At 65.4% G+C, this 91,655-nt stretch carries 75 protein-coding genes, 12 tRNA genes and 1 other RNA gene (1 of these 88 running past the window's edge); 33 read left to right on the plus strand and 55 right to left on the minus strand.

What is annotated here, in order from left to right; genetic code table 11:
* Both AC10QF_RS12760 and AC10QF_RS12765 read left to right on the plus strand, forming a co-directional pair.
* A protein-coding gene (locus AC10QF_RS12760; RefSeq protein WP_494542327.1) for a site-specific integrase crosses the window boundary here: on the plus strand, positions 1-991 show its 3' portion. 410 nt of this gene lie to the left of the window's left edge; 991 of the gene's 1,401 nt are visible here — the last part of the coding sequence; its start codon lies off the left edge, out of view; its stop codon occupies positions 989-991.
* A gap of 123 nt (positions 992-1,114) precedes the next feature.
* A complete protein-coding gene (locus tag AC10QF_RS12765) occupies positions 1,115-1,483 on the plus strand; it encodes an H-NS histone family protein (RefSeq protein WP_494542328.1) in 369 nt (122 codons plus the stop codon).
* 221 nt (positions 1,484-1,704) lie between these two features.
* Here the strand turns inward: AC10QF_RS12765 and AC10QF_RS12770 are convergent, their stop codons facing one another.
* Positions 1,705-2,088: a hypothetical protein gene (locus AC10QF_RS12770; RefSeq protein ID WP_428702688.1), complete on the minus strand. Its 384-nt coding sequence runs from the start codon at positions 2,086-2,088 to the stop codon at positions 1,705-1,707.
* Positions 2,089-2,137: 49 nt separating this feature from the next.
* On the opposite strand from AC10QF_RS12770, the gene AC10QF_RS12775 reads away from it, so the two are divergent.
* Positions 2,138-2,362 (plus strand): hypothetical protein, encoded by a 225-nt coding sequence (locus tag AC10QF_RS12775; protein ID WP_414608915.1) that lies wholly within the window; start codon positions 2,138-2,140, stop codon positions 2,360-2,362.
* 21 nt (positions 2,363-2,383) lie between these two features.
* Here the strand turns inward: AC10QF_RS12775 and AC10QF_RS12780 are convergent, their stop codons facing one another.
* Positions 2,384-3,247 (minus strand): ImmA/IrrE family metallo-endopeptidase, encoded by an 864-nt coding sequence (locus tag AC10QF_RS12780; protein ID WP_428702689.1) that lies wholly within the window; start codon positions 3,245-3,247, stop codon positions 2,384-2,386.
* Positions 3,234-3,569 carry a helix-turn-helix domain-containing protein gene (locus tag AC10QF_RS12785; protein ID WP_414608913.1) on the minus strand — a complete coding sequence of 112 codons (336 nt, stop codon included), beginning with the start codon at positions 3,567-3,569 and terminating at the stop codon, positions 3,234-3,236. The genes AC10QF_RS12780 and AC10QF_RS12785 overlap by 14 nt, the downstream gene beginning before the upstream one ends.
* A gap of 131 nt (positions 3,570-3,700) precedes the next feature.
* On the opposite strand from AC10QF_RS12785, the gene AC10QF_RS12790 reads away from it, so the two are divergent.
* Positions 3,701-3,871: a hypothetical protein gene (locus AC10QF_RS12790; protein ID WP_312309206.1), complete on the plus strand. Its 171-nt coding sequence runs from the start codon at positions 3,701-3,703 to the stop codon at positions 3,869-3,871.
* Positions 3,872-4,219: 348 nt separating this feature from the next.
* Here the strand turns inward: AC10QF_RS12790 and AC10QF_RS12795 are convergent, their stop codons facing one another.
* A complete protein-coding gene (locus tag AC10QF_RS12795) occupies positions 4,220-4,900 on the minus strand; it encodes a hypothetical protein (RefSeq protein WP_494542329.1) in 681 nt (226 codons plus the stop codon).
* A gap of 366 nt (positions 4,901-5,266) precedes the next feature.
* Here AC10QF_RS12795 and AC10QF_RS12800 point away from each other — a divergent pair, with 366 nt between their 5' ends.
* Positions 5,267-5,827 carry a YjaZ family protein gene (locus AC10QF_RS12800; RefSeq protein ID WP_494542330.1) on the plus strand — a complete coding sequence of 187 codons (561 nt, stop codon included), beginning with the start codon at positions 5,267-5,269 and terminating at the stop codon, positions 5,825-5,827.
* Positions 5,828-6,022: 195 nt separating this feature from the next.
* Here AC10QF_RS12800 and AC10QF_RS12805 read toward each other — a convergent pair whose 3' ends face one another.
* Entirely contained in the window at positions 6,023-6,331 is a 309-nt protein-coding gene (locus AC10QF_RS12805; RefSeq protein WP_494542347.1) for a helix-turn-helix domain-containing protein, read from the minus strand.
* Between the two features lie 130 nt (positions 6,332-6,461).
* Between AC10QF_RS12805 and AC10QF_RS12810 the strand changes: the two genes are divergently transcribed.
* From AC10QF_RS12810 to AC10QF_RS12825, 4 genes are all read left to right on the plus strand, one after another.
* Complete coding sequence (locus tag AC10QF_RS12810; RefSeq protein WP_494542331.1) at positions 6,462-7,214, plus strand: hypothetical protein; 753 nt, start codon at positions 6,462-6,464, stop codon at positions 7,212-7,214.
* Between the two features lie 29 nt (positions 7,215-7,243).
* On the plus strand, positions 7,244-7,564 hold the full coding sequence (locus AC10QF_RS12815) for a hypothetical protein (RefSeq protein ID WP_236509010.1): 321 nt from the start codon (positions 7,244-7,246) through the stop codon (positions 7,562-7,564).
* A gap of 7 nt (positions 7,565-7,571) precedes the next feature.
* Positions 7,572-8,033, plus strand: a complete 462-nt coding sequence (locus AC10QF_RS12820; RefSeq protein ID WP_236509011.1) for a hypothetical protein — start codon at positions 7,572-7,574, stop codon at positions 8,031-8,033.
* A 229-nt stretch (positions 8,034-8,262) separates the two neighbouring features.
* Positions 8,263-8,919: a hypothetical protein gene (locus AC10QF_RS12825; protein WP_494542332.1), complete on the plus strand. Its 657-nt coding sequence runs from the start codon at positions 8,263-8,265 to the stop codon at positions 8,917-8,919.
* Positions 8,920-9,089: 170 nt separating this feature from the next.
* Here the strand turns inward: AC10QF_RS12825 and AC10QF_RS12830 are convergent, their stop codons facing one another.
* Positions 9,090-9,935, minus strand: coding sequence for a DUF3800 domain-containing protein (locus AC10QF_RS12830; protein WP_236509013.1), 846 nt, complete (start codon positions 9,933-9,935; stop codon positions 9,090-9,092).
* A gap of 779 nt (positions 9,936-10,714) precedes the next feature.
* Positions 10,715-11,125 carry a DUF3592 domain-containing protein gene (locus AC10QF_RS12835; protein WP_494542333.1) on the minus strand — a complete coding sequence of 137 codons (411 nt, stop codon included), beginning with the start codon at positions 11,123-11,125 and terminating at the stop codon, positions 10,715-10,717.
* 313 nt (positions 11,126-11,438) lie between these two features.
* Between AC10QF_RS12835 and AC10QF_RS12840 the strand changes: the two genes are divergently transcribed.
* Entirely contained in the window at positions 11,439-11,882 is a 444-nt protein-coding gene (locus AC10QF_RS12840) for a GNAT family N-acetyltransferase (protein WP_005415487.1), read from the plus strand.
* Between the two features lie 57 nt (positions 11,883-11,939).
* Here AC10QF_RS12840 and AC10QF_RS12845 read toward each other — a convergent pair whose 3' ends face one another.
* Both AC10QF_RS12845 and AC10QF_RS12850 read right to left on the minus strand, forming a co-directional pair.
* Positions 11,940-22,829 carry an autotransporter-associated beta strand repeat-containing protein gene (locus AC10QF_RS12845; RefSeq protein WP_494542334.1) on the minus strand — a complete coding sequence of 3,630 codons (10,890 nt, stop codon included), beginning with the start codon at positions 22,827-22,829 and terminating at the stop codon, positions 11,940-11,942.
* A 358-nt stretch (positions 22,830-23,187) separates the two neighbouring features.
* A complete protein-coding gene (locus AC10QF_RS12850; RefSeq protein WP_494542335.1) occupies positions 23,188-23,505 on the minus strand; it encodes a DMT family transporter in 318 nt (105 codons plus the stop codon).
* A 300-nt stretch (positions 23,506-23,805) separates the two neighbouring features.
* Between AC10QF_RS12850 and ffs the strand changes: the two genes are divergently transcribed.
* An RNA gene (gene ffs, locus AC10QF_RS12855) (signal recognition particle sRNA small type) lies at positions 23,806-23,902 on the plus strand.
* 148 nt (positions 23,903-24,050) lie between these two features.
* Here ffs and AC10QF_RS12860 read toward each other — a convergent pair.
* Positions 24,051-24,818, minus strand: coding sequence for an MBL fold metallo-hydrolase (locus tag AC10QF_RS12860; protein ID WP_111175697.1), 768 nt, complete (start codon positions 24,816-24,818; stop codon positions 24,051-24,053).
* Positions 24,818-25,567, minus strand: coding sequence for a 3-deoxy-D-manno-octulosonic acid kinase (locus AC10QF_RS12865; RefSeq protein ID WP_005415484.1), 750 nt, complete (start codon positions 25,565-25,567; stop codon positions 24,818-24,820). The genes AC10QF_RS12860 and AC10QF_RS12865 overlap by 1 nt, the downstream gene beginning before the upstream one ends.
* Positions 25,568-25,587: 20 nt before the next feature.
* Between AC10QF_RS12865 and AC10QF_RS12870 the strand changes: the two genes are divergently transcribed.
* A complete protein-coding gene (locus AC10QF_RS12870; protein WP_069138948.1) occupies positions 25,588-26,634 on the plus strand; it encodes a glycosyltransferase family 9 protein in 1,047 nt (348 codons plus the stop codon).
* A gap of 18 nt (positions 26,635-26,652) precedes the next feature.
* On the opposite strand, the gene AC10QF_RS12875 is transcribed toward AC10QF_RS12870, so the two are convergent.
* Positions 26,653-27,057, minus strand: a complete 405-nt coding sequence (locus tag AC10QF_RS12875) for a DUF6165 family protein (protein WP_005415482.1) — start codon at positions 27,055-27,057, stop codon at positions 26,653-26,655.
* Positions 27,058-27,999: 942 nt separating this feature from the next.
* A tRNA-Ser gene (locus tag AC10QF_RS12880) sits at positions 28,000-28,090 on the minus strand.
* 165 nt (positions 28,091-28,255) lie between these two features.
* On the opposite strand from AC10QF_RS12880, the gene AC10QF_RS12885 reads away from it, so the two are divergent.
* Positions 28,256-28,960 carry a PP2C family protein-serine/threonine phosphatase gene (locus tag AC10QF_RS12885; RefSeq protein ID WP_005415481.1) on the plus strand — a complete coding sequence of 235 codons (705 nt, stop codon included), beginning with the start codon at positions 28,256-28,258 and terminating at the stop codon, positions 28,958-28,960.
* Between the two features lie 69 nt (positions 28,961-29,029).
* Here AC10QF_RS12885 and dnaQ read toward each other — a convergent pair whose 3' ends face one another.
* From dnaQ to AC10QF_RS12900, 3 genes are read right to left on the minus strand one after another with little or no spacing between them, the layout of a single operon-like run.
* The gene (dnaQ, locus tag AC10QF_RS12890; RefSeq protein ID WP_005415480.1) at positions 29,030-29,761 is read right to left on the minus strand and encodes a DNA polymerase III subunit epsilon; all 732 of its coding nucleotides are present in this window, start codon (positions 29,759-29,761) and stop codon (positions 29,030-29,032) included.
* Between the two features lie 4 nt (positions 29,762-29,765).
* The gene (gene rnhA, locus AC10QF_RS12895) at positions 29,766-30,218 is read right to left on the minus strand and encodes a ribonuclease HI (protein ID WP_005408275.1); all 453 of its coding nucleotides are present in this window, start codon (positions 30,216-30,218) and stop codon (positions 29,766-29,768) included.
* Between the two features lie 12 nt (positions 30,219-30,230).
* Complete coding sequence (locus AC10QF_RS12900) at positions 30,231-30,875, minus strand: methyltransferase domain-containing protein (RefSeq protein WP_494542336.1); 645 nt, start codon at positions 30,873-30,875, stop codon at positions 30,231-30,233.
* Between the two features lie 11 nt (positions 30,876-30,886).
* Between AC10QF_RS12900 and gloB the strand changes: the two genes are divergently transcribed.
* Both gloB and AC10QF_RS12910 read left to right on the plus strand, forming a co-directional pair.
* Positions 30,887-31,651 (plus strand): hydroxyacylglutathione hydrolase, encoded by a 765-nt coding sequence (gene gloB, locus AC10QF_RS12905; protein ID WP_065177986.1) that lies wholly within the window; start codon positions 30,887-30,889, stop codon positions 31,649-31,651.
* Positions 31,648-32,850, plus strand: a complete 1,203-nt coding sequence (locus AC10QF_RS12910) for a lytic transglycosylase domain-containing protein (RefSeq protein WP_032953978.1) — start codon at positions 31,648-31,650, stop codon at positions 32,848-32,850. The genes gloB and AC10QF_RS12910 overlap by 4 nt, the downstream gene beginning before the upstream one ends.
* Positions 32,851-33,030: 180 nt before the next feature.
* Here the strand turns inward: AC10QF_RS12910 and AC10QF_RS12915 are convergent, their stop codons facing one another.
* The 18 genes from AC10QF_RS12915 to AC10QF_RS13000 form a co-directional block, all read right to left on the minus strand.
* A complete protein-coding gene (locus AC10QF_RS12915; RefSeq protein WP_069138946.1) occupies positions 33,031-34,986 on the minus strand; it encodes a peptidyl-prolyl cis-trans isomerase in 1,956 nt (651 codons plus the stop codon).
* Positions 34,987-35,167: 181 nt separating this feature from the next.
* A tRNA-Asp gene (locus AC10QF_RS12920) sits at positions 35,168-35,244 on the minus strand.
* Positions 35,245-35,350: 106 nt separating this feature from the next.
* A tRNA-Asp gene (locus AC10QF_RS12925) sits at positions 35,351-35,427 on the minus strand.
* A gap of 86 nt (positions 35,428-35,513) precedes the next feature.
* A tRNA-Asp gene (locus AC10QF_RS12930) sits at positions 35,514-35,590 on the minus strand.
* 82 nt (positions 35,591-35,672) lie between these two features.
* A tRNA-Asp gene (locus AC10QF_RS12935) sits at positions 35,673-35,749 on the minus strand.
* Between the two features lie 26 nt (positions 35,750-35,775).
* A tRNA-Val gene (locus tag AC10QF_RS12940) sits at positions 35,776-35,850 on the minus strand.
* Positions 35,851-35,861: 11 nt separating this feature from the next.
* Positions 35,862-36,134: an HU family DNA-binding protein gene (locus tag AC10QF_RS12945; RefSeq protein ID WP_005408270.1), complete on the minus strand. Its 273-nt coding sequence runs from the start codon at positions 36,132-36,134 to the stop codon at positions 35,862-35,864.
* 220 nt (positions 36,135-36,354) lie between these two features.
* Positions 36,355-38,805, minus strand: coding sequence for an endopeptidase La (gene lon, locus AC10QF_RS12950; protein ID WP_494542337.1), 2,451 nt, complete (start codon positions 38,803-38,805; stop codon positions 36,355-36,357).
* 143 nt (positions 38,806-38,948) lie between these two features.
* Positions 38,949-40,238, minus strand: a complete 1,290-nt coding sequence (gene clpX / locus AC10QF_RS12955) for an ATP-dependent Clp protease ATP-binding subunit ClpX (RefSeq protein WP_004154600.1) — start codon at positions 40,236-40,238, stop codon at positions 38,949-38,951.
* A gap of 126 nt (positions 40,239-40,364) precedes the next feature.
* Positions 40,365-40,991, minus strand: a complete 627-nt coding sequence (gene clpP, locus AC10QF_RS12960) for an ATP-dependent Clp endopeptidase proteolytic subunit ClpP (RefSeq protein ID WP_004146318.1) — start codon at positions 40,989-40,991, stop codon at positions 40,365-40,367.
* Between the two features lie 76 nt (positions 40,992-41,067).
* Positions 41,068-42,363, minus strand: coding sequence for a trigger factor (gene tig, locus AC10QF_RS12965; protein WP_069138945.1), 1,296 nt, complete (start codon positions 42,361-42,363; stop codon positions 41,068-41,070).
* Between the two features lie 189 nt (positions 42,364-42,552).
* Positions 42,553-42,637, minus strand: a tRNA-Leu gene (locus tag AC10QF_RS12970).
* 136 nt (positions 42,638-42,773) lie between these two features.
* Positions 42,774-43,142 carry a hypothetical protein gene (locus AC10QF_RS12975; protein ID WP_072168265.1) on the minus strand — a complete coding sequence of 123 codons (369 nt, stop codon included), beginning with the start codon at positions 43,140-43,142 and terminating at the stop codon, positions 42,774-42,776.
* A gap of 417 nt (positions 43,143-43,559) precedes the next feature.
* A tRNA-Lys gene (locus AC10QF_RS12980) sits at positions 43,560-43,635 on the minus strand.
* Between the two features lie 198 nt (positions 43,636-43,833).
* Positions 43,834-43,909 (minus strand) — tRNA-Lys (locus tag AC10QF_RS12985).
* Between the two features lie 79 nt (positions 43,910-43,988).
* Positions 43,989-44,065: transfer RNA gene (locus tag AC10QF_RS12990), tRNA-His, on the minus strand.
* 172 nt (positions 44,066-44,237) lie between these two features.
* A tRNA-Arg gene (locus tag AC10QF_RS12995) sits at positions 44,238-44,314 on the minus strand.
* Positions 44,315-44,353: 39 nt separating this feature from the next.
* A tRNA-Pro gene (locus AC10QF_RS13000) sits at positions 44,354-44,430 on the minus strand.
* 180 nt (positions 44,431-44,610) lie between these two features.
* Between AC10QF_RS13000 and AC10QF_RS13005 the strand changes: the two genes are divergently transcribed.
* Positions 44,611-45,369, plus strand: a complete 759-nt coding sequence (locus tag AC10QF_RS13005) for a Bax inhibitor-1/YccA family protein (protein WP_069138943.1) — start codon at positions 44,611-44,613, stop codon at positions 45,367-45,369.
* 78 nt (positions 45,370-45,447) lie between these two features.
* Here AC10QF_RS13005 and AC10QF_RS13010 read toward each other — a convergent pair whose 3' ends face one another.
* The 5 genes from AC10QF_RS13010 to grxC form a co-directional block, all read right to left on the minus strand.
* A complete protein-coding gene (locus AC10QF_RS13010) occupies positions 45,448-46,356 on the minus strand; it encodes a LysR family transcriptional regulator (RefSeq protein ID WP_005415465.1) in 909 nt (302 codons plus the stop codon).
* Positions 46,357-46,409: 53 nt separating this feature from the next.
* Complete coding sequence (locus tag AC10QF_RS13015) at positions 46,410-47,153, minus strand: cysteine hydrolase family protein (RefSeq protein WP_065179771.1); 744 nt, start codon at positions 47,151-47,153, stop codon at positions 46,410-46,412.
* A 248-nt stretch (positions 47,154-47,401) separates the two neighbouring features.
* Entirely contained in the window at positions 47,402-48,406 is a 1,005-nt protein-coding gene (locus AC10QF_RS13020) for an isocitrate dehydrogenase (RefSeq protein ID WP_033835461.1), read from the minus strand.
* 330 nt (positions 48,407-48,736) lie between these two features.
* Positions 48,737-49,129 carry a carboxymuconolactone decarboxylase family protein gene (locus tag AC10QF_RS13025; RefSeq protein WP_069138941.1) on the minus strand — a complete coding sequence of 131 codons (393 nt, stop codon included), beginning with the start codon at positions 49,127-49,129 and terminating at the stop codon, positions 48,737-48,739.
* Complete coding sequence (grxC, locus tag AC10QF_RS13030) at positions 49,126-49,416, minus strand: glutaredoxin 3 (RefSeq protein ID WP_004154541.1); 291 nt, start codon at positions 49,414-49,416, stop codon at positions 49,126-49,128. Before grxC ends, AC10QF_RS13025 begins: the two co-directional genes overlap by 4 nt.
* A 142-nt stretch (positions 49,417-49,558) precedes the next feature.
* Here grxC and AC10QF_RS13035 point away from each other — a divergent pair, with 142 nt between their 5' ends.
* The 9 genes from AC10QF_RS13035 (at position 49,559) to lpxH (ending at position 63,155) form a co-directional block, all read left to right on the plus strand.
* Complete coding sequence (locus AC10QF_RS13035) at positions 49,559-51,205, plus strand: M48 family metalloprotease (protein ID WP_494542338.1); 1,647 nt, start codon at positions 49,559-49,561, stop codon at positions 51,203-51,205.
* Positions 51,206-51,321: 116 nt separating this feature from the next.
* Entirely contained in the window at positions 51,322-52,011 is a 690-nt protein-coding gene (gene phoB, locus AC10QF_RS13040; protein ID WP_005408258.1) for a phosphate regulon transcriptional regulator PhoB, read from the plus strand.
* Positions 52,012-52,117: 106 nt separating this feature from the next.
* Positions 52,118-53,449, plus strand: coding sequence for a phosphate regulon sensor histidine kinase PhoR (gene phoR, locus AC10QF_RS13045; protein ID WP_061479944.1), 1,332 nt, complete (start codon positions 52,118-52,120; stop codon positions 53,447-53,449).
* Between the two features lie 4 nt (positions 53,450-53,453).
* The gene (ppk1, locus tag AC10QF_RS13050) at positions 53,454-55,541 is read left to right on the plus strand and encodes a polyphosphate kinase 1 (protein ID WP_069138939.1); all 2,088 of its coding nucleotides are present in this window, start codon (positions 53,454-53,456) and stop codon (positions 55,539-55,541) included.
* 169 nt (positions 55,542-55,710) lie between these two features.
* Positions 55,711-57,237, plus strand: coding sequence for an exopolyphosphatase (gene ppx / locus AC10QF_RS13055; protein ID WP_005415458.1), 1,527 nt, complete (start codon positions 55,711-55,713; stop codon positions 57,235-57,237).
* Positions 57,238-57,554: 317 nt separating this feature from the next.
* Positions 57,555-60,479 carry a TonB-dependent receptor domain-containing protein gene (locus AC10QF_RS13060; RefSeq protein ID WP_005415457.1) on the plus strand — a complete coding sequence of 975 codons (2,925 nt, stop codon included), beginning with the start codon at positions 57,555-57,557 and terminating at the stop codon, positions 60,477-60,479.
* A gap of 170 nt (positions 60,480-60,649) precedes the next feature.
* Complete coding sequence (locus tag AC10QF_RS13065) at positions 60,650-61,795, plus strand: glycosyltransferase family 4 protein (RefSeq protein ID WP_494542339.1); 1,146 nt, start codon at positions 60,650-60,652, stop codon at positions 61,793-61,795.
* Positions 61,776-62,315 carry a phosphatase PAP2 family protein gene (locus AC10QF_RS13070; protein WP_005415455.1) on the plus strand — a complete coding sequence of 180 codons (540 nt, stop codon included), beginning with the start codon at positions 61,776-61,778 and terminating at the stop codon, positions 62,313-62,315. Before AC10QF_RS13065 ends, AC10QF_RS13070 begins: the two co-directional genes overlap by 20 nt.
* 93 nt (positions 62,316-62,408) lie before the next feature.
* On the plus strand, positions 62,409-63,155 hold the full coding sequence (gene lpxH / locus AC10QF_RS13075; RefSeq protein ID WP_095377045.1) for a UDP-2,3-diacylglucosamine diphosphatase: 747 nt from the start codon (positions 62,409-62,411) through the stop codon (positions 63,153-63,155).
* A gap of 88 nt (positions 63,156-63,243) precedes the next feature.
* On the opposite strand, the gene AC10QF_RS13080 is transcribed toward lpxH, so the two are convergent.
* Positions 63,244-64,497 (minus strand): M12 family metallo-peptidase, encoded by a 1,254-nt coding sequence (locus tag AC10QF_RS13080; protein ID WP_069138938.1) that lies wholly within the window; start codon positions 64,495-64,497, stop codon positions 63,244-63,246.
* 225 nt (positions 64,498-64,722) lie between these two features.
* Here AC10QF_RS13080 and AC10QF_RS13085 point away from each other — a divergent pair, with 225 nt between their 5' ends.
* Positions 64,723-66,180 carry a T6SS phospholipase effector Tle1-like catalytic domain-containing protein gene (locus tag AC10QF_RS13085; RefSeq protein WP_494542340.1) on the plus strand — a complete coding sequence of 486 codons (1,458 nt, stop codon included), beginning with the start codon at positions 64,723-64,725 and terminating at the stop codon, positions 66,178-66,180.
* A 66-nt stretch (positions 66,181-66,246) separates the two neighbouring features.
* Here the strand turns inward: AC10QF_RS13085 and AC10QF_RS13090 are convergent, their stop codons facing one another.
* The 7 genes from AC10QF_RS13090 to AC10QF_RS13120 all read right to left on the minus strand — a co-directional run bounded on the left by AC10QF_RS13090 (position 66,247) and on the right by AC10QF_RS13120 (position 74,848).
* Positions 66,247-67,071, minus strand: coding sequence for a ferritin-like domain-containing protein (locus tag AC10QF_RS13090; protein WP_053500133.1), 825 nt, complete (start codon positions 67,069-67,071; stop codon positions 66,247-66,249).
* Between the two features lie 9 nt (positions 67,072-67,080).
* Positions 67,081-68,547, minus strand: coding sequence for an amidophosphoribosyltransferase (gene purF / locus AC10QF_RS13095; RefSeq protein WP_065185785.1), 1,467 nt, complete (start codon positions 68,545-68,547; stop codon positions 67,081-67,083).
* A gap of 30 nt (positions 68,548-68,577) precedes the next feature.
* Positions 68,578-69,357, minus strand: a complete 780-nt coding sequence (locus tag AC10QF_RS13100) for a CvpA family protein (protein WP_005415448.1) — start codon at positions 69,355-69,357, stop codon at positions 68,578-68,580.
* 46 nt (positions 69,358-69,403) lie between these two features.
* Positions 69,404-70,447, minus strand: a complete 1,044-nt coding sequence (locus tag AC10QF_RS13105) for an SPOR domain-containing protein (RefSeq protein ID WP_494542341.1) — start codon at positions 70,445-70,447, stop codon at positions 69,404-69,406.
* Between the two features lie 80 nt (positions 70,448-70,527).
* Positions 70,528-71,799 carry a bifunctional tetrahydrofolate synthase/dihydrofolate synthase gene (gene folC / locus AC10QF_RS13110; protein WP_494542342.1) on the minus strand — a complete coding sequence of 424 codons (1,272 nt, stop codon included), beginning with the start codon at positions 71,797-71,799 and terminating at the stop codon, positions 70,528-70,530.
* A gap of 41 nt (positions 71,800-71,840) precedes the next feature.
* Positions 71,841-72,485 (minus strand): histidine phosphatase family protein, encoded by a 645-nt coding sequence (locus tag AC10QF_RS13115; protein WP_005415444.1) that lies wholly within the window; start codon positions 72,483-72,485, stop codon positions 71,841-71,843.
* A gap of 200 nt (positions 72,486-72,685) precedes the next feature.
* Positions 72,686-74,848, minus strand: a complete 2,163-nt coding sequence (locus tag AC10QF_RS13120; RefSeq protein WP_069138934.1) for a S46 family peptidase — start codon at positions 74,846-74,848, stop codon at positions 72,686-72,688.
* Positions 74,849-75,220: 372 nt separating this feature from the next.
* Between AC10QF_RS13120 and tdh the strand changes: the two genes are divergently transcribed.
* Positions 75,221-76,243, plus strand: coding sequence for an L-threonine 3-dehydrogenase (gene tdh / locus AC10QF_RS13125; protein ID WP_005415442.1), 1,023 nt, complete (start codon positions 75,221-75,223; stop codon positions 76,241-76,243).
* Positions 76,244-76,437: 194 nt separating this feature from the next.
* On the opposite strand, the gene AC10QF_RS13130 is transcribed toward tdh, so the two are convergent.
* Entirely contained in the window at positions 76,438-77,133 is a 696-nt protein-coding gene (locus AC10QF_RS13130) for a TorF family putative porin (protein WP_494542343.1), read from the minus strand.
* Between the two features lie 205 nt (positions 77,134-77,338).
* On the opposite strand from AC10QF_RS13130, the gene kbl reads away from it, so the two are divergent.
* The gene (kbl, locus tag AC10QF_RS13135) at positions 77,339-78,547 is read left to right on the plus strand and encodes a glycine C-acetyltransferase (protein ID WP_005415440.1); all 1,209 of its coding nucleotides are present in this window, start codon (positions 77,339-77,341) and stop codon (positions 78,545-78,547) included.
* A gap of 89 nt (positions 78,548-78,636) precedes the next feature.
* On the opposite strand, the gene AC10QF_RS13140 is transcribed toward kbl, so the two are convergent.
* From AC10QF_RS13140 to AC10QF_RS13155, 4 genes are all read right to left on the minus strand, one after another.
* Positions 78,637-78,972: a hypothetical protein gene (locus AC10QF_RS13140; protein ID WP_005415439.1), complete on the minus strand. Its 336-nt coding sequence runs from the start codon at positions 78,970-78,972 to the stop codon at positions 78,637-78,639.
* A gap of 84 nt (positions 78,973-79,056) precedes the next feature.
* Positions 79,057-79,863 carry a pseudouridine synthase gene (locus AC10QF_RS13145; protein WP_494542344.1) on the minus strand — a complete coding sequence of 269 codons (807 nt, stop codon included), beginning with the start codon at positions 79,861-79,863 and terminating at the stop codon, positions 79,057-79,059.
* Positions 79,864-79,883: 20 nt separating this feature from the next.
* On the minus strand, positions 79,884-80,390 hold the full coding sequence (locus AC10QF_RS13150) for a hypothetical protein (RefSeq protein WP_005408235.1): 507 nt from the start codon (positions 80,388-80,390) through the stop codon (positions 79,884-79,886).
* Positions 80,391-80,608: 218 nt separating this feature from the next.
* Positions 80,609-81,700 (minus strand): OmpA family protein, encoded by a 1,092-nt coding sequence (locus tag AC10QF_RS13155; protein ID WP_049416163.1) that lies wholly within the window; start codon positions 81,698-81,700, stop codon positions 80,609-80,611.
* 357 nt (positions 81,701-82,057) lie between these two features.
* Here AC10QF_RS13155 and AC10QF_RS13160 point away from each other — a divergent pair, with 357 nt between their 5' ends.
* The 5 genes from AC10QF_RS13160 to AC10QF_RS13180 all read left to right on the plus strand — a co-directional run bounded on the left by AC10QF_RS13160 (position 82,058) and on the right by AC10QF_RS13180 (position 87,621).
* The gene (locus tag AC10QF_RS13160) at positions 82,058-83,077 is read left to right on the plus strand and encodes a zinc-binding alcohol dehydrogenase family protein (RefSeq protein ID WP_494542345.1); all 1,020 of its coding nucleotides are present in this window, start codon (positions 82,058-82,060) and stop codon (positions 83,075-83,077) included.
* 157 nt (positions 83,078-83,234) lie between these two features.
* On the plus strand, positions 83,235-83,867 hold the full coding sequence (gene yczE / locus AC10QF_RS13165; RefSeq protein WP_005415435.1) for a membrane protein YczE: 633 nt from the start codon (positions 83,235-83,237) through the stop codon (positions 83,865-83,867).
* A gap of 271 nt (positions 83,868-84,138) precedes the next feature.
* Entirely contained in the window at positions 84,139-86,169 is a 2,031-nt protein-coding gene (locus AC10QF_RS13170; RefSeq protein ID WP_005415434.1) for an NADPH-dependent 2,4-dienoyl-CoA reductase, read from the plus strand.
* A gap of 297 nt (positions 86,170-86,466) precedes the next feature.
* Positions 86,467-86,925 carry a cell wall hydrolase gene (locus AC10QF_RS13175; protein ID WP_004154513.1) on the plus strand — a complete coding sequence of 153 codons (459 nt, stop codon included), beginning with the start codon at positions 86,467-86,469 and terminating at the stop codon, positions 86,923-86,925.
* Positions 86,926-87,009: 84 nt separating this feature from the next.
* Positions 87,010-87,621 (plus strand): glutathione S-transferase N-terminal domain-containing protein, encoded by a 612-nt coding sequence (locus AC10QF_RS13180; protein ID WP_069138930.1) that lies wholly within the window; start codon positions 87,010-87,012, stop codon positions 87,619-87,621.
* Positions 87,622-87,714: 93 nt separating this feature from the next.
* Here AC10QF_RS13180 and AC10QF_RS13185 read toward each other — a convergent pair whose 3' ends face one another.
* The 3 genes from AC10QF_RS13185 to prpE all read right to left on the minus strand — a co-directional run bounded on the left by AC10QF_RS13185 (position 87,715) and on the right by prpE (position 91,415).
* Positions 87,715-88,770, minus strand: coding sequence for a suppressor of fused domain protein (locus tag AC10QF_RS13185; protein ID WP_494542346.1), 1,056 nt, complete (start codon positions 88,768-88,770; stop codon positions 87,715-87,717).
* A 46-nt stretch (positions 88,771-88,816) separates the two neighbouring features.
* Entirely contained in the window at positions 88,817-89,320 is a 504-nt protein-coding gene (locus tag AC10QF_RS13190) for a hypothetical protein (RefSeq protein ID WP_005415431.1), read from the minus strand.
* Between the two features lie 214 nt (positions 89,321-89,534).
* The gene (prpE, locus tag AC10QF_RS13195) at positions 89,535-91,415 is read right to left on the minus strand and encodes a propionate--CoA ligase (protein WP_005415430.1); all 1,881 of its coding nucleotides are present in this window, start codon (positions 91,413-91,415) and stop codon (positions 89,535-89,537) included.
* Positions 91,416-91,655: the final 240 nt, after the last annotated feature.

Below are 91,655 nucleotides of genomic sequence, written 5' to 3' on the forward strand. Positions count from 1 at the left end.
GCGCTGGGCTCCGAAAAACCTGTTGTCGGATCCCTTGCTGAAACGCCTCAGCTTCAATGACGCGATCACTTTGGGGAAGGAGCAGGACGTGTCGCCCTTGGCTCCGGCCACCGAAGAGCGCCACCGCCGCTTCTTGGTCGCCTTCTTCAACCACCTGGTCAACGGGCAAGCCATCGCGTCCTCGCCCATGAAGGCTTTCCGCAAACCAAAAGAAGATCACGCCATCGATCCCGACAAGGCCATCCGCCTGTTCGAGGACGGAGACCTGCAGGCCATCTTCGACCTGGCCACCTTCATCCCTTGGGCGAGAAAGCCGCAGCACTGGTGGGCACCGATGATTGGCCTCTATACGGGCGCTCGCGTCAACGAAGTGTGCCAGCTGAAGCTGACCGACATCCTCCAGGAGCGCGGCATCTGGTGCATCGCCTTCCAAAAGACCATCGATGAAGACCTCGCCGCGGATCCGAAGCGCCAACGGCGTAGCCGGCAAAGCATGAAGGGAGCCGGGTGCATGCGCATCGTCCCCATCGCCAAGCCCCTATTGGACGCCGGCTTCCTCGAGTTCGTCGAAGACATGAAGGCCACTGGCCACCCGCGGCTGTTCCCCCTCCTCTCTGCCGGCGTGAACCGGAAGACCGGAGAGACCAACGCCCGCTACAGCCAGCAATTCGTGGTGGATTTCGGCCGCTACTTGAAGAGCCTTGGGTTCGCCAAAGGGATCGGGTTCCATGCCTTCCGCCACACCCTGGCGACCGAGCTTGATGTGAACGATGTTCCGGAGAGGGAGATTGCGCTGGTCACCGGCCACAGCACCGATCCCCGCGATCGGGTCCAGGTGCTGCGCAAGCACTACCTCCACAAGAAACCACAGGTGACCCGGAGTAAGCAGATCAGCGCCTTGGAGCTGTATCGGCCCAACGTGGAATTGCCACGTTACCAGCGTGAGCAGTTCGCGGAACAATTGGGTGATCCGAGCAAGTTCTATCCATGAGGCCAGAAGGTGTTGCCCAGGCCCCAACCAAGTTGTGAAGGTCGGCCTGGGCTCGTCAGGGAGCGTTCGCATCGAATTCCATTTGGAATTACGCTAAAGACCTCAACGCTCGGATCAAAAAAGATGACCATCGATGTCAGCGGCTTGTCGGCCAAAGAACTCAAGACCCTGATCGCTCAGGCAGAAAAGCAGCAAACCAAGGTGCTAACCCGACCCAAGGCTGCGGCTATGCGAGCCAAGATCAACCAATACGTCAAAGACCACGGTTACACGATTGAGGAGCTCTATGGAGCGGTTTCAACGGCCTCTTCCGATACCTCCAAGAAGCGGACCGGCCGCAAGCCCGCGAAGACGGCCGGCAGTAAGGTGGCTCCTAAATACCGCAATCCGGCCAACCCTAGCGAAACCTGGTCCGGCCGTGGCCGCCAACCGAGGTGGCTTGCTGCGCTTGTCCAGAAGGGGATGGAGCCCAGCGAGTTCTTGATCAAGTAGTCCAAAGCGCTGGTCAAAGATCGAAGACGAATTAGCACCCAGACTCTTCGTCGGCACGCACACGGGCGCATGGGGACATCTGAGATCGCTTGCCATGGACGGCCAATGCGCTCTAGCCAGGCCCACTGATCGGTCCCACCCATCATCTCAGGACAGGACATGCGCCCACAGGGCCGCTCGCAGCTGCGCGCTCGTCGTTAGGAAGCCCAGCCGGGTGAGAGCTAAAAGACCCTCTTGTTTAACTCCACAAGCGCGTCACGGAAGGTCTTGCCTTTCTCCTTGGCCGCCTTGAGGACGGCACGCTCTTCCTGACTGATTGGGCAGTACCAGATCTTCCCTTTCGTGTCCGAATAGAATGCATATAGACCGGAAATGTTTGGCTGACCGAAAACCTCGTAGACCTGCTCAGACTGCACAGCAATATGAAGAATTTTAGGAGTCTTGTCAGGGTGCCAACCAACCACAGTCTCCTTGGCCCAGGCGGTAGTTCCATCATCCTGATAGTGCTTTACGAAAGACTTCCTCTCAGACTTGTTGCATTGAAGAACCATGACCCTCGATGCACTAGAGTCGATAAGCGTGAGTTTCTTTCTATAGTCAGCCATTGACTTCCTCTTCCTTGGTGCTAAAAGCTCGGAAACTTCGGAGCTGGAAATGCCATACTGGATACACGTTAGCACCATCAACGGCTCAGATGCGCTCGTCGGTGACATCACTGACGAACAACTCGACATGCTGGGTCCCTTGTTCAATGAGTTGGGCGCAGCCTTCGAGTTTGGTCTGATGGGCTCCAAAGAGGTGCTCGGAGGATGCCTCGCATCATTAGCTGATGAAAGCTTCGAACAAGGCCTTATCCTGCCTATGGCTCAGAAGCACTGACGAAAAAGAGTAACGGAACTATCAGCGAAAACGGAGCCCATGGCGCTCCTGCGTTTCCTCCTCGTCCTCTTGGTAGCAGCCATCCTCGATGGTTAGCAGCGTGAGCGTCCGCCCAAATCGCCCCAAACCAATGACCTCCTCATTGAGGTAGATGCCTGACCTGGCTCCCGAAAACCATTCCGAAGCCTCCAGGCTTTCACTATCCTCTTGAGCGCCACGAACTGAGAGTGGGTCCGCCGACAAGCGTGCCGTAGCACTGTGCATTGGTGGCTTAGAATTCCTTGGCAAGGGACGAGCCCAGCCGACGTGCGCCTGTAAAGGATGAATCGCGCAGAACTCCACCCTTCCGTTCAGGCACTGCACGACACCCGACGCAACATGTCCAATTTCCGTGTATCGAATTGCAGCCGCGACCAATGACGTATTGCAAGCGCTAGCTAACGAGAGCACCGCCGCCATTCCATCCTTTGCCTTGGCTACGAGAGATGAGCAGAGATGCCGAGGCATGAGCAGGCAAGCAGCGAAATAGTCGGCCTCTCGTTCGACAGGATCGGACGAAGAGAAAGCGCCCCTCGAAATGTGTTCATTCCCCAACCGAAACACGTGCTCAGGATGCCCATCCAGGCAATAGTGCCCGAGCTCATGAGCAACGCTAAAGTTTTGGAATCCAAGGTTGTCGACGTGCGTCGCATACACAATCGCAAAGTTGTTCCCTTGGCGGATCAACCACCCCGACGAACCCGATGCGTCCGCAGCCTTGGCGTGAACCTGGATGTCCAGCGCCTTCGCGACAGCAATGGGATCCACAGGAAGCTCGTTTATGCCCAGCTCCGTTAAGAGCGCCTTAGCCTTTGCTTCAATCTGCTGCCGTCTATAGCTGTCCATCCTTCTTCCTTGTGTCGGCCAGGGATTTGGCGACAGCCTCGAGCATCTTGATGTCGTCTTCGGTCGCATGTCCCAAATGCCGAGCGATGCGCGTTGCCGCCGCCACATCTTCCGTCGAATCAACGAGGCCCATCAAGTAGTCAGTGCTGACCCCTAAGACCTTCGTTAGGCGACGAAGGTTGTCGAAAGAGGGCTTACGAGATCCGCTCTCAAAGTGGGAAATCGTCGTTGACGGCAATCCGGCTTCCTTGCCCAGCTCTGATTGTGTGAGCCCCCTGCGATCACGGGATTCGCGGAGGCGGCTGGGGAAGAGATCAGTCATGGGGGTGGATCCAAAGCTATTCAAGACCGTCAAATTGTAGTTGACGAAGTCGACAACTCCAAGCTATTGTCGATTCCGCCAAGTCCTTGTAGTCGGAAATTTTCTGACGGGACTTGGGGGAGATGAACTCAATGAGCACTCGTAAGCCGATTGGCACGACCGCAAAGACTGGTGAAAGCTGCCCGGAAAGCGGTGTGTGGCAGCCTTCGGGCTACAGCACCACTGCACCGATTGCCAAGGGCAACCGCATGCCGCCGTACGACGGCAAGGCGGTGACCTGGGTCTTGAAGCAGCATGCCTGATCAGCGACCAGGGGCGGGAAACGAACAGGGCTCGGCATTGCCGAGCCCTGTTCGCTAGGCCCGCAGGCGCCTGCGCCATGTGAACCTGCTTTTCCGTTTAAAGCCTTGATATCGCCCAGCCCAAATCGGCGACTGCCGCCTCTTCGGCATCCAAGCGAACCATGGTGAACTCGAAAGCGCCTGACTCCAAGGGTCCTGCCTTTCATCCGCTTTCGCAAAAACAACCTCGACCTCGCGCCAACTTGGCTTCACCCTTCGGCAGAGTCTGCACGTCTATTCCGATCAGTATCTAGAACGCCCTGCCAACGGCATTGATGGCAGGGCGCGGCAAGTCGGATGCTAGAGTCGTCAGTTGGGAATCACTGTGAATGAGTGGTTAGAAACGTCTGACACCTCACACACCGAAGCGATGGCTGCGGAGTTGAAAAGACCAATGGATGGCATGGTGCAGCCAATTGGGAGGAACAGGTTTCTGCTAGCACCGGCGGGTCCAATCAGCTCGCCGTGAATGGTGGTCGCGCACATCCCACCCACAGAGACCGCAAGGGAACCGGTCGTGCTCCCAGGGCGGTTGTCTTTCTCAAGTAGCGCTTCGCCTTCGAAAATGTCTTGAACGCCCTGAATGACTGCACTAGGGCCAGACATCGTCGCATTCGCGTAGCAGGACTGATCGAAAGATGGAGTCACTTTCTTGGGTGTGGGCGATTCGCACGGAAAAACGAAATCCGTGTTTGGCGAGAGCGTGACGGCAACGTCCATCGCCGCCGTACGCCCATACTTCCGGCAGACCTCTTGATGCACCCTCACCGCCTCCAGCGGCTGAGCCCATGGCTGGTAAAGGTAGTTTCCTTTCCCATCACCGAGCAGGGACAAACGAACCCCCTGGTTGGCCTCTGTGATCTGGCTTGGGTTGACCGTCCTTGTCGCCGATTGCGTGAACTGGCCCACTGAGCTTACCGAAGAAGCGCACGCACTGCCTGCAATCATCGACGAAACAACAAAACAAACTGCGAAAGCACCCGATTTCATAGTCGTCGTCCCTGTGTCGCGAATAAATCATCCGCAACAAGATCTTTGCACAAATGCGAACGATTTTCATCCCCACCCGATCCGGTTACCCCGGATATGTGAACTCTGTCGAACTTGATCCGAGGCCGCAGCTTGGTTAATCAATGGTCCGCATCCCCCCCCCTCCTCGCTACGCTGGCATCGGCACGGAAAGCATGGTGAGTGAGCCGCTCTCGGTGTATCGGCCCTCTCCCCTTGCATACCGTGGCTCCACACAATGAGGCCGCAGAGTGCTGTGATCAGTTCAACGTGGCATCCCCAGCCCGCTAGCAACGTCTTCCGAACATCGCCTTGGAGTAGAGTAGGCGTTCGAATTAGGGGGGGACGATGGCAACTCGCAGCGACGGACCGGTGTGGCTTGATCATTCCCAGCATGGAAAGACTTACCCGATTAACCACCTTCATCCGACGGTAGAGAACCACTCCTTTCCGGCCCGTCCTGCTCCAGCAGGCCGCCAGGGAGCGCCTGCCGTCTCGTTTCAAGTCTATGTCCACTACTCGCACCACTGCTTCAGCATCTCCTTAAGCGCGGCTGGCCATTGCGCGGACATGGAGATTTACGAGGACTTGGGCCGTAAGGAAGAGAGGATATTCGATGTCGCTCGGTGGAATTTATCGAAGAGCCTTCCGGCCATCATCAAGAAAATTTTGGCTAAACAAATCTTCTGTTATCAGACGCGGCACAGGAATTTCGTCGTCGTCGATGTGGGGATAGCATCGCCTGATGTCTACAGAATTTACTTCAGCACAGAGAAGTGGCCTGGCGGAGCGGCTATTTTCGTTGAGTCCGCTTATCCGTCGGACAAGAATCCGCTCAAGCCGCTCAAGCAGGGAAGTGGGCACCAACACAAGAGCATCAACGCGGTGCTTGCCGAGGCCATGAAATGAAAAAGGGCCCCGTGAGGGACCCTTTTTTAAAGCTAACCGGAATCTCTTGACCCCACTCATGGTGGGTCCTTCTTTCGAAGGAGGCAGACGCTCTCACACCGGCTCGAGGCGCTTTTAGGAGTGACCACTAAGGGCGGCTCCGATGCAAATACTAAAGGCGGACCGCAGCGATTGCAAGTCCCCTTGCAAAAACGTTCAGGTTGGGCCGCCAGGAACCGCACGCAGTGATCTTAGGGCTTCTTCTCGTTGTTCGGACGTCATCTGCGACAGCGTCAAGATGGCCTCAGCCGTTTGAGCATCCTGAGCCACCAAGTAGGCCATTGGGACGCCCAACACATCAGCCAAACGACCCAGCCCATCCAGGTCAATTCCACTGACCTCGGTCTCATATCGATTGACCCGGCTGCTCGCCAGCTTCTTATCGAGCCCCATCAGAACCCCCAAAGCACGCTGACTGGCGATGCCACGGAGCTCCCGCGCCTGCTTGAGCCGCGCGGCAAACAATGATCGTGGGGACGGATGAGGCACGTGAACCGCAGTTGAAATTTCGGGTGAACAGCATGACGTGGTCCCTCGATGCATGGCAGACTCTTCATGAAATGTAGCACTCTCCAACTCAACCGCAGGGGATTTCATGAAGAAGAACTCCATGGGAGTGGCGGCCGGCCTTGCCGCGACGCTGCTTGTAACCGCCACCGCCTTGGCCCAAGCACCCGCCGAACCAAAGCCCGGCTTCTTCCGCCAGTTGGGAAAGAGCCTGAAAGACGCAGGCCAGCAAGCACTGGGGGCCAAGCCGACAACCGTCTCCGCGCCAGCCACTGGCCTGCTGTACGCCCCGATCAGCGGTGCGGGCCGCATCAACGGGCTGTTCAAGAACGAGAACCACCAGGCCGCCCAGCAGGGCCGGCTGGACTGGCCGCGGGTCGCCCTGACCTTCCGCGAATGGGGCGCAAGCCTGCCCTGCTGGACGGTTGAAGCACGGATCTGGACTAGCGCTACGGCATCCACCACCGAGACCTTCCGAGCGTGCGCCGACGCCCCGTTGACCATCCGGGACGACCTGGGGGAAGAAGCGGAGCTCAACAGCAACGCTCGAGCCAAGGCAACCACCGACCTGATGGTGGGCCTGAGGGTTCGCGCCGGGAAGCCGAACACCGGCGACGACCGGACCACTGGCCCTACCCCGCCCCGCGAGCCCTTCAACGTGCGCACGACCCGCGACGGTGTGGCGTGGCAAGCCCGAAAAGTGGCCTTGAGCGCCGCTTGGGTGTCCGGCTTCTTGCGAGCTGATGACCTGTATCCCGGCCCCTCGGGAATGCTCACGCCCTTCCGCGATACCCGCATGTGGATTGCCGGCTTTGATCCGACCGGCAACCGCGACAAGTAAGACACCACCTCAACCAGGAAGAGAACTCGATGAACTCGATCAAGACCATCGCTTTCAGCTTGACCGCCGTTTTGGCGCTGGCGGCTTGCGGCAGCAAACCCTCCGACGAGCAGGCGCAAAAGGCTATCACCGCCGAGTTTGAGCGCGTGCTCGGCAGCCAGGTCTGGGTGAAGGAATACCGAGACTTCAGCCTGAGCGGCTGCAAGAAATCGGAAACGGCCGACGGGGTGATCTGCGACGTGGGCGGCTCTGTCGTCCTCGACATGGGCAGCGTCGTCCAAGCCCGGCCGTTCGTTCAGCCGGTTCGCTTTTCGAAAGCCTCCGGCGAGTGGACCGCCCACAAGCTCTGAGGCCACCATGACCACGCGTTCTTACGCTCATGTCGGTTGCGCGACGGTCCTGCTGGGAGGCGCCGGCCTGTTGTTCGTGGCCGGCGGCCTTGAGGCCCTGCAGCAGCGAGCCCCGCTGGGCTGGCTCGCTATCGCGGGCGGCTTGGTCACCTGGGCCGTGTTGGGGTTTCTCTACTGGATCAACGCCCGGGCCTACCGGCGCCAGGAAGAAACCGAGCGGCAATCGTACGCCCCCTCCGCGCACCAGCGCGGCGGGTTCTGGAAAGGGTTCTTCGTCACCTGGGCAATCGTGGTGGCCGCCCACCTGGCCGCTTTCCTCGGGATGGGCTTTGCTGACCTGCTGCCCCGTCCTGAGCAAAGCCGAGCAATCTTCAGCCTGCTCGTCCTGGCGCTTGTGCCGGCGCACGTGGTGGCTCCGGTGTTGGGCGGGGTTGTTTACAGCCTGGTCCGCTCAACGGAGTTGAGGTAGGCGCCTCTTGACCATCCTTTCAAGAGGCCCCGCTTCGGCGGGGCCTTTGCGTTGCGTCCGCTCATTAAATCTGGCACAACGATTCTAGGGCGTATATCAGCGAGGCAAGGGAATGGCGGACAGTGGAGCGGACGGGGAGCAGACGAAGAAGGAAGCCGGCTACGCCGGCGCCAAATCGCCCTCGCACATCGCTTCTGCGCTAACAACGATGGCGGGCAGCATCTTGGCCATGGCTACCCTGATCGGGTTCTTCCTCCATTTGTCCGGTGATGTCGCGCATTCGACCTACTTGACAGAGATGGGGGTTCCTGCGGCCCTCTTCCCCCAAGCCACCGATGCAAAAATCATCCACGGCTACTACGTGGTCATCATCCAAGGCATTCGGCTGATCAGCGATATTCCTTGGGGCATTGTGTTCACCATGATCGGAATGTCCACGCTATCCATTGTCATCGCGCGTGCGCCTGTCAAAGAGAACACAGCGATGCGAGGGTGGCTCGAACGGCGATCCTATTGGATCAGACAACCCATCGTCGCCCTTCTGGGATCAGCGGTGTTCCTCTCTGCCGCAGCGAGCGTCGGTTGCTTTGTCCTGTTACTGGCCATTGTGCCGGGCCTTGTAGGGGAGAAGTTTGGCAAGAGCAAAGCCGACGAAACAAAGGAGCTGTTTCTTACGGAAGCCTCGGCAAAGACCTCAGAACTCTGGAAGGATTCAGAGCGCCTCACTGAAGGCCGCATTGTCGAGACCAGTGACAACTGGATCGCGATCTACGACAGCGAGCTAAAGATGGTGCGAATTCTTAAGAATGATGGCGTTGAAATAAGAACTCACCTATCGACCGCAGAGGCGTCTGATAAGGCAGGTTCGTCCACACAGTCGCAGTAAATCCAACTAATCGAGTGAATGTTGTTCCAACATGCAGCTTCCCCAATACCACGCTGACGAGGATACGCGATCACTCGTAGAGGTATTTGGTCATTTCCGAGCATCAGCCCAATTAATTGCCAACTTTCCCCGAAATGAAGAAGGAACGACTTGGGCAGGCTAAGTAATAGCTATGGGGAATTCGTCGGCGCAAAGAGCAAAGCTGGTGAGCGGTGTGCAATAGCATCTACTATCGTGATGCCTCCCCGCGACCGCCCGTCCTCCTGATACCGGTAAGAAAGCGCTCGCATTTTTGAAAGGTAACGATCATAGATCAACTTATCCTCCACGCGGACATGCACGCTTGTAACATGGCCCGTGCAGTAAATATGCGTAGCCATAGGCGTCAACAGGCTTGAGGTGAGAAAATCTGTAATTTGGATGGGGACGTGATTTTCACTGTGCCCAAAAGTTGGCATTTCCAAGATCTTATCGTAAGCATCCCCATTCATCTTGAACTTTTGAGTGAAAATAGAGTGCGAAACGGTCGAATTCAAAGCAGCAGTACGACTGTCTGCGATGACCATACCTTGCCCTCCCTTATGGGAGAGGTAACTCTGAAAGCACGCGCAAATTTGCTGAATTGAAGACGTGTAAACAGCCTGCCCCTTGAAGTTCAGGCCTGGCTTCTTGATGTATATCCGCGACACGCACTTGGCTTCGCACTCATCAAGAAGCGCCAATGTCTTATCTAAAAACCTGAACACCGCGCGACGACGATTTCTGCCGCCGTTGCGGATGGATGAGCGCAAATCCGCGCCCTTGATTTCTTTGAGAGAGATGTCGAGCCAGTGACTTTGCGCAGGCGCAAGGCCAGGGTTGAACTGCCTCTTAAGTACGAGAAACTCCCTTGTAAGCTTCGCTAGCTTGTCATGAGGCACAAAAAGGCCTGCTATGACGAGAACGGGCTGGACTTGGGAATTGGGGCCAGGAAGCATGCCTGGGCACCCCGCCTCATCTACATAGCAGAAATGCATGAACTTTCCTTGTCACTCCCATGCACAACTAAGGCCGCTTGCGCGGCCTTAGGATTTGTCGCCAAGACCTAACCTACCAGTCTTGTTCGACACATAGATGCAAGCATCTGGGTTGAATTATACATAGATTACTGCCCTCGTCAAGCGTGGCGATAACAAAACTTGCCACGTTAGTCGATTCGCAGAGCTGGGACAGGAATCTCGTAAAATCACCTTTAAAATCAACTACTTAAAAAATCCTCTCACGCCTCGGACGAGGCAGCCACAGATCTCGGTTGCCAGAGATTAATTTTAATGATGAGTAGAACTTGCGTATTGCAGGCTGGCAATGACGGACGCAGGCCGTTACGATCATAGGCCACAACATAGGACACATGTCCGGTTTGCGATCTGTTGCAGGGTCAAGGGGTTAGGTTCGAGTCGATCCGATCCCCCTCTCTCCGCCAGACAAACGCAAAGGGCCGCCCACAGGGTGGCCCTTTTGCGTTTGTCTGGCGGATGGGATGGGTGGTGAGAAGCCCCGCCGGGGTTCGACGGTTCTGCAGGAGCAGAACCGGACAGCCGCAGGCTGGTCCCGGGGCGCAACGCGCATCGGGATCGGGTGCAGGGATGCACCCGACAATCCCCCTCTCTCCGCCAGATAAATGAAGAAGCCGCCCAGTGGGCGGCTTTTTTGTTTGGCTGGCGGGAATCGTCGCAGGTACTACCGGACTGAACAGGGCCTGCCGTCGTGGCCGGTCCAACGGGCCGCCCGCCGACGGCGCGCGATCCGCCGCAGGTCATCTGCGCCGGAGCAGTCCCCGCACGCAGGCGCCGACGAACGCCAGCCCCAGCAGCACCCACACGACCGTCATTCCCCACAGCGCACCGAACGTGTCCAGGACCGGCTCCAACCGCGGTTGCGCCGGGTCGTACAGCACGCGTACCGGCTGCCCAGGCTCATAGCCGAAGATCATGCCGCCCTGCGGATACGAGACGCGTTGGCCGGTCGCGGTGGTGAACGCGACCTGCGGATGCGATCCGCCGGCGTTCAGGCGCTCGACCTGGCCATCAAAGGCCTGCGCGACCGCCAGGAACTCAAGACGATGTGTCACCTCGAAGGCGGCCACAGCAAGGATCAACAGACCCACCACGCCAAACAGCAGGCCGCGCATGAGCTGGGCAGTCCGGAAAAAAGAAGGGTCGGGCATCGCTGGGCAGCTCCGTTGCAGGCGGGAAGACGAATGGGGCCGGCGGATCCTGCCGCGCGGTCAGTCCCACGTGTGGAAAGCATAGCCCAGAAGCCACTGCGCCCCACTGCACGCCATCGCCACCGGATGCGCCTCGCCATTGCCCGCCACCGACGCACCCGCCTGGTTCAGGCGCCTGCATTCCGCACGATCATTCGAGTGGGGAGACGTTACCTGTAAAGGAATTGGCATCGCTCCATGTACCCTTGAACGTTTCGCCCCCTCCCAACGTCTGGACGGCTGAAATGCAGCCGGGCAACTCCACGCATTTCCCATGAATCTCCGCCTCTACCGCCCCGCCGATGCCAGCGCCTGCCTGTCGATTTTCGACAGCAACGTACCCACCTACTTCGCGCCCGAAGAGCGCAGCGACTTTGAATGCTTCCTGCGCGAACAGGCCACGGACTGTGCATTCCAGGTGATCGAGCGCGATGGAAACGTCGTCGCCTGTGGTGGCCTCTCGCGCCGTAGCGACGGCAGCGCCGGCTTCTGCTGGGGCATGGTGCAGCGCGCGCTGCACCGCCAGGGACTGGGCCGCGAACTGGCACTCGCGCGCCTGCACCAGGCTGAAAGCGATCCGTCGATCGACCGCATCGCGCTCAGCACCAGCCAGCACACCCAGGGCTTCTATGCCGGCCTGGGTTTCCAGGTGACGCGCATCGTGCCCGATGGGCATGGCGCCGGGATCGACGCCGTTGAAATGGAGCGGGAGCTCTAGCGCTCCCGCCCCGGTGCCATCCACGAAGGGCGTGGATCTACCGCAGGCATCCCCTGCTCAGAACCCGACGCGCAGGTTGATCTGCCCACCCACATCGCGGCGGCCATCGCCATGCTGGCCCTGTACGAACATCGACAGCTGGCTGTTGCGGCCGAGGCCGACCGCCACGCCCACCTGGCTGACCAGGGCATTGCGTGCCATCACCGCGCTGTAGACATCGAAGGCATCACCACCGACCGCAAAGCGGTTGCGGCTGGCCACATCGGTATCCCCTGACGCATGCTGCCAACCCAGGCCGACCGTCAGCTGCGACGGGAAGCGCTCGCCGCTGCCCACGTCCCAGCGCCCACGCACGCCCACGGTGCTGACATTGAGCGTGTCCTTGCCGCCTTCCAGCACCAGTGCCGCGCTGCCGCCCTGCTCCACCGCACGATCGCTGTCGACCCAGTGCTTGGTGAACTGCACATAGGGCTGCAGCTGGGTCCTGCCGTGGGTCCATGTCCAGCTGCCTTCCACCTGGGCGATGGTCACATCGGAATCCTGGCGGCTGTACAGGGTCTGGCCCAACAACGGCACTTCACGCGTGGCGCGCGTGCGGTAGTCACCGCGCGACACGCTGCCACCAACCGCAAAGCCGTTGTTCCACTGTCCCTGTGCATACAGGCCGAACGTGTTGCCACGCAGGCGGGCCCGCGAGCTGCGATCATACAGCCGCGTATCCAGCCGTTCGTTGCCGGCCGCTGCACCCAGCACCACATGCTCGCCCAGCTGCCAGTCGACACCGGCCATCAGCGCATTGCGGTTGGAGCGGATGTCGGCACCGTTGCCGTCACCGTCCTGGCGGAACACCTTGCCGCTGCCGGCCAGCCAGGCCGAAGCGCGCTCGCCCCGCACGGTCGGCAGTTCGCTGCCCAAGCGCTGGCGGATGCCCTCCTCCAGGTAGTTGTCATACAGCAGCACCGCGCGGCTGGCCGCATGCACTTCGCCTGACAGCTGGTCGAAGGCGCTGCGCGCAGTGGCCGCGTCATAGAGCAGCACCGTGTTGTACAGGCCCAGGGCCGCGCCACTCTGCGGCAGGCTGTCCAGCGCCGCGGCGGTGTTGTACTGGTTGCGCGTGTTGGCCACGGTGGTGAACGCTGCGGTCTGCGCCACGTCGATCTGCAGGTTCGCCGTGTTCGCGGTATACACCGGAGTGATGGTCAGGAAGGCCGACGGCGAAGTCGCCGACGCGAACTGCCCACTCACGCCACCGCCCGCATTGACCACCGTGTACTGCTGGCCCTGCTGGTAGCTGGTGCTCGGCGAAATGGTATTCACCCGCACGGTGCTGCCGCCCACATTCGCGCTGCCGCCCACCTGCACCGTGTCGCTGCCGGTGGCGCCCAGGTCGATGCCCAGCGTGCTGCCCGGTGACAGGTTCAGATTGCCGCCCACCGTGATCGTGCCGGTGCCATTGCCTGCACCACTGCCATTGCCCGCGCCATTGCCCGGCGACAGCACGCCGCCGCTGGACACCGTCACGCCACCGCCGGTACCACCGATGGTGCCGGTGCCGGACAGGGTCGTACCACTGCCGATGGTCCACTGGCCGCCGATCGTGCCGGTGACATTCAAACCGCCGCCGGTGACCTGGCCAGTGCCGCTGAAGCCACCACTGTTGCCGCCCAGATTCAGCGTGCCCGGGCCGGCCTGCACGATGCTGCCGCCGCCGGTGATGCTGCCGCCAAGCGTGGTGGTGCCACCGGTGTTGATGACCAGGCCGCCGTTGTTGGTGATGTTGCCGGTGATCGAGCCACTGGCCCCACCATTGCCGACCTGCACGGTGCCGCCAGCGTTGATGGTGGTGCCGCCGGTATAGGTGTTGTTGCCGGTCAGGGTCACGGTGCCGGTACCGGCCTGGGTCAGGCCGCCACTGCCGCTGATGGTGCCGCCCACCGTGGTGTTGCCGCCGACGTTGAACACCAGGCTGCCGTTGTTGCTGACATTACCGGTGATCGCACCGCTGGCGCCGCCATTGCCGACCTGCAGCGTGCCGCCGGTGTTGATGGTGGTGCCGCCGGTATAGGTGTTGTTGCCGGCAAGGATCACGGTACCGGTGCCCGCCTGGGTCAGACCACCGCTACCACTGATGGCACCGCCGACGGTGGTGGTGCCGCCTACGTTGAACACCAGGCTGCCGTTGTTGGTGACGCTGCCGCCGATGGCACCGGTCGCACCGCCATTGCCTACCTGCAGCGTGCCACCCGCGTTGATCGTGGTCGGGCCGGTATAGGTGTTGTTGCCGGTCAAGGTCAGCGTACCGCTGCCGGCCTGGGTGAGGCCGCCACTGCCGCTGATGGTGCCGCCCAGCGTGGTATTGCCCGCCACGCTGGACACCAGCGTGCCGTTGTTGGTGACATCACCGACGATTGAGCCCGTTGCCCCGCCATTGCCCAGCTGCAGCGTACTGCCGGCGTTGATGGTCGTGCCGCCGGTATAGGTGTTGGTCCCGGTCAGCAGCAGCGTACCGCTGCCGGCCTGGATCAGGCCGCCGCTGCCACTCATGGTGCCGCCCAGCGCGGTGTTGCCGGCCACGTTGGAAATCAACGCGCCATTGTTGGTGATGTCGCCGGCGATGGCGCCGGTCGCGCCGCCGTTGCCCACCTGCAGCGTGCCGCCGGTATTGATGGTGGTCCCGCCGGTGTAGGTGTTGTTGCCCACCAGGGTCAGCACACCACTGCCCGCCTGGGTCAGGCCACCACTGCCGCTGATCGCACCGCCGACCGTGGTGTTGCCCGCAACGTCGAACACCAGGCTGCCGTTGTTGGCAACGTTGCCGGTGATCGCGCCGGTCGCACCGCCATTACCCACCTGCAGCGTGCCACCGGCATTGATGGTGGTGCCGCCGGTATAGGTGTTGTTGCCGGTCAGGGTCAGCGTGCCGCTGCCGACCTGGGTCAGGCCGCCACTGCCGCTGATGGTGCCACCGAGCGTGGTGTTGCCGGCCACGTTGGATACCAGCGCACCGTTGTTGGTGATGTCGCCGACGATCGCGCCGGTCGCACCGCCGTTGCCGATCTGCAATGTGCCACCGGCATTGATCGTGGTACCGCCGGTGTAGGTGTTGTTGCCGGTCAGCACCAGCGTGCCGCTGCCGGCCTGGGTCAGGCTGCCACTGCCGCCGACTACACCGCCCACGGTTGCCGTGGTGCCGAGGTTGTAGACCAGGCTGCCGTTGTTGGTGATGTCGCCCAGCACCGAACCGGTGCTGCCGCCGTTGCCGATCTGCAGCGTACTGCCACCGTTGATGGTGGTGCCTCCGGTATAGGTGTTGTCGCCACTGAGGGTCAGCGTGCCGGTACCGCTCTGCACCAGGCCGCCGGTGCCACTGAGGACGCCGGCGAACGTGGTGCTGGCGTTGTTGCCGCCGGTGGTCAGCGTTGCACCGCCCAGCACCACGCTGGAACCGGTCACGCCAGCGAGGCCTCCGATGCTCTGGCTGCCACCGGCACTGATATCCAGCGTACCGGCACCGGCCAGGTTGACCGTGCTGGCACCGGACAGGCTGCCACCGGCCGCCACCGCCAGCGTGCCACTGTTGATGGTGGTGGCACCGGTATAGGTACTCGCACCGCCGAGGGTGACCGTCGCCGCGCCATCCTTCAGCAGGCCGCCAGCGCCGCTGATCGGGCCGTTCAAGGTCAGTGCGTTGCCGCCGCCCAGAGTCAGCGTGCCGCTGGCCAGCTGCACGGTGTTGGCCAGCGTCAGCGCGCTGGTGCCATCCAGGCTGGCGTTGCCGCCTACGGTCAGCGCACCGGTTCCCAGCGAACCGTCGTTGCCCAGTAGCAGGCCACCGGCATTGAGGGTCACGCCGCCCGTGAAGACGTTGACGCCAGTCAAGCCCTGGATGCCTGCGCCGTTCTTTACCAGCCCCCCCGCCCCTCCGATGGTGCCGGCGAACGTGGTGTTGCCCACGCCATTGAGGGTCAGCGTGCTGCCACCCAACGCCACTGAAGAGCCTGCCACGCCTGCCAGCGAACCGATCGCCTGCGCGCCCCCCGCGCTGATGTCGAAGGTGGTACCGGCGTTGGCCAGGTTCACCGCCCCCGTCGCAGCGAGGCTGCCACCGGCGCCGATCGCCAGCGTGCCGGCATTGATGGTGGTGCCACCGGTGAAGGTGTTGGTGCCGGTCAACGTCTGGGTACCGGAGCCTTCCTTGATCAGCCCACCGGAGCCGGCCACCGAGCCACTGAACGTGCCATTGGTGGCGTCTCCGATCGTCAGCGTGTTGGCGCCCAGATTCACCGTGCCGTTGCCGATCAGGGTACCGAACTGCTGCGTGCCGCTGCCTGCCGACAGATCGAAGGTCGCCCCCGAGGCCAGGTTGACGATGCCACTGGCGTGCAGGCTCGCGCCCGCGCCCAGTGCCAGCGTACCGGCGTTGATGTTGGTGCCACCGGTGTAGGTGTTGGTGCCGTTCAAGGTCAGCGTCGCGGCACCCTCCTTGGTCAGGCTGCCGGTACCACTCAGGTTGCCGTTGAGGGTGAGGTTGTTGCTGCCCAGGACGGTCAACGCGTTGTTGAGGATGAAGTTGTTGCCGAGGATGACCGCAGTGTTCGAATCGAGCGTCGCAGCGCCTCCGACCGTCACCGTACCGGTGCCCAGCGCAGCATTGTTGCCGACCACCAGGCCACCGGCGTTGAGCGCCACGCCACCGCTGAAGGTGTTGGCACCGTTGAGCGTCTGCACGCCCGCACCGTTCTTGATCAGGCCGCCACTGCCGCCGATCACACCGCTGAAGGTGCTGTCCACGGTGCCGCCCAGAGTCAGCGTGCTGCCACCCAGCGCCACCGTGCTGCCCGCCACGCCGGCCAGCGAACCGATGGCCTGGTTACCCGCGGAGATGTCGAGCGTGCCCGCACCGGCCAGGTTCACCGCGCCGGTTGCGGCGAGGCTGCCACCGGCACCGATTGCCAGTGTGCCGCTGTTGATGGTGGTCCCCCCGGTGTAGGTGTTGGCACCGCTCAGGGTTACGGTGGACGCACCGTCCTTGATCAGCCCGCCCGTGCCGGAAATCACGCCCCCCAGCGTCAGCGCCTGGCTGCCGAGCAGATCGAGGCTGGCACCCGCTGCCAGCCCGATGTTGTTGGCAAGGCTGACGCCGGTCGTTGCATCCAGCGTTGCGTTGCTTCCGACCGTCAACGCGCCGCTGCCGAGCGCAGCGTTGTTGCCGACCACCAGGCCACCGCCGTTCAGTGCAACGCCACCACTGAACAGATTGGTGCCACCCAGCGTGAGGATGCCGGCGCCATTCTTGACCAGGCCACCGGTGCCGGAAATCGTGCCATCGAAGAGGCTGTTGCCCACACCACCGAGTGTCAGCGTCTGTGCCCCCAGGCTCACCGTCGAGCCGGCCACACCGTTCAACGATCCGATGGTCTGGTTGGCACCTGCGGTGGAGATGTCGAAGCCGGTCCCCGCAGCGCTCAGCGTCACCGCGCCGGTCGCGGCCAGGCTGCCGCCCGGACCAATCGCCAGCGTGCCAGCGTTGATGAAGGTGCCGCCGGTGTAGGTGTTGGCACCGGTCAGCGTTTCGATGCCCGCGCCCACCTTGGTCAGGCCACCGGTGCCTGCGATCGAGCCACTGAAGGTGCCATTGGTGGCGCCGCCGACCTCGATCGAGTTGGCACCGAGGTTCACCGTACCATTGCCGACCAGGGTGCCGAACTGCTGCGTGCCGCTGCCGGCAGACAGATCCAGCGTGGCACCCGTGGCGAGGTTCACGGTACCGCTCGCCGCCAGGCTGGCACCGGCGCCCAGCGCCAGCGTGCCGGCGTTGATGTTGGTGCCACCGCTATAGGTGTTGGCGCCGTTCAAGGTCAGCGTCGCGCTGCCATTCTTGGTGAGGCTGCCGGCCCCGGACAGGACGCCGTTGAGCGTCAGTGCATTGGTCCCGAGCACGGTCAGCCCGGCGTTGAGCGCGATGTTGTTGGCCAGCGTTGCCAGGCCGGTGGTATCCAGCGTGGCGGCACCACCAACAGTCAATGCGCCAGTGCCCAACGCTGCATCATTGCCAAGCACCAGTCCGCCCGCGTTGAGCGTTACGCCGCCGCCAAACGTGTTGGCACCGGACAGCGTCTGTACGCCCGCGCCTGCCTTGATCAGACCGCCGCCGCCACTGATCACGCCATCGAACGCGGCGTTGCCGGCCGTACCGAAGGTGAGCGAATTGCCGCCCAGCGCCAGGGTGCTGCCACCCGCACCGTTGAGCGCGCCGATGGTCTGGCTGCTGCCGGCACCGGAAATATCAAAGCCAGCGCCTGCAACCAACGTGACATCACCCGCTGCAGCAAGGCTGCCGCCCGCGCCCAGCGCCAGCGTGCCGGCATTGATGGTGGTACCGCCGCTGTAGGTGTTGGCACCGGACAGCGTCAGCGTGGTGGCACCATTCTTGACCAGGCTGCCATTGCCGCCGACCACGCCCGACAGCGTCAGCGCATTGCTGCCCGGCAACGTCAGTACGACGCCCGAGCCCAGCGTGACCGCATTGCCGAGTGTCACTGCCGCGCCCGTGTCCAGCGTGGTGCTGGCATTTACCGCCAGCGCGCCGGTACCGAGCGCATCATTCGCACCGACCACCAGGCCACCGCCGTTCAAGGTCAGGCCGCCACTGAAGGTATTGGTGTTGTTGAGGGTCAGCAGGCCCGCACCGTTCTTGATCAGGCTGCCATTGCCGGCCACCACACCACCGAGGGTGAGATCGTTGCTGCCACCCAGCGTCAGCTGCGTACCGGCACCGAAGTTCACTGCGTTGGCCAGGTTCAGCGCCACGGTGCTGTCCAGCGTGGTCGTGCCACCAATGCCCAGTGCACCGGTACCGAGTGCGCTGGCGTTGCCGAGAATCAGGCCACCGTCGTTGAGTGCAAGGCCACCACTGAAAGTATTGGCACCGGACAGCGTCTGCACGCCGGCACCGGTCTTGATCAGGCCGCCGGTACCATCGATCACGCCGGCAAAGCTGCCACTGCTGGCGCCGCCAAAGGTCAGCGACTGCGCGCCCAGCACCAGCTGGCTGCCTGCCACGCCATTCAGCGCGCCGATGGTCTGCGCCGCACCGGCTGCGGAGATGTCCAGCGTCGCACCGGCACCGGCAAGATCCACCGCACCGGCCGCGGCAAGACTGCCGCCCGCCCCTAGCGCCAGCGTGCCGGCGTTGATGGTGGTGCCACCGGTGTAGAGGTTGGCGCCGGACAGGGTGAGGCGGGCCGCGCCGTCCTTGATCAGCCCACCGGCACCGAATACCGGACCGGTGAGCGTCAGGTCATTGCCGCCCAGCACGGAGAGATTCGCACCGGCGGCCAGGCCGATGAGGTTGCCTACGGTGAGTGCAGACGTTGCATCCAGCGAAGCGTTACCGCCCACGTCCAGCTGGCCGGTACCCAGTGCCTGCGCATTGCCCAGCTGTAGCAGGCCCGCGTTGAGGCCGACACCCCCGCTGAAGGTGTTGGGTCCATTCAACGCCAGCGTGGCCGTACCATTCTTGACCAGGCTGCCAGTGCCACTGATGAGACCGCCCAGTGACACGTCCTGGCTGCCCAGCAGATCCAGCGCCGCGCCTGCCCCGAGGTTGACGTTGTTGGCGAGGTTCAGCGCGACCGAACTGTCCAGCGTGGCAGTGGCGCCCACCGACAGTGCACCGGTGCCCAGTGCGCCGGCGTACCCCAGGAACACGCCGCCGCCGTTGACGGTGAGCCCACCACCGAAGCTGTTGGCGCCGTTGAGGGTCAACGTGCTGGCACCGTTCTTCACCAGCCTGCCGGTACCGGACACCACGCCACCCAGCGTGATCGCCTGCGAGCCCGGCAACGACAGCGCCGCACCCGCGCCCAGATCAACATTGTTGGTCAGGCTCAACGGGGCGCTGCCATCGAGCGTGACGTTGCCGCCGATGCCCAGTACTCCGGTACCAAGCGCGCCGCTGTTACCCAGCAGCAGGCTGCCGGCGTTTGCATTCAGTCCACCGCTGAAGGTGTTGGTGCCGTTCAAGGTCAGTGTCGATGCGCCATTCTTGACCAGGCTGCCGGTGCCAGTGATGTTGCCGTCCAGGGTCAGGTTCTGGCTGCCCGGCAGGGTCAGGGCCGCGCCGAGGTTGATCGCATTGCCCAGGTTGAGCGCCGCAGTGGCGTCCAGCGAGCCGTTGCCACTGACCGACAGCGCACCGCTTCCCAGCGCACCGGCGTTGCCCAGCACCAGGCCACCGGCCGCAAGATTCACCCCACCGCTGAAGGTATTGGCACCGGTCAGCGTCTGCACGCCGGTACCCTGCTTGATCAGCCCACCGGTGCCGCCGATCACGCCGGCGAAGGTCTGGTTGGTGGCATCACCGAAGGTGAGCGTGCTGCTGCCCAGCGCCAGGGTGCTGCCCGCCACACCGGACAATGCACCGATGGTCTGGTTGCCACCCAGCGAGATATCCAGTGCGCTGCCAGCGCCGGCCAGGCTGACCGCGCCGGTCGCCGCCAGGCTGCCACCACTGGCCAATGCCACCGTTCCGGCATTTACCGCCAGCCCACCAGTGAACGTGTTCGCGCCGCCCAGCGTCAGCGTGGCAGCGCCGTTCTTGACCAGGCTGCCGCTGCCGCCAATGACACCCCCCAGCGTCAACGCGTTCGAGCCCAGCACATTGAGCGAACCACCGGCGCCCAGTGTGATGCCATTGCCCACGGTGAGTCCGGTGCTGGCGTCGAGCGATACCGCGCCGCCGACGTTCAGTGCGCCGGTTCCCAGTGCACCGCCGTTGCCCAGCACCAGGCTGCCGGCGTTGAGCGCCAGACCGCCGCCGAATGTATTGGCGCCGTTGAGGGTCAGCGACGATGCACCATCCTTGATCAGGCCACCCGCGCCACTGATCACCCCGTTGAAGGTGAGCGCCTGCCCGCCAAGCAGATTCAGGCTGGCACCCGATCCGAGGCTGACAGCATTGGTCAGCGCCAGCGCCGTGGTGCCGTCGAAGGTGGTGTTGCCGCCGACAGAGAGCGTACCGCTGCCCAGCGCGGCGGCATTGCCCAGCAACAAGCCACCGGCGTTGAGCGCAACACCGCCCGTGAGGCTGTTGACGCCCGACAGGGTCTGCACACCGGTGCCGAGCTTGATCAGGCCGCCGGTGCCTGCGGCGAACGTGCCGCTGTAGCTGGTATTGCCCAGCCCGCCCAGGGTCAGGGTGTGACTGCCGAGGTTGACCGAACCGCCAAGCCCGGCCAGCGAGCCGATGGTCTGGTCGGCCGCCGCCGAAAGATCCAGGCTGGTGCCGACGCCCAGCGTGATCGCACCGGTGGGCGACAGGCTGCCGCCCGCGCCCAGCGCCAGCGCGCCCCCGGCCAGGTTGAAGCTGCCGCTCAGCGAATTGGCACCGTTCAAGGTCAGCGTGCCGGCACCGTTCTTGGTCACGTTGCCGGCACCGGATATCGAGCCACTCAATGTCAGCGCATTGCTGCCCAGCAGGTTCAGCGAGCCCCCGCCATTGACCACCAGGTTGTTGCCCAGGGTGAAGCCCGCCGTCGTATCCAGCGAGGCGCTGCCACCGACGGTCAGGTTGCCGCTGCCGAGTGCACCGGCATTGCCCAGCAGCAGGCCGCCGGCATTGAGGTTGACGCCCCCGGAGAACAGGTTTGCGCCGCCGAGAGTAACAATGCCGGTGTTGTTCACCGTCAGCCCACCAGCGCCTGAAAGCACGCCATTCAAGCCGAACGCATTGGTCCCGGCCAGGGATAGATTGCCGCCGAGGTTGAACGCATTGGCCAGATTCAGACCGGCCGTGGAGGATGCGATGGCACCGCCGTTGGCCGTGAACAGCCCTGTGCCGAATGAACCGGCATTGTTGAAATTGACCAGGCCATCATTGAGCGTCGTCGGGCCGGATGCGCCCCATGCGCCCTGCAGGTTCCAGGTACCGCTGTTGACGGTGAGCTTCTGGAAGTTGAGGTACTGGTTCCAGCCCAGTGTGGTCACCGCTCCGCCGGTGCCGGAGCCGGGACCGGCGGAACTGTTCTGCAGCACCAGCGCGTTGTTGCCCGCACCGCTGCCGGTACCCGCGTCGACCGTTCCCGCTGCCGCAACCTTCACCCCGGTAACACCCGTAATCACGCCGGCAAGGGCGGTGCCACCGCCGGCCACAACGCTGGAACCCGACACTGCGGTGAAGGTATTGCCGCCGGTTGAATCACCCAGGTGAACGCTGCCACTGACCGCCCCTGCATTGAGGAACGTATTACCGCCAGAAGCGCCCAGGCCGACACGCCCGTCGATGGTACCGGTGTTGGTCACATTCGCTGCCGCGCCACCATAGGTCACGACCGTGGTCGCGTCGGAAACGCTGCCCACACCGATCAACGACGTGCTGATCAGGCCGGCATTGTTGATGGTGGTGGTGCCGTTGACGTTCTGTGCCACCAGCGCCTGTCCACCGAAGCCCAGCAGCGTTGCGATGTTGACGACACCCTTGATCTGTCCACTGGCGTTGTTGTTGACGACGATCGCGCTGTTGTTGGCGGAACCATTGCCGATGACCAGGCCGGGCGAGGCGAGGACGATCGAGCTCGGATCGATCGTGCCATTGTTGTTGACCGTCACGTTGTCGCCAGTCAGCGTTGCTGCGTTGCCTCCACCTACGATCGGCGGCGTACGCAGCAACGCACCCGCGGCAATGTTCAGCGTGAGGCCGCTGGTCGCGTTGGAGTAGTTGTTGATGTTGGTGGTGCTGTCGCAGTTTACTGTCGTGGTGCCCGTACACGCCGCGAATGCCGATCCGCTGGCCAGTGTGGCGGCCAGTGCCGCCGCCAGCTGGTGCGCCCGCAATCGCGGCACCCGCCCTGCGCCGACCGCGCTTCCGCCGGGATTCCGGGTGACCTCCGAAGCAACCTGCATTACCCCAAGGGCGCGATTGAAAACCAGACGGTAAATGCGGTTCATCGGCAAATCTCCATGAAAAGACCGGATGGCACAGCTGGCAGGTTTTTCGAGACAATGCGGTCCACCCCTGCTCCCGATACGGGAACAAGGCCTGAAGGCATTAACTCCTGAAAATCTTCACATCTTCACGTGATCGCACCCCGGGACAGGTACGTCAGCGTGTCCACCAGGACGAAAACTCCCCGATTTCGCCCGACGAATGGCGGCACTGTGCGACCGGCCGTGCCAGCGGCATGTGAATCGCGCGCGTTATTTTCATGACGCACGTCAAATAAAAGAGGCAGACAGAATGGTTTTGCCGAAAATGCATATCGCTGCATGTGGCGGAGAATCCATTCCCCGCCATGAGTAAATAAATTCAGCTGCTGGAGAGTTTCATCAGCACCAGGCCGGAAACAATCAGCACCGCTGCACCGATCCGCATCGGGCTGACCTGCTCCCCCAGGAACACGATGCCGACCACGAACGCGCCGACCGCGCCGATGCCGGTCCAGATCGTATAGGCGGTGCCCAGCGGCAGGCTGCGCATGGCCACCGCCAACAGCCAGAAGCTGGCGGTCATGCCGATGATGGTGACCACGGTGGGGGTGAGACGGGTGAAGCCTTCGGACTGCTTCATGGACACGGCCCAGACGATTTCCAGCAGGCCGGCAAACAATAGATAGATCCAGGCCATGACGGCCCTCCTCTTGGTAGGGCCAGGCCGTCCTGGTCTTTGATTCCCGATGCGGGGGAGGTCGTTCCTCCTGGCCGGCATTCTAGCAACGGGAGCCACGCCCGGCCGCCGTGGCCGGGAACGGGTTACAGCCGATTCAGTGCGTGAAGCTGGCATCGACGCACCCGCCTGCGCTAGAATGAGCGCCTGCCATCGGCTAGCCGATGTGCAGTCCGGCTGTGGTCTCCGGCGCATCGCGCGCTGCTTCCCCTGATCCGTGAACTGGCCGCCCTCGGGGCGGCCAACGTCTCTATGGTGGCCCCGTCGGCCCCTCGCGACGCTAGGTCGAAAACCCCGCCAGGGCCGGAAGGCAGCAACGGTATCGATCGACGCGGGCGCCGAGGTCAGCCGGCGGGGCCATCGCCTTTTCTGGCGACACCCGGCCCTGGCAGCTGCCAACCCTGGTTGGCGCCCCTCGCCGGGCATGGCCCAGCGCTACTGCAGCGCGCGCTCCAGCGCCTCCAGTTCGGCGGCCAGCGCCGCATCGGCGGGCTGGCCGGTCCTGCTCACGGCGGATCCTGCACCAGTACGTGCGGCGCGGTCGGGTCGGCCAGCGGCACGCACTGCCCCGGCTGCGCCACGCGGTGCCCGCGCACGGCCAGCGCTTGGCCATCGGCCACGCTGGCGTAGTGGTAGAGCATCATCCGCGCCTGCAGTTCGATGCTGTACTCACGCTCCAGGTCGTCCACGCCCGTGTGTGACGGGTTGCCGTGCAGGCCGCAGTCGTGGGCGATCAGCTCGTTGTCGTTGGCGTAGCGCGCCAGCATCTCCGGAATCGGCCGGGTATCGCCGCTCCAGGTCAGCGCGCCCTGCAGGCGCAGGCCATAGGCCGTCTCCGGCCAGTGATGGCGCACCGGAAACACCTCCAGGCGCATCCCCTCATGCCAGAACGCCTCGCCCACCACGATCAGGTGGAAGGCATCCCAGAAGTTCGCACCGCCCTCGGCCAGCACGTTCGGATAGTCAGCAATGCGCTTGTGCAGCAGCGGCAGCACCGTGGCAGGCACGTACAGGCGCACCTTGCCGCGCCGGTGCGCATTGAAGAAAGTGTCCACGAACAGGCGCTCGAAGCCGGCCACATGGTCCAGGTGCACATGGGTGACGAACAGCGCCTGCGGCATGTGCCCGTAGTGCGCCTTGAACGCGGTGAGGCCTTCACCGCCGCAATCGATGGTCAGCCACGGGCGACCACCGCGCTCGATCACCGACATCGGCGATCCCAGCTCGACCGCCGACGCATTGCCGACGCCGAGGAAACGCAACGACCAGTCCATCAGGTGCCCCGGTTCCACGCCATGTCATAGGCACGGCGCAGCCGTGCGTAGTCCTTCTGCACATCTTCCACGCTGCGCTCGCCGCGCAGCTTGACCAGCGAGCGCAGCAACCGCTTGAGGTTGCGTTCGCGCCAGCCGGTGGCCGGGATGCGGATCACCCCACGGTCGAAATCGATCAGCCAGCCATGGCCACTGCCATCGAACAGGATGTTGTGCGCGTTGAGGTCGGCATGGTCCAGGCCGGCACGGTGGAAACGGGCGATCAGCCGCCCGGTCTCTTCCCAGGGCGCGCCCCGGCCCGCAACCAGTGCGCGGTCGGCCAGCGAGCGCACGTCCTCGATCCGTTCCATCAGGATCGCCGCCCGGTAGCGCAGGCCTTCACGCATGTAGAACGCGGCGATCGGCCGTGGCACCGGCAGCTTCTTCTCGCGCAGCGCGCGCATCAGGCGGAATTCGGCGAAGCTGCGGGTCCGGTCCGAGCCGCGCCAGAGGTACTGGTCGTGGCTGATCCGGGCCGCCATGCCGCCGCGCAGGTAGTGGCGCAGCACGCTGGCACCGAACGGCGCATCGACGAACCAGGCGCTGCCGCGGCCGCCCTCGCCCACCGGGCGGGCCTTGCTGCCCCAGTGCTGGGGCGAGAACAGGCCAATATCGGCTTGCCGCAGCCGCTCGCGGTCGAACAGAATGGCCCCGATGCCGCGACCCTCGCGGCATGGCGTCAGCGCTTCATTGGCGTCGAATGCGACCATTTCATTGAGTCTAACAACACATGGCATCAGCGTCCTCCTCCTTGTGCCTCCTGCGCTTGTCCGCACTTGGCGATGTCACCCACGTGGTGCCCCTGGTGCGCACCCTGCAGGCCGCACGCCCGGACACGCCGATCCACTGGATCATCGACAAAGCCGGCCACAAGCTGCTCGACGGGCTGCCCGGCGTCACCTTCCATGCCTACGACAAGAAGAGCGGCATGGCCGGGGTCAAGGAACTGCGCAGGCACCTGCCACCGGGGCGCTTTGAAGCGCTGTTGCAGATGCAGGTCGCGTTCCGCGCCAACCTGCTGTCGGCCTTCATTCCGGCCGAGCGCCGCATCGGATACGACCGCAGCCGCTCCAAGGACCTGCACGGGCTCTTCATCAACGAGCGTATTCCCGATCGCCCCGGCATCCACGTGCTGGATGCCATCGGCAGCTTCTGCGAGCCGCTGGGCCTGCGCCAGACCGAAGTCAGCTGGGATCTGGCCGTGCCGCCGTCCGCCTTCGAGTGGGCCGCCGCGCAGTGGCAGGACGATGGCCGCCCGGTGCTGATGATCTCGCCCTGTTCCAGCCACGTGCGCCGCAACTGGTACGCCGACCGCTACGCCGCGGTGGCCAACCATGCCGTCCAGCGCGGCTGGCGGGTGGTGCTGTGCGGTGGCCGCAGCGAACTGGAGCGCCATATGGCCGATGCGATCCAGGCGCAGCTGCAGACCTCTGCATTGGACCTGGTTGGCAAGGACACGTTGAAGCAGCTGCCTGCCCTGCTGGCCCGCGCCAATCTGGTGATGACCCCGGACTCGGGCCCGATGCACATCGCCAACGCAATGGGCACCAAAGTACTGGGGCTGCATGCGGCCAGCAATCCGGACCGCAGCGGCCCGTACTCGGACCGCCGCTACTGCGTGGACCGCTACGACGACGCAGCGCGCAAGTACCTGGCCAAGCAGGCCACCGATCTGAAGTGGGGCACCAAGATCGAGTTCGACGATGTAATGGAACTGATTACCGTCGAAGACGGTATCGCCGCCTTCGAACGCTACGTCGCCGACCACCTGGGGTGAGCGGCGGACTGCCCGGGATCACGTGCGCTGCGCGTAATCCTGATAGGACTTCTCTTCCACGTACGCCGAACCCAGCGCCAGGTTGATCGCCTTCTTGATGCGCGCGCGCTCGTCGTTGCGCAGGTAGACACTGCGCGCCAGGTCGATGAAGCCCTGGTCGAACGCCTGCGCCTTCTCCTTCAGACGGATGTCGTCCTCGATGTCCCACAGCTGCTCGTTGACCGCCTTCAGCTCGGCACGCAGCTTGGCGATGTCCTTCACCGCAGCCGGGTGTGCCATCCAGGTCTGCTCCAGCGCCGACAGCTCCCTGCGCACATTGGCCAGCTTGCCCTCGTCGCTGATGCGCTCGGACTTGATCTGCAGGATCGAGATCTTGTCCAGCAGCTCTCCGAAGGAAACGGGGACGAGGATTTCAGCGGTCATCGGGAAAAGCTCCAGCAGGTGATGCGTACATGGTAACCCGCAGCGTCCGCACGGATATCCCGGTAGATCCACGCCATGCGTGGATGAGCCTGCCAGCAGGAACAGCATCCACGCACCGCGCGGATCTCCCGTGATGCATCTGGAGGACCAAGCCCCTCTGTTGAGTGGCTGCCCCGACAGGGGCGGGGAGAGGCCGGCAAAGGGAGGGGCCCACGCGTTGCGCAGCAACGTGTGGGGCGACGCGCGCAAAGCGCGTCGCGTCCCGCGCCAGATCAGGACATGGTCACTACAGCGCAACTCGCGCTGTCCATCCACGCATAGTGGATCTACGGATGCATCTGGAGAAACAAGCCCCTCTGTTGAGGGGCTGCCCCGACAGGGGCGGGGAGCGCCGGCAACGGGAGGGGCCCACGCGTTGCACAGCAACGTGTGGGGCGACGCGCGCAAAGCGCGTCGTGTCCCGCGCCAGATCAGGACATGGTCACTACGCCGCAAATCCCGATGTGCATCTACGCATGGCGTGGATTCACGGAGGCAATCTGGTGGAACAAGCCCCTCTGTTGAGGGGCTGCCCCGACAGGGGCGGGGAGAGGCCGGCAAAGGGAGGGGCCCACGCGTTGCACAGCAACGTGTGGGGCGACGCGCGCAAAGCGCGTCGTGTCCCGCGCCAGATAAAGAAAAAGGGCTGCCGTTCGGCAGCCCTTTTTCTTTATCTGGCGGAGAGGGGGGGATTGTCGGGTGCATCCATGCACCCGACCCTTCCGCGCGACGCGCTCCAGGGCCAGCCTACGGCTGTCCGGTTCTGCTCCTGCAGAACCGTCGAACCCCGTCGGGGGTTCTCATCCCCCCGCATCAGAGGTGTCGATCACTACAACAACCGCCTGCATCTCCCGAACGTTGACCAAGAAAAAAGCCGCCCAGTGGGCGGCTTTCTTCTTTATCTGGCGGAGAGGGGGGGATTCGAACCCCCGAGGCGCTATAAACGCCTGCCTGATTTCGAGTCAGGTACATTCAACCACTCTGCCACCTCTCCGGGTGGTCCCCGGCGGACCGGGGACGCGCATCATACGAGGAAGTGAGGCCGGCGACAAGTCATTCCGGTCAACGAAGTGAAAATTTCCTGAGTGCATGCCTTGCCGGATGCCTGCAGCCCCCCGATGATGCCTGTCTCCCCAGCAATACCCCGCCCCCGCACCCCATGATCGAATTCGGACACCTCACTCACCCCGGCCTGCGCCGCGAGCTCAACGAAGACACCTACTACGGTGACAGCGAGCTGGCCCTGTGGCTGGTGGCCGATGGCATGGGTGGCCACGCCTGCGGCGAGGTGGCCAGCGCGCTGGCGCGCGAAACCATCGTGCGCGAGATCCGCCGTGGCGCGCCGCTGGCCCAGGCCATCCGCACCGCTGACGAAGAGATCATCCGCGCCTCGCGCCGGCGCAACGACACCCTGCCGATGGGCACCACCGTGGTCGCCGCACGCGTGCAGGGCAATCGCTATGAAGTGGCATGGGTCGGTGACAGCCGCGCCTATCTGTGGCGTGACGGCCAGCTGGCCCAGCTCAGCCAGGACCACAGCGTGGTGCAGGAACTGGTCGCGCAGGGCAACCTGACGGCCGAACAGGCGCGTGCGCATCCACATCGCAACGTGGTCACCCAGGCGCTGGGCGTGACCGACCCGGCGCATCTGAACGTGGCCACCACCAGCGGTGAGCTGCGCCCGGGCATGCAGCTGCTGCTGTGCAGTGACGGCCTGACCGAGGAAGTGGACGACCGCAGCATCGCCCGCACCCTCGCCTTCGACGATGCCAGCGCGCAGGAATGCGTGGACACGCTGGTCGCGGCCGCGCTCGACGGCGGTGGCCGCGACAACATCAGCGTGATCCTGGTGCGCTGCCATTAAGCGGCAGATCCACGCCATGCGTGGATACGGCACTGCCGGCCAGCGTCCGGCAGTACCCCATGCCAGGCATTACGCGCTGGCGGGCTCTTCCACCTTCGGGCCATCCCACAAGGCGTAGCCGGCCTTCTTGCGCAGTCGTTCCAGACGCGCGCTGTGCGCTTCCAGTTCAGACGGGGTGGCCACCACGCGTGGGCGCGGCAGCAGTTTGCTGGTATCGAAGGCCTGCAGCGCGGCACCGGCGCCACCACCGTCATCGTCGCCCATGCCGAAGCCGATCTCTTCCTGGCCCGAGGTCAGCGCGATATAGACGTCGCCCAGGATCTGCGCGTCGAGCAGGCCGCCATGCAGCGCACGGTGCGAATTGTCCACGCCCAGGCGCTTGCACAGCGCATCCAGCGAATTACGCTGGCCCGGGAAGCGCTCGCGCGCCATCACCAGGGTATCGATCACCGTGCAGCGATCGGTGATCTTTCCATACTGCGGGCCCAGCAACGACAGCTCGTTGTCGAGGAAGCCCAGGTCGAACGCCGCGTTGTGGATGATCAGCTCGGCGCCATCGATGAAAGCCAGGAACTCATCGGCGATCTGCGCGAAGTCCGGCTTGTCAGCCAGGAACTCCAGGGTCAGGCCGGTGACTTCCTGCGCGCCCTGTTCGAATTCGCAGTCCGGCTTGATGTACTGGTGGTAGTTGTTGCCGGTCGGGCGGCGCTTGAACAGCTCCACGCAGCCGATTTCAACGATGCGGTTGCCCTTCTTCCATTCCAGGCCGGTGGTTTCGGTATCGAGGATGATCTGGCGCATGGACTCAGTTTACCGGGCTGGCGTCACGGATCTGGATGGCCGCGTTGCGCGCCAGGGTATCCACCCGCTCGTTGTCCGGGTCACCGGAGTGGCCCTTCACCCAGCGCCAATCGATCTGGTGCCGCAGCGTCGCCGCATGCAGGCGCTCCCACAGCTCGCGGTTCTTCACCGGGTCGCCGCCGGCGGTCTTCCAGTTCTTGCGGATCCAGCCGGGCATCCATTGGGTCAGGCCCTGCCGTACATACTGCGAATCGGTGTAGAGCACGATGTTGCACGGCTCGGTCAGCGTTTCCAGGCCGGAAATGGCCGCCATCAGCTCCATCCGGTTGTTGGTGGTGTGCGCTTCGCCGCCGCTCAGTTCACGCTCGTGGCCCTTGTAGCGCAGCAGTGCAGCCCAGCCGCCGGGGCCGGGATTGCCAAGGCAGGAACCGTCGGTGTGGATTTCAATGGTTTTCAATACAACTCCAGATCAGGTAGCAACGGTGCCGTGCCAACGCACCGGCAACGGTTTCGGCCCGGGCAGGGCCAGCGTTCGTTTTTCAGCATGGAACAGGCAGGCTGCGCGCAGTGGCGACCAACCGCCCGCGCGACGGCTGCCGGCGCCGCGCCAGAGCGGGCCGAGGAAACGCATATCGTCGCACTCCAGCCCGTGGCGGCCGAGCAGCAGGCGGATCCGCTGCGGCGTGCGCACCACCAGCCCGTGCTGGCGCCAGTGCGTGCGGTAAGGGCTGAACGGGTTGAGGCTGCTCAGCCACAGGTGGCCGCCCGGCATCAGCACGCGCTCGCACTCATCGAGCAACCGATCAGCGTCAGCTGCGGTGACATGCTGCAACACGACCGCATTGACGCTTTCATTGGCCAGCGGCAGCGGCAACGCACAGAGGGTGTCGCCGGCATAGCCGTGCCCCTGCCGGTACAGGCGCAGGCCGCGCCCGCCAAGCTGCGCATCGTCCAGCCATGCGGCACTCGGCGCGATCCACAGCCAGGGCTGCACCGGCAGCAACGACAGCTGCGGCAGCAGCAGTTGCCGCTCCAGAACGCGCAGGGCTTCCGCTGGTTCGCTGTCGAACCACGGGGTCTGGCTCGCTTGACGGGTGCTCTGCAGCGCGGGCATGGTCCAATTCTATGCGACTGACTGCCCTGCCCGCATTTGCGGACAACTACATCTGGACCTTGATCGACGACGACGGTAACGCCGTGGTCGTCGATCCCGGCGATGCCGCGCCGGTGCTTGCGCTCGCCGATCAGGGCCTGCGCGTGGACACGATCCTGCTCACCCATCATCACGATGACCACATCGGTGGCGTGCCGGTGCTGCAGGCACGTTTTCCTGGAGTCCGGGTGATCGCACCCGTCGAGGAGCGCATCCCCACGGCAACCGAACGGGTCGGCGAAGGTGAACGCGTTCAGGCACTGGGCCAGGCGTTCCACGTACTATCCGTGCCCGGGCATACCCGCAGCCACATCGCGTTTCACACTGCTGAACATCTTTTCAGCGGAGATTCGTTGTTCAGCCTGGGCTGTGGACGCCTGTTCGAAGGTACGCCGTCCCAGCTGCTGGCATCGATGCGCAAGCTGGGTACCTTGCCCGCGCAACTGCTGCTTTGTTGCGCTCATGAGTACACCGTGTCAAATGCCGTCTTCGCGCGGCATGTCGACCCCGCCAACGCTGCCTTGCGGCAGCGCCAAGAGGAGGCTTTGGCCATGCGCCGCGATGACCGTTCCACCCTGCCGGTAACCCTGGCCAGCGAATTCGACTGCAATCCGTTCCTGCGTGTGCACACTGCGCCGATCCGCGCGTCGGTGTCGGCGCACCTGGGCCGTGACGTCGTTGACGACGTCGACGTGATGGCCGGTCTCCGGCACTGGAAAGACGGCTTCCGCGCATGATGCGCCGAAGTCTGCCGCTGGCCCTGGGCCTGGTCCTGGGGCTGGCCGGAACCGCCGGCGCCCAGTCGCTGGGCGCTGGCATCGGCCAGAACCTGACCGCCGCCGCGGCCCTGCCACTGGATCCGGCCGCGTTGCCGGCCGCGTCGGTCCGCAACGGCCAGGAGATCTTCTCCAGCTTCCGCGACGGCCTGGCCGAGCCCACCTGCAATGCCGAGGCCACCAGCCCGCGCTGGCAGAAGCAGTTCGCCCACGCCCCGTCGCGCCTGGCCAACCAGGATGACGATGCACTGGTGCTGTTCGGCTATGTGGTCGAAGAGCTGCGCAAGGCCAACCTGCCTACCGAGTTCGCGCTGATTCCGTTCGTGGAAAGCGGTTACCGGCCCAATGCACGCAATGGCAGCGGCCCGACCGGCCTGTGGCAGTTCATCGCCACCACTGCGCGCAATCACCGCGTGCCCATGGCCAACGGCTACGACGGGCGCCTGTCGGCGGTCGATTCCACCCAGGCCGCAGTGCGCTACCTGAAGACCCTGCACGGCATGTTCGGCGGCGACTGGCGCCTGGCCACCATGGCCTACAACGCCGGCGAGTACCGCGTGCTGCAATCGATGCGCAAGGCCGGCATGAACGCGCAGAACGCCAAGCCCTCGGCGCTGCCCGGCCTGTCGCCGGTCACCCATGCCTACGTCGAGAAGCTGCATGCCCTGGCCTGCGTGCTGGAAGATGTGGAAGACCAGCCAGGTGTCATGGCCTCGCTGGACCGCACCGTGCCCGTACTGAAGGACCACACCCTGCCCGCCGGCACCAGCGTCCAGCAGTGGGCCGCACAGCGTGCCCTGGACCCGGCCAGGATCGTCCGCCTCAACCCCGCCCTGGCGGGCGGTGGGCGCGTCTCGTCCGGCACCACCCGCGTGCTGGCGCCGGTCTCGGCCGCCAGCGCGACCGTGGCGGACACCGCCACCGCACTGGTGGCCAGTAGCGTACCTGTTGCCGCCGCCTCGCCAACGCCACAGGTCGCCAAGACCGTGGCCGCGATCGCCGATCGTCCGCGCAGTCGTCGCCACACCGTGCGGGATGGTGAATCGGCCTGGACCATCGCCCGCCGCTATGGCATGCCGGTCAAGGCGCTACTGTCGCTGAACGGCCTGAGCGGCAGCAGCGTGCTGAAGCCGGGCGCCGTGCTGCGCGTGGAGGACTGAGTCCGGCGCGGCACCGCCGCGCCCTGCCCGCCCCTTTGTTCTGGAGAGCCGAGCCCACGCTCGGCTTTTTTAATGCCTGCGCCCAGCAGGCGCAGTCGAGCATGGCTCGACGCTACGCATCGGAAGGCACAAAAAAGGCCCGGCATTGCCGGGCCTCTCTCATGGGTGCCGCCGCGAGGCTTACAGGTTCGCTTCGGTGGTCTGGATCATGAACTTCTTGCGCATCGCTTCGATGTAGGCCTTGGCTGCGGCCATGCCGTCGATCTGGCTCAGCTGTTCCTTCAGCTGCTTCTGCTGCTCTGCAGTCACTTCCTTGATGTCGCCCGGATTGACCTTGTTCACCGCGAACAGCAGCGCGTGGCCATTGACGTCGACCTTGCCATAGCTCGGCTTGCCTTCAGCCGGCACCGGCGCACTGAAGATCGCGCGGTTGATTTCCGGGGTCGGCACCGGCTGGCTGCGCGGCAGGCCCGGCATCGGGCTCAGCTGCAGCTTCTCGCTGGCGGCCAGCGACTGCAGGGTGGCGCCCGCCTTCAGCTTGGCCAGGATGGCATCGGCCGCCTTGTCGCTGGCCTGGCGCTGGCGATCAGCACGGATCGCAGCGATCACCTGGTCACGGGCCTTGTCCAGCGGCAGGGCCTGTTCCGGGGTGTGTGCAGCCACACGGATGACCACGCTGTGGTTGGTCGCGCCGCCCAGGGCGATCGGGTCACTGGCGGTACCGTCCTGCACCAGCACGTCGGAGAAGGCGGCACGCAGCACGGCCGGGTCAGCGGCGATGCCGCTGGCGGTCGCGCGGGTGATCGGGCCCAGGGTCTGCAGCGGCAGGTTCACTTCCTTGGCGGCGGAAGCCAGGTCGCTCGGGCTCTTGTTGATGGCATCGACCAGGCGACCGGCCAGTTCGTTGAAGCCGCGCTCGCCGTCGGCCTTCAGCTGCTCGGCAGCCAGGGTGTCACGCACTTCCTCGAACGACTTGCCCTGGCCACCGCGCACAGCGGCCACCTTGATGATGTGGTAACCGAACTCGGTCTTGACCGGGCCGATCACGTCACCGGCCTTGGCCGCAAACAGCGCGTCCTCGAACGGCTTGACCATCGCACCGCGCTCGACCCAGCCCAGGTCACCGCCCTGGTCCTTGGAGCCCGGATCTTCCGAATTGGCCTTGGCCAGCGCAGCGAAGTCGGCACCGGCCGCCTTGGCTTCGGCAGCGATCCTGTTCGCCTTGGCTTCGGCGCCGTCACCGGTGATCAGGATGTGCGAGGCCTGACGCTGCTCCGGCGAGGTGAACTTTGCCTTTTCCTCTTCATAGCGCTTGCGCAGGGTCGCTTCATCGGCCGGGGTCGGTGCCGGCAGGTTCGCACCGTTGATCTCGACGTACTCCAGCGACACGCTCTCGGCCTGGCGGAAATCCTTGCCGTGGCTGTCGTACCACTTCTTGATCTGATCGTCGGTGACCGGCGCGGTATCGGCCGGTACGGGCGGCAACGCGGCCAGCTCGACGTCGCGGGTTTCGCCCAGCAGCTTCAACAGGCGCTCGGTCTCGGCCTGGGTGACGAAGCCGGAGCTCTGCAGGCCCGATGGGATCACCGACTGCTGCAGGCTCTCACGCACCAGTTCCTGGAACTGGGTCGGGGTACGCGGCGGATTGCCACCGGCCAATGCCAGCCGGTAGTTGTTCTCGTTGAACTTGCCGTTCGAATCGAGGAACGCCGGCATGGTCGCGATGTATTCGCGCACAGCGCCGTCGCCGATCACCACGCCCGCCTGTTCACCGACCAGGCGCACGACCTGTTCGTCGATCAGCTGATCGAGCACGGCCATCTTGTTCTCGGTGCTCTCGAACGCGCGCGGGTCGAAGTTGTCGCCCTGCTGCTGGCGCTCACGCATGCGCTCCTGCTCGAAACGCGTACGGAAATCCTGCGAGCTGATCTCATGGTGCTGCCACAGCATGCGCACCGGCCACCACGACGGCGCCGAACGCCACCAGGTGGGCGGCGCGGAAACCTTGGCCACGTTCTGTGCGCCAACGCCACCGAGGTAGCTGTTGTCGATCACGAACAGGAACGGAATCATCAGCAGCCCCAGGATCACGGTGACGATCCAGCCTGAGGTCTTGTCGCGGAGTTTCTGCAGCATGGTGAGGAATCACAAGGCCTGATTGGCGAGCCCGGCAGTGTAACCCGCTTCGCCGCAGGGACCAAAAGCAGCACCGACGCGGCCCGCGCCCACTTGCGCAGGCACGCACCATCAGTGCATCGGCCAACTCCATCCTGGCGCAAAGAAAAAGCCCCCGGCTTGCGCCGAGGGCTTTTAGAGTTGGCGGAGCGGACGGGACTCGAACCCGCGACCTCCGGCGTGACAGGCCAGCATTCTAACCAGCTGAACTACCGCTCCGCGCTTGAACTTTGCAGGTGCCCAGTATATCCGAAGACTCGCTGGAAACCCAGCCCGATGAACACTTTTTTCAAAGTTTTTTCACAGGGGCTTAAGAAGTCTGCAATGGCGGAGCGGACGGGACTCGAACCCGCGACCTCCGGCGTGACAGGCCAGCATTCTAACCAGCTGAACTACCGCTCCGTTCTTGCAAAGACTTTTCGCCTTCCTCCCGAACCTCTCGGTGAGAAGACAAGGCCCCCAGCCTTGAACCGGGGGCCTGGATGTACTGGCGGAGCGGACGGGACTCGAACCCGCGACCTCCGGCGTGACAGGCCAGCATTCTAACCAGCTGAACTACCGCTCCGCGTTGTTACCTTTTTGCTTTCAGCCGGCCTGGACCGGGGAGAAAACAAAGCCTCCAGCTTTTGGCCGGAGGCCTCGTTGAATGGCGGAGCGGACGGGACTCGAACCCGCGACCTCCGGCGTGACAGGCCAGCATTCTAACCAGCTGAACTACCGCTCCACACTCAAACTTTTACCGCGGTGCTGTGGTGGGTGCTGAGGGTTTCGAACCCCCGACCCTCTCCGTGTAAAGGAGACGCTCTACCGCTGAGCTAAGCACCCCAGCGAGCCGCTTAGTTTACAGCATCCTTCAGGGCCTTGCCAGCCTTGAACGACGGATTCTTCGAAGCAGCGATCTTGATGGTGTCGCCGGTCTTCGGGTTGCGGCCGGTGCGGGCAGCACGGTCGCGGACCTGGAAGGTACCGAAGCCAACCAGGGTGACCGCATCGCCGTCCTTCAGCGCCTTGGTGATGGCAGCAACGACGGCATCGACAGCGCGGCTGGACTCTGCCTTGGTCAGGTCGGCAGCTTCAGCAACGGCATCGATCAATTCGGTCTTGTTCATTCTCTACAACTCCTTTGGCGGTGGGTTCCGCTTATTCGACAGGGAAGCAACCGCACGCCATCTGCATGCGGCCGCCATGTGGAAACGGTTCGCCGAATTCCAGCGATCACCAGACTGCGACCACTCATTCGCGAGTGCTGCTTTTATACCAGTGGCCCTACCCCCACGCAAGCTGGAAAGCCAGCAACGACGCGGGTTTCGGGCCATTGGACAGCGCGCGTCAATGCTTGACGCGCGCGTTTCCACTCGGTTTGGCCTTGCTGCGCACCGTGACACGCTGCGCACTCTTGCGCGCCTTCTTCGGTGCCAACGGACGCTCCAGCGCCAGGTCCAGGACTTCTTCGATGTACTTCACCGGCACGATCTTCAGGTCGCGGGTGACGTTGGCCGGGATGTCGGCCAGGTCCTTGCGGTTCTCTTCCGGGATGATGACCGTGCGGATGCCGCCACGCAGTGCAGCCAGCAGCTTCTCCTTCAGGCCACCGATGGCAGTGACGCGACCACGCAGGGTGATCTCGCCGGTCATCGCCACATCGGCGCGCACCGGCACCCTGGTCAGCATCGACACCAGCGAGGTGACCATCGCCGCGCCGGCACTCGGGCCATCCTTCGGCGTGGCGCCATCGGGCACGTGCAGGTGTACGTCGTGCTTCTGCAGGAAGTCGCTGTCGATGCCGAAGCCGACCGCGCGCGAACGCACCACCGACAGCGCCGCCGACGCCGATTCCTTCATCACGTTGCCGAGCTGGCCGGTCAGGATCAGCTGGCCCTTGCCCGGCACCAGGGTCGATTCGATCTGCAGCAGGTCGCCACCGACTTCGGTCCAGGCCAGGCCGGTGACCAGGCCGATTTCATTCTCTTCCTCGGCACGGCCGAAGTCGAAGCGACGCACGCCCAGGTACTTGTCCAGGTTCTTGCTGGACACGCTCACCAGCGCCTTCTTCTTCGCGCCCTTCTTCGCCTTCGCTGCCGGCTGCGGGCCAGCCAGCGCGATCTCCTTCACCACCTTGCGGCAGATCTTGGCGATCTCGCGTTCCAGGTTGCGCACGCCCGATTCACGCGTGTAGTAGCGCACGATGTCCTGGATGGCATCACTGCCGATCTCCAGCTCTTCCGGCTGCAGACCGTTGGCCTTGACCTGCTTCGGCACCAGGTAGCGGGTCGCGATGTTGAGCTTCTCGTCCTCGGTGTAGCCGGGGATGCGGATCACTTCCATGCGGTCCAGCAGCGGGCCGGGAATGTTGAGCGAGTTCGAGGTCGCCACGAACATCACTTCGGACAGGTCCAGGTCCACTTCCAGGTAGTGGTCGTTGAATGCGTTGTTCTGCTCCGGATCGAGCACTTCCAGCAGCGCCGAAGACGGATCGCCACGGAAGTCCATCGACATCTTGTCGATCTCGTCGAGCACGAACAGCGGGTTCTTGCTGCCGACCTTGTTGAGGTTCTGCACGATGCGGCCCGGCATGGAACCGACGTAGGTACGGCGGTGGCCACGGATTTCGGCCTCGTCGCGAACGCCGCCCAGCGACATGCGCACGAACTTGCGGTTGGTGGCCTTGGCAATGGACTGGCCCAGCGAGGTCTTGCCCACGCCCGGCGGCCCGACCAGGCACAGGATCGGGCCCTTCATCTGCTTCACGCGCGACTGCACCGCCAGGTATTCAAGGATGCGCTCCTTGACCTTCTCCAGGCCGTAGTGGTCGGCATCGAGCGTATCCTGCGCGACCTTCAGGTCCTTGCGCACCTTGCTGCGCTTCTTCCACGGCACGCCCAGCAGCCACTCCAGGTAGTTGCGCACGACGGCGGCTTCGGCCGACATCGGCGACATCTGCTTGAGCTTGTTCAGTTCGTTGCGCGCCTTGGCTTCAACCGCCTTCGGCATGCCGGCCTCGGCAATCTTGCGGGCCAGTTCTTCCAGCTCGCCCGGCGCGTCGTCCAGGTCACCCAGTTCCTTCTGGATAGCCTTCATCTGTTCGTTGAGGTAGTACTCGCGCTGGCTCTTCTCCATCTGCGACTTCACGCGGCCGCGGATGCGCTTCTCCATCTGCTGCACGTCGATCTCGCCGTCGACCAGGCCGACCAGCATCTCCAGGCGGTCACCGACGGCCAGCGTTTCCAGCAGGCGCTGCTTGTCGGCCAGGCGCACGCTGATGTGCGCAGCGATGGTGTCGGCCAGGCGCGCCGGCTCATCGATGCCCGACAGCGTCTGCAGCAGCTCCGGCGGCAGCTTGCGGTTGGTCTTCACGTACTGCTCGAACAGCGACATCAGCGAGCGGGCAATCGCCTCGACCTCGCGCGCCTCGCGCTCGTCGGTGGCGTCGATCTCCACGGCCTGGCCATGCAGCGAGCCGTCGCGCTCGTCGACGTGGGCGACCTGCACGCGCGACAGGCCTTCAACCAGCACCTTGATGGTGCCGTCGGGCAGCTTCAGCAGCTGCAGCACCTGCGCCAGCGTGCCGACCTGGTAGAGGTCGGCCGCATGCGGGTCGTCGGTCTCGGCCGACTTCTGCGCCAGCAGCAGGATGCGCTTGTCCGCCTCCATTGCCTGTTCGAGCGCGTGCATGGACTTGTCACGGCCGACGAACAGCGGGATGACCATGTGCGGGAACACCACTACGTCGCGCAGCGGCAGGACCGGCAGGTCGAGGGTTTCACTTGGGGAACGGGCCATGGGGGCTCCAGGGAAGGGGGAAAACCGCCTCCGGGAGGGCATCTTCCGGAGACAAAAAAAGCCGATGGCCCCGTTATGGGGCCATCGGCTTTCAGATGCAAGGCATTCCTTTAAAATCCTTTCCAATCAACAACCTGGAAGGATCACTCGGCGCCTGCGGCCTTCTGTTCAGGGGCCGCCGGGGTCTGGTAGATCAGGTACGGCTCGGACTTGTGCTCGATCACCGATTCGTCCACGACCACCTTGCTGACGTTCTCCTGCGACGGCAGGTCATACATGGTGTCCAGCAGGACCGATTCGACGATGGTGCGCAGGCCACGGGCGCCGGTCTTGCGCTTGAGCGCCTTCCTGGCGATGGCCGACAACGCGTCCGGACGGAACTCCAGTTCCACGTTTTCCATCTCGAACAGCTTCTTGAACTGCTTGGTGATGGCGTTCTTCGGCTCGGTCAGGATCTTGATCAGGGCCGGCTCGTCCAGCTCCTCCAGGGTCGCGACCACCGGCAGGCGGCCGACGAACTCGGGAATCAGGCCGAACTTGATCAGGTCTTCCGGCTCGACTTCCGCCAGCACCTTGCCCACTTCCTGCTTGCGCTCGCTGCTCTTCACCTTGGCGCCGAAGCCGATGCTGCCGACGTCGGTGGAACGCGCCTGGATCACCTTGTCCAGCCCGGCGAACGCGCCGCCGCAGATGAACAGGATGTTCTTGGTGTCCACCTGCAGGAATTCCTGCTGCGGGTGCTTGCGGCCGCCCTGCGGCGGAACGCTGGCCACGGTACCTTCGATCAGCTTCAGCAGGGCCTGCTGCACGCCTTCGCCGGACACATCGCGGGTAATCGACGGGTTCTCGCTCTTGCGCGAGATCTTGTCGATTTCATCGATGTAGACGATGCCCTGCTGCGCCTTCTCGACGTCGTAGTCGCACTTCTGCAGCAGCTTCTGGATGATGTTCTCCACGTCCTCGCCCACGTAACCGGCTTCGGTCAGCGTGGTGGCGTCGGCCATGGTGAACGGCACGTTGAGCAGGCGGGCCAGGGTCTCGGCCAGCAGCGTCTTGCCCGAACCGGTCGGGCCGACCAGCAGGATGTTCGACTTCGCCAGTTCGACGTCGTCGTTCTTCTGCCGGCTCTCGATGCGCTTGTAGTGGTTGTACACGGCCACTGCCAGCGTGCGCTTGGCACGGTTCTGGCCGATCACGTACTGGTCAAGGACCTCGAGGATCTCGCGCGGCTTGGGCAGCGAACTGCGCGCCGACTGCGCCTTTTCCTCAAGTTCCTCACGGATGATGTCGTTGCACAGCTCCACGCACTCATCGCAGATGAACACGCTCGGACCCGCAATCAGCTTGCGCACTTCATGCTGGCTCTTGCCGCAGAAAGAGCAGTAGAGGATCTTGCCGGTGTCCGTGGAACGACCTTGGCGGTCTTCGCTCATGCTTCGCTTACCCAGTTACCCCACCCGCTGAACGGGGGTTCGATTCGAGAATAGCACAGGGCCGAGGGGACACCAGTCCCACCCGACCCTGCAGGAACGAGGCCTCCCTGGCCCCGTGAAGGCCGGTCAACCGGCCTGGATCGACTCATCCGGACGACGCTCCAGGACCTGATCGACCAGACCGTAGGCCTGCGCCTCGAAGGCGCTCTTGAAGTTGTCGCGCTCGGTATCACGGGCGATCGTCTCCAGCGACTGGCCGGTGTGCTTGGCCAGCACCTCGTTCAGGCGCGAACGCAGGGTCAGGATCTCGCGCGCGTGGATGTCGATGTCGGTGGCCTGGCCCTGGTAGCCACCCAGCGGCTGATGGATCATCACGCGCGAGTTCGGCAGCGCATAGCGCTTGCCGGCTTCGCCCGCGGCCAGCAGCAGGGCGCCCATCGAGGCGGCCTGGCCGATGCAGGTGGTGCTCACATTCGGCTTGATGTACTGCATGGTGTCGTAGATCGCCATGCCGGCGGTGACCACGCCACCCGGCGAGTTGATGTAGATGTTGATGTCCTTTTCCGGGTTTTCCGATTCCAGGAACAGCAACTGCGCCACCACCACGTTGGCCATGTGATCGTCGATCGGGCCCACGAGGAAGATCAGGCGCTCCTTCAACAGGCGCGAATAGATGTCGTAGGCACGCTCGCCGCGGCTGGTCTGCTCGACCACCATCGGAACCAGGTTCAGGGCTTTGGTTCGGTTGTCCATTACGTGAGGTACCTATCTTGGGGGGCAACAACCCCGCGCCGGCAAAGGCGCGGGGCATCCGGTGATCCGCCCGGGCTTACTGGCGGATCGCGTCCTGGAACGACAGCTTCTCTTCGGTGTGCTGGGCACGCTCGGCGATCCAGTCGATCACCTGCTCTTCCATCACACGGTTCTGCAGGCCAGACATCAACTGGGGGTCGTTGCGGTACATCTCAATGACCTGCTCCGGCTCTTCGTAGGTCGAAGCGATCAGACGCATCGTTTCATTCAGGCGCTTGGCTTCCAGGCGCAGGTCGTTGATGCGGGCCACTTCACCGACCAGCAGGCCGACCAGCACGCGCTTGGCGGCAGCGTCCTTGAAGCCTTCGTGGGCATCGGCCGGGATCTCGCCGACGTTCTGGCCGTTACGGCGCAGCTGCTCGACCTGCTGGGCCAGCATGGCGCGGGCTTCGTTTTCGACCAGGCGCGGCGGCATTTCGACCGAGGAGTAGGCCGCGATCAGCTGCTCGCCCACTTCGCGGCGCAGGCGGTTCATCAACGCACCCTTCAGCTCGCGCTCCAGGTTGGCGCGGATGTCGCTGCGGAACTGCTCCACATCGCCGCCCTTCACGCCGAAGCTCTTGATGAAGGCTTCGTCGACCGCCGGCACGACCGGCTCGGAGACCTCGGTGACCTTGACGGTGACCTGCACGGTCTTGCCGGCCAGCACCGGCACGCGCCAGTCAGCCGGGAACTCGACGTCCAGGGTCTTCTCTTCGCCCTTGGCCAGGCCGACCAGGCCCTTCTCGATGGTGTCGAACATCATGCCCTGGCCGAGCACGATCGAACCCTTCTCGGTGCCCTCGGCCGGCAGGCGCTCTTCGCCGGCCTGCGACCAGGTTTCCACCGCGACCAGGTCACCGTCCTGCGCGCCACGGCTGACCGGGGCCCAGGTACGACGCTGGTTCTGCAGGTTCTCGATCATCTGGTCGATGTCGGCGTCGGTGATCTCGGCGGTATGGCGCACGACGGTCAGCTTGCTGACGTCGATGTCGCCGAAGTCCGGCACCACTTCCACGGTGGCCACGAAGGAGAACTCACCCTCGTCGCCCTTGTCGATGCGCGGGCTGCCGACGATGCGCAGGTCGTGCTCGCGCACGGCCGCATCGAAGGTTTCGCGCAGCAGGCCGTCCAGCGCCTCGCCACGGACCTGCGCGCCGAAGCGCTGCTCGATCACCTTGGCCGGCACCTTGCCCGGGCGGAAACCCTTGATGCGGGTGGTACGGGCGATTTCGCCGAGGCGGCCGGCGATGTGGCTCTGCAGACGCTCTTCCGGCAGCGAGAAGCTCAGGCGGCGTTCCAGGTTGCCGGTGGATTCGATCGAAGCTTGCATGTTGACTCCTGCCACCGGTGGCCCAGGCCCCCGGCTCGATGATTGGGATGAAACGGTTGTAAGGACGCGACGTCTGGGACGCGCCTGCTTGCCGCAGCCCTTTAGTTTCGCCCAATTCGGCTTGCACTGCCAGCGCGTGCCGGTCAAGGGGGCGCAGATGGCCCGATCAGGGCGGGGACAGGCCGGCACTGGTGCGAAAGGGGGGACTCGAACCCCCACGCCTTGCGGCACTGGAACCTAAATCCAGGGCGTCTACCAATTCCGCCACTTTCGCGTGGCCGGCGCAGGTGTTCATTGTCGCAGGCGATGGCGGGAAGCGGAAGGCCTGCACAAAACTGAACATGGCAATGGTGCGCAGCCCGCGCGTTGAACCACCCCGGCGAGCGCAAGCTCATCCGGGGTGGCGGGGTTCACTGCTGCGGCCTGGCCTTGGCCGACGCCGTATCGGCACCCTGCCCGGCTGCAGGATCCACCTTGCGGATCTCCACGCCCCCGTCGCCGGTGCGCCGCAGGGCCGCCGGCTCCGGCGTGGCCTTGCGCACATCCACCGAACCGTCCGCATTGCGCTGCACGTCCACCGCATCGGGCAGGGCCTCCCGCTCTGCCGGCTGAGCCGGCTGCATCTGCATGGCCTCACCGACCGGGCGCGCAGGAGCACTTTCAGTGCCAGCATCGCGTTCGACGGTCTGCGCGGGATTGTCGGCGGGCGCGCAGGCCGCCAGTGCCAGCAACGCGAAGGAAACCCACAGCGTGCGGTGCAATCGATTGATATGAGCCATCAACATCTTCCTTCGTGCATGCGCCGTCGGCGCGGAAGATCCATTGGGTGCGATGCAGGATGCGATGCGGTGAGATGCAGCGCACAGCATTGATAACACTGATGACGCGTATGACCCTGATTTCAGCATTGCTTCAGTCGATCCACGCCATGCGCGGATGAAATGCCCCCCAGCGAACAGGCAAGAAAAAAGCCACTTGGCGAACCAAGTGGGAAGCTGCCGCGCATTCGCGCCGCAGCCCCACGCTTTGCGCGGCAAAGCGCGGGCCCCACTTCATCAGCCGCCACATCCCTGCGGCTTCGCCGCGCCCCCTTGACTCAAGGGGGCTCCACTCCAGCCAGCACCGCTGGCATCTGCAGATGCCCCTCAGCGAACAGGCAAGAGAAAAGCCACTTGGCGAACCAAGTGGCTGTCGTCTGGTGGGCTGTCAAGGATTCGAACCTTGGACCTATTGATTAAGAGTCAACTGCTCTACCAACTGAGCTAACAGCCCGAAATCGGGGCGCGAATTATGACCCGATCCGCTCGGTGGGTGCAAGCACTTTTTTCAACGTGGTTGAAACCAGCACTGCGGGGCCCGCTCCTGCTGCAGATCCGCGCCGAACGGGTTCTGCAACGCGTGATCCATCGGAACGATGGGAGTCACACCTATAAGAAAAAAGCCACCTGGCGTACCAGGTGGCTTCTGTCTTGGTGGGCCGTCAAGGATTCGAACCTTGGACCTATTGATTAAGAGTCAACTGCTCTACCAACTGAGCTAACGGCCCGTGAAACTCAGACGCACATTGTAGCGTGCTTTCTGTTTATTGCAATACCGTTTCGGCTGCGCCGATGCGGTTGAATCAGTGGGGTGGCTGAGGGGATTCGAACCCCCGACCACCGGAATCACAATCCGGTACTCTAACCAACTGAGCTACAGCCACCACTGAAACTTTCGCTCCATCGCCGATACCACTGACGCCGGAACCTTGAACATTGCCTGGGGACTGTCACCGAAGTTGCGGTCCGCCGAAGCGAGTCCGATATTCTGGTGGAGTCCTTGCGCTTTTGCAAGCACTTCTTCACATCCGTCGATGCGATCCCGGCGCTCGCCAATGGCGCGCCCGACAGGAATCGAACCTGTAACCGCCGGCTTAGAAGGCCGGTGCTCTATCCAGTTGAGCTACGGGCGCCCGAACCGGAACGGTGTCCAATCCGACGTGGCGTGGGATTGGTCGGGGTAGAGGGATTCGAACCCCCGACATCCTGCTCCCAAAGCAGGCGCGCTACCAGACTGCGCTATACCCCGGTCTTGCAATCCCCTCGGGTTGGACCCGGGGAGTTGTTCATTGTCGCCAAGCGCGTTGGGAACTGTCAACGAAGGATGCACAGAACCCGGGCCTGCCACACCGCCGAAAGCAGTCATCGGCTATGCTCACGCCCATCGGCCGGATGGCCGTCCCGACCTTCATTCGCACGGAGAACACGCATGCGCAGCGGCAACCCGGCTCTTTCCGAGTCGACTTTCCTCGACCTCGCCAGTGGCTCGGTAGTGACCAGCCCCGACCAGGTCATGACCCTCAACGGCACCGCCAACAAGACCGGCATCCTGCTGCTGTTGACCGTGCTGACCGCGGCGTTCGCCTGGAGCCAGGCGGTCGACGAGTACGGCCAGATTTCCGGCAGCGCGAGCCTGTACGCCATCGGCGGCGCGATTGGCGGCCTGGTGCTGGCACTGATCACCATCTTCAAGAAGGAATGGTCGCCGGTCACCGCGCCGATGTACGCGCTGGTCGAAGGCCTGTTCCTGGGCGCCGTGTCGGCCCTGTTCAACATGAAGTATCCGGGCATCGTGTTCCAGGCGGTGCTGCTGACCTTCGGCACCCTGGCCGCCCTGCTGTTCGCATACCGCAGCGGCCTGATCAAGGCCACCGAGAACTTCAAGATGGGCGTGGTGGCCGCCACCGGCGGCATCGCCCTGCTCTACCTGGCCTCGTTCGTGCTGGGCTTCTTCAACATCAACGTGCCGGTGATCCACGACTCCAGCTGGCTGGGCATTGCCTTCAGCCTGTTCGTGGTGGTCGTGGCCGCGCTGAACCTGGTGCTGGACTTCGATTTCATCGAGACCGGCGTGGCTCAGCGCGCGCCGAAGTACATGGAGTGGTATGGCGCATTCGGCCTGATGGTGACCCTGGTCTGGCTGTATGTGGAGTTCCTGCGCCTGCTGTCGAAGATCCAGCAGCGCTGAACCAGGCAGAGCCATGAACGACAAAGGGCGCCTTCGGGGCGCCCTTTTCTCTTTGTAACGCGTGGCTGCATTTCCCGGCTAGCCAGCCACCCCAGCCTGTGCAGCGTAGTGCGCCGCAAGGTGTTCGACCAGCGCTCGCACCTTGGGCGCGAGCGCACGTGCATGCGGGTACAACGCGAAGTAGCGCCGCTGGCCGGCATGCCAGGCCGGCAGCACGCGGATCAGACGACCGGCGCGCAGATCCTCCTGCACGGTCAGCGCGGTGAACAGGCTGATGCCCATTCCGGCCAGCGCGGCGGCGTACAGCGCGGGCGTGGCATCCACGCGCAGGCGCTGCCCGGCTTCAACGCTCACGCTGGCGCCGCGCGGTCCCTGCAACCGCCAGGGCGGCATTGACGGCGTGGGACTGAAACCCAGCAGCGTGTGCTGCTCAAGATCCACGGCGTGCCGTGGCAGGCCATGGCGCGCCAGGTAGACCGGTGCGGCGACCAGGATGCGCGGGCAGCTGGCCAGCTCGCGCGCAACCAGCTGGCTGTCCGGCAATGAAGCTGCAATGCGCAGCGCCAGGTCGAAACCACCACCGACCACATCCACCACCTGATCATCCGCCGACAGGTCCAGCGTGACCTGCGGGTAACGCTGCAGGAACGAGGGCAGCCAGTGGGGCAGCTCCTGGCTGGCCACCACCTGCGGCACGCTGATCCGCACGCTGCCGCTGGGCTGCGCCTGCCCGGCGCGAGCACGATCATCCGCCTCCTGCAGGCGGTCCAGCAGCGTTGCCGCCTCGCGGTAGTAATCGCGCCCGGCCTCGGTCAATGACAGCCGACGGCTGTTGCGATCGAGCAGGCGTACCTGCAGGTGCTCTTCCAGCTGCCGCAGTTGCCGCGACATCGCCGAGTGGGTGGTCCCCAGGCGCTCGGCGGCCGCAGTGAAACTGCCCGCGTCAACGATGGCGCGCAGCGCACGCAGGGCGGCGAAGTGATCCATCGGCGGGTAGCTCCACGTGGCGGGGCCCACGGCATGCGGGCCCCGCCAGCTTATCAAGCGCCGTCACCGGCCTTGCGTACCGGCAGCGCGAGGATCGCGTCGGTGCTCATGACATCGCCGAAGGCGTCTTCGATCTGCGCCAGCGAGGCCTCATGCAGCGCGCGATGGCCGATGCGACGGCCGCCGGCCAGATCCAGATCGCGGCTGGCGCTGGCATCGGACGAGACGATCACCCGGTAGCCGCGCGGAGCCGCTGCCGCGTCGCGCGCAGCACCGGCCACGCAGGCGTGGGTCTGCAGGCCGGTGACGATCAGGGTGTCGATGCCGGCGTTCTTCAGCATCGGGTCGAGCACCGCAGCGGACGCGCCGGCGAATACGCTGACATTGTCCTTCTGCACCACGGTCTCGCCCTGGCGCGGCTGCAGGTCGCGATGGAAGGCGGCATTGACGCTGCCCTGCGCGAACAAGGGTGCGCCGGCCGGCAGCACGTGCTGGACATGGATCACGCGGATGCCGTGGGCATCGGCGAATTCGACTACCCGCCTGGCCTGGCGCAGTGCGGCCTCGCCATCGGGAATGACCATGCGGCCACCCGCAAAGCCTGGTACGGCCTTGGCATCGAAGTACTCGTTCTGGAAGTCGATCACCAGCACGGCAGTCTTCGCCGCATCCAGCGAGGTCGCGACCGGCGCACCCGCCATATGGCGGATGGTGGGATGGGCCGGCTCGGCAGCAGCAAGCGGGAGGGTGGCGGTCATGCCGATCAGGCTGGCCAGGCCGAAGGCGGTGAGGTTCATGTTCAAGCTCCGGTGCATTGGGAAGTGGGCACAGGATGCCGATCACATTACGCACGAACCAGCCGCCCAGCGGCACATGATCTGTGCGATATACGCACAGAAAATCCCCTGTAGAGCCACCCCATGGGTGGCTGCGGACCGTAGGTGCCCGTCATCCACGCATGGCGTGGATCTACCGAGCCAGCCCACAACGCAACGGGGCGCCCGAAGGCGCCCCGCTGTAGATCCAACCGAGGTCGGCCGGCCGCTTACAGGCGGCTGGCGATGGCCTGGGCAAAGCTCATGGTGGTACCGGTGCCACCCAGGTCGCCGGTCAGCGAGTCCTTGGCTTCCATGGTCGCCACGATGGCCTTGCGCAGGCGCTCGGCATTCTCCGGCTGGCCGATGTGGTCCAGCATCTGCGCGGCCGCCAGCAGCAGCGCACACGGATTGGCCTTGCCCTGGCCGGCGATGTCCGGCGCGGTGCCGTGCACGGCTTCGAAGATCGCCGCGTCCTTGCCGATGTTGGCACCCGGAGCCAGGCCCAGGCCGCCGACCAGGCCGGCGCACAGGTCGGAGATGATGTCGCCGAACAGGTTGGTGGTGACGATCACATCGAACTGTTCCGGACGCATCACCAGCTGCATGCAGCAGTTGTCGACGATCATTTCCTGGAACTCGATGTCCGGGTACTGCGCGGCGACTTCACGGGCGACATTCAGGAACAGGCCCGAGGTCGACTTGATGATGTTGGCCTTGTGCACGGCGGTGACCTTCTTGCGGCCGGTGCTCTTGGCCAGCTCGAAGGCGTAGCGCACGATGCGCTCGGAGCCCTTGCGGGTGATGCGGGTGCCGGAGAAGGCGGTCTCGCCATCGGCCGACACTTCCTGGCCTTCGGCCAGGTAGGCACCTTCGGTGTTCTCACGGACGGTGATCAGGTCGACGTTGTCGAAACGCGACTTGGTGTTCGGGAAGGTGTGGGCCGGACGCACGTTGGCGTACAGGTCGAAGTGACGGCGCAGGCTGACGTTGATCGAGGTGAAGCCACCGCCGACCGGGGTGGTCAGCGGGCTCTTCAGCGCGACCTTGTTGCGCGCGATCGATTCCAGGGTCACCGCCGGCATCAGGTCGCCGTGCTTTTCCAGGGCCACCAGGCCGGCGTCGGCGTCTTCGTACTCCAGGCCAGTCTTGAGCTGGTCGAGCACGAACAGGGTGGCGTCCATGATTTCCGGGCCAATGCCGTCGCCGCGGATGACCGTAATTTTCTGCGTCATTGATCGATGTTCCGAACAGGGGGAAAAACGCCGTCCGGACGTGCCCGGAAACGCCGGCGCAAAGGAAGTTTCACCGGCAATTATGCCTGAGCCGGGGCCGAGGTCCCAAATAGACCATGGTCCCAGTCCCCGGCTCAGGCAGAATTGCCCGCGCATCCCGCCTTAACCCTGCGCCTGTCGGCGCGCCCCCTTGAACAACAAGGGGGCTCCTGGACTGTTGGATTGCGGGGAAGGCCCCCTTGCAGGTCCGGTAGTGCCGGCCGCTGGCCGGCAACCTCGGCCATGTGGGGTTCAGGAAATGCCGGCCAGCGGCCGGCACTTCCGGAGCACTCAGTGCTCGTGCGCGGCTGGCGCGGCGGCGCCGCTTTCCAGCTGGTCGAGGAAGTCGACCGCGCGGCGCAGGTGCGGGATCACGATGGAGCCGCCCACCACCAGGCCGACCGAGAAGGTCTCGAAGAACTCCTCGCGGGTCACCCCGGCGTCCTTGCACTGGGCCACGTGGTAGCTGATGCAGTCGTCGCAGCGCAGCACCATCGAGGCCACCAGGCCCAGCAGCTCCTTGGTCTTCACGTCCAGCGCGCCGGCCTGGTAGGTCTGCGTATCCAGCGCGAAGAAGCGGCGCACCACCTGGTTCGGTTCGCCCAGGATGCGCTCGTTCATGCGCTTGCGGAACTCGGTGAACTCGGCGATGCGGTCCTTGCTGCCGTCGTCGGCCGCGCTCATGCCTGGCCCTGCCCGGCCAGCAGCGGCTCGAGCTTGCCTTCACGGTGCAGGGCCATCATGTCGTCGTAGCCGCCGACATGGACGTCGCCGACGAAGATCTGCGGCACGCTGGTGCGGCGGGTCAGCGCCATCATCTTCTCGCGCTCGGCCGGGTCCAGGTCGATGCGGACCTCGGTCCACTGCTGGCCCTTGCTCTTCAGGAAGTTCTTGGCGGCCACGCAATACGGGCAGACGGCAGTGGAATAGATGGTGATGGCGGGGGCACCGCCGGCGGTCTGGGCTGTCACGGGAAACTCCACGATGGATCGACGGTCTACATATGGTACCGGTGCGCTGGAATTTCCACGCCACGGCCGCAACACTGTGGATTAACGAATGGTTGCCCCCCGCCCTGCCACGCTTGGCGCGCCCCGCCCGAGGACCTTCTGCTTGCGAGCCCTGCTGCTGACTACCGCCGTCACCCTGGCCCTGGCCATGCCGCTGGCCCAGGCCCAGGAGAAGCTGCCCGACATCGGCTCTTCGGCCGGCGAGCTGCTGACCCCGGCCCGCCAGGCCGAGTACGGCGCGATGATGCTGCGCGAGCTGCGCAACTACGGCTACCTGCTGGAAGATCCGCTGGTCAACGACTGGCTGCAGACCATGGGTACCCGGCTCGGCTCCAACAGTGACCAGCCGCGGCAGCCGTACACCTTCTTCGTGATGAACGACCGCCAGATCAACGCCTTCGCCACGCTGGGCGGCTACATCGGGGTCAATGCCGGACTGGTGCTGACCGCCGAGCGCGAGGACGAGGTCGCTGCGGTGCTGTCCCACGAAATCGCCCACGTCACCCAGCAGCACGTGCTGCGCGGTGTCGAGCGCGCCCAGCGCGACCAGATCCCGATCCTGCTGGGCATGCTGGCGGCGGTAGTGGCCGCCCAGGCCAGCAACAGCACGTCGTCCGGCAACGCGACGATGGCCGCGATCAGCTCGGGCATGGGCCTGATGCAGCAGCGGCAGATCAACTACACCCGCTCCAACGAGTCCGAGGCCGACCGCCTGGGCATCCGCACCCTGTCGCGCAGCGGCTACGACGTGGATGCCATGGCCGGCTTTTTCGAGCGGATGTCGGCAGCCATGCGCGGCAACGAAGGCGGCTACAGCGTGCCCGAGTTCCTGCGCACCCACCCGGTCAACATCACCCGCATCAGCGAGGCCAAGTCCCGCGCCGAGCAGATGAAGAAGGATACGGTGCTGCTGACCACCAGCACCCCCACCGGCGAGCGCAAGGAGCGGGTGGACCCGGCCGATCCCAGCCTCGGCGAGCCGCTGCTGCGCGGCAACAACCCGCTGCTGCCCGGCAGTGTGCTGCGCCTGCCGATCGGCCAGCTCAACCGTGGCGCCAGCGGTGACTTCGAGTGGGCGCGTGAGCGCCTGCGCGTGCTCAGCGCGGACTCCCCCCCCGAGCTGGAGCGCGAGTACGCCGACCTGGCCAAGCGGCAGAAGGACGGCCTCAACGATGCGCAGCGCTACGGCCAGGCGCTGGCGGTGATGCGCGGTGGCCGTGCCGGTGCCGGCCAGGCCCGGCAGACCCTGGCCGGCCTGCTGCAGAGCCACCCCGGCAACCTGTGGCTGGCGCTGGGCCTGGGCGAGGCGGAGTCGCGCGCAGGCCAGGTGGCCCAGGCCAACAGCCGCTTCGAGCAGCTGCTGCGCGAACACCCCAACAGCCGCCCGGTGGCACTGACCTATGCCGAGATCCTGAACGAACAAGGCAGCCGCGAAGCCGGCCAGCGTGCGCAGGCGATGCTGCGCCCCCTGCTGTCGCAAAGCGGTAACGATCCGGTCTTCCAGCAGCGTTTCGCCCGCGCCAGCGAGCTGGCTGGCGACAGCGTGCGCGCCAGCGAGGCCTATGCCGAGGCCGCCTTCCTCAGCGGGCGGCCAGAACAGGCGCTGATGCAGCTGCAGGCGCTCAAGCGCAACCCGGCACTGGATTACATCGGCCGCGCGCGGGTTGACGCCCGCATCGAATCGATCACCCCGACAGTGCTGGAGCTGCGCCGGCAGGGCGTGCAGGACCCGGACCTGGACCGCCGCTGAGCACCGCATGACCGGCCGATGGCAATCCAGGCCGGTTCCGGCCGGGTAGTCACAAACATGTCATCAAACCGTAGTCTACTGGCACCACTCCAGTAACCGAGCCCTACGGTGTCCTCGTGCAGAAACGCATCCTGATCGTCGATGACGAGCCCGCGATCCGTGAAATGGTCGCCTTCGCCCTTCGCAAGGGCGATTACGAACCGGTCCACGCCGGCGATGCCCGGGAGGCCCAGACCGCGATCGCCGATCGCGTTCCCGACCTGATCCTACTGGACTGGATGCTGCCCGGCACCAGCGGCCTGGACCTGGCCCGCCGCTGGCGCAAGGAAACGCTGACCCGCGAAGTACCGATCATCATGCTGACCGCCCGCGGCGAAGAGAATGATCGCGTCGGTGGCCTCGAGGCCGGTGTCGATGACTATGTGGTCAAGCCGTTCTCGGCACGCGAACTGCTGGCCCGCATCCGAGCGGTCATGCGCCGCGCCCGCGAAGATGACGAGGACGGCAGCGTAGCCGTCGGCCCGATCCGTATCGACGGCGCCGCCCATCGCGTGTTCGCCAACGACCAGCCGGTGCCGATCGGCCCGACCGAATACCGTCTGCTGCATTTCTTCATGACCCATCCCGAGCGCGTCTACACCCGCGCGCAGCTGCTGGACCATGTATGGGGCGGCAGCGTGTACGTGGAGGAGCGCACCATCGACGTGCATATCCGCCGCCTGCGCAAGACGCTGGAGCCGTTCAACGCCGAGAACATGGTGCAGACCGTGCGCGGCGCCGGCTACCGCTTCTCCACTGCTACCTGAGTCTCGTCGTGCCGGCACCGCGCACCTGCGGGTGCCGGTGCCGGCAACTCTGCTATAACCCTCGGTTCACCCCAGTGAACCGCCGCACCTCAACGACGAGATCGCAATGCCCCGCCACATCCGCTCTGCCTGGTTGAAGACCCTGGCCACCGTTGCCGCGGTGCTGCTGTTCGCCGGACTGGTGGGGTGGTTCACGGGCCATCTGTGGTTGTGCATCGCACTGGGCGCGCTGGCGACCCTGGCCTGGCATTACTGGCGACTGCGCAGCGTTCTGCGCCGGCTGACCGCTCGCCAGCGCTGGGACACCGCCGAAGAAGGCACCGGCGTCTGGAACGAACTGGACCGCCTGCTGTACCGCAACCAGGTGGAAATGCGCGTGCGCAAGCGCCGCCTGCTGGACATGCTGCGCAGCTACCGCGCCGCTGCCGCCGCGCTGCCTGATGCCGTCGTCGTGCTGGATCGCAACAGCCAGCGCGTGCAGTGGTTCAACGAAGCGGCTACCGCCCTGCTCGGCCTGCACCATCCCGGCGACCTTGGCGAGGCCCTGGTCGAGCGCCTGCAGCCAATGCCGCTGGCGCACTGGCTGGCTGGTGGCCGCAATGCCGAGCCCATCCTGGACGTACCCTCGCCGGTCGATCCGGCGATCCGCCTGAACCTGCGCCTGATTCCCTATTCGTCGGACTACTGGCTGCTGATCGCGCGTGACGTCAGCAAGCTGCTGCGCCTGGAGCAGGTGCGGCGGGATTTCGTCGCCAACGTTTCACACGAACTGCGCACGCCGCTCACCGTGGTCCACGGCTACCTGGACATGATGGACCCGGAGGATTTCCCGGGAACCGGACCGATGCTGGAAGAAATGCGCAAGCAGAGCCAGCGCATGGCCCAGCTGGTGGAAGACCTGCTGACCCTGTCGCGCCTCGAATCGCAGGAACACAGCGAGGACGAGACCGTGGCCATGCAGCCGATGCTGGCCACCCTGCGCCGCGAAGCCGAAGCGCACAGCCAGGGCCGCCACCAGATCAGCATCGACGACCTGGCCGGCGTTGACCTTCAGGGCTCGACCAAGGAACTGCACAGCGCATTCTCCAACCTGGTCACCAATGCGGTGCGCTATACGCCGGCCGGTGGCCGCATCGCGGTGGAGTTCCGCCGCGAGGGCGACGGCGCGGTGCTGGCGGTGCGCGACTCCGGCTACGGCATCCCGGCCACCCACCTGCCGCGCCTGACCGAACGCTTCTACCGTGTTTCCAGCAGCCGCTCCCGCGAAAGCGGTGGCACCGGTCTGGGCCTGTCCATCGTCAAGCACATCCTCGGCCTGCACCACGCACGGTTGGAAATTGAAAGCGAAGTCGGCAAGGGCTCGGTGTTCTCCTGCCATTTCGATGCCGACCACGTGCGCCCGCGCGAGTCCGCCCCCTTGACCTCCATCGAAGAATGAAGCCATGAGCAGCCTCGGATCCCTCCCCCTCCCCGTGAGCCCGGACAACGATCCGTTGCGTGACCCGGCGCTGTACATCAACCGCGAGCTGTCGCAGCTGGATTTCAACTTCCGCGTGCTGGCCCAGGCGATGGACCCGCAGGTGCCGCTGCTGGAGCGCCTGCGCTTCATGTGCATCTCCTGCACCAACCTCGACGAGTTCTTCGAGATCCGTGCCGCCGCCGTGCGCCACGCGCAGGAGTTCGGCCTGCCACCCGCACCGGACGGGATGAGCCCGCAGGCCATCCTGAGCGCCATCCATGACCGCGCCGCCGAACTGGTGGACCAGCAGTACCGCTGCTGGAACGAGACGCTGCGGCCGGCGCTGATGGAGGCCGGCATCGGCGTGCTCGGCCGCCACTCCTGGACCGACCGCCAGAAGCGCTGGCTGCGCGCCTACTTCCGCAACGAGATCATGCCGGTGCTGTCGCCACTGGGCCTGGACCCGGTGCACCCGTTCCCGAAGATCCTCAACAAGTCGCTGAACATCGTGGTGGTGCTCAAGGGCACCGATGCGTTCGGCCGCGCCGGCCACCTGGCCATCGTGCGTGCGCCGCGCTCGCTGCCGCGCATCATCCAGCTGCCGGAAAAGCTCGGCGGGCCCCAGAACTTCGTGTTCCTCTCGTCGGTGCTGTCGACCTTCGTCGATGAGCTGTTCCCGGGCATGGAAGTCCAGGGCGCCTACCAGTTCCGCGTCACCCGCAATTCCGAGCTGGTGGTGGACGAGGAGGAAGTGGAAAACCTGGCGCTGGCGCTGCGTGACGAGCTGGTCGACCGCGGCTACCGGCCAGCGGTGCGGCTGGAGATCGCGCACGACATGCCGCGCGAGATCGTGCGGACCCTGCTGCAGAATTTCGGCCTGACCGAGAACGCGGTGTACCGCATCGATGGCCCGGTCAACCTCAACCGCATCATCCAGCTGTACGATCTGATCGCGCAACCGGACCTGAAATACCCGCCGATGACCGCGCGCACGCTGCGCGACAGTGACGGCATCTTCGAGACGGTGGCGCGCCAGGACCTGCTGCTGCACCATCCGTTCGACGCCTTCACCGCAGTGCTGGACCTGATCCGGCAGGCGGCAATCGATCCGAACGTGCTGGCGATCAAGCAGACCCTGTACCGCACCGGCAAGGACTCACTGATCGTCGATGCGCTGATCCAGGCCGCGCGCAACGGCAAGGACGTGACCGTGGTGGTCGAACTGCGCGCCCGCTTCGACGAAGAAGCCAACCTCGGCCTGGCCGATCGCCTGCAGGAAGCCGGCGTGCAGGTGGTGTACGGCGTGGTCGGCTACAAGACCCACGCCAAGATGCTGCTGATCGTGCGCCGCGAGGGCCGCAAGCTGCGCCGCTACGTGCACCTGGGTACCGGCAACTACCACAGCGGCACCGCCCGCGCGTATACCGACATCAGCCTGATCACCGCCGATGCGGACATCGGCAATGACGTGCACCTGCTGTTCCAGCAGCTGTCCGGGCTGGCGTCGAAGATGAAGCTCAAGCGCCTGCTGCAGTCGCCCTTCACCCTGCACACCGGCATCCTCGGCCGCATCGAGCGCGAGACGCGCATCGCCGCCGCCGGCCGCCCGGCGCGGATCATCGCCAAGATGAACGCACTGAACGAACCGCAGGTAGTGCGCGCGCTGTACGCCGCGTCGCAGGCCGGCGTGCAGATCGACCTGATCATCCGCGGCGCCTGCACGCTGCGACCGGGCGTACCGGGCATCTCGGACAACATCCGCGTGCGCTCGATCGTCGGCCGCTTCCTGGAACACAGCCGCGTCTACTGGTTCGGCAACGACGGCGCACCGGAAATGTACTGCGCCAGCGCCGACTGGCTGGAACGCAACCTGCTGCGCCGGGTCGAGACCTGCTTCCCGATCCTCGATCCGGAACTGGCCAAGCGGGTCTACCGCGAAGTCCTGCAGAACTACCTTGACGACAACCTCAACGCCTGGGAACTGGACGCGCACGGCATCTACCACAAGCGTGCCCCAGCCCACGACGAAGCCCCGCATTCGGCGCAGATGGCGTTGATGCAGGGGCTCTGACCCTGCCCCGGTAGATCCCGACCGCTGGTCGGGATTCGATCGCCACCGGGTCAGATCCCTTTCCTGCGGGAAAGGGATCTGACCCCTTGCAGTCCTGCGGCACGCCCTCTTCCAAAATGTGAAGGCCGCGCGGTGACGAGCACACCGCCCCTTCGGCTAACATTCGTCCATGCCGCATACCACCACGACTCCGCCCGCATTGCAGGATGGCGACCTGCTGGCCGCCATCGACCTTGGCTCCAACAGTTTCCACATGGTCATCGCGCGCTATACGCTCGGCCAGCTGCGGGTGATCGACCGCCTGCGCGAGACGGTGCGCATGGCCGATGGCCTGGATGGCAAGGGTGGTCTCTCTTCCGCTGCACGCCAACGTGCACTGGAATGCCTGGCCCGCTTCGGCCAGCGCATCCGCAATGTGCCGCCGCACCGGGTGCGCGCGCTGGCCACCAACACCGTGCGCCAGCTGCGCTCGCCGCAGTCGTTCCTGGTACCGGCCGAGACCGCACTGGGGCATGCCATCGAAGTGGTCAGCGGGCGCGAAGAAGCGCGCCTGATCTACCTGGGCGTGGCCCACGCGCAACCGCCCAAGCCCGGGCAGCGCCGGCTGGTGATCGACATCGGCGGTGGCTCCACCGAGTTCATCATCGGCATGGGCATGCAGACCCTGGAGCGCGAAAGCCTGCAGGCCGGCTGCATCGCCAGCACCCGGCGCTTTTTCCCCGGCGGCAAGCTGAGCAAGAAGCGCTGGAAGGACGCGCTGGCCGAGATTGGCCGCGAGTTCCAGCCTTTCGCCAGCAAGTACCGCGCGCTGGGCTGGCAGGAAGCGTTGGGCTCTTCCGGCACGCACAAGGCGATCAGCGAGATCTGCGCGACGATGAAGCTGAGCAAGGGCGCCATCACCGCCGAGGCCCTGCCGCAGCTGCGCGATGAACTGCTGAAGGCCAAGAAGATCGACGACATCCAGCTGCCGGGGCTGTCCAGCGACCGCCGCCCGATCATCGCCGGCGGCATCCTGGTGCTGGAAGCGGCCTTCCAGGCGCTGGGCCTGCAGAAGCTGCTGGTCAGCAAGGCGGCGATGCGCGAAGGCATCCTGTATGACATCGTCGGCCGCGCCGGCGAGAACGACCTGCGTGACGAATCGGTGGCTGCTCTCAGCCAGCGCTACGGTATCGATACCGTCCAGGCCGAGCGCGTGCAGGACACCGCGCTGTCCCTGCTGGAACAGGTGCAGGAGCGCTGGAGGCTCGATGCCGACGATGCGCGCATGCTCGGCTGGGCCGCGCGCCTGCACGAGCTGGGCCTGATGATCGCGCACAGCGGCTACCACGTGCATGGCAGCTATGTGCTGGAACACTCGGATATCGCCGGCTTCTCGCGCCAGGAGCAGCAGATGCTGGCGGCCCTGGTGCGTAGCCACCGCCGCAGCGTGACCAAGACCGCCTTCGACGCCCTGCCCGAGCGACTGCTGCTGACCGCACGCCGGCTGGCGGCCCTGCTGCGGCTGGCGGTGCTGCTCAATCGCGCCCACGAAGACGATCCGCTGCCGGCACTGGAACTGACCGCCGACGACAACCGGCTGTCGCTGATCGTGCCGCAGGCCTTCATCGATGCCCGCCCGCTGCTGCGCGCGGACCTGATCGGCGAGACCGATGGCATCGCCGGGCTGGGCATCCAGTTCCGTCCGTTCGTGGCCTGAATACGCTGTCCGCTGTTGTCCACAGGACAACCGGGGTGACGCATTTCCCACTCCCACTTTGCGCAGTCTGGCGATTTTTTGTGCTGCTCCGCAACACAACGGCGTGCTGTGGGCAATCGCTGCCATCACGTAAGCACCTGCTTTTGTTCACGTTTTGTGAAGGCTGGCGCGGCCGCGTGACATAAATGGATACGAACCCTTTACAGAGCATTAACTAACGAGACTACTATCGGGTCACCGGCTCGGTCATCGACCCTGCTGGCTCCTTCGACGCCCCCTTTGGCGTCCTGTGCACGACCTGAGAGAGAGAGCTCGCCATGACTTCACGCACCACCGCACTGGGGCAGGCCATCCGCTACGCCCTGGCTACCACTGCAGCGCTGGCAGCGCTGCCCGCGTTTGCCCAGGAAGGCAGCAACGCCAACCCGACCAACCTCGACCGCATCGAGATCACCGGCTCGCGCATCCGCCAGGTGGACGTGGAGACCGCCCAGCCGGTGTTCGCGATCAGCCGCAACGACATCGAAAAGCAGGGGTTCAGCTCGGTTGCCGACATCCTGCAGAACGTCACCGCGATGGGCAGCCCGACCATCAGCCGCGCCAATGCGCTGACCGCAGGCGAGAACGCGGGCGGCACCTACATCGACATGCGCAACCTGGGCACCCAGCGCACCCTGGTGCTGGTCAACGGCAAGCGCCTGGGCATCAGCACGTCCGGCTACCAGGACATCTCCACGCTGCCGGTGTCCGCCGTGGAACGCATCGAGGTGCTGAAGGACGGCGCCTCTGCGATCTATGGCTCCGACGCCATGGCCGGTGTGGTGAACATCATCACCCGTTCCAATGTCACTGGTGTGACTGCCAACGTCTACCACGGCCAGTACAGCCAGGGCGACGGTGCACGCGACCGCTTCGACGTGGTCGCCGGCTGGAGCAATGAGCGCGTGTCGTTGACCCTCTCGGCCGAGCATGCCGAAGAGAAGGGCGTGTGGGCGCGCGATCGCGGCTTCAGCAAGTACGGCATGACCGATCGCCATCCGTACGACAGCAGCAACTGGACCACCATCAGCCAGTACGGCCAGTTCACGGGTCTGCGCGGCCCGGGCTGTACCGCCACTGCGGGTTGCGGCTATTCCCTCAACCGCGGCGCGGATCCCACCAACCCGGCCAATTACCACCTCACCGATACCACGCCTTTCACCGGTGACGTGAGCAACGCCAACGACCAGATGCATGTGATGTATCCGGTCAAGCGCGACTCGGTCTATTTCGACGGCCGCTTCAAGATCACCGACAACGTCAACTTCCGCACCGAGCTGGGCTACAACAAGCGTGAGTCCACCCGCCAGATCGCGGGCTATCCGCTGCAGTCGAGCACCGCCGGTGTCGGCTCGATGTCGATCAACAGCTACTTCAACCCGTTCGGCCGCCAGCACGGTTACGCCAACCCGACCGCCGTGGCCTGGAACCGCCGCACCTGGGAAGTGCCGCGCGTGACCACCAGCGAGCTGAAGACCTACCGCGCGGTGGCGTCGTTCGACGGTTCGTTCGAGATCGGCAGCCGCTACTTCGACTGGGAAGTGGGCTACCAGTACAACCGCAATGAACTGGAATCGGTGGCCACCGGCAACCTGCACAAGGGTCGCGTCGCCGGCGGCGTCGGCCCGTCGTTCTACAACGCCGCCACCGGCAAGGTGCAGTGCGGTACCGCAGCTGCACCGATCTCCTACGACGTGTGCAAGCCGTGGAACCCGTTGGTTCCGTACGGCACGACGGCTGCCGATGGCCTGTACGGCAACGAAGAACTGCAGGCGTGGCTGTTCCCGGAAGAGATCACCAAGGGCCGCACCACCTCCAAGAACTTCTTTGCCAACATCGCTGGCAGCATCGTGACCCTGCCGGCTGGCGATCTCGGCTTCGCCTTCGGCGTGGAAAGCCGCAAGGAAGAAGGCAAGTACACCCCGGATGCCCTGGCCCAGACCGGCGCTACCACCAACCTGGCCGCAGGCCCGACCGGCGGTGACTACACCGTCAACGAGGCCTACCTGGAAGTGAACGTTCCGGTGCTGGCCGACCTGCCGGGCGCGAAGGAACTGACCTTCAATGGCGCAACCCGCTTCTCGGACTACAACACCTTCGGCAACACGCTCAACAGCAAGTTCGGTTTCAAGTGGAAGCCGATCGACTCGCTGATGGTGCGTGGCACCTGGGCCGAAGGCTTCCGCGCACCGACCATCAGCGACCTGTTCGGTGGTGGTTCGGAGACCTTCGCGCAGTTCAGCGATCCGTGCGACACCCGTTTCGGTTCCTCGGCCTCCAGCGCCGAAGTCCGTGCACGTTGCGCACGCGACATCGCCAATGCGAATACCTTCCGCCAGCTCCGCCAGGGCGGCACCCCGGTGAACACGTCGACGGACGCGACGCCGGTGCCGTTCACCTCCGGGTCCAACCCGCTGCTGACGCCGGAAACCTCGACCAGCAAGACGCTGGGCCTGGTCTGGAGCCCGAGCTTCATCCAGGGCTTCAACGCCTCGCTGGACTGGTGGAAGATCCGCATCGACAACACGATCATCGCCGACACGCCGACCCAGATCCTGCAGGACTGCTATGAGTCGGGCATCGAAGCGCGCTGCTCGCGCTTCCAGCGTGACCCGGTGACCGGCATCGTGACCAACCTGAAGTTCGGCAACCGCAACGCGGGCTTCATGGAAACCGAAGGCTACGACCTGGATGTGAGCTACCGTCTGGACACCCGGTTCGGCAAGTTCAACGTGAACTCGGCCACCACCTACGTGTCCAGTGCAACCTACCGCACCTCCAACGACAACTCGATCGTTCCGATCGTCACCAACGGCATCGGCAGCGCCTTCCGCGTCCGTTCCAACCTGGTGCTGGGCTACGAGCGGGGCAACTTCGGCGCGAGCTGGACCGCGCGTTACTACTCGGGCGTGAAGGAAACCTGCTCGAACATCGCGCTGTACCCGGACGAATGCTCGGATCCGGGTGTGTATGCACCGTGGTACAAGGGCGCCCGCAACTACAACGAGCGTGGTGCGGTCACCTTCCACGACGTGCAGGTGCGTTACTCGCTGCCGTGGGATGCCACCGTGTCGGTCGGTGCCAACAACGTGTTCGAAAAGACCGGCCCGATCATGTACAGCAAGCCGAACTCGGCCTTCTCGTACTACGGCGGCTACGACATCGGCCGCTTCGTCTACATGAAGTACCAGCAGCGCTTCTGATCCATCGCGCTGTGACATGAAGCACCAGGACCACGGCCCTTCGGGGCCGTGGTTTTTTGTTGGCCGCAGCGCCCCTGCGGTGGCCGGCGCCCCCGTCATCTGACGGTCGCAAAGTGGTCATGTCGGCTACATCGCCAGGGCCGAGCATGCCGGAAACCGGGAGGCCCGCCATGCGCTATGCCATCGTCACCGAGACCTATCCGCCGGAAGTCAACGGCGTCGCCCTCACCGTACAGGGCCTGGAGCAGGGTCTGCGTGCAGCCGGACACGAGATCGACCTCGTCCGCCCCCGCCAGTCCACCGAAGCGCTGGATTCGGCACCCGGCACCTTGCTGGTTCCCGGCGCTGCCCTGCCCCGCTACCCCGGCCTGCGCTTCGGCCTGCCAGCCCCGATCCGGCTGGGCCGCCATTGGCAGAATCAGCGTCCGGATGCGGTCTACATCGCCACAGAAGGTCCACTCGGCTGGTCGGCACTGCGTACCGCACGTCGCCTCGGCATTCCGGTCGCCAGCGGCTTCCACACCCGCTTCGACGAGTACCTGGCCGACTATGGCGTGGCATGGCTGCAGGCCGCGGCCATGCGCTGGATGCGCCGCTTCCACAACCAGGCGGACGCTACCCTGGTGCCGACCCGCGAACTGCAGCAGTTCCTCGGCGAACAGGGCTTCGAACGCGTGCGCCTGCTGGCCCGCGCGGTGGACAGCCAGCAGTTCGATCCAGGCCGGCGCGACCCTGCACTGCGCGAGGAATGGGGCGTGGATGGCAACGGCCTGGTGGCGATCTATGTCGGCCGCATTGCTGCCGAGAAGAACCTCGGCCTGGCGGTGAAGGCATTCCGCCGCCTGCAGCAGATCCGGCCCAAGGCACGCTTTGTATGGGTGGGTGACGGCCCGGCCCGCGAGAAGCTGGCACATGAAAATCCCGATTTCATCTTCTGTGGCATCCAGCGCGGCGATGCGCTGGCCCGCCACTTCGCCAGCGGCGATCTGTTCCTGTTCCCCAGCCGCAGCGAGACATTCGGTAACGTGACTCTGGAAAGCATGGCCAGCGGTGTGGCCACCGTGGCCTTCGACTACGGCGCCGCGCGTGAGTACCTGCGCAACGGCGAGAACGGCGCAGCGGTGGACAGCGACGAGCAGTTCATCGAGGCCGCCGTGCAACTGGCCGCCGATGACGCGAAACGCCACGAACTGGGCGGCAATGCTGCACGCGCGATGAAGCGATTGCATCCACAGCAGGTGGTGGCCGAGTTCGATGCGTTGCTGGCCGAGCTTGCGCAGTCGCGGAGGAGCGGCCATGCGCACCACGCCGCTTGAACTGCTGGCAGGGCGCGAGGCGCGCTTGTGCCGGCGGGCGAACCACTACTGCCGGCGCCGCCGCGTGCGCCGCCTGTTCTCGGTCATCAGCCGTCTCGGCGATGGCGTGTTCTGGTATGTGCTGATGGCTGCGCTGGTTGTGCTGGATGGCTTCGATGGCCTGCGCGCCTCGGTGCACATGGCCGCCACCGGCCTGGCCGCATTGCTGCTGTACAAGGGCCTCAAGCGCTGGACGCGGCGTCCGCGGCCTTACGCGGCCGATCTTCGCATCCGCGCCTGGGTGGCACCGTTGGACGAATTCAGCTTCCCCTCCGGGCACACCCTGCACGCAGTGTCGTTCACCATCGTCGCACTGGCCTATTACCCCTGGCTGGCACCCTTGCTGGTACCGTTCACCCTCGGTGTCGCGCTGTCGCGGGTGGTGCTGGGCCTGCACTATCCTTCCGACGTGCTCGCCGCCACGGGCATCGCCGTCCTGCTGGCTTCGGCCAGCCTGACCTGGCTGCCGCTGCCGGTGTAGCCCCGGGGTCAGATCCTTTTCCTTCGGAAAAGAGATCTGACCCCCACAATACCGGCGGCGCTACCATCATCATTGATGGCCTAGAATGCAGGCATGACCACGTTGTTCATATCCGACCTGCACCTGGACCCCAGCCGTCCGGAGATCACCGACCTGTTCCTGCGCTTCCTGCGCGAGCAGGCGCCCGGCGCCGATGCGCTGTACATCCTCGGCGACCTGTTCGAGGCCTGGATCGGCGACGACACTCCCTCTCCGGCCGCCGATGCGGTGGCCGATGCGTTGAAGGTGCTGTCCGACAGCGGCGTGCCCGTGTACTTCATCCGCGGCAACCGCGACTTCCTGCTTGGCGAGGACTATGCGCGCCGTGCCGGCCTGCGCATCCTGCCCGACCCGTGCATGATCGAGCTGTACGGCCGCCCGGTGCTGCTGCAGCATGGTGACCTGCTGTGCACCGATGACATCCCCTACCAGCAGTTCCGTGCGCAGACCCGCGACCCGGTGTTCCAGGCGCAGTTCCTGTCGCAGCCGCTGGCCGCACGCATCGCCTTCGCGCAGAAGGCGCGCGAGGCGAGCCAGGCCCGCCAGTCGGAAATGAAGCAGGGCGATCGTGCGCAGTTTGAGACCGTCACCGACGTGGCCCCGTCCGAAGTAGATGCAACCTTCGTCCGCCACGGCGTGGACACCATGATCCACGGTCACACGCACCGTCCGGCGATCCACGCACTGCAGGCCGGTGGACGCGATTGCATCCGTATCGTGCTGGGTGACTGGTACGAACAGGGTTCGGTGCTGCGTGTGGATGCCAACGGTTGGTCGCTGGATACGCTCGCCCGCGATTGATGGATCGCAGGATGCCAACCAGGGTTGGCATCTACCCGAGCCGGTGAACGCGCCCGGGTAGACGCCGCCGCTTGGTCGGCGCTTGGCCTCAGCGGAAGGCCGCGATGGTGGCCTTGGTGTTGACCAGCACGCGCTGGTTGTCAGCGGTACTGGCATTGCCCATCGGGATGCCGTTGTAGCTGATGTTCGGGTTGGACCAGTAGTTCAGGCGCGGGCAGCTGCGGGTGCAGTTATAGGCCATGATCGTGCGCCAGCCGGTGCCGCTGGACGGCTCATAGCGGTAGCCGTGGCCATAGGCGTAGGGTGATGTGCTCGGGTCGGTGGCGATGTCATGCCGCGCGCTCTGCAGGTGGCCGATCTCATGCGCGAATGAGTAGTAGCCGGTCGCGCAATCCCAGTACACCGCCGCAAACGCCGTCGACGCGGTCGAGCCGATCCCCGAGGCCAGGCCGCAGTAGGCACTGTTGTTGATCAGCAGCACGCCGACATCGGCTGCGGTGGTGTTGCGGCTGGTGTGGATGCTGTCCATGTAGCCGTCGCTGGTGCCACGGAAACGCGACAGGTCGGTGGTGAAGTTGCCAGACTCGCTGTAGCTGGTGGTCTCGTAACCGGCCAGTTGCAGCGTCAGGCCGACGTTGCTGTTGCCGTAGCCCTGGTTGGATTCGGCCACCGCCAGCTGCACCAGCGACTGCATGTTGCCGCCATAGGCGGCGACGGCGGCATTGGTCGCTACCACCAGCACACGGATGGTCGCCGGCGTACCGGACGATGCCTGCGCGATGCCGATGCGATCGTTGTTGCCCATCGGGATCTTCGGCAGCTGGTTGTAGTCGGCCGGATGGTCGGCCGGCATCCGCGATTCATCCACTTCCACCAGCACGTGGCGGTTGCCCAACGGGCGCAGGCGATACAGCTTTCCATCCTTGCGGATCGAGCCGGTGACGGTGTCGCCCGAGCGCACCAGGATCAGCGAATTGCCGGGGTCGTCCTGGCCGTTGGAGGTGGCCGCGGTCAGTTTGTCCGAGGGCGAACGGAACTGGCCGTACCAGATGCTGCCGCCATCGGGCAGTGCTTCGACCTTGCTGCGCACCGCCTGCACCCGCCGGCCGAGCAGTTCGAATTCCAGCTGCGGTTGTGCAGTAGCTGCTGCATCGACACGCACTTCCTGTACCGTCGCCGTGGACGGGGTGGCCAGCAGCTTGCCCAGTGCGGGCTCGCTGTTTGCCGATGCGCGGCTGATGACCGTCACCGGCTCGAACAATGGTGCCGCATGTGCGGCCGCTGCCACCGACAAACCCAACACCAGGCCACCTGCCGCTTTGCCAATCGATCTGGACAACATTGCGTCGCTCCTTGAATGATGTGAACAGCGTTGATGCAGCACGACCCGGTTTGCCGGGTCTGGTCATATGGCCTGCGCCGGTCGTGTGAATTCAATAGGCGAGAGAAGTGAAAATCAGGATTTGTGATCGACCGCATCTGGGTTAAGTAAGGTCAAAAGCGTTACTACACGTCGCCAACACACCGCTTTCGCGCTACCGTGACGCAGCCACGACGGGGAATGCACATGGCACCATCGCAGGACACGGACGAAGATGTCGGCTTGCTGCGGATCGGGCTGTTCTTCGATGGCACCCGCAACAACGCACACAACCTGGCCCGTGGCAGGCCCCAGCTGCCGCAACCGCGCCCGGCGCAGCTGCGTGCGGATGACGATTCGACCTACCAGAGCCGGTTGACCAGCAGCTACGACAATGGCCTGACCAACATCGCCCGCCTGCAGCAGCTGTACCCGGACAGCCGCAGCGGGACATCGGCGGCCCCCTCGCTGTCGATCTACGTGGAAGGTGTCGGTACCCGCGATGACGCCGACGACGACCTGATCGGACTGGCGTTCGGCATTGGCGCCAGCGGTGTGCGCGCCAAAGTGCGACGCGCGCTGCAGGTGCTGCTGCCGGCAGCACTGGGTGCACTCGCTACGCGCTGGCAGCGACCACTGCGTGGCGTGCAGCTGGATCTGTTCGGCTTTTCACGGGGTGCGGCCGCCGCGCGCGATGTGGCCAACCAGTTGCAGGCCTGGGATCGCACCCGCTGGCGGCAGCTGTTGCAGGCCGCTGGCCTGTCCTGCACAACGGACTTCGCCCCGGCCGATCCGCCGCTGCGCTTCATCGGCCTGTTCGACACGGTGGTTGCGGTCAGCGGTGGCCGCACCGACGAACAACCTCATCTCGCGCTGCATGCAGGCGTTGCCAGGCAGGTGCTGCAACTGAGCGCGCGTGACGAGCATCGCCAGCACTATCCATTGACCAGCGTGGCGCCAACGTTCACCGAGATCGCCCTGCCCGGCGTACACGCCAACATCGGCGGCGGCTACAACCAGCTCGAAGAAGGGCCCAAGCTGCTCAGTCGCCCGCGCCGGCAGCTGCTGCGCCGCCCGAGCGTGGCCGAGTACCAGACGCCACCGCTGGCGATCCTGCAGGCGACCACGGCCTACGCCGAGGCACAGGCCGACGCCGAGCGCTGGCGGCAGCAGTTGGGCCTGGACGAAAAGGAAGTCTGGGTGGATGTCTGGCACCAGTGGCAGCAACAGCGTCGCGCCGGCAGCCGCAGCGTAGTGCTGTCACCGGTGCTGTACGTGACGGCGGCCGTGGTGTTGCGCCGGCGCATCGACTGGCGCTACCAGCTGATCGCGCTTCAGGTGATGCAGCAGCATGCCATCGATGCCGGCGTGCAATGGACGGCCAATGCCAACGCAGTCCCCGGCTGGGAACTGCCGTCGGCCCTGCAACCGATCGCACGACGACTGGTGGCCGGACAGCCACTGACGCAAACGCAGGAGGCGCTGTTGCGACGGCGTTACCTGATGCAGTCGGCGCACTGGAACTTCGACGCGCTGGGCGACACTGCACTGACCTACGCTGCCGACGCCGGCGTCAGCGAGCTGCCGTATCGGCCGGGCCCCGGCCTGTTCTACATCAACCGGCCAACGGTGGATGGCAAGCGCGTGGTACTGCCGAACGCATGAAAAAAGGGGACGGAGGGAATTAAGTCGTTTTGGCACAAACGACTTAATTCCCTCCGTCCCTTTTTTTCAAACGGCCTGCTCGACCAGGTTGGCGAGTTCGTCCGCATCGAATCCGGCCAGCAGGCGCGCTTCCATGTTGAACGGCCCATGCAGGTAGCCGCCGGCGTACTCCACCAGCAGCTCCTTGAAACGCGCGCGCGGCTCGACACCGGCGCGGTCGCAGTACCAGCGATACCAGCGCGAACCGGCGGCAACATGCGCCACTTCCTCGCGCAGGATCACCTCCAGCACATCGGCGGTTTCGCCATCACCGACATTGCGCAGCTTCTCGATCATGCCCGGGGTGACGTCCAGGCCACGCGCTTCCAGCACGCGCGGCACCAGCGCCATGCGCGCCAGGCCGTCATGCGCGGTCTTTTCGCACATTTCCCACAGACCGTTGTGTGCGGGGAAATCCGCATAGTCGTGGCCATGCACCTGCAGGCGCTCGCGCAGCAGCATGAAATGCCGCGATTCGTCATCGGCACAGCTGACCCAATCAGCATGGAACGCCGACGGCAGGCCCCGGAACCGGTACACCGCGTCCCAGGCCAGGTCGATCGCGTTGAGCTCGATATGGGCAATCGCGTGGATGAAGGCAGCCCGCCCTTCCACGCCACCCAGTCCACGCCGTGGTACCTCGCGCGGATGCACCAGCACCAGTCGTCCCGGACGACCCGGCATGCAGATCGGATCCGGCGGCGGCGCATCCGCGGCCACCTTCAGGCGACCGGCACGGAACGCGGCCGCATACGCCTGGGTCAATGCGACCTTGCGCAGCGGATCGGCTTCAGCCAGGCACTGCTGCGCAGCGCGCAGCAGGTCGCCACCAACGTCGGGCACATCCACCACGCCTGATCCTCAGGCGCGGCGCTTGTGCTTGGCGTCGTCCGAACGCAACTGCTGGATGCGCTCGAAGTAGCCCGGCTCGATACCGGTCGGGTAGTGGCCGTTGAAGCAGGACGAATCGAAGCTGCGCAGCGCCGGGTTGCCTTCGCTCACCGCCGCTTCCATGTCTTCCAGGTCCTGGTAGATCAGCCAGTCGCAGCCCAGGTGGGCCTCGATCTCTTCTACCGTGCGGTTGTGCGCGACCAGCTCTTCGGCCGCCGGCATGTCGATGCCGTAGATGTTCGGGTAGCGCACCGGCGGCGCGGCGCTGGCCAGGTAGACCTTGCGCGCGCCGGCATCACGGGCCATCTGCACGATCTGCTGGCTGGTGGTGCCACGCACGATCGAATCGTCCACCAGCAGCACCACGCGGTTGCGGAACTCCAGGTGGATCGGGTTGAGCTTGCGGCGCACCGACTTCACGCGTTCACCCTGCCCCGGCATGATGAAGGTGCGGCCGATGTAGCGGTTCTTGATGAAGCCTTCGCGGTACTTCACCCCGAGCACATTGGAGATCTCCAGCGCGGCATCGCGCGAGGTATCCGGGATCGGGATGATGGTGTCGATGTCGTGGTCCGGGCGCAGGCGCAGGATCTTCTCGCCCAGCTTGATGCCCATGCGCATGCGTGCCTTGTGCACCGAGACGTTGTCGATCATCGAATCCGGTCGCGCGAAGTACACGTATTCGAAGATGCACGGGGTGTGCTCGGCCGGCTCGGCGCAGATTTCCGAGAACAGCTCGCCGCGCGCGGTGATCACCAGCGCTTCGCCCGGCTGCACGTCACGCACGCGCTGGAAACCCAGCACGTCCAGCGCGGCCGACTCGGACGCCACGATGTACTCCTCGCCTTCTGCGTGGCTGCGCTTGCCCAGCACCAGCGGGCGGATGCCATGCGGGTCGCGGAAGGCCACCAGGCCCAGGCCCAGCACCACGCTGACCACCGCATAGCCGCCCTTGCAGCGGCGGTGCACGCCGGCCACCGCGCGGATCGCGGCTTCCGGGCTGAGCTGGCGCTGCTGCTCCAGTTCGTAGGCGAATACGTTCAGCAGCACTTCGCTGTCCGAATCGGTGTTGACGTTGCGCCGGTCCTGTTCGAACACCTGCTGGCGCAGCGCCTCGGTGTTGATCAGGTTGCCGTTGTGGGCCAGCGCGATGCCGTAAGGCGAATTCACGTAGAACGGCTGTGCCTCGTCCATGCCTTCCGAACCTGCCGTCGGATAGCGCACGTGCGCGATGCCGACGCTGCCTTCCAGCGTGGACATGGTACGGGCGTCGAACACATCGCGGACCAGGCCGGTGGCCTTCTGCACCCGCAGGCGGCTGCCATTGGCGGTGGCGATACCTGCCGCGTCCTGGCCGCGATGCTGGAGAACGGTCAAGCCGTCATACAACTGCCCGGCGACGTTCTGGTTGCCGACGATTCCGACGATGCCACACATGGTGCGAGGTCTCCGCTGGGCTGTGCCCAGTTACAAGGAAGGTGGCCGTACCTGGCCGCGGTGGTCGCCGCGCCTGCGGTCGACATTGGCCGGATCGTCCGGCTCGATACTGTCCGGCAGTGCTGGGGCGTCCGGGCGCACTTCGGCCGGATCGTATGCATCGCCCTGTTCCGCTTTCGCGGGCCGCAGCCATCCGCCGCCCGCCACTACCTGGTTGAGGATGCCATTATCGCCTGCCGCGCCCGGCTTTCCCAACCCGGCGCCTGCGTTCTTCCCCAATTCCATCAATGCAGATGGGGACAGCATGTCGGTCGGCAAGGCCTTGGGCAGCATGTCGGCGCCGGGTACCTGCCAGTGCGGCAGCTTCCCGTTCATCCAGGCCACGGCCGGATTCAGCACCGGGCGAACCGCCGAGCGCTTCCAGGAGGGCTCGGCGGTCAGCGGGGTGAAGCCGGCCAGCAGCACCAGGATCGCCGCGATCAGGCCACCGCGCACGGCCCCCAGTACACCGCCCAGCAACCGGTCCAGGCTGGTCAGCATGCTGCGGTGGATCATCGCCTTGATGACCATGCCGATCACCGCGACCACGATCATCACGCCAATACCCACGCCCAGGTAGCCGCCGACGAAATGTTCGCCGCCAGGTGCGGCGGGCGCCGCCCACCAGCGCGCGGCATCGTTGCCGAAGGCGAAGGCCGCCCACGCGGCCAGCAGCCACGACAACGTGCCGATGACGATTCCCACGAAGCCACGCAGCATCCCGAGCAGGGTCGAGGCAGCGATCACGATCAGCAGCACCACGTCGATCATGGCGCCCCGCTCCTTCGGCGGCGCTGGCAACGGGCCTGCACGTCGGTCATGGGTGCGGTCGGACCATGCCGGCGACGCCAACCTTGGCGGCGACCTGCGCCTTCAGCTGTTCGGCGTCAGCCCGGTTGGCCACCGGTCCGACACGGACGCGATGCAGGGTGCCCTTTTCGGTACGCACCTGCTCGACGAAGGCGCTGAAGCCGGCAGCACGGACCTTGTCACGCAGCGCATTGGCATCGCTGGCCTGGCCGAACGCGCCCAGCTGCACGGCGAAGCCGACGCCGCTGGCCGCCGGTGCAGCCGGCGTGGTCGGTGCCGTCGCCGGCTTGCTGGCGGTGGCCTCCGGCTTCGGCTCGGGCTTCGGGGGTTCGGGCTTCGGCGCCGGCTTCGGCGGCTCGGGCTTGGCCGCCGGAGTGGCCGTCGCAGTCGGCGTACTCGACGGCAGGCTTTCGCTGCGCACCGGGTTGCTGCTGGCGGACGGCGAGGTGGCTGCGGACGGGGTACTGGCGCTTGGCGTAGCCGGTGCCGGGGTAGCTGCCACCGGGGCGCTGCTGCCCGTTGCGGCATCCAGGGTGATCACTTCGGCCTTCACATCGGCGCGGATCTTCACCGCCTGCAGCCGGGCCGCCTCGGCCTGTGCACGGTCGGCATACGGCCCCACGCGCACACGCCATGCCTGACGCCCGTTGATGGTAGTCGCTTCTGCGAAGCCCGGCAGCTGCGAGCGCTGCAGGTAGGCGATCACGGCATCGGCGTCGGCCTTGCTGCCGTATGCGCCGAAAGTGACGGCGTAGTTGCCGGCGGCAACCGCCGGGGACGTGTCCACGGTCGGCGGCGTGGCCGGCGTGGCGGCTTCCTGCAGCGGCTTGGCCTGCCCGGTCTGCAGGCCGGTAGCCCCACCGGCCGGGGCCACCAGCGGCAGTTCACGGGTTTCGAACTGGCCATCGGCCGGTGCATCCGGCGCGGCGATCGGCACCGAGGCCACGCCGCTGTCCGGTGCAGGCCCCTTGACCAGCATCGGCAGGAAAATGACGGCCAGTGCAACCAGCACGATGGCACCAATCAGACGCTGTTTCAGAGGCGTATCCACGTGAGGCGGCAACTGTCCGGAGGTTGCGGTCGATTATACGGGTGCCGGACCGGACGGCGTCGGGATTGGCTGAACGTGGCTCAGGCGCTGCCCTGCAACCACTGCAACGCGGCGGCAGCGGTATGGAAGGAGCCAAACACCAGTACGCGGTCACCGCGCTCGGCCCGGGCCAGTACCTGCGCCAGCGCCTGTTCGACCGAAGCGGCCAGCTGCGCGCTGCCAGCAGCGGTCTCGGCCAGGCGCGCCTGCAACTGGGCGGCACTCTGGCCGCGCGGGCCGTCCAGGCCGGCAAGGGTCCACTCGCCAACCACGCCCTGCAATGCCTGCACCACACCCACCGCGTCCTTGTCCTGCAATGCGGCATACACCGCCAAGGTGCGCCCGGCCGACGCCTCGGCCTTCAGCGCGCGCGCCAGCTGGCCCGCCGCCTGCGGGTTATGCCCGACGTCGACGCGGATCTGCACACCGCCACGCTCGAACGCCTGCAGGCGGCCCGGAATGCGCGCCGCCGCGATACCGGCGGCCCACGCCGCGCGCGGCACCGGCTTGTCCAGCGCGCGCAGCGCGGCGATGGCCGCACCGGCATTGGCCAGCTGGATCGGGCCGGCCAGCGCCGGGGTCGGCAGTTCCATGCGCAGGCCGACATCGCGCCAGCGCCAGCGCTGGGCGTCGATCGGCTCGTAGAAGTAATCGCTGCCGCCGCGGATCGCGTTGGCACCGACCAGGTAGGCACGCGCGAGCACGCTCGAGGGCGGGTCGGTCTCGCCCAGGATCACCGGCTTCCAGCCGCGGATGATGCCGGCCTTCTCGGTGCCGATCGCCTCGCGGTCCTCGCCCAGCCATTCGGCGTGGTCGATGTCCACGGTGGTGATCACCGCCACGTCGGCATCGACGATGTTGACCGCATCCAGGCGGCCGCCCAGGCCCACTTCCAGCACCGCCAGGTCCAGCCCGGCGTCGGCGAACAGCTGCAGCGCAGCCAGCGTGCCGTACTCGAAATAGGTCAGCGTGGTCTCGCCACGCGCGGCCTCGACCGCACTGAACGCAGCGACCAGCGCGGCATCGTCCACGTCCTGGCCGTCGATGCGCACGCGCTCGTTGTAGCGCAGCAGGTGCGGCGAGGTGTACGCGCCGACCTTCCAGCCGGCGGCACGTGCAATGGCTTCGATGAAGGCCACGGTGGAGCCCTTGCCGTTGGTGCCACCGACCACGATGGTGCGCTTGGCCGGCGCCCCCAGGCCCATCGCCGTGGCCACGGCGCGCACGCGCTCCAGGCCCATGTCGATGCTCGCCGGATGCTGGCGTTCAATGTAGTCCAGCCAGTCGGCCAGGGTGGTCGGGGTGTTCGTCACGGCAGCGGTTCCAGCAGAAGCAGTTGGTGCGAGGGGATCGATCAGAGTGCGCGGTGCTTGGCTTCGCCGAAGAACGGCGTGTGGTGGGCGCAGTCGTTCAGGCGCACCACTTCCAGGCTGTCAAGGTCGGCGCCTTCGAGCAGGTTGAGCGTGGTCGGTGCCTGGCGGAAGGTCCACAGGCGGGAGATCGGCAGGCCCAGCACCTTGCACAGGATCACGCGGTTCACCGCGTCATGGGCAACCACCAGCAGGGTGTCGTGCTCGCCGAGGCCGTCGGTGGCGCGGGCCAGGCCGCGCCAGCTGCGCTCCAGCACCAGGCGCAGCGATTCGCCGCCGGGCATCAGCACGGTATCCGGCTCCTCGCGCCAGGCCTGCAGGCGCGACGGATCCTTCTCGTGGATCTCGCTGGCCAGCAGCCCTTCCCATTCGCCGTGGGCGATTTCCTGCAGTTCCGGCTCGGTCAGCAGCATGTCGGCACGGGCGGCGCCAAGCGCCAGCTGCGCGGTGCGCTGCGCGCGCGACAGCGGCGAGGCGACGGCACGGGTGATGTCGACCGAGGCCAGGCGGGCACCCAGTGCCTGGGCCTGGGCTTCGCCGATCGGCGACAGCGGGATGTCGATCTGGCCCTGATAGCGGCCTTCGGCGTTCCACGGCGTTTCACCGTGGCGGGCAAGCAGGATGCGCATGCGTGCAAGGGGTCCTGGGGGGAGGAGGTTCCCGCGTTTCGTTCACATCCTGTGAAGTGCGCGGAACAGCGATGATACCTGTTCGGCGCACCGGGTCGGGGCGGGCATGAAAAAACCCCGCGACGTGGGTCGCGGGGTTTCGGAATTCCCGGCCTTCGGGTCGGGTTTGCCGGCCAGCGGCCGGCACTACCGCAACCGGTTTATTTCGCCAGGTTCAGTTCCTTCAGCAGCTGCGGCGCCGGCGCCACTTCCTGCATGATCCACTGCATGTAGCGGCTGTCGACGGCGATCATGCGGGTCATCACCGGGTCGAACACCCAGTTGGAGCTGACCGATTCCCAGTTGCCATCGAATGCCAGGCCGACCAGCTTGCCGTTGGCGTCCAGCACCGGCGAACCCGAGTTGCCGCCGGTGATGTCCAGGTTGGACAGGAAGTTCACCGGCACCGAACCGATGCGCTTGTCTTCCAGGCCGCCATAACGCTTGGCCTTGACCGCATCGAGCAGCGCCTTCGGCGAATCGAACGGATCTTCACCGGTTTCCTTCGCCGCCACGCCTTCCAGGGTGGTGAACGGGGTGTACTTCACGCCGTCCTTGCCGTAGCCCATGACGTTGCCGAAGGTGATGCGCAGCGACAGGTTGGCGTCCGGGTAGACGAACTCGCCCTGGCTCTTCTTGTAGTCGGCCACCGCCTGCAGGTACAGCGGACGCGCGGTCAGCGATTCACCTTCGCGGATCTTCTTCTGCTCTTCCTGCTTCAGCAGTGCCGGCATGACAGCCACGGCGTACTGGATGGCCGGATCGCTGCTGGCTTCGAATGCGGCACGTTCGGCCTTGAACCATTTCAGGCGTGCGTCCAGGCTGCCGAGCTCGGTGCCCGACAGCTTGCCCACCAGCGCCTTGACTGCGTTGGCATCGCTACCGGCCAGCCACTTGTTCAGCACTTCATTGTCGCGCTGCGCGGCCGGCAGGGCCACGTACTGCTCCAGCCAGTAGGCCTGCAGCTGCTGGTCCATCTTCGCCACATAGCGGCGGTCCATCTGCTTGAGGCCACCTTCGATGGTGGTCAGGTCGCGTTCCTGGTAACCGGCTTCGCGCTCGGCATCCGGCTTGCTGCGCTCGATCGACAGGCGGTACAGGGTGATTGCCGCACCAACGGCCGAGGTGTTGTTGAACTGCCCGACGAACAGGTCGCGCTCGCGGGTCGCCTTGCTGGTATCCAGGTGCTTGACCAGCTGCGCGTGCGCCGCCAGGGCCGGCTTGCCGGCGGCACCCTGCTTCTTCAGCCAGGCCAGCACGGCAGCTTCTTCAGCCTGCTTCTGGCCGGCGGCGTCGATGCGCTTGAAGCCTTCCAGCTGGCCCAGGTAGTTCTTGGCCACGTTGTTCATGCTGGCGGCGGTGGCAGCGTACTTCACCTTGACGTCGGCGTCGGCCTTGCCGGCGTCGGCGATCATCTTCAGCACGGCGTTGTAATGCTTGGCGATGGTCGGGTAGGTGAAGCTGGCGGTTTCGTTGAACTCACCGGCCAGCGCGTAGCGGTTGGTGCGGCCCGGGTAGCCGGCCACCATCACGAAGTCGTCGGCGCCCAGCGGCTGGTCGGCGAACTTCAGGAAGTGCTTGGGCTGGTATGGCACGTTGTCGGCGGCGAAGGCGGCCGGCTTGCCGTCCTTGCCGACGTAGGCGCGGTAGAACGAGAAATCGCCGGTGTGGCGCGGCCACATCCAGTTGTCGACGTCGCCGCCGAACTTGCCGACGCTGCCCGGGGGCGCGTAGACCAGGCGCACGTCCTTGATTTCCATGTTGCGGAACAGGCGATAGGTGTTGCCGCCGGAGAAGCTGTACAGGCGGCAGCGGAAGCCGGCATCGGCTTCACAGGCGGCAACCTGGGCCTTGTCGAAGGCGTCCAGCGCGCGACTGCGGGCCAGCGGGTCGTTGCCGGCGGCGGCGATGGCGGCCTTGGCCTGGGCGGTGACGTCGGTGATCTGGTCGAGCACGAACACGCGGGCGTTCGGGCCGGCGCTCAGTTCGTCCTTCAGGGTCGGCGCGTTGAAGCCGTCCTTGATCAGGTTCTTCTGCGCGGTCGAATTGAGCTGGATGGCGCCATACGCGCAGTGGTGGTTGGTGACCACCAGGCCCTGCGGCGAGACGAAGCTGGCAGTGCAGCCCCCCAGCGCAACCACCGCACCCATCGGGTCACCGGTCAGGTCGGCCAGCTGCTCCGGGGACAGCTTCAGGCCGGCCTTCTGCAGCGGCCCGGCAATTTCCGGCAGCTGCTGCGGCACCCACATGCCTTCTGCGGCGTGGGCGACCTGGACCAGCCCAAGGCTGGCGACGATGGAGAATGCAAGCAGGTTCGAGCGCATGGAGCGGCCCCTGGTAGTGGAACCCTCGATTGTAGCCCGCCGCCCTGCCCCGGCCCGAACCCCGGAAGTCATGGGCCTGCTTCTTGCTCTGCGCACATCGGCCGCGCACACGGAATCGTCCAGAGGGGGCGTGGTCACCCTGCCCGGGACTGTTGGCGCCATGGATGGGCTTTTGCGTGTCCCGGCCAGGGTGACCACGCCCCCTCCCCCGGAATCAGGGAGGCGCTGCTGTTTGCAGTACGTTCGAAACGCCCGCCGGCGCACGCCTTTCGTTCCGCCAAAGCACCCGCAGCGCAACATGGGAAATCCGCGCGGCACCCTATAATCCGCGCTTTCCCCCTGATGAGTTCCACCCCGATGGCGCAGCAAACGATGAAGGCCCTGGTCAAGCGCGAAGCAGCCAAGGGCATCTGGATGGAAGAGGTTCCGGTGCCGACTCCGGGCCCCAACCAGGTGTTGATCAAGCTCGAGAAGACCGCGATCTGCGGTACCGACCTGCACATCTACCTGTGGGACGAGTGGAGCCAGCGCACGATCAAGCCGGGCCTGACCATCGGCCATGAATTCGTCGGCCGCATTGCCGAAATCGGCCCGGGCGTGACCGGCTACGAGATCGGCCAGCGCGTCTCGGCCGAAGGCCACATCGTCTGCGGCCACTGCCGCAACTGCCGCGGCGGCCGCCCGCACCTGTGCCCGAACACCGTCGGCATCGGCGTCAACGTCAATGGTGCCTTTGCCGAATACATGGTGATGCCGGCCAGCAACCTGTGGCCGATCCCGGACCAGATCCCGTCGGAGCTGGCCGCGTTCTTCGACCCGTACGGCAACGCAGCGCACTGCGCACTGGAATTCGACGTGATCGGTGAGGACGTGCTGATCACCGGCGCGGGCCCGATCGGCATCATCGCTGCCGGCATCTGCAAGCACATCGGTGCGCGCAACGTGGTGGTGACCGACGTCAACGACTTCCGCCTGAAGCTGGCCGCCGACATGGGCGCCACCCGGGTGGTCAACGTCGCCAACCAGTCGCTGAAGGACGTGATGAAGGAACTGCACATGGAGGGCTTCGATGTGGGCCTGGAAATGAGCGGCAACCCTCGTGCGTTCAACGACATGCTCGACTGCATGTACCACGGTGGCAAGATCGCCATGCTGGGCATCATGCCTAAGGGTGCCGGCTGCGACTGGGACAAGATCATCTTCAAGGGCCTGACCGTGCAGGGCATCTACGGCCGCAAGATGTACGAGACCTGGTACAAGATGACCCAGCTGGTGCTGTCCGGCTTCCCGCTCGGCAAGGTGATGACCCACCAGCTGCCGATCGACGACTTCCAGAAGGGTTTCGACCTGATGGAAGAAGGCAAGGCCGGCAAGGTCGTGCTCAGCTGGAACTGATTCACCGTGCCCTCGGCACGTTGAATCAGTCCGCGCATGTTTCCTTATCCCCGCGCCATTGGCGCGCCCCCTTGAACAACAAGGGGGCTCTCCCCCGGATGGGATCAAGAACACTGCGGATTTGAAAAAGGCGCCCGATGGGCGCCTTTTTCGTAAAGCATGCCAGGCAAGCCTGGCACCTACCGAAGCAAGGGTTACTTGCCGACGGCCACGGTCAGCAGCACGCGGCTGTGTGCCAGCTTGCCCGAGTTGTCACGGCCATTGCCGTCGGTACCGTAGTAGCCCAGGCCGACGTTGAACAGGCCGAACTGGCGGCTGACGCCGACGTTCCAGTCGGTGTAGTCCTTGGCCAGGCCCTTCTCGAAGCTGCTGCGGCCGACATTGGCGTTGAGGGTGAAGTCACGCGGCAGGCCCCACTGGCCGCCGATACCGTAGTACCAACCGTCGGTGCCGCTGTTCCACTGGTCATTGGTGTAGGCCACGGTCAGCTTGTAGGTCTCATCCAGCGTGGTGGTGGTCACCAGCTCGTTGTAGTTCTGGTTGCTGGCACCGATGTAGGTATAGCGGTTCAGCAGCACATCGAAGTTGACGCGCGGGGTGACGTCCACGCCGTAACCGATCTGGTAGTCGACCTCGGTGTTCGGGTCGCCCGGACCAAAGTCCACGCCCGACCCCCAGACACCGGCATACAGGCCTACCGGCGAGGTGTAGGTGAAACCGGCCTGCAGGGTCGGCTTTTCGTCGGTCTGCGAGACACCACGGAACAGGTAGTCCGACACGGCGGTGACGTTCCAGCTGTACGGCGATTCGTTTTCCTGCGCACTGGCGGTGAACGGGGCGGCCATGGACAGGGCAGCGGCAATGGCGAGGCAGGCACGGGCGTGCTTCATGAGCGTCTCCGGTGGGGGCGGTGGCGTGGAAGGCCGAGGGCGGGCGTATCGGCCGGAACGGGACAGCTCCGGTTCACGAATTTTTAACCACTTTGCTATTGCGATGCAACATGTGCCGGCCGTGGCGATGCCCCGCCCGGGCCGGTTGGCAAGCGGCGATGCCCGGTAGAATCAGCGGTTTCCCGTTCAGAGCCGTGCCCACGCCATGACCGACGCCTCCTCCGCCCTGACCCGCCACTACGCCGAGGAACTGGACGCCATCCGCGCCCAGGGCCTCTTCAAGTCCGAGCGAATCATCACCAGCCCGCAGTCGGCCGAGATCACCCTCGACGACGGCCGCAAGGTGCTGAATTTCTGTGCCAACAACTACCTGGGACTGGCCGACCATCCGGACCTGATCCAGGCCGCCAAGGACGCACTCGATACCCACGGCTTCGGCATGGCCTCGGTGCGCTTCATCTGCGGCACCCAGGACCTGCACAAGCAGCTGGAGAAGCAGATCGCCGACTTCTTCGGCAAGCAGGACACCATCCTGTACGCGGCCTGCTTCGATGCCAACGGCGGCCTGTTCGAGCCGCTGCTTGGCGAGAACGACGCGATCATTTCCGATGCACTGAACCATGCTTCGATCATCGACGGCGTGCGTCTGTGCAAGGCCAAGCGCTTCCGCTACGCCAACTGTGACATGGCCGATCTGGAAGCCCAGCTGCAGGCCGCCGATGCCGCAGGCTGCAAGACCAAGCTGATCACCACCGACGGCGTGTTCTCGATGGACGGCTTCATCGCGCCGCTGGACGAGATCACCGCGCTGGCAAAGAAGTACAACGCCCTGGTACACATCGACGAATGCCATGCCACCGGCTTCCTCGGTGCCACCGGCCGCGGCTCGGCCGAGGTCAAGGGCGTGCTGGAGAAGATCGACATCATCACCGGCACTCTGGGCAAGGCCATGGGTGGCGCACTGGGCGGCTTCACCTGCGCCAGCGCCGAGGTGATCGAACTGCTGCGCCAGCGCTCGCGCCCGTACCTGTTCTCCAACTCGCTGCCGCCGCACGTGGTGGCCGCCGGCATCAAGGCGTTCGAGATGCTGGCGGCCGCTGACGACCTGCGCAGCACCCTGGCCGAGAACACCGCCTACTTCCGCGAAAAGATGACCGCCGCCGGTTTCGACGTGAAGCCGGGCGTGCATCCGATCAGCCCGGTGATGCTGTATGACGCACCGTTGGCGCAGAAGTTCGCCGAGCGCCTGCTGGAAGAAGGCATCTACGCGATCGGCTTCTTCTTCCCGGTGGTGCCCAAGGGCCAGGCCCGCATCCGTACCCAGATCAGCGCCGCGCACAGCCGCGAGCACCTGGACCGGGCGATTGATGCGTTCACCCGCATCGGTGTCGAACTGGGCGTGGTCAAGGGCTGATCATGGCCGGGGTCGGATCCCTTTCCGCAGGAAAGGGCTCTGACCCCGCACGGTCAAAGCGTGCCGACCAAGGTCGGCACCCACTGGCGTCACTTCTTTTTCTTCTTGCCCTTCGGCTCTTCCTTGCTGGCCACCACTACCGGCTTGGCGGCGGCGTCCTGGCCGTTGCCCTTGGCAACGCGGATGCCGTTGGCCTTCATCCAGGCATCGAACTCATCGGCGGTCATCTTCTTGTCGCCGTTGCTCATCAGGAAGCGGTAACTGCCGCGACCATCCAGCTCCGGGGTCTTCACTTCCACCACCGGGGTCTCGGCAGGCGTTTCCGCCTTGGCCACCTTCTTGTGGCCGCCGCAGGCGGCCAGCAGCACCATCGGCAGCAGCAGGCCTGCACAGCGCAGGGTTTGATTGAGGGTCGGGTGGTACATGGCAGGCTCCGTTCGGGAAAGTCGACAGCCAGGCGCCCCCTACGCCTGGAACGGCGGCCGGCAACTGCCGGCCACGGGCGATGATCAGCCCGGTGCAGCGGCCCCCAGCCGCTGCTGGTCGCTGACCTGCAGAACCCGCCACTGGCCCTTGCCGAGATCGCCGAGCAGCAGCCCACCGATCGCGACCCGGACCAGGCGCAGCACCTGCAGGTCGAAGGCCGCCAACAGGCGGCGGATATGGCGGTTGCGGCCCTCGTCGAGGACCACCTCCAGCCATGCGGTCTTGTCGCCACTGCGCAGTACGCGCACGGCACGGGCGGCGAGGAGCTCGCCCGCGTCTTCGACACCGGCGCGCAGCGCGCCCAGGGTGTCATCATCGGGCAGACGATCCACCTGCACGTGATAGGTCTTCTGCGGGCCGGTCTCCGGATCGGTCAGGTGCGCCGCCCACTGCGGATCATTGCTGAACAACAGCAAGCCTTCGCTGGCCTTGTCCAGGCGCCCGACCGGCGCGATCCACGGCAGGCCGGCACCATCGAAGCAGCGGTACACGGTGTCGCGACCACGCTCGTCCTGCGCCGTGGTGACCACCCCGCGCGGCTTGTTGAGCATCAGGTACAGGCGCTGCGGCGCCCCCATCGGCTGGCCGTCGACCTCGATCGGTGGCACAGGCTGTCCAATCGGGAACTCGGGATCACGAACGATGCGGCCGGACACGCGCACGCGGCCCTCGGCAATCCAGCGCGCGGCCTCGCTGCGCGAGCACACACCCGCCTTGGACAGCACGCGCGCCAGACCATGGCGCACGCCACTGGAGACATCCGGAGTCGCACGCCCACGCGGTGCGCGGGAGCAGGAGGCGGGGGCGGCAGGTGGGCGGCGCGTGCGCAAGCCTCTGCTCCCCGCGGCGCTTACTTCTTGTCGACCGGCTTGGTCTCAGCCGGTGCTTCGGCCGGGGCCGGAGTGGCGGCCGGAGCCGGACGCGCCTTAACCACGCGAACGCCGCGCGCCTTCATCCAGGCGTCGAACTCTTCGGCGGTCATGCGCTTGCCGTTCTGGCTCATGTCGAAGCGCCAGGGCGTGTTGTCGAATTCGGTCTGCGGCTTGTAGGCCGCCGGATCGTTCGGCTTCACCGCCGGTGCGCTCGGAATGGCCTTGGCGATGTTCTGGCAGCCGTCGATGCGCAGGCGCTGCAGCACCTGGTCCAGCGACTGCGACGGGTCGTAGTTGCTGCTCAGCACACCGGCCGGCATGCCCAGCTGGTTGCCACGGATGTACAGCTCGTCGGCCACTGGCGCGATGGTCGTGGCCGGCAACGGCAGCGGCGAGGCGCTGGTGTTGACCGAGCAATCGACCGCAGCGTGGGCGGCGGGAACCAGGGCCAGCGCCAGGACGGCGGCCGATGCAGAGCGCAGCATGAGGGGCATCCACGGAAGGAAGTGACGCGGCGAGTTTAGCAATGCCGCGTCAGCTTTCAAGCGCCACTTTCAATGAATACGACAACTTGTTGGTTTTACGGACAAAAGACCGACGAACGGTTGCCTTGCCGCGTCACAGGCGAGCGTCCTGCCCGCAGAAACAACAAGACCCGGCCGAAGCCGGGTCCTGCTGTGTCCTACGGGCAGAGCGTCAGAACTTAGTTCTGGACGTTCAGCTCGGTACGACGGTTCTTGGCGCGACCTTCCGGGTTGTCCGAACCATCCGGGTTGGTGTTCGGAGCAATCGGACGGCTCTCGCCGTAGCCGATCGGGCCGACCAGGCGACCGGCGTCAACGCCGTTCTTGGTCAGGTAGTTGTACACGGCGGTAGCACGACGCTCCGACAGCTTCTGGTTGTAAGCGTCGGTACCCTTCGAGTCGGTGTGACCGGCAACTTCAACGCGCAGATCCGGGTAACGCTTCAGGATCTCGGTGGCTTCGCTCAGGATCGCCACGGCGTCCGGACGCAGGTTCGACTTGTCGAAGTCGAAGTTGACGCCCTTCAGGTCGATGGAGACCGGAACCGGGCAACCGTCCGGACCGATGGTCTGACCCGGCTGCGAGTTCGGGCACTTGTCGTCGCAGTTGTTGACGCCGTCACCGTCGTCGTCCAGGTCGGCGCAGCTCGGGGCAACCGGAGCCGGAGCCGGAGCAGCCGCGACCGGAGCCGGGCCCAGCGGGATCACGACGCCGACCGAAGCCAGCACGTCGCCGAACCAGCTTTCGTCACGTGCGGCGATGCTCTGGTCGTCGAAGTCAGCGCGGTAGGCCACTTCGGCGCGGACAGCAACACGCTTCTCGAAGGTGGTCTGCAGGCCGACGCCCAGCTTGGCAGCAACATTGCCGTCCTTACGCTGGCGCGGGCCGTTGTTGTCGAGCGCAGCGTACTCTTCTTCCGACTTCTGGTAGCCCAGGCCACCGACGATGTACGGGTTCCAGCCGCGGCCTTCCTTGATGAAGTGGCGACGCAGGTCCAGCGAGACGCCGTACTGCGACCAGTTCAGGTCCTGGTTGCTGTCGAAGTTCGGGTTCTGGTAGTTCAGCTCACCGTCCAGCGACCAGTTCGGGCTGATGAACTTACCCAGGCCCAGGGTCACGAACGGAGCGTCATTGGTCAGACGGTCGCTGTCCTGGAAGTTGAAGCCGGCCGAACCGGTCAGGTACCAGCGGTCATCGAACTCCTGCGCCGAAGCTGCCTGGGCGAAAGCCAGGCCGCCCAGCAGCGCGGCAGTAAGGATCTTCTTGTTCATTGAGTACAGCTCCTATTTCGGGGGTATGAAACCGGTAGAGGCATGGGCCAGCACTAGTGCGTCGATGTTCGACAGCCGATTCAGCACGCCACCGCCGCGAACATTATGCTCAGGCGGGTGAAGGCCATGTTAACAGTCCCGTAACATGTGAAGTGTTGCGCCCGACCGTCCACCGGTCCGACGTTGAAACCCTATACAGGATGATGAAAATCCGCAAGACCCACACGCTGCAAGGGTTTGACGGGGTTTAGGCGCGAGAAGCGACATATTGCGCAACGTGCTGCATCACACGGTTCAGCGCGTCTGAGGAAACGTGAGGAACCTTATGATGGGATCACGAACCCAGCCGGAGCCGTGATGAAAGCCGTCGCCCTGAGTCGTGAATACGCGCCCGCCCTGCGTGATGTCCTGCTGCCGCCGCCGCTGCCTCCTCGCGGCCGCGATCTGCTGGTGCGAATCGAAGCGGTTTCGGTCAACCCCGTCGATGGCAAGCAGCGGGCCGCCACCGATCCGGCCACCCTTGAGGTTCCCCGGGTGCTCGGCTGGGACGCAGCCGGCGTGGTCGAAGCCATCGGTGACGAGGCCAGCCTGTTCGCCTCCGGTGACGAGGTCTACTTCGCCGGTGACGTGACCCGACCGGGCTGCAACGCCCAGTACCAGTGGGTTGATGAGCGCCTGGTCGCCCGCAAGCCGACCACGCTCGATTTCGCTGAAGCGGCCGCGCTGCCGCTGACCACTCTCACAGCCTGGGAACTGCTGTTCCAGCGCATGCCGCTGCAGCTCGATGGCCGCCGCCACGTGGGCCAGCACCTGCTGGTGATCGGCGGCGCCGGCGGCGTCGGCTCGATGGCGATCCAGCTGGCACGCCATGCCGGTTTCGAGGTGATCGCCACCGCCTCGCGCGAGGCCTCGATCGACTGGTGCCGACAGATGGGGGCCGCGCATATGATCGACCATCGGCAGCCACTGCAGCCCCAGTTGCAGGCGCTGGGCATCGATGCGGTGCAGGTCGCGCTCAATCTGGCCGACACCGACCACTACTGGGATGAACTGGGCCAGCTGCTGGCACCGCAGGGCCACGTCGGCCTGATCGTCGAGCCGCGGGGTGCACAGCGCATCGGCGATCCCTACAAGGCCAAATGCATCGGCATCCACTGGGAATTCATGTTCGCGCGTTCGCGCTTCGCCACCGCCGACTGCATCGAACAGCACCGCATCCTCAGCCGTGCGGCCAGCATGATCGATGCCGGCCAGCTGCGCGGTACGCTCAATGAGACGCTGGGCACGATCAATGCGGCCAACCTGGACATCGCGCATCAGCGCCTGGCCAGCGGGCGCACGGTGGGCAAGCTGGCGCTGGTCGGCTGGGACGACTGACGCCGCAGTGCGGAGCCGATCAGGGGCTCGGCTCTACACCACAGCCTCTACGCGGGATCGACGCTACCTGTAGCGGCGGATTGGCCGGCATCTGTATCTATGGATGACGCAGAAACGGCGATACGGTGGAAACAGATCCCCGCCCCCCCGGACCGCCATGCCCACCGCCCTGCCCTTGCGCCTGCTGCAATTGATCACCGGCCTGTTCCTGTACGGCTTCGGCGCCTCGCTGATGATCCGCGCCGCCATCGGCGTGGCACCCTGGGATGTTCTGTCGCAGGGCATCGCCGCGCAGACGCCGCTGTCATTCGGCCTGGCAACCAATGCCATCGGTGCATTGGTGCTCCTGCTGTGGTGGCCCCTGCGGCAGAAGCCGGGCCTCGGCACCGTGCTCAACGTGATGCTGATCGGCCCCTCCGCACAGTTCGGGCTGTGGCTGCTGCCGCCGGCCGTCGGCCTTGGCTGGCAGGTGGCGATGTTCTGTGCCGGCATGCTGCTGGTGGCGCTGGCCACCGGCCTGTACATCGGTGCCCGCCTTGGCCCGGGGCCACGCGATGGCCTGATGACCGGTCTGCATGCCCGTACCGGCTGGCCGATCTGGAAGGTGCGCAGCCTGATCGAAGGCAGCGTACTGCTGCTGGGCTGGTGCCTGGGCGGCAATGTCGGCCTCGGCACCCTCGCCTTCGCCCTGCTGATCGGGCCGCTGTGCGGAGTGACGCTGGGCTGGTTCGGGATCGGTAGGCCTGCTCCGGTAGTGCCGGCCGCTGGCCGGCAACCGCAATCGCCCTGAGTTGACCGGAATGCCGGCCAGCGGCCGGCACTACCGCCCCCGGAGTTCGGGGGCAGCGCCGCAGGCGCGGGGGGGTTGGAGGCCGGTGAGTGGGGCCCGCGATTCGCGCAGCGAAACGCGGGAGCGACAGCACGCATGTGCCGAGCGCACCCGGCCAGCGGCCGACACTACCAAACCGTCAGACAGCGGCCAGCCCTCCCAAAGAAGCGGCCCTTGCCCCGGCCGCCGTTTCGCGGCACGCTTCGCGCTTCCGTACGCAAGCGTATCGACCATGTCGCCAGCCAACGAAAGCGCCTATCCCCACCTGTTCGCCCCGCTGGATCTGGGCTTCACCCAGCTGCGCAACCGCGTCCTGATGGGTTCGATGCACACCGGCCTGGAAGATCGCGCCCGCGACTTCCCACGGCTGGCGGCCTACTTCGCCGAGCGCGCCGAGGGCGGCGTCGGCCTGATCGTCACCGGCGGCTTCGCGCCCAATGTGGTCGGTTGGCTGAAGCCATTCGGTGGCAAGCTGTCCTGGCCCTGGGAAGTGCGGCCGCACCGCCAGCTCACCGCCGCCGCGCACCAGCACGGCGCGAAGATCTGCCTGCAGTTGCTGCATGCCGGCCGCTATGCCTACCACCCGTTGTCGGTGGCACCGTCGAAGCTGAAAGCACCGATCAACCCGTTCACCCCGCGCGCATTGTCGGCCAGCGGCGTAGAGCGCCATATCGCCGACTACGCTCGCAGCGCGAAGCTGGCCCGCGAGGCCGGCTACGACGGCGTGGAAGTGATGGGCTCGGAGGGCTACCTCATCAACGAGTTCATCGCCCCGCGCACCAACAAGCGCGCCGATGCCTGGGGCGGCGACGCGCGCCAGCGCATGCGCTTCGCGGTCGAGATCGTGCGCCGCATCCGCGAGGCCTGTGGCCCGGACTTCATCATCATCTACCGCCTGTCACTGGTGGATCTGGTCGACGACGGCAGCGACTGGGACGAGATCGTTCAACAGGCGCAGGCGATCGAGGCGGCTGGCGCAACGATCATCAATTCCGGCATCGGCTGGCACGAAGCGCGCATTCCGACCATCGCCACCTCGGTGCCGCGCGCGGCCTTTGCCGGCGTCACCGCCAAGCTCAAGCCGCATGTGAAGGTACCGCTGGTGGCGACCAACCGCATCAACATGCCCGACGTTGCCGAACGCATCCTGGCCGGTGGCGGCGCCGACATGGTGTCGCTGGCACGCCCGCTGCTGGCCGACCCGCAGTGGCCGAACAAGGCCCGTGCCGGCCGCGCGGAGGCGATCAACACCTGCATCGCCTGCAACCAGGCCTGCCTGGACCACGTGTTCGAGAACAAGCTGGCCAGCTGCCTGGTCAATCCGCGCGCCGCCCACGAGACCGAGCTGGTCTATCGTCCCACTGCTACGCCGAAGACGGTTGCGGTGGTCGGCGCCGGCCCCGCCGGCCTAGCCTGCGCCACTGTCGCTGCCCAGCGTGGCCACCAGGTCACCCTGTTCGATGCCAATGATGAGATCGGCGGCCAGTTCAACGTGGCCAAGCGCATCCCCGGCAAGGAAGAGTTCCACGAGACCCTGCGCTACTTCCGCCACGCGCTGCAGGAGACCGGCGTACAGCTGCGCCTGGGCACCCGCGTCGACGCTTCCCAACTGGCTGGCTTCGACGAGGTGGTGCTGGCCACCGGCATCACCCCGCGCAAGGTCGATTTCCCCGGTGCCGATCACGCCAAGGTGGTGAGCTACCTGGACGTGCTGCTGGGACGGGTCGAAGTTGGCGCCAATGCGGCGATCATCGGCGCCGGCGGCATCGGCTTCGATGTCGGCGAATTCCTCAGCCACGCCGGTGAATCCCCCTCGCTGGATCCGCAGCGCTGGATGGCCGAATGGGGCGTGGACCCCAGCTTCGAGGCACGCGGCTCGCTGGGTCGGCCCGAGGTCGAGCCGTCACCGCGACGCTTGTGGCTGCTGCAGCGCAGCCCGGGCAAGCCGGGCGCGCGGCTGGGCAAGACCACCGGCTGGATCCATCGCGCCACGCTGAAGGCCAAGGGCGTGCGCATGCTCGGTGGCGTCGAGTACCTAGGGGTGGACGACGAGGGCCTGCGCATCCGCGTGGACGGCAGCGAACAGCTGCTGCCGGTCGACCATGTGGTGATCTGCGCCGGGCAGGAACCGAACCGCACGCTGCAGGCCGAACTGCAGGCGGCCGGCATCAACGCGCAGCTGATCGGCGGTGCCGACGTGGCCGCCGAACTCGATGCGAAACGCGCCATCGACCAGGGCAGCCGGGTCGCCGCCGCGCTCTGATGAGCGCCTGAATGGGGGACGGAATGTGATTTCCGTCACCCCGGTCGAACCTGAATGTCAAGCCGAGCGGTTCACGATGCGTTCGGCTATGCCCCCCTACCTTGCGCCATCTTTCCGCTCACCAGCCAGTTTCCGGTGAGCCGGCGCAGTCCCCACGATCGGTACTGATCGTTTCTTTTGGGGCTGCCCACGGGGCGGCCCCGATGGCCGCCTCCCCATGACGCCAAGTCGTCCCCCACCTCCTGTCGCCCCGCGGCCGGAACCGGAGGGTGCGGCCCATACGGAGCAAGGAGTTATATGAAACTGGCCTGGATTCTCTGGCTGTCGCAGTTGTTGCCTCAGCCGGCCGCTGATTCACTGTGTTTGAGCACCACCGTCTACCTGGAAGCCCGCGACCAGACCCTGCGCGGCCAGCAGGCTGTTGCTGAGGTCGCCCTGCGCCGTCTCGACAGTGGCCTGTGGGGCGACTCGATGTGCCAGGTGGTCACCGCGCGCAAGCAGTTCGCACCGACCATCGTCTCCCCCGGCACCCAGCTGGGCAATGACGCGGCGTGGAGCGAAGCGATGAACGTGGCCTTCGACGCCGAGCGCAACTGGGCGCTGCCGGCCGGCGAACGCCGCGAGATCGTGCCCGGTGCCAGCCACTTCGCCGCGCTGTCCATCGCCAGCCCGAACTGGCGCAACGCCTACCAGGTGGCGACCATCGGCGATCACACCTTCTACAAGGTGCAGAACCTCAAGCCGCGGCAATCGTAACGATCCGTGCTGGCGGCAGCGTTGCCGGCCGCCGCCGGGCTCTGGGATAGTGGGCGTTTCCCGCCCGCATCACCTGGAGTTCCCATGAAGCTGTACAGCAAGCCCGGTGCCTGTTCCACCGCCGACCACATCGCCCTGCAGTGGACCGGCCAGCCGTTCGAGGTTGAACTGCTGAACAAGGACACCCTGAAGGGTCCGGAATTCCTGAAGATCAATCCGGCCGGTGCCGTTCCCGCACTGGTCGACGGCGACTTCGTGCTGCTGCAGAACGCCGCGATCATGGGCTACATCGCCGACAGCTTCCCGCAGGCCGGCCTCGGCGGTGATGGCAGCCCGCGCCAGCGCGCCGAAGCCACCCGCTGGCTGGCCTTCGTCAATTCCGACGTGCACCCGGCCTTCTCGCCGCTGTTCGCGCCGGGCAAGTTCATCGCCGACGAGAGCCAGTACGACGCGATCCGCGCCGCCGCGCACAAGCGCCTGCGTGGCCTGTTCGAGACCGCTGACAAGCAGCTGGCCGACAAGCCCTGGCTGGCCGGCTTCCGCAGCTTCGCCGACCCGTACTTCTACATCACCCTGCGCTGGGCCGCCGGTACCAAGGTTGATCTGTCCGGCCTGGACAACCTGGCCGCCTACAAGGCACGCATGGACGCCGATGCCGGCGTGCAGGCCGCGCTGAAGGCCGAAGGCCTGGCCTGACCTTGGTCAGGGGTCAGAGCCGTTCGCGTGGCGAACGGATCTGACCCCATCGGCTACCAGGCGGCTCCGCCCCCCTCGATTTCATTGGCGCGATCAGCCGATCTGGCGGATCACTTCCCCCTTGGCATCGCGCAGGTAGGTCGGCACCACCTCGATACGCAACCTTCCTGCCAGCGGGTAGACCCCGCGCTCGGCGTGCACCCCTGCCAGGGCCTGCAGGCCCGCCTCGTCCAGTGACCAGCGCGCGCTGTCGGCGGATACGTCCGCCACTTCACCGCCCCCGTCCGCGATGAACTCCCACTGCCGCTCGCGGCTGACCAGTTCCAGCGATCTGCCGTGGCGCAGGCGCAGCGGCAGCAGTTCGCACACGCTCGCCACCTGGCCGGCGCCAAGCACCAGCGTGGTCATGCCCGCCTCCTGGCGCCAGTCCAGTGTCTCGATGAACAGCATGCCGGTGCTGGAGCCTTCGCGCTCGCTGCCGGCCCGCACCTCTGCCGCCAGCGCAGGGTCCTCCAGCAGGTTGCCGCGGTGCAGGTCGCTGACCCACAGCGGCATTGCCGGCTGCAGCGCCTGCAGCACGCCGCGCGTAGACCAGCGCTTGACTGCCTCCATTTCCTCATCGGTCAATCCAACCAGCTGCAGGAACTGCAGGTAGCCATTGGCGGTGTCGCGTGCCGGCAACTGCGGGTCGGCAATGAAGGCCAGGTGGCACAACCGCGTGTCGGTCTCCAGTGCGATCGGGCCGTTGGCATTCAGATGGTGGCCATCCTCGAACACGTTGCCGCTGCCGAACACATAGCGCGCCAGGTTCTGCAGCAGGTTCATCGGCCACACCGGCGGCGTGCTGTCGGCGTTCTCAGCGGCTTCGGCAGCGAGACGGAACGTCAGCTCGAAACCATAGCCGCTGGCGGCAGCATCACTGCTCTCCTTGGCATACAGCTCGGAGAAACCGTAGGTGATGTAGTGCCAATGCGGAACCGGCGCATCCGCCCAGTACACGCTGATGCCATCCAGCGGATCCTGGCCGCCGAGCGTGTAGGGAAGCGCGGTGCCGTAGTGTCGCGGCTCCTGCCCGGCATACAGCGGCGTAAGCGCCGCATTGATCGCGTCCCAGCCGGGGGTGTCGGTGTCATCGTGGTCGTCCTGCACGCGGGACTCCTTGTGGGGAAGTGAACCGATCACTTTACGCGGTGGCTCAGGCCTGCACGACCTCTTTGCCAGCGTTTACTACGGCGGACTGGGTTTCCTGCCACCAGCGCTGGGCCAGCGCCGGGCTGCGCGCCTTGCCCACCGCCGCCAGCAGTTCCGGGCAAAGGCGTTCCAGCGCCAGCGCATCGGTGCAGCGTTCGATCTTCAACTGCATGAAGTAGCCCTTCAGCCCCAGATGGCGCCGCACCGCCTCGCTCATCGCGTCGTACAACTGCTGGTACAGCGCCGGGTCCTGTTCGCGGCCGGTGCTGATGCCACGCGCCGGAGCGGCCTCTACGCTCCCGCCGATCACCTCGATCAGTCCCTGTGCGGCCAGCTGCTCCAGTGCATCCGGAGGTGCGCGCAGGCCATCGAACAAGCCGCGCAGTTCGGTGTCATCGCGATGGCCATCGACCATCAGCAGGATTGAACGCAGTGCCGCCGGCAGGCGCCGGCCACGGTCTTCGATTTCCTGACGGCCAGCAGCCGTCTTGGCGTGCAGCAATGCCATTGCCCCCCTCCGTTGATGCGCCATGCCAGCGTGCCGTGTGCGGGCACGCCCCCCTTATTGCCATCCCCGGGCGGCGCGCGCGTTCCCCGGCGCGCACCGCGTGTTGCAGGTCGATGACAGGCCGAGCTTAGCGCAAGTGCCGCGGGTAGTGCCGTCCGCTGGCCGGCAACCTCGGGATTGATGGGGGGGCCGGCCAGCGGCCGGCGCTACCGGATCAACGGCCCAGCGCGCGGCGGATCTCCTCCAGCGCGCTGGGGTCGTCCAGCGTCGACAGGTCGCCCGGGTCGCGCTGCTCGGCCAACGCCTGCAACGAGCGCCGCAGCAGCTTGCCCGAACGGGTCTTGGGCAGCGCATTGACCACGTGCACGTGCGCCGGGCGCGCGACCGCACCAAGCGAAGTCGTCACCGTCGCCATCATCTCGGCCACCACCGGCGCCGGATCCTCGCCCTCAAGCCCCTGCTTGAGGGTGACGAACACCAGCGGCACCTGCCCCTTCAGCTCGTCCTTGACCCCGATCACGGCAGCCTCGGCCACGCGCGGGTGGCTGGAGATGGCCTCCTCGATCTCGCGCGTACCCAGACGATGCCCGGCCACGTTGATCACATCGTCGGTACGGCCGAGGATGAAGGTATAGCCATCGTCATCGCGGATCGCCCAGTCCAGCGAGCTGTACAGCAGTTCCTTGAAGTGACTGAAGTAGCTCTGCAGGAAACGGCTGTCGTCGTTCCACACCGTGCTCATGCAACCCGGCGGCAAGGGCGGCGACACCACCAGCACGCCCTTCTGCCCCGGCGCCACTTCCTCGCCGGTGTTCTCGTCGATCACCTTCATCCGATAGCCGAGATTGGGGAAGCCCGGTGAACCGAAGCGCACCGGCTTCATCTCCAGGCCCGGCAGCAGGGTCAGTGCCGGCCAGCCGGTTTCGGTCTGCCAGTAGTTGTCGATGATCGGCTTGCCCAGCGCTTCGCTGATCCAGTGCGCGGTGGGCTCGTCCAGCGGCTCGCCGGCCAGGAACAGGTACTTCAGGGCGCGCAGGTCGTGGCGATGGATGAAGTCCGCGTCATGCTTCTTCAGCACGCGGATGGCGGTGGGTGAGGAGAACATGGTGCGCACGTTGTACTGTTCGCACAGCGCCCACCAGATACCCGGGTCCGGATTCGTCGGCAGCCCCTCGTACAGCAACGAGGTGCAGCCACCGATCAGCGGGCCGTACACGTTGTACGAGTGGCCTACCGCCCAGCCGACGTCGGAAGTGGAGAACATCACCTGGCCCGGCTTGCAGTCGAACACGGTCTCCATCGACTGCGCCATCGCCACCGCGTAACCACCGACATCGCGCTGCACGCCCTTCGGCTTGCCGGTGGTGCCGGAGGTGTACAGCAGGTAGCTCGGCTCGCTCGCTTCCAGCCACTGTACCGGCACATCGACCTCACCAACCTGTGCACGCAGCGCGGCGTAGTCCACGTCGCGACCCGGCACGCGGGGTTCGGCGGCATCCAGCCCGCGCGACACGATCAGCACGTGCGGTGGCGGCGACGCCGCTTCGGCGCAGGCCGCGTCGACCATCGGCTTGTACGGAATCAGCTTGCCACCGCGCATGCCGGCGTCCGCTGCGATCAGCAACTTCGGCTTCGCATCGTCGATGCGCAGCGCCAGGTTGTGCGCGGCGAAGCCACCGAACACCACCGAGTGCACCGCACCGATGCGCGCGCAGGCCAGCATCGCGAACACGGCTTCGGCCATGTTCGGCATGTAGATCACCACGCGGTCACCGTGGCCGACGCCGAGATGCTTGAGCACGGCGGCGAAGTCGTTCACTTCGCGATACAGCTGGCGATAGGTGATCTCGCGGGTGCTGTTGGTTTCGGTGGAAATCGCAACCAGCGCGAGCTGGTCGGCGCGCGTTGCCAGGTGGCGGTCGACGGCGTTGTAGCAGAGATTGGTTTCGCCGCCGACGAACCAGCGCCGGAACGGCGGGTTGCTGTAGTCGAGCACCTGCTGCGGCGGTTTGTGCCAATGGATGCGCTTGGCTTCCTCGCCCCAGAAGGCCTCCGGCTCGTCGATCGAGCGACGGTAGGTTTCCTCGTAGTTCATGACGCAGCCCTCCCAGACAAAGTCATGGGTTCGAGGATAGTCCGGCGCTGGCGCGCGGGCCGCCCTACCTTGGTAGGGGGTGGGTTTTTCATGCAGGGCTGCGCCCTGCACCTGCAGAAGCCGAAGCCGAAGCCGAAGCAACAGCAGAAGCTGGCTTACTTGGGGATGGCGGGGTGGGTCCGGTGGCGGGAGACGCCGTAAACCCGTCCATGGGGGCTTGGCCGCGGCATCCATGCCGCG

The organism is Stenotrophomonas maltophilia complex sp. Om-AH-Sm3, assembly GCF_059337855.1.

Excerpts from the sequence above, each read along its gene's own strand:
- AC10QF_RS12765 (WP_494542328.1), top strand. The coding sequence starts at position 1,115 with ATGACCATCGATGTCAGCGGCTTGTCGGCCAAAGAACTCAAGACCCTG.
- AC10QF_RS12770 (WP_428702688.1), bottom strand. The coding sequence starts at position 2,088 with ATGGCTGACTATAGAAAGAAACTCACGCTTATCGACTCTAGTGCATCG.
- AC10QF_RS12775 (WP_414608915.1), top strand. The coding sequence starts at position 2,138 with ATGCCATACTGGATACACGTTAGCACCATCAACGGCTCAGATGCGCTC.
- AC10QF_RS12780 (WP_428702689.1), bottom strand. The coding sequence starts at position 3,247 with ATGGACAGCTATAGACGGCAGCAGATTGAAGCAAAGGCTAAGGCGCTC.
- AC10QF_RS12785 (WP_414608913.1), bottom strand. The coding sequence starts at position 3,569 with ATGACTGATCTCTTCCCCAGCCGCCTCCGCGAATCCCGTGATCGCAGG.
- AC10QF_RS12790 (WP_312309206.1), top strand. The coding sequence starts at position 3,701 with ATGAGCACTCGTAAGCCGATTGGCACGACCGCAAAGACTGGTGAAAGC.
- AC10QF_RS12795 (WP_494542329.1), bottom strand. The coding sequence starts at position 4,900 with ATGAAATCGGGTGCTTTCGCAGTTTGTTTTGTTGTTTCGTCGATGATT.
- AC10QF_RS12800 (WP_494542330.1), top strand. The coding sequence starts at position 5,267 with ATGGCAACTCGCAGCGACGGACCGGTGTGGCTTGATCATTCCCAGCAT.
- AC10QF_RS12810 (WP_494542331.1), top strand. The coding sequence starts at position 6,462 with ATGAAGAAGAACTCCATGGGAGTGGCGGCCGGCCTTGCCGCGACGCTG.
- AC10QF_RS12815 (WP_236509010.1), top strand. The coding sequence starts at position 7,244 with ATGAACTCGATCAAGACCATCGCTTTCAGCTTGACCGCCGTTTTGGCG.
- AC10QF_RS12820 (WP_236509011.1), top strand. The coding sequence starts at position 7,572 with ATGACCACGCGTTCTTACGCTCATGTCGGTTGCGCGACGGTCCTGCTG.
- AC10QF_RS12825 (WP_494542332.1), top strand. The coding sequence starts at position 8,263 with ATGGCTACCCTGATCGGGTTCTTCCTCCATTTGTCCGGTGATGTCGCG.
- AC10QF_RS12830 (WP_236509013.1), bottom strand. The coding sequence starts at position 9,935 with ATGCATTTCTGCTATGTAGATGAGGCGGGGTGCCCAGGCATGCTTCCT.
- AC10QF_RS12835 (WP_494542333.1), bottom strand. The coding sequence starts at position 11,125 with ATGCCCGACCCTTCTTTTTTCCGGACTGCCCAGCTCATGCGCGGCCTG.
- AC10QF_RS12840 (WP_005415487.1), top strand. The coding sequence starts at position 11,439 with ATGAATCTCCGCCTCTACCGCCCCGCCGATGCCAGCGCCTGCCTGTCG.
- AC10QF_RS12845 (WP_494542334.1), bottom strand. The coding sequence starts at position 22,829 with ATGAACCGCATTTACCGTCTGGTTTTCAATCGCGCCCTTGGGGTAATG.
- AC10QF_RS12850 (WP_494542335.1), bottom strand. The coding sequence starts at position 23,505 with ATGGCCTGGATCTATCTATTGTTTGCCGGCCTGCTGGAAATCGTCTGG.
- AC10QF_RS12860 (WP_111175697.1), bottom strand. The coding sequence starts at position 24,818 with ATGGACTGGTCGTTGCGTTTCCTCGGCGTCGGCAATGCGTCGGCGGTC.
- AC10QF_RS12865 (WP_005415484.1), bottom strand. The coding sequence starts at position 25,567 with ATGGTCGCATTCGACGCCAATGAAGCGCTGACGCCATGCCGCGAGGGT.
- AC10QF_RS12870 (WP_069138948.1), top strand. The coding sequence starts at position 25,588 with ATGGCATCAGCGTCCTCCTCCTTGTGCCTCCTGCGCTTGTCCGCACTT.
- AC10QF_RS12875 (WP_005415482.1), bottom strand. The coding sequence starts at position 27,057 with ATGACCGCTGAAATCCTCGTCCCCGTTTCCTTCGGAGAGCTGCTGGAC.
- AC10QF_RS12885 (WP_005415481.1), top strand. The coding sequence starts at position 28,256 with ATGATCGAATTCGGACACCTCACTCACCCCGGCCTGCGCCGCGAGCTC.
- dnaQ (WP_005415480.1), bottom strand. The coding sequence starts at position 29,761 with ATGCGCCAGATCATCCTCGATACCGAAACCACCGGCCTGGAATGGAAG.
- AC10QF_RS12900 (WP_494542336.1), bottom strand. The coding sequence starts at position 30,875 with ATGCCCGCGCTGCAGAGCACCCGTCAAGCGAGCCAGACCCCGTGGTTC.
- gloB (WP_065177986.1), top strand. The coding sequence starts at position 30,887 with ATGCGACTGACTGCCCTGCCCGCATTTGCGGACAACTACATCTGGACC.
- AC10QF_RS12910 (WP_032953978.1), top strand. The coding sequence starts at position 31,648 with ATGATGCGCCGAAGTCTGCCGCTGGCCCTGGGCCTGGTCCTGGGGCTG.
- AC10QF_RS12915 (WP_069138946.1), bottom strand. The coding sequence starts at position 34,986 with ATGCTGCAGAAACTCCGCGACAAGACCTCAGGCTGGATCGTCACCGTG.
- AC10QF_RS12945 (WP_005408270.1), bottom strand. The coding sequence starts at position 36,134 with ATGAACAAGACCGAATTGATCGATGCCGTTGCTGAAGCTGCCGACCTG.
- lon (WP_494542337.1), bottom strand. The coding sequence starts at position 38,805 with ATGGCCCGTTCCCCAAGTGAAACCCTCGACCTGCCGGTCCTGCCGCTG.
- clpX (WP_004154600.1), bottom strand. The coding sequence starts at position 40,238 with ATGAGCGAAGACCGCCAAGGTCGTTCCACGGACACCGGCAAGATCCTC.
- clpP (WP_004146318.1), bottom strand. The coding sequence starts at position 40,991 with ATGGACAACCGAACCAAAGCCCTGAACCTGGTTCCGATGGTGGTCGAG.
- tig (WP_069138945.1), bottom strand. The coding sequence starts at position 42,363 with ATGCAAGCTTCGATCGAATCCACCGGCAACCTGGAACGCCGCCTGAGC.
- AC10QF_RS12975 (WP_072168265.1), bottom strand. The coding sequence starts at position 43,142 with ATGGCTCATATCAATCGATTGCACCGCACGCTGTGGGTTTCCTTCGCG.
- AC10QF_RS13005 (WP_069138943.1), top strand. The coding sequence starts at position 44,611 with ATGCGCAGCGGCAACCCGGCTCTTTCCGAGTCGACTTTCCTCGACCTC.
- AC10QF_RS13010 (WP_005415465.1), bottom strand. The coding sequence starts at position 46,356 with ATGGATCACTTCGCCGCCCTGCGTGCGCTGCGCGCCATCGTTGACGCG.
- AC10QF_RS13015 (WP_065179771.1), bottom strand. The coding sequence starts at position 47,153 with ATGAACCTCACCGCCTTCGGCCTGGCCAGCCTGATCGGCATGACCGCC.
- AC10QF_RS13020 (WP_033835461.1), bottom strand. The coding sequence starts at position 48,406 with ATGACGCAGAAAATTACGGTCATCCGCGGCGACGGCATTGGCCCGGAA.
- AC10QF_RS13025 (WP_069138941.1), bottom strand. The coding sequence starts at position 49,129 with ATGAGCGCGGCCGACGACGGCAGCAAGGACCGCATCGCCGAGTTCACC.
- phoR (WP_061479944.1), top strand. The coding sequence starts at position 52,118 with ATGCCCCGCCACATCCGCTCTGCCTGGTTGAAGACCCTGGCCACCGTT.
- ppk1 (WP_069138939.1), top strand. The coding sequence starts at position 53,454 with ATGAGCAGCCTCGGATCCCTCCCCCTCCCCGTGAGCCCGGACAACGAT.
- ppx (WP_005415458.1), top strand. The coding sequence starts at position 55,711 with ATGCCGCATACCACCACGACTCCGCCCGCATTGCAGGATGGCGACCTG.
- AC10QF_RS13060 (WP_005415457.1), top strand. The coding sequence starts at position 57,555 with ATGACTTCACGCACCACCGCACTGGGGCAGGCCATCCGCTACGCCCTG.
- AC10QF_RS13065 (WP_494542339.1), top strand. The coding sequence starts at position 60,650 with ATGCGCTATGCCATCGTCACCGAGACCTATCCGCCGGAAGTCAACGGC.
- AC10QF_RS13070 (WP_005415455.1), top strand. The coding sequence starts at position 61,776 with ATGCGCACCACGCCGCTTGAACTGCTGGCAGGGCGCGAGGCGCGCTTG.
- lpxH (WP_095377045.1), top strand. The coding sequence starts at position 62,409 with ATGACCACGTTGTTCATATCCGACCTGCACCTGGACCCCAGCCGTCCG.
- AC10QF_RS13080 (WP_069138938.1), bottom strand. The coding sequence starts at position 64,497 with ATGTTGTCCAGATCGATTGGCAAAGCGGCAGGTGGCCTGGTGTTGGGT.
- AC10QF_RS13085 (WP_494542340.1), top strand. The coding sequence starts at position 64,723 with ATGGCACCATCGCAGGACACGGACGAAGATGTCGGCTTGCTGCGGATC.
- purF (WP_065185785.1), bottom strand. The coding sequence starts at position 68,547 with ATGTGTGGCATCGTCGGAATCGTCGGCAACCAGAACGTCGCCGGGCAG.
- AC10QF_RS13100 (WP_005415448.1), bottom strand. The coding sequence starts at position 69,357 with ATGATCGACGTGGTGCTGCTGATCGTGATCGCTGCCTCGACCCTGCTC.
- AC10QF_RS13115 (WP_005415444.1), bottom strand. The coding sequence starts at position 72,485 with ATGCGCATCCTGCTTGCCCGCCACGGTGAAACGCCGTGGAACGCCGAA.
- AC10QF_RS13120 (WP_069138934.1), bottom strand. The coding sequence starts at position 74,848 with ATGCGCTCGAACCTGCTTGCATTCTCCATCGTCGCCAGCCTTGGGCTG.
- tdh (WP_005415442.1), top strand. The coding sequence starts at position 75,221 with ATGAAGGCCCTGGTCAAGCGCGAAGCAGCCAAGGGCATCTGGATGGAA.
- AC10QF_RS13130 (WP_494542343.1), bottom strand. The coding sequence starts at position 77,133 with ATGAAGCACGCCCGTGCCTGCCTCGCCATTGCCGCTGCCCTGTCCATG.
- kbl (WP_005415440.1), top strand. The coding sequence starts at position 77,339 with ATGACCGACGCCTCCTCCGCCCTGACCCGCCACTACGCCGAGGAACTG.
- AC10QF_RS13140 (WP_005415439.1), bottom strand. The coding sequence starts at position 78,972 with ATGTACCACCCGACCCTCAATCAAACCCTGCGCTGTGCAGGCCTGCTG.
- AC10QF_RS13150 (WP_005408235.1), bottom strand. The coding sequence starts at position 80,390 with ATGCTGCGCTCTGCATCGGCCGCCGTCCTGGCGCTGGCCCTGGTTCCC.
- AC10QF_RS13155 (WP_049416163.1), bottom strand. The coding sequence starts at position 81,700 with ATGAACAAGAAGATCCTTACTGCCGCGCTGCTGGGCGGCCTGGCTTTC.
- AC10QF_RS13160 (WP_494542345.1), top strand. The coding sequence starts at position 82,058 with ATGAAAGCCGTCGCCCTGAGTCGTGAATACGCGCCCGCCCTGCGTGAT.
- yczE (WP_005415435.1), top strand. The coding sequence starts at position 83,235 with ATGCCCACCGCCCTGCCCTTGCGCCTGCTGCAATTGATCACCGGCCTG.
- AC10QF_RS13170 (WP_005415434.1), top strand. The coding sequence starts at position 84,139 with ATGTCGCCAGCCAACGAAAGCGCCTATCCCCACCTGTTCGCCCCGCTG.
- AC10QF_RS13175 (WP_004154513.1), top strand. The coding sequence starts at position 86,467 with ATGAAACTGGCCTGGATTCTCTGGCTGTCGCAGTTGTTGCCTCAGCCG.
- AC10QF_RS13180 (WP_069138930.1), top strand. The coding sequence starts at position 87,010 with ATGAAGCTGTACAGCAAGCCCGGTGCCTGTTCCACCGCCGACCACATC.
- AC10QF_RS13190 (WP_005415431.1), bottom strand. The coding sequence starts at position 89,320 with ATGGCATTGCTGCACGCCAAGACGGCTGCTGGCCGTCAGGAAATCGAA.
- prpE (WP_005415430.1), bottom strand. The coding sequence starts at position 91,415 with ATGAACTACGAGGAAACCTACCGTCGCTCGATCGACGAGCCGGAGGCC.